This is a genomic window from Rhodococcus sp. ACT016 (assembly GCF_050477185.1).
Classification (GTDB): Bacteria; Actinomycetota; Actinomycetes; order Mycobacteriales; family Mycobacteriaceae; genus Prescottella.
Genome location: NZ_JBEAET010000001.1, coordinates 4,156,197 through 4,271,539 on the forward strand (window position 1 = coordinate 4,156,197; position 115,343 = coordinate 4,271,539).

Here is a 115,343-nt window from a genome sequence, read left to right on the forward strand (position 1 = left end):
CAGGGCCTGCTCGGCGGCGAGATCGTGCACGCGAGTGAGAAGTTCGTGAGCGTGCGGACGCCGGTGATGCTGCTGACCGCGATCCGCGTGGCCGACCATCGCGCGCCGACGTGGCCGGAGGGGTCGGTGCCGAAACAGATCCACCTCGACCTCGTCGTAGAGGACCTCGACGTCGGCGTGGCCGATGCGGTGCGGCTCGGCGCGCGGGTCGCCGAGGACCAGTTCGCCCCCGAACTGTGCCGCGTCCTGCTCGACCCGGCCGGGCACCCGTTCTGCCTGTGCCGGCCGCGCGGAGTCCTCGCGCCCTGAACCGTCGCCTCGCGTTCTGTCGTCGACGTACCGCCGAATCGTCTCCACCGCAGCAACTTCCCTGCGATACTGGGCGCGCCTCGCCGCCCGGCGAACAACTGCGCTCGTTGGCGGGCCCGTCCCGCGAAGGGAGACCCTCCATGGCCGATGCACTTCGTCCCGGACGCCGCGCGGTGCTGCGGGCCCTAGCCGCGAGTCCGTTGTTGCTGCTCGTTCCCGCCCCGCTCGCCGCGGCCCAGTCGACGTCGAGTCTCGGTAGTGCCGATCTGGCGGCCGGCAGCTTCGGCCGCGGCGACCTCGACACCGCGTCCGCGCCCGACTGGATGCGCCACCTCGCCGACGCGACGTCGCTGGCCGCACTGTCGCTGCCGGGCACCCACGACACCATGGCGCACAACTCGTCGATCCCGACGCTCACGCAGCAATTCGACCTGGCCACCCAACTTCGGGCCGGCGTGCGGGCGCTCGACATCCGCACCCGCCACTTCCGGGACGTGTTCCCCATCCATCACGGCCTCGAGTACCTGCACGCCAACTTCACCGACGTGGTCCGCACCGTCTCCGACTTCCTGCACGCCAACCCGAGTGAGACGGTGCTGATGCGCCTGAAGAAGGAACACACGGAAGAGGAGAACACCCGGTCGTACGAGGCCACGCTGAACTGGTACATCCACGACAACCCCGACACCCGCGACCTGCTGGCGGAGCACCTGTGGACACCGCCCGCCGGCTACCAGGGACAGATTCCCGGCCTCGGCGAGACGCGCGGCAAGATCGTCGTGCTGCAGGACTTCACCGCCGACGCCGTGTACGGCCCCCGCTGGGCCGGCCCGCGCATGGACGTCCAGGACGACTTCGAGTTGTCCGGCCTCGCAGCGGTCGCGGGCAAGTGGGACAAGGCGCGCACCCAATTCGAGCGGGCAGCCGTGGGCGACCCGCAGACGCTGTTCGTCAACCATCTGAGCGCAACCGGAGAGAGCCCGGCGGTGATGGCGACGGGGACCGTGCCGATCACGGTCGCGAAGGGCGCTCCGGGCACGGTCGGGATGCTCGCCCGCGCAGAGGACTACCTGCACACAGCCGGGACCGGACGCACCGGCGTCGTGATAGCCGACTTCCCGACCTCCGCCCTGGTCGAGGCGATCATCGCCCGTAACTTCGACTGAAACGCCGAATGTCACATGCGTTCAATCGAACGGAACGCATGTGACATTCGGTCACACAGCGGGTGGGTCAGGCCAGGATGTCGCGGCGCACGATGGTCTCGTCGCGGCCCGGGCCGACGCCGATGCACGACATGAACGCGCCGGACAGCTCCTCGAGCCGCAGCACGTAGTTCTGCGCGTTGACCGGCAGCTCCTCGAAGGTGCGGCAGTGCGAGATGTCCTCCGACCAGCCCGGCATCTCCTCGTAGATCGGCTTGGCGTGATGGATGTCGGTCTGCGTCATCGGCATCTCCTCGACGCGCACGCCGTCCACGTCGTAGGCGACGCAGATCGGGATGGTGTCGAGGCTCGACAGCACGTCCAGCTTGGTGAGGAAGTAGTCGGTGATGCCGTTGACGCGGGTCGCGTAGCGGGCGATCACGGCGTCGAACCAGCCGGTGCGGCGGGCACGACCGGTGGTGACGCCCACCTCGCCGCCCTTGACCGCCAGGTACTCGCCGAACTCGTCGAACAGCTCGGTCGGGAACGGGCCCGAGCCGACGCGGGTGGTGTAGGCCTTGAGGATGCCGAGCACCGTCGTGATCTTGGTGGGGCCGATGCCGGAACCGACCGAGGCGCCGCCGGACGTCGGGTTGGACGACGTCACGTACGGGTAGGTGCCGTGGTCGACGTCGAGCAACGTGCCCTGCGACCCCTCGAGCAGCACGGTCTCGCCGCGCTCGAGCGCGAGGTTGAGTTCGAGGCGGGTGTCGGCGATGCGGTGCTTGAAACCGTCCGCCTGCTCGAGCACCTCCTCGACAACCTGCTGCGGGTCGAGGGCCTTGCGGTTGTAGATCTTGACGAGCACCTGGTTCTTGAACTCCAGGGCGGCCTCGACCTTCTGGGTGAGGATCTTCTCGTCCAGGACGTCGGCCACGCGGACGCCGACACGCGCGATCTTGTCCTGGTAGCAGGGGCCGATGCCGCGACCCGTGGTGCCGATCTTCTTGGCGCCCAGGAAGCGTTCGGTGACCTTGTCGATGGCCACGTGGTACGGCATGATCAGGTGCGCGTCGGCCGAGATCAGCAGGCCCGTCGTGTCGACGTCCCGCTCCTCCAGGCCGGCCAGCTCGTCGAGCAGCACGCCCGGGTCCACCACGACGCCGTTACCGATGACGTTCTTCACCCCGGGGGTGAGGATGCCCGACGGGATCAGGTGCAGCGCGAACTTGTCGCCGTTCGGCAGGACCACCGTGTGCCCGGCGTTGTTGCCGCCCTGGTACCGAACGACCCACTGCAAGCTTCCGCCCAGTAGATCGGTAGCTTTGCCCTTACCCTCGTCGCCCCACTGGGCACCGATGAGGACGATTGCCGGCATTTCCCTGTCTCCTACGGTCGACGTGCAGTCGTATCCGACTGCGTGGTCCTGCCGTGGTGTAGGCAGTGGCCGGAGGCACAGTCTAGCCGAGACCGACCGTCAGCCAGCCCTCCAGCCCTCCGAACCCGCCCGAAACGGACAACAGACCGGTCGATCGTTTGCGACGCCGACCCGGGTTCGGGTAGACATCGAACTGCCCTTGCGTGCGACGGCACCCACGTCGCCGCTGCCGTGGCGTGGCGACGAGCGTGAGCGCCGGAGATCAGCAGCGTCGAGACAAAGCAAGGAGTGTCATGACACCGATAGTGCTCAAGTGCGGCGACGCGCCGTTGCCGCTGGCGCTGCGGTCGCTCGACCTTTTCAACGTTCCGGCGCTCCCCGAGAAAAGCGACTTCGACGAGGCCTTCGCCAAGCTCGAGACAGTGGAGCAGCCCCGCCTCGTCGTCGTCGGCGACGACGCCGCCCTCGCAGCCGCGCTGACCCGGCTGATGCGCAGCGAACGCCTGCACATCGAGCTCGCGTACGTCCCCGAGGAGCGGACCGAGGCCACCCACGCGTACGGGCTCCGGACAGGCTCCAAGGCGGCCGCGATCGCCGTCTCGGGCGGCGCCCGGCCGATGCCGCTGATCCGCGACGACGCCGGAATCGCCCTCGTCGGCGAGGCGCGCATCTACGGCTCCGAGCACGCGGGCGAACTGACCGGCGAGGCGTACGTCGACAACGACCGTCTCTTCTCGGGCACTGTCCCCGGCATGCGCATCGTGCCGACCCCCGAACTCCCGGGCCTGCGCGCCACGGTGGACAAGCGCCGCTGGTTCGGCGGCCACCGGTGGCTCACCGGCCGCGCAGTCCAGCTCGGATCGCCGTCGGCCGTCCTGACCCGCGACGGCGTCCGGAACCCGCGCGCGGTCAAACGCTCCACCTTCTACCGACACGACCAGGACTGGCTGCTCGTCTTCGGGTCCTGACACCCGTTCGCCTGGATACTGGGACTCATGCATCCCGATTCACGCACCCGGGCGGCGGCGGTCCGTCCGAGCCCCGTGTTCCTCGGCATCGTCGCGATCGCCGTGGTGGGCGGTGTGCTCGCGTGGCGTGCCACGGGCAACGCCACGTCGGGGCGGATCGGGGTGTTCCTGCTCGTCGTCGCCGGGTGGATCGTCACGCTCTGCCTGCACGAGTTCGCACACGCGTTCGTCGCGTGGCGGGCCGGCGACCACGACGTCGTCCTCCGCGGCTACCTCACGCTCGACCCGCGCAAGTACACCCAGCCGCTGCTCTCGATCGGGCTGCCTGTGCTGTTCCTCGCACTCGGCGGCATCGGTCTGCCGGGTGGGGCGGTGTACCTGCGGACGTGGGCGATGCCGCCGCGGGTGCAAACTCGGGTCGCGCTCGCCGGACCGGCCGTCAACGCGGTCGCCGCGGTGATCCTGCTCGCGGTGATCCGACTGTTCGGCCCCGACGGCGGTGCCGTCCCGTCTGCAGTCACGAGCGAGCATCAGGTGTTCTGGTACGGCCTGAGTTTCCTGGCGTTCCTGCAGGTGATGGCCACGATTCTGAATCTGCTCCCGGTGCCGGGCCTCGACGGCTACGGGGCGCTGGAACCGCATCTACAGGCGAGCACGCGCGCCTCGCTCGACAAGATCAAGCCCTACGGGCTGCTGCTGCTGATCGCGCTGCTGTTCGTGCCGCAGATCAACACCGCGTTCTTCGACGCGATCTACTGGATCTTCGGGCTCTCCGGCGTCCCGGACGTCTACGCGGCGTTCGGCAATTACCTCATGCAGTTCTGGCGCTGACCGTTCGCGGGAGGTGACCGTGCCGGCCCCGACCGGTGCCGTGTCATGCAGTCGGGGCCGACCGGTCACATGGTATGACCCAAACGCCCCCGCCCGAGCCTGAGCAGCAACAACGCGAGCGTGTGCCCCTCGGGCCCCAGGTCGTCGAAGCGCGACAGCACACTCATCTCTCGGGTGTGCACCAAACGGGTGCCGCCGCCGAGCATTCGTACCTCACCGAGGATGCGGGAGAGTTCGGTACGCCGCAGGATCGCCGCGAGGATCTGTTGGTCCAAGCGGTCGATCTCCCTGCGGAGCTGCTCGATGTCGACGTCCCGTGGACGATCGGTCTCGTGTTCCGTCGACATGCTCGTCGCCTGTGCGCTGGCCATGTCCTCAACGCTAGGTAGGTGACCGGGCTGAGGTATAGGTAGTTCACTACCCGATCTCGTGCGCCGGGGGCGCGACGGCGGATCGCCCGGACATCAGCCCAGGTCGCTGACCCAGCCGTGCAGTTCGTCGGAGCGCAGCGCCGACGCGTGCCGCTTGCGGAGAACCTCGCAGACCGGACCCTGCGTCCCGTCCCCGACGATGCGGCCGTCGACCTCGGCCACCGGCGCCACGCCCGCCGACGTGCCGGTGACGAACACTTCGTCCGCGATGTACAACTCGGTGAGGTCGACGGTCCGCTCCACGACCGGGATGCCCTCCTCGCGCGCGAGGGTGAGCAGTGTGCGCCGATTGATGCCGTCGAGGATGTCGCACGACGCGTCGGGGGTGATCAGGGCACCGCCGCGCACCAGGAAGATGTTCGCGGCACTCAGCTCGCACACGTGCCCGGCGCCGTCGAGGAAGATCGCGTCGTCGTAGCCGGCGTCGATCGCGTCCTGCTTGGCCAGCACCGAGTTGACGTACGCGCCGTTGACCTTGGCCCGCGACGGGATCGCGAAGTCCGGGATCCGGCGCCACGTGCTGGTCTTCAGCCGCATGCCGTCCTGCGGGACGATCGGCACCGCGTCGTAGACGAACATCGACACCGCGGTGCGACAGCCGCGGACGCGGGTGCCGGGGATCGACTCGTCGACGTGGACGGTGGCACGCACGAAGACGTCCGACGTCGGGGCGTTGGCCGCCACGAGTTCGGTTGCTGCCGAGACGAAGCGCTCGAGGCTCCACTCGTCCACGAACCGGTCGATACCGATGATCTTGCACGACTCGACAAGTCGCCGGTAGTGGTCCGTCAGCCGGAACGCCGTGCGCCGGCCGCCGTCGACGTGGACCGGGAACACCGTGTACACGCTCAGCCCGTACAGGACGGCGGACGTCGCGACGCCGAGCGTCGCCTCGTGCGCCGGGACGAGTCGGTCGCGGTAGTACACGTGGGGATGCGGATCAGCCATGGCGCGATCGTAGAGAAGCGTCCAGTGCGGGGACAGCGGTTTTCTCCGCGACCCTCGCCTCGTTCTCCGATTCCGTTCTCGCATCGACGATCTCGGACCTGCTCAGCACACCCGACAGTCCTCGGTGGCCCCGAGTGCAGGCCGCGGACGCGATGGCCGCGCACAGCCACAGCACCGCGAACGGTGCCGCCCCGGCCGCCACCAGCGCCGCACCCACCCCGGGAACCGCGAGCCCGCGCACGAGACGCGGCCCGGACCCGGGCGGAGTGGCCCACTGCGGCCGCAGCCACACCGTCCGCTGCCCGAAGGACGCCCCCGAACCGATCAGCGCGGGCACGACGACGACCGCACCGGCCGCGAGGACGGCGACGGCGTTGCCGACGACGAGGCCGTCGGACGCCGCACCCGCCACGTCGCACACGAGGTGCACCGCCACCACCGTCGACGCGTACACGAATCCGACGGCGCTGACGTCGACGATCATCCCGACCCAGCGACGCAGAACCGTCACCGGACGAGGTTCGCCCCGCCGCGCCGCCAACCGCTCACGGCTGGGCACCAGTCGTACGCCCACGCCGGCCACCGCGACACCGAGCACGGCGCCGGTCGTGTTGAGCAACAGATCGTCCACGTCGGCGATCCGGTAGGCGCACGGGAAGATCCCCCAGACCCCGGAATACTGCGTGAGTTCGATCGCCAGCGACGCGGCCGCCGCGACGACCACGGTCGTGGTGCGCGACCACTCGAACAGCACCCGCCCCAGGAGTCCGAAGGGGACGAACAGCACCACGTTGAGCACAACCTGCATCACCGCGGCGCTGGTGAGGGTGTCGACGAGGCTCATGCCCGCCGTGTCGCGGCGGATGTCCGAGACGAACGTCAGCGGACGCAGCACCGGATCGGTCGCGGCGAAGGCATCGCACCACGCCGGGGTGAGATCGGGCAGCGGAAACATCGTGAAGGCGACGACGCCCGCGCCGTACGTGACCGCCGCACCGACGAGCACCATCCGCGATGCCGACACCCGACCGAACCGGCGGTAGTGCCACACCACGAGCGGCAGCGAGATCGCCGACGACACCGCCAGCCCGACGAGCAACGAATACAGAACCTGTTCACGCACAGGATCAGTCCACCATCGGCACGGTGTGCGCCACATCCGCTCGGCGGCCGATATTCGCCCACCCTGCCGTCATACCGCGGGATGATCTGCACCCGGATTCGGGTCGGGGTGCGCCCCGTTCAGGTGCGCGATCCGCAGCGCCGTCTCGCGCAGCGCGGCGCGCAACGACACCGGCGCCAGGACCTCGACGCCCGGCCCGAGCGCACCGAACTGTTCGAGCGCCACGTCCTCGGCCTCGAGCATCAGATCGACCGTCACCCAACCCTGTTCGTCGGTCGCGGTCGGCGTCACCTTCGCCGCCTCCTCCCCCACCACCGCCGGCAGCCGCCGCCACGCCCGCGGCGACAAGCGCACCCGGCACGCGAAGCGGAGCAGCGCGCGATCGAACTCGGCCGTCGACGCGGCCCACCACGCGGCCAGGTCGAACGACTCCGGCCGGCGCGCCGCCTCGTCGAGGACGCGCGCCGTGTCGATCCGCGACACCCGATACGACAACGTCCGATCCCGATGCCGCGCAACGAGATACCAGACCCCCGCCTTCGCGACCAGACCCAACGGATCGAGGGTCCGCGACACCTTCCGCGCGCCCCTGCGGTAGCGGACCCGCACGCGCCGCCCCTCGAGCACCGCCGTCGCCACCGGTGCCAGTTCGCCCGGGTCCGACGGCCGGGTGAACCAGCCCGGGGCGTCGATGTGCAGCCGCTCGCGCCACAGCAGCGCACCGGTCCTCAGCGGAAGCGGCAGCGCCCCCAGCAGTTTCGACTCGGCGCGGGCCGTGACGTCAGCCATCCCCAGGTCGTCGGCCAGACCCGGGATGCCCAGCAGCATCAGCGCCGACGTCTCGGCCCCGGTCATGCCGCTGAGCTTGGACTGCCAGCCGTCGAGCAACCGGATCCCGCCGCCCGGCCCGCTCTCGGTCCACACCGGCACGCCCGCGGCCTGCAGTGCCGCGACGTCGCGGTAGACGGTCCGCACCGAGACGCCCAGTTGGTCGGCCAGGCGCGCCGCGGTGCTGCCGGGGCTGCCCTGCAGGCGCAGCATCAGATCGAGGAGTCGGCTCGAGCGCACGTACCGGAGCTTACGAAATATCACTGACAGTAGATGTCAGTGATGCGGTCGCACACTGGTGTCATGGCAACTTGGCAGGAGTTCTCCGAGCAGGCCCCGGCACTGGCCGAGGCGGTCCACGCGCGACTCACCGCGCACAAACACCACGTCCTCGCGACCCTGAGGGCCGACGGGTCACCGCGCGTGAGCGGCACCGAGGTCGAGACCTTCCGTGGACTGCTCGTACTCGGATCGATGCCCGGTGCGCGGAAGGCGCGCGACCTGCAGCGGGATCCGCGCTACTCGCTGCACTCGAATCCCGGCCATCACACGATGGAGGGCGGCGACGCCAAGATCTCCGGCCGCGCCCGCGAGCTGACCGGCGCCGAGAAGCAGGCGATCCTCGACTCCTATCCGCAGAACCCCGGCGACGACGCGCAGATCTTCGAACTGAGCGTCGACGAGGTGGTGCTGACCACGGTGTCGGAGGATCGCCTGCACGTCGACCTCTGGCGCCCCGGCGCCGACGTCACGCGGGTCGGCCGGTGAGCGCGCCGGACCTGTCCGGGAAGGTCGCCCTGGTCGCCGGCGCGACGCGCGGTGCCGGACGGGCCATCGCGGTCGAGCTGGCCCGCGCCGGAGCGACCGTCTACGCGACCGGACGGAGCAGCCGGATCGACGGGCGGTCGGAGATCGACCGGCCCGAGACGATCGAGAAGACCGGTGAACTCATCGCCGCCGCCGGAGGCAAGGGTGTGGCGCTACGCGTCGACCACCTCGAACCGGACCAGGTGCGTGCCCTGATCGAGCGCATCGACGCCGACCACGGCCGCCTCGACATCCTGGTCAACGACATCTTCGGCGGCGACCGCTACGCCCAGTTCGGCACCACCTTGTGGGAGCACGACCTGGACGGGGGCCTGCGGATGCTGCGGATGGGGATCGACACCCACGCGATCACCAGCAACTTCGCGCTACCGCTGCTGATCCGCCGGCCGGGCGGGCTGGTCGTCGAGATGACCGACGGCACCGCCGAATACAACGTCGCCTACCGGCACCAGAACGGGTTCTACTACGACCTCGTCAAGGCCGCGGTACAGCGGATGACCATCGCGCAGGCGTACGAACTGGCCGCGCACGGGTGCACCGCCGTGGCGGTGACGCCGGGGTGGCTGCGCTCGGAGACGATGCTCGAGCTCTTCGGCGTCACCGAGGACAACTGGCGCGACGCGCTCGAACAGGAACCGCACTTCGCGATCTCCGAGTCCCCGACGTTCGTGGGCCGGGCGGTCGCCGCACTGGCCGCGGCGCCCGATGCGGGCGGGTACGGCGGCCAGGTCGTCTCCAGCGGACAACTGGCGCAGCGGTACGGCTTCACCGACGTCGACGGCTCCCGGCCCGACTGCTGGCGGTACATGGTCGAGGTGCAGGACCGCGGCCTGCCGGCGAACACCGCGGGCTACCGCTGAGGATGCGTCCTCCGGCCCCGCGTCACCAGGTGAGGTCCTCCTGGCACCGCGAGCCCTCGGCGCCGGACTCGACCTGAACGGTGGCGTGGCCGAGGCCGTGCGTGTCGAGCACGGTCTTGGCCGCGGCCAGCACCCGCTGCGAGTCGGTGTCGTCGCCGTCCATCGTCAGATGCACGGTCGCGACGTCCATGCCGGTGGTCAGCGTCCACACGTGCAGATCGTGCACGTCCGAGACGCCGGGAACCGCGTGCAGGTCGGCGCGGACGGCGTCGACGTCGACGTTCGCGGGCGACGCCTGCGTGAGGATCCGCAGCGCCGACGCGGCCAGCTTGAGCGCGCGCGGCACGACCCACAACGAGATCAGCACACCGACGACGACGTCGGCGTACGTCCAGTCGAACAGCACCAGCGCGGCACCGGCGATGAGGACGCCGACGCTGCCGACGGCGTCGGCGAGCACCTCGAGGTAGGCGCCGCGGACCGCGATCGAGTCCTTGGCGTCGGCGCGCAGCATCAGCATCACGACGACGTTGGCGGCCAGACCCGCGACCGCGGTGGCCATCAGCGGGACGCCAGGGATCTCGGGGACGTCGCCGATTCGGCCGATCGCCTCGTACATCACGAACGCGGCCACGCCGAGCAGCAGGACGGCGTTGGCCATCGCGGTCAGGACCTCGGCGCGATGCCAACCGAAGGTGCGCGCGGCCTTCTTCGACCCCTGCTTCGCGAGCAGCAGCGCGACCAGACCCATCGACATGCCGACGACGTCGGTGAGCATGTGGCCGGCGTCGGCGAGCAGCGCGAGCGATCCGATCGCGACCGCGACGACCACCTCGAGAACGAGGAACGCGATCAGGATGCCGAGCGCGATCACCATCCTGCGAATGCGCGCGTGTGACTGCCCGGCGCCGCCGGCGCTCACCGTGTTGCCGTGGCTGTGCCCGTGACCTGCTCCCATGATCAACCTCCTCGCGGGTCCGGCCCATCATATGCATACATTCGCATATATCAAAAGGTTCAGAGGTCGGGGCGATAGGCCGGCTTGGGGACCGTCGGCGGCAGCGTCGCGATGGCAGAGATCCGGCCGAGCCCCGCGACCTGCAGTAGATCCACGATCAGGGAACGAATCTGCGCGAACACCACGGTCGCGGAGATGCCCGCGTGCTCGACCAGTTCGGGCTTCATCCCGGACGAGACCGTGCGCAGCACCCGCGCCGCCTCTGCCTGGTCCGGCTGCTCCCCCGGCTCGGCCAGGATCATCCGGCGCAGCACGTCCAGCGCATGCGAGAGTTTCTCGATCTGGTCGACCAGGCGCGGGTCGAGGATCTCGTCGTCGCGCACCAGCGACAGCGACCGGCGCGCCAGCACGCGGATGTTGCGCATCGCGTTGTCGATCGGGTCGGCGGTCGCGGTGAGCCGGGCCAGCCGGGCGCGAGTGCCCCAGTACAGCGGCGAGATCCGGCTGATCTCCTTGCCGCCGGAGAGATTGCTGTGCAGGGAGTCGATCGCCGACTGCGTCGCGCGCGCCTTGCGGAGCGCCTTCTCGATCGGTTTGGCGTCGTTCTCGATGAGGCCGTCGGCGACCAGTTGCAGCACCTCACCGGCGGTCGCGAGGATCCCGGCGGCGTCGCGCCGGGCCCGGCGCACCGGATGGGTCGGGACGACCGCGACGACGGCCACACCGACGAGGCCGCCGACCAGCGCGTCGATCATGCGCTCGAAGCCGGCCGCGTCGCCGGGCGGCAGGAGCGTCGCCACCAGCACCGCGGAGGTGCCCGCCTGCATCGAGAAGATGGGCCCCGATCCGATCAGGACGGCCGTCCCCATCGCCAACGTGACGACCAGCGTGATCTGCCACGCACCGGTGCCGATCACCGAGATCAGCAGGTCGCCGACACCGATGCCGACGGTGACACCACAGACCAGTTCCACCGAGCGGCGCAGGCGCGCACCGAGGGACAGCCCGAGCGAGACCACGGCGGCGATCGGCGCGAAGAACGGGCGGGGGTGACCGACGACGGTAGTCGCGACGAACCACGCGATCCCGGCCGCCAGGCCACACTGCAGAACCGGCAGCGCCGAGACCCGCAGGCGGCGGATCCCCGCCGCCATCCGGTCCCGGCCCGCTGCCGGTCGTGGAACGAAGCGGCTAGCCGAGACCAAGTGCTTCGGCGGCCCGCGGGTCGCTGTCCTCGAGCAGGTCCAGGCAGCGCGCGTACTCGTCGGTCTCGCCGATCGACTGAGCGGCCCGCGCGAGCGCAGCTACGCAGCGCAGGAATCCACGGTTGGGCTCGTGGCTGTAGGGGACGGGACCGAAACCCTTCCAGCCGTTGCGGCGCAGCTGGTCCAGCCCACGGTGGTAGCCGGTGCGGGCGTACGCGTACGCCGCCACGGGCTGCCCCTGCTCGAGCGCCGCCTCCGCCAGGTACGCCCACGCGATCGACGCGGTGGGGTGCGCGGCGGCGACCTTGGCCGGGTCCTCGTGGTTGAGCAGTGCCGACTCCGCCTCGTCGTCACCGGGAAGCAGGGTGGGCTGCGGGCCGAGAAGATCACCGAAAGACGTCATGGCGTCCAGGTTACGTGCACCGTGCCCGGCACAGCGCGGGGGCCGATAGGCTGCCCACCAGTTGATCCCGCTCCCGCACCGAGAGGCGTCACGTGCCCGACACCGACGACATCCAGCCCAGTCCCGCGTCCACCGGCGCCGGCCCGCAGCGCATCGCGCCCACCGCGCCGACGGCCGGGTCGAGCACCGGACGCGGCCGCAAGCGCGGCTGGGTGATCGCGTCGACCGTCGCGGTGGTCGGTGTCCTGGCGGCACTCGGCGTCGCCGGGTTCGTCATCGCCCGCGGCGGCGCCGAGAACGCGGCCGAATCGCAGGTACGCGACACCGTCGACTCGTTCGTGACGGCACTCGGGTCGGGCGACCTGACGACGCTCCAGTCGTCGACGTGCGGCACGCTCGCCGACTTCTACCGCGACATCCCGGCCGCCGAGTTCGCCGACGTCCACCGCGACGCCGTCACCAACGGCAGCGTCCCGGTCGTCACGAGCATCGACGCCGTCCAGATCAACGGGAACTCGGCGATCGCCCAGGTCACGGCGCACACGCAGGCCAACCCGTCGGACGCCTCGCCGCGGACGTTCGATCTCGTGCGCGTCGACGGCGACTGGAAGGTGTGCAACCCCCAGTAAGCCCCCGACCGGGCCCTGACCGGCCCTGACCGGCCCCTGAAACGCGTTTTGCGCACTCGCCGGTGTCCCCCGAGCCGGGGAAACAGCGGCGAGTGCGCAAAACGTGGATGTGGTGAGGGCCTTCCCTCGACTAGCCGGCGGAGACCGAGCGGCCCGCGGACTTGAGGTCGTTGCAGGCCTCGATGACGCGAGCGGTCATGCCGGCCTCGGCCTTCTTGAGGTAGCTGCGCGGGTCGTAGACCTTCTTGTTGCCGACCTCGCCGTCGACCTTCAGGACACCGTCGTAATTGGTGAAGAAGTGGCCGGCGATCGGACGTGAGAACGCGTACTGGGTGTCGGTGTCGACGTTCATCTTCACGACGCCGTAGCGCAGCGAGTCCTCGATCTCTGACTTCAGCGAGCCCGAGCCGCCGTGGAAGACGAAGTCGAACGGCTGGGAACCGGCGGCCAGACCGAGCTTGGCGGTCGCGGCCTCCTGGCCCTCCTTGAGCACCTCGGGCTTGAGGACGACGTTGCCCGGCTTGTAGACGCCGTGGACGTTGCCGAACGTCGCGGCCAGCAGGTACTTGCCGTTCTCGCCGACACCGAGCGCGTCGACGGTCTTCTCGAAGTCCTCACGCGAGGTGTACAGCTTGTCGTTGATCTCGGCCTCGACGCCGTCCTCTTCACCGCCGACGACGCCGATCTCGACCTCGAGGATGATGTTCGCGGCCTTCGACAGCTTCAGCAGCTCCTGCGCGATCGCGAGGTTCTCGTCGATCGGCACGGCCGAGCCGTCCCACATGTGCGACTGGAACAGCGGGTTCTGGCCGGCGTTGACGCGCTCCTGCGAGATCGCGAGCAGCGGGCGGACGAAGGTGTCCAGCTTGTCCTTGGGGCAGTGGTCGGTGTGCAGCGCGATCGTGACGTCGTACTTGGCTGCGACGACGTGCGCGAACTCGGCGAGCGCGACCGCACCGGTCACCATGTCCTTGACACCCAGGCCCGAACCGAACTCGGCGCCGCCGGTCGAGAACTGGATGATGCCGTCGCTGCCGGCGTCCGCGAAGCCCTTGATGGCCGCGTTGATCGTCTCCGACGACGTGCAGTTGATGGCGGGGAAGGCGAAGGAGTGCTCCTTGGCCCGACCGAGCATCTCGGCGTAGACCTCGGGAGTTGCGATAGGCACGGCGGCTGTCCTCCATGTGACGGGTTCGGGCGCGGCCGATTGTCACGGCGCGCGGGTTCTCTATGCAGTATGGCAACCCGGGCGCGCCGCCGCCTCCCCTGGTGTCGGCTCGGTGTCGGCTCGCCGGACCCGGTGGACTCAGCCGGCTCTCAGCGGCCGCCGGTAGTCTGGTGCGCGTGAATGCGCTGGCAGCCTCGGAGTCCGTGACCACGAATCTGGCATTGCTGCCGGACTTCCTCGATCCAGTGCACCTGCTGAACTCGTTCGGGACATGGTTCCTGGTCGGACTCCTCGTCGTCGTCTTCATCGAGTCAGGACTGCTGTTCCCGCTCCTGCCCGGTGATTCCCTGCTCTTCACGGCAGGCCTGGTCGCGGCGGCCGGTGCCGGTGCGAGTGGCGTCGAGGGATTCGCTCCACTATGGGCGCTGATGCTCACGATCCCGATCGCCGCGATTCTCGGCGACCAGGTGGGGTATCTCATCGGCACGAAGGGCGGTTCAGCCCTTTTCAAGTCCGACGACGCGAAGATCTTCAAAAAGAGCTACATCGAGGAGGCGCACGCATTCTTCGAGAAGCACGGCCCCGCCACCATCTTCCTCGCGCGGTTCGTGCCGATCGTGCGCACGTACGCCCCCCTCGTCGCGGGCGCGTCGAAGATGAAGTACTCGACGTTCATCACCTACAACGTCATCGGCGGCATCATCTGGGGTGCCGGCGTCACGCTGCTCGGCTACTTCCTCGGCCAGATCCAGTTCATCGCCGACAACATCGACCTCATCTTCATCCTCATCGTCCTGGTGTCGGTGGTCCCGATCATCGTCGAGGTCGGCAAGCGGTACGTCGGCTCGCGGAAGGCGGCGGGGACCGAGATCGTCGACAACACCGAATCCGTCACCGCACCTCACGATCCGACCGCTTGACGATGACCATCGCGGCCGGAACCTTCGGCCCGCTCGAGTCCGCCGGCCCCGCGCTGGTGTGGCTGGTCGTACTCACCTTCGTCTTCCTCGAATGCGCGGTGATCGTCGGCCTGTTCCTGCCCGGCGACTCGATGCTCGTCACCGCGGGGATCGTGATGGCCACCCACGAGGCGGGCCCGGAGCACACGTGGGCGCTGTCTGCGGGTGCGATGGGCGCCGCCGTGGCGGGCAACCAGGTGGGGTACGCCATCGGCAAGCGCAGCGGCCACCACCTCGTAGCGCGCCGCAACGGCAAGTACGTCAACGCCAAGAACCTGCACAAAGTCAACGTTCTGCTCGACCGGCACGGATTCTGGGCGGTCCTGGTGGCGCGCTGGATTCCGTGGATCCGCACGCTGTGCCCGATGGTCGCCGGCGCCGCGCACATGAACCACCGCCGCTACACGATCGCCAGCACCATCGGCGCTGTCGTGTGGGCGCCCGTCCTGTTGCTCGTCGGCTTCTACTGCGGCTCGCTGCTCGAGCGGGTGCCGTGGTTGATGCCCGTCGTGCTCGGCGTCATGGTCGGCGTCCTGGTGGTCGGAACCGTTCTCGGCCTGCTCAGCTATCGCCGGGAGATGTCGAAGCCGGCGCAGGACGTGCTCGTCGACGACCTCGTCGACTGACTCGCCTCAGCGACGTTTCGGATAGCCGGCGGCCGAGACCAGGTAGGCCGACTCCATCAGCAGCCAGCCGCTGAGCTGTACCGACAGGTCGCGCTCCGCGATCTCCGACGGGCGCACCGACCCGCCCTCGAGGGTCGCGATCTCACCGCCCAGTCCGGGCAGTTGCGCCGGCAGGCTCCAGTCCTTGCCGAACAGCGGCAACTCCTCGACCTGCAGCCGGTTCTCCCACGCAGCCTCCGCCGAACCGAGCACCAGCTGAGCCGCGATCCGCCGTGCACGCACGTCCTCGGGGGCGTTGCCGGGCAGCATCAACGCGACGATGGCGAGGTGGCGGGCAAGCAGCCCGTTGAACAATCCGCCGTCGCCGCCGCCCCCACCGCGGATGACGCCGCCCTTCGCGAGCCGATCGTCGACGGCGTCGACCAGTCGATGCACCCGGGCGCGGTGCCGCTCGTCGCCCAGCCGGACCGCGAGTTCCGTCTCGAGCGCCAACACGACGCCCTGGCAGTACGAATAGAAGTTGCGCTCGATGGTTCCGTCTCGCCGGACGCCGTCGAAGATCAGACCGGTCTCCGGATCGCGAAGCGTCTCGTCGATCCAGTCGGCCATCGCCTGGGCGCGCCACAGCCGCCCGGTTCGCGCGAGCACGAGACCGGCCGGACCGTTCGCCGGTGTGTTGTAGAAATCGGAGTGCCTGCGCCACGGGATCCCGCCGCCGGCATCCGGCGACCACGCGTCGAACAGTTCCGATTCCAGGATCGCCAGCGCCTTGCGGTTGCCGATCAACTGCATCCGCTGGGCCCGTTCGAGGCCCAACCCGAGCCACGCCATGTCGTCGTAGTAGCTGTTGGTCCAGCCCGAGACGTTGCGGACGCGGTGGCCGCGAATGAGTTTCACGAGCCGACGGCGTCGTTTCGACGTCGGATTCCGTTCGGCGGCATCCACCGTGCAGTTGATGAGATTCGCCTGCCACCAGTAGTGCCAGTTCACGAATACGCGTTCCCGGCGAACCGCGGGCCACGCGACGACCGCCAGGGCGGTACCGGGCATCCCCCACACACGACGGATGTGCCGAGTGATGACCGCATTCTCGGCGGCATCCGCTCGGGCAGACCATTCGCGCTGCATGCCTACCGATCTTGCCTGGGTACGGTGTGTTTCGCTACCAAGCGCGACCGAGATCGGCGTGTTGCCGTATCCAGGTGTGCATCGCGATCCCCGCTGCCACGCCCGCATTGATGCTGCGGGTGGACCCGAACTGGGCGATGGACACCGTCATCGACGCGACCGCGTGTCCCTGCTCGGTGACGCCGGGACCCTCCTGCCCGAACAGCAGGATGCAGTCGCGTGGCAGGTCCGCGGTCTCGATCGGAACCGAGCCGGGCGTGTTGTCCACCGCGACGATCGTAAGGGCGTTGTCCCGCGCGAACTCCGCGAGCTCGTCGAGGTCGGCGTGGTGCATCAGGTGCTGGTAGCGGTCGGTGACCATGGCGCCGCGGCGGTTCCAGCGTCGACGCCCCACGATGTGCACCGCGGCCGCCGCAAACGCGTTCGCGGTCCGCACCACGGTGCCGATGTTCGAGTCGTGGCCGAAGTTCTCGATCGCGATGTGCAGGGGATGCCGGCGGCTGTCGATGTCGGCGACGATCGCTTCCCGCGTCCAGTAGCGGTAGGCGTCGACGACGTTGCGCCGGTCCCCCTCCACCAGGAGCTCCGGATCGTAGTGGGGATCGTCGGGCACCGGCGTACCGTGCTCGACGGCCCACGGGCCGACGCCGTACGGGTGCTCGCCCCATTCGGTGGGGCCGGGGACGTCGACGCCGTCGGCCGCGTCGGCGTCGGTCACGTCGACAGCGTCTTCTCTGGCCGGTGCATGCATCTTCGGGTCGCTCACCGCGTCGAACCCCAGACCGCTACCCGAGCCACAGCCGATTCCTCCACACTCACACACGACGACACGTCGACGCTGAACTCTAGTCGCCTACCCCGACCCCAGCCTCCGCCCACTGCGGCTGAGCAGTCGGTTCGTGGACCTGGCGAGCCAGGCCGGGCTGACGCCCGCCGCCGCGGCGAGCACCTTCGCCTGCAGACCGACGGCGAAGTGCACCTTGGGAATGCGGCCTCGGTGTCCGGTCGCCGCGACGATCGCGTCCGCCACGTCCGACGCGGTGAGCCGGACACCGAGTGAGCGGGTGGTACCCGTCGACATCCCCCGGACCATCCCGGTGCGCACGAACAGCGGCCACATGTCGATCACCCGGATGTCGTAGGCGCCCCACTCGAGGTCGAGCGCCTCGGTCAGTCCGCGCACCGCGAACTTGGTGGCACCGTAGGTCGCCAGTTCGGGCTGTCCGTAGATCGCCGACGCCGACCCCAGGTTCACCACCTGCGCCCCCGGCGTCTCCCTCAGGTAGGCGAACGCCGCGAGCAGTCCGTTGATCGTGCCGCCCACGTTGATGTCGACCATTCGCCGGTGCGCGTCGGCGGGGATGTCCTCGAAGCGCCCCGACGACAGCACCCCCGCGTTGTTGACGAGGACGTCGAGCCGACCGCCGGCGGTGAACTCCGACAGCCGCGCGCGCCACCCGTCGAGATCGGTGACGTCGAGCCGTCCCGTCCGCACGCTTCCCCCGCGGGCGACGATCTCTCCGCGCAGCGACTCGAGTCCGTCCTCGTCGACGTCGTACGCGCCGACGACGTAGCCGCGGCCGGCGAAGGCCAGCGCGGTCGCGCGGCCGATGCCCGCGGCCGCGCCGGTGACGAACACGGTGGGTCGGGATGTCCCAGATACCTCAGCCATGCCGTCAGGCTAGGTCCTGCGTGACCTTTCCGGTGACGTTCGGCGCCCGATCGCCGCCCTCCCGTGGCCCCCTCGGCACGGTGACCGTGGCGACCACCGACAGGATCGCGACCGCGAAGCACGCGATCGTGTACCAGAGGTTGCCGATCGGATCGCCGTTGCCGGTGACACCGTCGACGGCGTCGAGGAACGCAGGCAATGCCGTCACCCACAGCACGGCCATCACCGCGATGTACACGGCGCCGTAGATCCGGACGAAGTCGTTCGAGTAGGCGGGGACGTCGGATGTTCCCGCGCGCAACCGCGACCACTGCTTGACCAGGATCGGAATCGCGACGACCGCGACGGCGACGAGCTCGGCCGCGTAGAGGAATCCTCGGGCCGTGTCGCTACCCATCCCGAAGACCGTCGCCGGGAGCGGGAGGACGAACACGCCGACGGACGCGGTGAGACCGACCACCACTGTGCGCCAGACCAACTCGAGCCCGGAGAAGTGCCGGCCGCGATCGACGTAGCGGCCGACGAAGAACTGGACGCACAGCGCCAGCGACATCGGCCAGAGCGCGGCGAACACCACGACGCTCGGCAGCGGAACCGAATCGAAGAACGGCTGGTTGACCTTGTTGTCGAGGGACCACTCCCACCACCGCAGTTGCGGCCCGAGCTGGTCGAAGATCTCGTAGAACGCGTGGTGGACGAAGCCGACACACACCGCGCCGAGAAACACCCCGTAACGCCGGAACACGCCGAGCATCCGGACAATCTCGAACGCGAGCGTCGCCATCAACGGATAGATCGCGACGATGTACAGCGGGAGCCGGCCCCACAGGAAATCCACGGTGAACACGTTGTGCGCGAACATCGTGCCCAAATAGTCCTCGGTGCCGAACGCGGCCGGGAAGTAGATCGGCGGCTCGATCACGAACAGGAACGCGGTGGCGCCGAACCACAGAACGAGGTTGGTGGGGTCGCCGTGGCGGCGCAGACGCACAATCGCGTAGACGAGCGCGAGCACCGCGCCCAGCACGATGGTGAACTCGAGGACCGGGAGCGTCCAGTTCTCCAATGCGAACGGGTTGCGGACCTCGAACACTCCCCCGGCGTCGTCGCACGAGAAGCCGAGCCGAGTGGCCAGGCCTTCGAAGGTGGGCGAACAGTGATCCGACATCAGTTCGCCTCCCGCGTATCTGCGGTGTACCAGTACGTGACGTCGTAGCCCTCGTCGTAGCGATCGAACCACTCACCGGCGAGCGTGGGCAGCTTCTCGTGATCGGGGTTGTGCTTGGGCATCTGGCTGCGGACGACACCGGCGAGCGCGACGAGCTGTTCGCCCATCGGCAGGTCGTCGAACGCGCGCGGCATGGGCCCGTGATCGGTGTAGCTCAACCACGGCACGCTCTTGCGGATGCGCTGCGCCCGCCGGTGCCGCGCGAACATCGACATCGCGTCGATCTTCCGATCCTCCAGCGGGACATGCTCGTTGAAGCCCTCGCATGCGATCTTGATGACGTCGAGCACGTGCTTGAACACCGACGGGGCCTGGCGCATCCGGTAGAGGTCGCTTCCGACAACGGAATTGAAGATGACCAGCGCGGAGCTGCGGTGCTCGACCTCTTCGACGAAGTGCCAGATGAACAGCGACGCGACGCGGTCGTCACCCGGCCGGAACAGTCGAGAGTCGTTGTCGAGCATCAGCTTGAACACCGGGGTGAAGGTCGCCTCCAGGTCGGCGGTGTAGGCGAGCCGGTATTCGAGCGACGTCTGCGCGGTGAGCTTGTCGAACGCACCGATCACCTCGTCGAGGGTGCCCTGGAGCCCCGGGTAGCGCTTGATCAGCCCCTTGACGTGCTGGCGGTGCGCCGTCGAGTGCTGCCCCTCCTGGCGCATGAAGGCGTCGGCCTCCTCCGCGACAGCCGGATCGGTGATGCGCGGCATGAGTTCGGTGATCAACTGCACGATCATCTTCTCGAAGCCGATCGCGAGTAACGACACCGCGTTGGCCATGCTCGAGAAGGCCGGGTTGTCCTCGTTCCAGTTGAACGGCACGTCGTAGTCCGCGAAGGCGAAACGCATCTTTCGCACGTGTAAGTCGGTCACTCCGGGTACCTCGTCTCTCCTACGTCTTCGCAGTCCGTGTTTCGCACTTCTGCCCAGGCCGGTCCGGGGCCCGAACGTCCTGCGAGGCCCCGCGTCGCCAGAACATACATCACCCGCATCATCCGTATGATGAGAACGCGTTCTATCGCTGTGGCGCTGTGATAGCGTCGGCCCCTGATCCGGGCGGCCGTACACATCGACCCGGTGCGGTCCGAGCCGAGGAAGCAAACAGTGGCGCGCAGGCGTGGGTGGGGCGGCAGTCCCCCCGTGAACGACGAGGAAGCGTCGCAGCGAATCGTTTCCGCCGCAGTCGATCTGATCGGCCGGACGGGTGCGGTGATCAGCATCGCCGATGTCGCGGAATCCTTGGGCGTCATCCGGCAGACGGTGTACCGCTACTTCCCCAGCACCGACGCCCTCCTGCGGGCCGCGGCCATCGCGTCGGTCGGGAGTTTCCTCGACCGACTGACAGAGCACACACAGGGACTCGAAGAGCCCGCCGAAGCCCTCGTCGAGGCCGTGATCTACACGCTGGACGACGTGCGCCGCACCCCCCACCTGGGGATCATGCTCTCCGGCGCGCATTCCCACACCGAGGGCATCACGTCCGACGAGGCCATGGTCTTCGGAATGACGATGATCCGACGCTTCGACGTCGACTGGGAGCGGCACGGCTACGACGAACCGGCCCTGCGCGAACTCGTCGAGTACCTGCTGCGGACGATGCAGTCGTTCTTCGTCTCGCCCGGCAACCCGCCGCGCAGCGAAGACGAACTGCGCTCCTACCTGCGACGTTGGATGGGAACATCCATTGCCGCCCAGATCGATCGGGGTGCCGCGGCCACACCATCGGAGCCTGCGCCCGGCGACTAGGCTGGGGATGTCACGGGAAGAATGTCATGAACCACCCACGCATCGTCCGCACCGTCTGCTTCATCACCGTCAGCTACGTCATCGTTCTCGCGATCTGGCTGGGATGGCTGATCGAGCACACCCCCGAGGGCACCATCCCGTACCAGATCGGCGGGCTGCTGGCGGCCTACGGTTCCGTCCTCGGGCTCGGCATGATGTGGGCCGACCGCCCCACCCACGCCGAACGCAAGCTCGCCAAGCACGGCATCGAGGGGTGGGCGAAGATCCGCCGGACGCAGCGGATCCGACGCACCGTCGACAACGGCGAACTCACCGAACTGGACCTCGATCTGACGGTGCCCGGCTCGGAGTCGTACAAGGGCCGCGTGCTCTACGAGGTGCTGCCCGAGAACCGGTCGCGATTCGTCGTCGGCGAGACCATCTCCATCCGCGTCGACCCGCGCAATCGTGACCGAATCCTGATCTACCCCTAGACGTTCCGCTGCTTCGCGCCGCTACCGAGCGCGATCATCCCCTCGACCAGCAGCAGCTGCGCGGCAGCGTACGACGCCAGGATGGCGCCCTCGGCGACGGCCCGCGACTTCTCCCCACGCAGGAACAGCTTGCGCACCACGATGGTCCCGTCGGACCCGGTGAACAGCAGCCCGCCCAGACCGAGCCAACTGCGCCGATCGCGGCGGTTCGGCATCGGCAGCCCGGCGACGTCGGCGGCACCGGGTGCGAGCGCGGGGTCGGCCGCGAGCGTCGCGGTGGTGCCGAGCAGCGCGCCGTAACCGGTGAGCGTCTTCGCAACCGTCGGGGCCTTGGCGTGCAGCAGGCCCGACGCCCCGGCCCACGCGCCGAGTCGAGGCAGCGCGGCGGCCAGGCGGGGCCGAGCGCCACGTCGGGTGAGCAGCGACGAGTAGGCGACCTGCATGACACCGAACGACGTGGCGCCGCGCCTGAGGCGGGCGTCGACGTCGGGGTCGATCATGAACACGTCGCCGACCGTGGCGGCCGCGAGGCCGGCGACGAGCAGTGCGGTGTCGGCGGTGTCCAGGTCGTCGCGGCGGCGCAGCACGCGGGTCGCGAGCGCCGGCGCGATGAGCGGCTTGGCGACCTGCTGGATCCGCTCGCTCCCGGTGACGGCACCGTAGACCGTCGCCGCCGTCGCGCCGACGAACACCGCGTGCTCGAGTCCCCACTTCTTGATGCTCGCGAACGCCATCACCACTCCCTCGTGTCCGATTCCGCACGACGGTACCGCCACCGAACGGTCAGTCCGGCGTTTCGCACGCCCGGCGCGCCCCCGGACTGACCGTTCGGATCGACAAATGGGCTCGACATGGGGGTTTACATAGATAGTTAGCTTATGTAATTATTGGACCATGAGTTCGACCGATCCCGAGTTCCGCGACCTACTCGTCGACCTGGTGAGCAACGCCCACCGCTTCACTCGCCTGGCCTCGACGCTCGCCACCGACGACCGACCCCGGTCGTGGATGCGGGCGCTGTCGCTGCTCGAGGAGCAGGGTCCGCTTCGGGTGAGTACGTTCGCCCGGCTCGACAGCTCGTCGCAGCCGTCCGCGACGGCGCTGCTCAAGAAGCTGGGACAGGAAGGCTTCGCGAAGAGGCAACCGGACCCCGACGACTCGCGCGCCGTCCTCGTCGGCATCACCGACGAGGGCCGCGAGTGGCTCGCCGAGGGCCGACGCAACCTCGCGGACGTCCTCACACCGCACTTCGCGCACCTCGAGCCCGAGCAGATCGCTCTGCTCTCAGAGGGACTCGGCGAACTCCGGGCGATCATCCGCACAGCCGCGGCGGACCGCTGACCACGACGACATCATCAAGGAGGGATACGTGAGCACCACGACCGCCCCCGCCGCGAGCACCAAGCCCGGCATCCTGCAGCAACCGAAATCGGTGTGGGCAGTCGCCTTCGCCAGCGTCATCGCGTTCATGGGCATCGGCCTCGTGGACCCGATCCTCAAGCCGATCGCCGAACAGCTCGACGCGACGCCGTCGCAGGTGTCGCTGCTGTTCACCAGCTACATGCTGGTCACCGGCGTCGCGATGCTGTTCACCGGCATGATCTCGAGCCGCATCGGCGCCAAGAAGACGCTGCTGTGGGGCCTGGCCATCATCGTGGTGTTCGCGGCCGCCGCGGGCGCGTCGAGCACGATCAATCAGATCGTCGGCTTCCGCGCCGGCTGGGGTCTGGGCAACGCCCTGTTCATCGCGACCGCGCTCGCCGCGATCGTCGGCGCGGCCAGCGGTGGCGTGGCCCGGGCGATCATCCTCTACGAGGCGGCGCTCGGCATCGGTATCGCCGTCGGCCCGCTCGTCGGCGGTGTGCTGGGCAACATCAGCTGGCGCGCACCGTTCTTCGGCGTCGCGACCCTCATGGCGATCGCGTTCATCTTCATCATGGTGATGCTGCCGAAGGCGCCCAAGCCGCAGCACCACACCTCGCTCGCCGCACCGTTCCTGGCGCTGCGCCACCGCGGTCTGCTGACCGTCGCGATCACGGCCCTGCTGTACAACTACGGCTTCTTCACGCTGCTCGCGTACACCCCGTTCCCGCTCGACATGGGCACGTACTCGATCGGTTTCATCTTCTTCGGCTGGGGCCTGATGCTGGCGATCTCGTCGGTGTTCCTGGCTCCGCGCCTGCAGCGCGCATTCGGCACGCTGCCGATGATGATCGCCGCGCTGACGCTGTTCGCGATCGACCTCGGCGTGATGGCGCTGTTCACCGAGTCCAAGCCGGTGCTCGTCGTGTGCGTCGTCCTCGCGGGCCTGTTCCTGGGCGTCAACAACACGCTCATCACCGAGACCGTCATGATCTCGGCGCCGGTCGAGCGCTCGACGGCGTCGGCCGCGTACAGCTTCGTCCGGTTCGTCGGTGGCGCCGCGGCACCGTACCTCGCGGGCAAGCTGGGTGAGCACAACGTCCACATCCCGTTCTGGGTGGGCGCGGCGTGCACCGTCGCCGGCATCCTCGTCCTCGCCACCGGCCGCAAGGTCCTGGCGCACGTCGACGATCACGACCCCGAGCCGCACAGCGTCGAGGAGGCCACCGCCGTCACCGTCGGCGACGCGGACTGAGTTCCTGACCGAACCTGTCATCAGCTGAAGGGTCCCTTCACGCGCACACAGCGCATGAAGGGACCCTTCAGCTTCCAGCACAGGGATCGCTCAGTTGGCGGGGGTGTGCACCAGGTCGATGTACTCCTGCGGCAGCTCGTCGAACGACAGCTTGGTGACGCTCGACGGACCGGAGTGGTACGAGTCCTCGCCCTGGATCAGCCCGTTCTCGTCCACCGGCCACAGGATCAGCTGCCGGAACACGACGAGGTAGTCGGCCGACTCGTCGTCGACCGGGATGCCGATCTGCGCGGCGTACGAGCCCGGGTAGATCTGCTTGAGGAAACCCTCGGTGACCAGGCAGTGGTCGTCGACGACCAGGCGGTCGAGCTCGTATTCGAGGATGTTGGTGCGCGTCGCGAGGAAGTCCAGGTAGTAGGTCTTCACCCCCTCGGTGCCCTTCGGCCCGACGTCCTGGCCGCCGTTCCAGAAGTGGTAGTCCGGGGTGGGGCTCAACGTCGCCATCAGGCCGTCGAGGTCCGGGGCGGCCTCTGCCTTCATGTGCTCGATCACGACACCGAGAACGACCCGGTGCCGGGCGTTGGTGGTGGTGGCGAGGCGCTGCTCGAGTAGTTCCCAGGTACGGGTGGGATCGACGGCCATGTGCGAATTCCTTTCCGGTGAAACGAACTTCGCAACGATGGTGACCCACGTCACGGTCGCGGGTCACCCGACGGGCGTCGACTGATTCGACCGAGCTTTCCGACGCGTGTCGGATGGCCTCAGTACCCCGGCCCGAACACCTCCGACGCCGCCAGCTCCGTCGACGACAACGCCATCCGCCGGATCATCAGCACCAGCGTCGCCATGAACCGGTCCATCGCGTCCTCCAGGTTCCAGCCCATCTCGGTCTCTAGATGCGCGAGCCGAGCGGCGACGGTGCTGTGGTGCACGTGCAGTTCCGCCGCGGTGCGCCGCAGCGAACCGAACACACAGAATGCCTCCAGCGTCGCGACCTCCTGGGCGCCGGTCGCCGACGCGGCGATCGCGTTGATCCGCGCGACGTCTCGGTCGTTGAGGAGACGTTCCAGGGGCAGTTCGGCGAGCAGTTCGAGCGAACTCAGCCGCCCGTACGCGACCGCGCGCCGCCCGTAGCCCGTCGACGACGCGAAGCGCAGCGCCCGACGGGCCTGCTTCCACGACGTCGGCGCCGCGTACACGCTCACGCGCTCCCCGATCCCCACCCACGGGCCGCGATCGGCCCGCGACGTCGGGTAGGCGTCGACGATCGCAGCATGCAGGTCGTCGGCGAGCGTCTGGCTGTCCGTGTGGTCCTGCAACAGCACCGCGGTGAGGTTGCCGACCTCGACCGAGCGGACCAGCCGCCCCGAGCAGGTGCGCGAGATCAGTTCGACCGCAGACACACTCGATGTGGACGACACCGCCAGTACCCGGATCTCGCGCGCCGGGTCCAGCCCCAGCAGCCCCACCGCACGCACCCGGTCCTCGCGACGCTCCTTGTCCGAGAGCACCACCTCGAGCAGCGCGGGATCGCCCAAGCGCAGCCCCTCCGCTGACCCCGACCGCGCCGCCGCGACGCGCAGCGTGTGACGCAGTCGGTCCAGCAGCACCGAGTCGAGGGGGCGTTCGGCGCCGTCCCGCTCGAGCCACACCCAGGGATCGTGACGCACCGGTTCGGCGTCGCGCGTCTCGTCGAGCGGGCCGCCGAGGGCGTCGTAGCGGATCACGGTGCCCGCAGCCCACCGGGCGCCGACCGGACACTCGGCGAGCAGCGCCGCGGCCCGGACGACCGTGTCCGCGTTGGCCGCCGACTCGCCGAGCTCGTCGAAGTACGAGATGATCCGCAGCACCGAGACCGAGTCCGAGCCCAGCTCCGACATCCGCAAGTGCTCGTGACTCACCGTGGGCTCCGTTCCTCGTCGTCCTACGAGGATGGCTCAGCGCCGCCGGGAAGGAATCCCGCCCTCCCGATCGACGGGAATCCACCCCGCGCTTTGCGCACTTGTCGCGTCCCAGACCCCTCTCGAATCGCGATAAGTGCGCACAACGCGGAGGGGGAGGTCAGGTGAGGCGGCGTGCGGGCGCGGACGCCGCGACGACGGCGAACGCAGGCTCGGGCAGATTGCGTTCCGCGGCCCGCCTGCGCGTGGTCTCGACGGCCTCGTCGACCCGCTCGGCCGGGATCAACGCGATCGCGGAGCCACCGAAGCCGCCGCCGGTCATCCGGGCGCCCAACGCCCCGGCGATCAGCGTGGCCTCGACAGCATTGTCGAGTTCCGGGCACGAGACCTCGAAGTCGCGACTGAGCGACATGTGCGACGCGTACAGCAGCCTGCCCACCTCGTCGAACTCGCCGGACTCCAACGCCCGCACCGCCAATCGGACGCGGGCGATCTCACTGATCACGTGCCACGCGCGGCGGCGCAGGACGTCGTCCTTCAGCGACCGGACCGCGTCCATCCCGTCGCGTCCGTTGTCGGCGAGTTCGCGCAGCGAGTCGACGCCGAGTCGACGGGCGGCCCGCTCCACCGCGGACCGCCGCTTCGCGTACTGGCCGTCGACTAGACGGTGCGGGGCGCGGGTGTCGATCACCAACAGCGACAACCCCTCCGGCACGAACGGCACCTGCGACACCGCACCCGACGCCGAATCCAGCAGCAGCGCATGCCCTTCCGTCGTCCGCAGCGACGCCGCCTGGTCCATTCCTCCGGTCGGGGCGAGCGCCACCTCGTTCTCGGCCCGCACGCACGCCGCCGCGAGTGCCGCGCGCTCGGCGTCCGGGGCGAGCGCGAGCGCCAACGAGCACTCGAGTGCCGCGGAACTCGACAGCCCGGCCCCGATCGGCACCGTCGACACGAAGGCGGCATCGACTCCCCCGAAATCGTCGGCGAGCAGTCCGTTCTCACGCAGCGCCCAGATCACACCGGCCGGGTAGGAGGCCCAGCCTGTGGGCCGACCGGGCCCGATGCCGCGCAAGCGGCCGTCCCACGGCTGCCCGTCCGTCGACCGCAGCCGGATCAGTCCGTCCGTGCGCGGCGACACGGCGACGACGGTGCTGTGCGGCAACGCGATCGGCAGGCACAGTCCGCCCGCGTAGTCGACGTGCTCGCCGATCAGGTTCACCCGCCCGGGCGCCGCCCACAGACCCACGGGCTCGCCCCCGAACTCGCGGCGGAAGACGTCGGTAGCCGACTGCGCGAGTTCGACGTCGGGCACGGCGGGGAACCACCGGACCGTCACGGCGCGACCTCCCGGAATCGGGCGGCGATCGCCTCGGGCGTGGTGTCGCCGATCCACGCCCCCATCCCGGACTCGGAGCCGGCGAGGAACTTCATCCGGTGTGGCGAGCGCATGAGCGAAAACACTTGCAGGTACAGCCTTCCCAGTTCGCGTCCGGCGCCGACGGGAGCCTGGTGCCAGCCGGCGATGTACGGCAGGCGGTCGACGCCGTCGAAGAAGTGATCCAGGCGCCCCAGCACATCGAGGTACAGGTGGGAGAGTTCGTCGAGCTCGGCGTCGTCCAGCTCGGTGAGGTCCGCGACGTCGCGGTGCGGCGCGACGTGCAGTTCGACGGGCCAGCGGGCGGCCGCCGGGACATACGCGGTCCAGTGCTCACCCTCGACCACCACGCGGGTGCCGGCACGTCGTTCGGCGTTGAGGACGTCGCGCAGCAGCGAGCGCCCGGTGCGGCTGCGGTGCTCCTCGGCCTGCCGCAGCAGCGCGGCGGTCCGCGGCGGCAGCGTCGGGTAGGCGTAGATCTGGCCGTGCGGGTGGCTGAGCGTCACCCCAATCTCCTCGCCGCGGTTCTCGAAGCAGTACACCTGCGCGACGGACGGCAGCGCCGACAGCTCACGCGTCCGGTCCCGCAGCGCCTCGAGCACCGTCCGCACCCGCGCGGGCGACAGCTGGGCGAAGCTGCGGTTGTGATCGCTCGTGAAGCACACCACCTCGCACCGTCCGTCGGCGGCACGCTGCGGCCAGAGTGCTTCGCCGTCAACGAGTTCGGAGCCCAGCGCCGCGCCGGACGCCAGCGACGGGAAGCGGTTCTCGAACACCGCGACGTCGTAGTCGGCGGCGGGAATCTCGGTCGCGGGACGTCCCGGACGAGTGGGGCACAGCGGACACTCGTCAGTCGACGGCAGGAAGGTGCGGTTCATGCGGTGCGCCGCCAGCGTCACCCACTCCCCCGTCAGGACGTCGTAGCGCATCGACGACGCCGCCTCGACGGGCGCCAGGTCGCGGCCGTCGTGCAGTTCCCGCGTCGCCGCCCCGCTCGCGAACGGCTCGGTGTCGTCGAAGTAGAACAGCTCACGCCCGTCGGACAGGAGTGTCCGCGTTCTCCGGATCGGCATCGGAACACGATATGCGACCGCCCCTATTCCGTCGCCTACCACCCGGTTTGGTTCGGTCGGACGTTCTGTGTGAGCATGCTCGAGGCTGTTGCTCCGTCACCGGAGTCACAACAGCCGGGGGGATACGAAACACATCGAAACAACGGGGGATTCACATGAAGCTTCGTAGCTTTGCCGTGCGCGCATTCGCCGCCGCGGCCGCCGCGACCGCGGCCGTCACTGGTGTCGCCACCACCGCGAGCGCCGCGCCCGCGCCGATCCTGCACACCACTCTCAACGGCCCCACCCTGGCGGTGCTCGGGCAGAACGACTTCTGCAACGGCCTGATCGACACCGTCGTCGAGACCGATCCCACACGTCCGGGTCTCGCCACCATCGCCTTCACACCGCGCGGGATGAACGGCATCGGGCCGGGATGGGCGCAGAACCCGGTCTGCAAGGCGAAGGTCTCCATCGCATGGAACCTCGGTATTTACACCGGGCAGGTCAAGGAAGTGGAGCTCCTCGCCGTCCAAGGGCAAACCGTCCGTACCGAGATCAATCCCGGTTCCGGAGTCGCCAGAATTTCGATGCTGGTCGGCCCGGTCAGCCCCTGGTACAACGAAGTCCGCCCGCAGACGTCCTACGGGGCCGTCCAGGCATTCTTCCTCGTCCCCTGACCGGACGCTCCAACAGTTGAAGGGACCGTTCACGCGCTGCGAGCGCATGAACGGTCCCTTCAGCTTGAAACCTGGGGAGCAGAAATCCCGGATCAGCTCAGGCCGAGGTCCTCGAGGCCGAGGAGCGAGCGGTACTCGAGTCCTTCGGCGGCGATGACGGCGTCGGCGCCGGTGGCGCGGTCGACGACGGTGGCGACACCGACGACGATGGCGCCCACGTCACGCAGGGCCTTGACCGCGGTGAGCGGCGAGTTGCCGGTGGTGGTGGTGTCCTCGACGACGAGGACACGCTTGCCGACGACGTCGGGGCCCTCGATCTGGCGCTGCATGCCGTGCGCCTTGGCTGCCTTGCGGACGACGAACGCGTCGATCGGGCGACCCTCGGCGTGCATGACGGCCATCGCGACGGGGTCGGCGCCCATGGTCAGTCCGCCGACGGCGTCGAAGTCCCAGTCGGCGACCTTCTCGCGCAGCAGCTTGCCGATCAGCGGGCCGGCGCGGTGGTGCAGCGTCGCGCGGCGCAGGTCCACGTAGTAGTCGGCTTCCTTGCCCGAGGACAAGGTCACCTGTCCGTGCACCACCGCCAGCTCGCGCACCAGCGCCGCAAGCTCGTCGCGATCCGTCATCGGCCGCTCTCCCATCACCAAGTCAGACAACAATTCGTCGTGTCGAGCCTAGCGAGGAAGCCAGGTCACAGCGCCCACGACCCCCACCAGCCCTCACGCTGCGGCGTCGACGACGTCGCCACCGTCGGCCGGTGCCTCGGACGATGCCACCGCCAGGATCGTCGCCTGGAACAGCTGTACCTTCGCGATCCCGAGACGCTGGGCGAGCTGGGTCCCGGGGAACGTGCGGATCGACCGGTTCAGGCTCCTGGCCTGTGTGTTGTACACCCGCACCGCCCCGGCCAGCCGCTGCTCGGTGACCTCGAGTTCGTGCGCCGGGCGCACGAATGCCCAGTCGTGCGCGAGCTGCGGGTAGCGCCGGCCCGACGCGAGCACCGCCTGCAGGGCCTCGGACAGCGCCTTCTCGGCACCGGCCTGGCGGCGCAGGTCGAGCTTCTCCTCGCGGACGCGCATGGCGAGTGATCGCGCCCCGGTCACCGGTGCCACCAGGTCGCTTCCGACGGTCTCGGAGGCGGCGAGCACCAGGCCGGGTACGTACTCGTAGCGGCGATCCAGTTCCACGTGGACCAGCGCGAGGGCAGAGTCGACGCTGGCTGCAGCCCGGCGCAGCCGCTGGACACTCGAGATCGCCCAGGCCGCACAGGCCACAGAAATCACAACAAGAACAAGAACAACACCCGACACAACAACCACAGTTGCGGAATCTACTGTGCTCCCGACGGGGCCGCTATTCGAGCGCGCACCGGTGCGCGACGCGGGAACTCAGCGGGCGGACTCCGGCTCGTCGACCATGCCGTAGGGGTCCTGCGCGATCGGGCGACCGGGATCGTGTGCACCCGGGTGCATCACGCCGGGCGCGGTGGTCGGCGGCAGCACGCGCAGCATGCCCGACAGTCGGGACACCGTCTCGATCGCGGCGTCCCAGTCCCGGCCGGAGCTGCCCACCGGCAGCGAGCCGAGCGTCCACTCCCCCTCGCTCCACAGCATCTGCAGCTGCGGGGGCACCGACTCGGTGAACGCGACCATGCGCTGGTCGCACACGCGGCGGGCGATCTCGAGGTCGGTCGCGAACACCACGCGGGGTCCGATCGCGCCCAGCAGGTTCAGGTCCGTATCGCGCGGCGGCGGGGTCGACTTGAGCCGCAGATCGATGTCGACGTCCGACCCCACCTCACGGTGGACTGCGACGATCGTCGCCGTGTCCTCGAGATCGAACAGCACGAACTCCTCGCCGCGGCGGATGCCACGCACCACGTCGACCGCACCCAGGTAGTCCTGCTTGGCGAGGGCCGCCCGGTGCCAGTACGACGGCAACTGCTCGTCCGAGGTGTTGTACGTGTATCCCTGCGCCTTAGCCCAGATCTGCCGGACGCGCCCCGTCTGGTTGCGTCGCGTGCGATCGACATAGAGCAGGGCGACAGCACCCGCGAGCGCTATCACTGCCAATCCGAACCACATAGCCGTCATCGAGGCTCAGCCTAGCCACTCTCGGGCCCGATCCGGGCATCCGGTGCCGCGCGTCAGTTACCGAATCCCGGAAGCGTGGTGCCGATGATCAACTTCGCCGTAACTGTCCCGTTCTCGACCTTGTCACCGTGGACCAGCACGGACTCGCCGGGCTTCAGGTCGGCGACGCTGCGCGCGGTCAACGAGATGAGCGAGGTGTCCGGTGTGGTGCGCACGGTGATCGTGGTGCCTCCGAGGCCGTCGAGCGTCAGCGTTCCGCCGTCGTTGGCGGTGATCGTGCCCATCGCCGTCCCGGCCTTACCGATCAGGTCCCCCACGCCGCCGGGAATGGCCTCCAGCGGAGAGGTGCCGCTGGGAGGCGACGTCGGCGTCGGGGTGCCCGTGCGTGGCGGTGCCACCGGCGCCGACGTGCGCGTCGACGGGGCCGAGGCGGTGGTGGCGTTGTCCGAGCCGCCACCGTTCAACATGAAACCGACGATCAGGCCCAGCGCGAGCAGCACGATGCCCGCAGCGACGGCGACCGCCAACCCCACCTTGCGGGCGGGCTTGGGCTCGGGCGTGTTCTCCATCGCCGGGGCCGCACCGGTGGGTGGCGGTCCGGCCGGCGGGTAGCCGCCCGCGCCGTAGTACGTCGGATAGGCCTGGGTCGCGTTGGGCGGGGTCGCCTGCGGATCGAACCGCGGGTCGTAGGTGGGGAAGGCCTGGGTCGGATTGGGCGGCGGCGAACCGTACGCCTGGTACGGGTCTGCCGTGTAGTACTGCTCGGTGGGCTGGTCAGCAGCCACCGGACCGATCTGCTGGGTCGGGCCGTCGCCGGGACGGGCCCACTGGACGGTCTCGTCGGCCGCCGGCTCGGCAGGGTCGTACGCGCGCTCCTGCGGGGTGCGGGGATCGTCGGGATTCGTCATGGTGGGTGTGCTCTCTCCCTCGGCGGTGCCGAACAGTTCAACACAGTCTGGGTCGGGTGGTCGAGCCGACAGTTCAGGGTAGAGCCGGATTCTGAGAGCCGTCTGAAACCGTCAGACGAGCGGCATCCCCCGCTCGAGGAACTCGATGGCCTTGACGAAGATGGCCAGGTCCGGGGGGTCCTCACCGACGGCACCCAACACGGCTCCCGCAACCGCCCCGGCGAACACCCGCACCTCGAAGTCGTCGGCGCGCCGGCCGACGCGCACCGCCACCGCGTCGGCGAGGATCACGATCGACCGGATGAGTTCACCGAGCATCGCCGAGCGCAGCTCGGGCACACCGAAGAGCAGTCGCTGCCGGGTGCGCTCGGCGTCGATCTCCGCGGGCGTCAGCGACCCGAGCACCTCCTCGAAGGCGCGCCGGCACGCGGTCAACGGCGGTGTGTCGGCGGGTTGGGCGGCGATCGCCGCGAGCATCGGCGCGTCGAGGTCGTCGATGAGGATGAGCTGTTCCTTGCTCGGGAAGTAGCGGAAGAACGTGCTCGGCGAGACGTCGGCGGCGGCCGCGATCTGGTCGACGGTGGTCTGCGCGTACCCCTGCTCGGTGAACAGGCGCATCGCGTGTTCGCGGATCAGCGCCCGCGTCTTCCGCTTCTTGCGCTCCCGCAGGCCGATCGGCTCGGTCGACGTACTCATGGGCTCAGTGTCCCTCAGCCTCGGCTCTGTCGGTCTCCGCCTCGGCTCTGCCTGTCTCCGCCTCGGCTCTGCCGGTCTCAGCGGTCTCGGCGTCGGCCTCCGGTTCGGGCCGACGCCGCAGCGGGAGCACGACGAGCGCGATGATCGCGCCGACGAGCGCGAGCGCCCCGCTGACCCACAACGCCGACACCATGCCCTGCACGAACGCGGACTGCACCTGCTCCTCGAGCGTGGGCAGGCCGAGTTGCCGCGCCACCGCGACACCGCTGCTCACCGAGTCGGAGACGGCAGCCGCGGCGGGTTCCGGCAGCGACGTGCTCGGCAGGTGGGCGTGATAACCGGCGGTCAGCACCGTGCCGAGTACCGCGACGCCGATCGTCCCACCGGCCTGCCGAAGTGCTTGCACCAGAGCAGAACCCGAGCCCGACCGTTCGGGTGAGAGCGCCCCGATCGCCGCCGCCATCGCGGTCGGCATCACCAGCCCGAGGCCCACCCCGGCGATCGTCTGCCACGTCGCCACCAGCCCGTAGCCGGTGTCGGCGGTCATGGTGACGCCGACCATGCACGACCCGACGATGGCCGCGAACCCCAGTGCGATCAATGCGCCGGGGCCGAGCACACGGGCGAGCAGGTCGGCCAGCCGCGTACCCACGACGAGACCGGCGATCATCGGCAGCAGCCGCACGCCGATCCCGAGGGCGTCCGCGCCCAGCACCGACCCCAGATACAGCGGGAGCGAGAACAACAGGCCGAACATCACGAAGTTGACCAACGTTGACAGGCCCGCGCCCGACGCGTAGTCGCGATCAGACAGCAGGGCGAGGTCGATGAGCGGGCTGTCGGATCGCTTCTCCCACAACAGGAACACGCCCAGCAGCACGACACCGACGGCGAGGGAGGCCAGCACGTGCGCGGCACCCCAACCGTCGCTGCCGGCGGTGATGAAGCCGTACGTCAGTGCGAGCAGCCCCACCGACGCGAGCACCGCGCCCGGGATGTCGAAGCGCCCGGGATCGCTGCTCCGCGACTCGGGGACCAGGACCGCGACGGCGACCAACCCCACGCACACGAGCGGGACGTTGACGAGAAACACCGAGCCCCACCAGAAGTGACCCAGCAGCCAGCCGCCGAGAATCGGACCGAGCGGCAGCCCCAGCGCGGTGGCGGTAACCCAGATGGTGAGCGCCCGCTGCTGCTCGACGCGATCGGGGAACAGGATCGGCAGCACGGCCATCGACATCGGCATGATCGCGGCCGCGGCCAGGCCGAGGACCGCACGGGCACCGATCAACTGCGCCGAGGTCTGCGAGTACGCACACGCGAGGGACGCGAGCCCGAAGAGGATCATCGCCATCAGAAGCAGTCTGCGGCGGCCGATCCGGTCACCGAAGCCACCGGCCGGCAGCAGCGCAGCGGCGAGCACAAGGGTGTAGGACGTCGAGAACCATTGCAGCGCAGACGTCGTCGCGCCGAGGTCGCGCGCGAGCGTCGGCAGCGCGACGGTCAGCACCATCACGTCGATGCCGATCGCGAACACCGCGATGGACAGCGCGGCCAGCGCCCACCACCGCCGCGAGGTCGTCGACACCTTCGCGGCGTCGACACGAAGAGTAGCGATCATGAGAGAACCTCCGAATTGGCACCTCATCCCGTTTGAAAGTCTCTTCCACTTTTGCGGGGACGTCAACCGTCGACGAGGTAACGATTCGCAGCGGCCTTCGACCCGAGGCCCCGATGACGTTCACGCTGAACCCCGTCCCGAGGCTGACAGGACGGGGCTCAGTGCCCGACGCGAACCCGCGGTGCGGGCGTCAGCTCGGCAGGAGCACCGGGCTGTTGTGATACGCGGCGATCAGCCACTGGCCGTCCCGCTTCTCGAAGACCCAGGTCGCGTTGACCTTGCGGAGGTCGTCCGGGACCTCGGTCTCGCCGGCGAACAGGATGGCGGATTCGCTGATGACGATTGCGCCGTCCCTGCCGACGAAGCGGATGCTGACCTGCTTGTTGTGGGTCGAGCTACCCCTGAGCGGCCCCTCGAAGCCCAGTGCCATCTGTTGACGGATCACGTCACGGCTGTCCCGGAATGAGCCGGCCATGATGGCGGTCGCGTCCGCGGTGTAGTTGGCGACCATGCCGTCGGCGTCGCCGGCCTCCCACGCCTTGTAGGAATCGACCAGCACGGCCTGAAGTGCGGCCACGTCTTCCGCACGATTGTTCGACATCGGATCCTCCCTTGTGGTCGGCTCGCCTGGGGAATTCCGGCGAGCTCGCCAATACATACCGGCGGCGGGGTCGTAACTCGTCGCGCCCGCGGCCAGGAGATCTCGAGGCGTGCTCACCGAGCCCGCCGAAGCGCCTGACCTGCAGCCCCGGTGGAGCGTCGGCCGATACGGCTCGGCTAGGCAGAACCCCCGACGTCGACCCGCCCCCGGGCGTAGAGTGCCGCCGCCAGACCGAAAGCCGCGAATACCGCGGGATCCTGGAACACCGAGTTCCGGCTGATGCCCTCGGCCGTGACGGTGAAGATCTGGAGCGTGTGCAGCTCGTATCCGCCGACGACGCGCCGATAGGCGGCGAAGCCGGGCTGGCCGCCGTTGGCCGCGACCTCCTCGAGAAGCCAGTCCTTCCCGGCGTTCGCGAAGACCCATTCCATGAACACGCCGTAGTTGCCGCGGCCGGCGAACCAGTTGACCATCGGCGGCATCTCCATGAGGACGTCCTCGGTGAGCAGTCGCTTGATGCCCTCGACGTCGGCGAGCTCGAACGCCTTCATGTAGCGCTGGACCCAGTCGCGCTGCTCGGCGGCGGTCGGCTCGTCGACCCGATCCTGCCGGACTCCGACCTCCTTCATCCGGATACGTGCCCGTTGCAGGGCACTGTTCACCGCACCGACGGTGGTGCCGAGGATTTCCGCGGTCTCGGACGCCGAGAAGCTGAGCACGTCACGCAGGATCAGCGCACCTCGCTGACGCGCCGACAGGTGCTGCAGGGACGCGGCGAACGCCAACCGCAGGCTGCTGCGGTCGATCACGGCCCCGGCCGGATCGCCTGCGTCGGTCAACGAGTCCGGCAAGGGCTGGAGCCACGCGGCGTGCTCCCGCTGGACGAACGGATCGAGCGGATCCGAGGCGGCCACGAGCCCCGACGGCAGCGGTCGGCGGCCACGAACCTCGAGAGCGGTCAGGCAGACGTTCGTCGCGATCCGGTAGAGCCAAGTACGCGGTGAGCTGCGGGTCTCGTCGTACTGTTCCCGCGCCCGCCACGCCCTCAGGTACGTGTCCTGGACCAGGTCCTCTGCGTCGTGAGCCGAGCCGAGCATCCGGTAGCAGTACGCGAGCAGTTCCGTCCGGAACGGTTCGATCCGACGATCGAAGCCTTCTACCTTCGTCACGCCCACGCTCCCTCCGCCGGTCCCGTCGAGGCACCGTACTCGATGGGAGCGACACCCATGGCATGTTCCGGCGCCGCCACGCGAAGTCGATCCACGAGCCGGCGACGGCCCCGGAAAGGACTACACCGCAAAGGAACTGGATGTCGAGGTCGGGCCAGACCCTATTCCCCTCGGAACCTCTCCATCTCTCGCCGCTCACGCTTGGTGGGGCGCCCCGCGCCCCGGTCACGCTGCGGAATCGACGCGACCAGTTCGGGCGAGGGCGGCGGCGGACTGTTGTCCTGCATGCACTCGGCGGCGATCGGCGCGCCGACGCGCTTGGCGATGGGGCGAACCACGACGACGATGCGTTCGAGGCCCGCCACCCGCACGCGAACCTCGTCACCGGGTTTGACCTGCACCGAGGCCTTCGCCGCGGCGCCGTTCACCCGCACGTGCCCGGATCGGCACGCGGAAGCGGACTGCGACCGGGTCTTGAACAGGCGCACCGCCCACATCCAGCTGTCGAGGCGGACGCTCGTCGGATCGGGGGTCGGGTTGGCCACGTCGCCCAGGTTACCGACGCCCCGCAGCGCCCCGATTCGTCCCTCGTGGTGGGAGCCCGCGTCGTCCGGGCGAGAGACCCATCGCCCCTGCACGATGCGGGTTTCGGCGGCTGTCGAAAGTCCCTCTTCCGCGGAAACGACCCGCTGGGCGGGACGGTCCGCTGTCGCCTGGTTCACACCGCCATAGCGTGGATTCATCGCAGAACCGTGAGGTCCGGTCCTTTTCCGGGCCCGGACAGCTTGCGCACGTGGAAGGACATTTTTCGTGAACGGACAGGATTCGACGCCCGCCCTCACCGCCTCGTACGACGTCGTCGTGGTCGGCGCGGGCATCGCCGGCGTCTACGCGGTGCACCGGCTTCGCCAGCAGGGCCTGACGGTCCGCGCGTTCGAGGCCGCCAGCGGCGTGGGCGGGGTCTGGTACTGGAACCGCTACCCGGGCGCCCGCTGCGACGTCGAGTCCGTCGACTACTCGTACTCCTTCTCCCCCGAACTCGAGCAGGAGTGGGACTGGAGCGAGAAGTACGCGACGCAGCCGGAGATCCTCCGCTACATCAACCACGTCGCGGACCGCTTCGACATCAAGCGCGACATCCAGTTCGACACGCGCGTCACCTCCGCGACCCTCGACGAGGACACCCTGCGCTGGACGGTGCGCACCGACCGCGGCGACGTGGTCTCCGCCCGCTTCTTCGTCGTCGCCGCCGGGCCGCTGTCGAACGCGAACACCCCCGCCTTCGACGGCCTGGACACCTTCGCCGGCGACGTCTACCACACCGCGCAGTGGCCGCACGACGGCGTCGATTTCACCGGCAAGCGCGTCGGCGTGATCGGCACCGGCTCGTCGGGCATCCAGTCGATTCCGTTCATCGCCGAACAGGCCGAGCGGCTGTTCGTCTTCCAGCGCTCCGCGAACTTCAGCGTCCCCGCCGGCAACAACCCACTCGACGACGCCACCCGCGCCGAGCAGAAGGCGAACTACGCCGAGCGTCGCCGCCTGTCGCGGCTGTCCGGCGGCGGCTCCCCGCACCGCGCCCACCCCGACAAGGCACTCGAGGTGTCCGAAGACGAGCGCCGCGCCGTCTACGAAAAGAGCTGGCAGCTCGGCGGCGTCCTCTACTCCAAGGCCTTCCCCGACCAGCTCACCGACCGGGCCGCGAACGACACCGCCCGCGAATTCTGGGAGGAGAAGGTCCGGGCCGTCATCGACGACCCGGCGATCGCCGAACTGCTCATCCCGACCGACCACGCGATCGGCGCCAAGCGCATCGTCACCGACAGCGGCTACTACGAGACCTACAACCGCGACAACGTCGAGCTGGTGAACCTCAAGGCCGCGCCGATCGTCGGCATGAACGAGTCCGGCATCGACACCACCGCCGCACACTACGACCTCGACGCGATCGTCCTCGCCACCGGTTTCGACGCCATGACCGGCTCCCTCGAGAAGCTCGAGATCGTCGGCCGCGACGGGCAGAGCCTCAAGGCGAAGTGGGCCGCCGGCCCCGAGACCTACCTCGGCCTCGGCATCGACGGCTTCCCGAACTTCTTCAACCTCACCGGCCCCGGCAGCCCGTCGGTCCTCGCGAACATGGTGCTGCACTCCGAACTGCACGTCGACTGGGTCGCCGACGCCATCGCCTACCTCGACGACCGCGGCGCCGCCGCCATCGAGGGCACCCCCGAGGCCGTCACCGACTGGGTCGAGGAATGCCGCACCCGCGCCGAGGCGTCGCTGCTCAACACCGCGAACTCCTGGTACCTCGGCGCCAACATCCCCGGCCGCCCAAGGGTGTTCATGCCCTTCCTCGGCGGCTTCTCCGCCTACCGCGACATCATCACCGAGGTCGCCGAATCCGGCTACAAGGGCTTCGCGATCCTGGAGGGGTGATCGCCGAATGACGGCGTCGGCCCGGCACCCGTGAGAGGTGCCGGGCCGACGCCGTCTGCGCTCACTTGGACAGATTCGGTTCCACCGTGTCGTCCTCGTGGAAGTCGATGGTGCGCCGCGTGTTCCCCTCGAGGCTCGAGTTGAGCAGAACCGGATCGTTCGCCCCTGTCAGAAGGGATGCCCCATGATGACGCCGAGCAGTTGGAGCGGCATCGCCAGGAACATCGAGCCCACGTACAGCGGATACCGGATCGGATCACCGGCGAGGTATCCCTCGGCGAGCCAGGACATGACGTCTGCGGCCGAACCCATCGTTGCCACCCTTCGTAGTCGATTCACCTTGTGTGTCGGCGGTGCGCACGCAGGTGTTTCAGTGCACGAATTTCACGTTACGGCCGGTACCACGCGTGTTAGGTTCCCTCGAACGGTCGGGATCCACATCGGACAAGGGGGCTCACATGCGAAAGTTGTTCGCGGGGCTGGTAATCGCGGCTTCAGGCGCACTGATGCTCGGGGGCACGGCCGGGGCGGCGCCCACTCCCCCGCTGCCGGTGCCCGACGGGTTCTTCTCCGGCATCCCGCCGGAGCTCACCAACCCCGCGGGGTCCCTGCCCGGCTCCAATGACTTCTCGTGCAAGCCGCCGGCCGAGCATCCCGAACCGGTGATCCTCGTGCACGGCACCGGCGGTGGGCAGCAGACCAATTGGGGCAAGTACGCGCCGCTGCTCGCGAACGAGGGCTACTGCGTCTTCTCGCTGACGTACGGCGGCGTCCCCGGGATGCCGTGGCCGGTGAGCGCGATCGGCGGCATGCTGCCGATCGAGCAGAGCGCGGAGCAGTTCGGCGCATTCGTCGACCGGGTGCTCGCGGCGACGGGCGCGCAGAAGGTGGACGTCGTGGGGCATTCACAGGGCACGCTGATGCCCAGCTACTACATCAAGTTCCTCGGCGGCGCCGACAAGGTCGACAAGTACGTCTCACTGGCTCCGCTGTGGAAGGGCATCGACGCGCTCGGTGTCTCGCAACTGGCTCCGACCGTCAAGCGCATGGGGCTGCAGGAGGTTCAGACGCAGACGGTCGAGAAACTGTGCGGGGCGTGCTTCCAGATGGCCGCCGGCACCGACTTCATGAACAAGATGAACGAGGGCGGGCCGTACGTGCCGCAGGTGACGTACACGAACATCATGACCCGCTACGACGAGGCCGTCGTGCCGTACACGGCGGGCCTCGTGGAGGCGCCGAACGCCACCAACATCGTCGTGCAGGACGGTTGTTCGCTCGACTACGCCGAGCACGCCGGCATCGCCGCCGATCCGATCGCGGCCACCCATGTCCTCAACGCGCTGGATCCGGCGCATCCGCGTCCGGTTCCCTGCTTCTTCGTCCCGCCCTTCACCGGCTGACCGGGCCTACGGCCGTGCGCCTTTTCGGTAGTGGGCACTACCGAAAAGGCGCACCGGCGCGAAGCGCCTAACCGAGCACCAGGTGATCGCCGTCCTCGGAGACGGTCACCGGCACGGTGTCGCCGTCGCGGACGGTACCCGCGAGCAGCAGCTTGGCCAGCTGGTCGCCGATCGCCTGCTGGATGAGCCGACGCAGCGGACGCGCGCCGTACTGCGGGTCGTAGCCGCGCACGGCGAGCCAGAACCGCGCCGAGTCCGACACCTCGAGCGTGAGCCGACGGGCCGCGAGCCGGGTGGCCAGCTGGTCGAGCTGGATGTCGACGATCGACTCGAGCTGCTCCTCCGACAGCGGATCGAAGACGACGACGTCGTCGAGCCGGTTCACGAACTCCGGCTTGAACGCCGAGCGCACCGCCGCCATCACCTGGTCGCGATCGCCGCCCGCACCGAGGTTCGAGGTGAGGATCAGGATCGTGTTGCGGAAGTCGACCGTGCGGCCCTGACCGTCGGTGAGCCGGCCGTCGTCGAGCACCTGCAGCAGGATGTCGAACACGTCCGGGTGCGCCTTCTCGACCTCGTCGAACAGCACCACGCTGTACGGGCGCCGACGCACCGCCTCGGTGAGCTGGCCGCCCGACTCGTAGCCGACGTAGCCGGGAGGGGCACCGACGAGCCGCGCCACCGAGTGCTTCTCGCTGTACTCGGACATGTCGATCCGCACCATCGCGCGTTCGTCGTCGAACAGGAAGTCCGCCAACCCCTTCGCGAGCTCGGTCTTGCCGACGCCGGTGGGGCCGAGGAACAGGAACGAGCCGGTGGGCCGGTTCGGGTCGGCGACGCCGGCGCGGGCGCGGCGCACCGCGTCCGAGACCGCCTGCACCGCCTCGGCCTGCCCGACGACCCGCTTGGCGAGTTCGGTCTCCATCCGCAGCAGCTTGGCGGTCTCGCCCTCCATCATGCGGCCGGCCGGGATGCCGGTCCATGCGGCGACGACATCCGCGACATCGTCCGGCCCGACCTCCTCCTTGAGCATGACGGCCCCGTCCGAGGCGCCGTCCGACACGGCCGCGGCGGCCTCGAGCTGCTTCTCCAGCTCGGGGATCCGGCCGTAGCGCAGCTCGGCGACCTTGCCGAGGTCGCCGTCGCGTTCGGCGCGCTCCTCCTCGCCGCGCAGCGCCTCGAGCTGCTCCTTGACCTCGCGCACCGAGTCGATGGCGTTCTTCTCGTTCTGCCACCGGGCGGTGAGCTGACGCAGCTTCTCCCGGTCGTCGGCCAGTTCCTCGCGGAGCTTGACCAAACGATCCTTCGACGCCGCGTCGGTCTCCTTCGCGAGCGCCATCTCCTCGATCTCGAGGCGACGGACGGTGCGCTCCACCTCGTCGATCTCGACGGGCCGCGAGTCGATCTCCATGCGCAGGCGCGACGCGGCCTCGTCGACGAGGTCGATCGCCTTGTCCGGCAGGAAGCGCGACGTGATGTAGCGGTCCGACAGCGTGGCGGCGGCGACCAGTGCGGAGTCGGTGATGCGCACACCGTGGTGCACCTCGTACCGCTCCTTGAGGCCGCGCAGGATGCCGACGGTGTCCTCCACGGACGGCTCGCCGACCAGCACCTGCTGGAAGCGACGCTCGAGCGCGGCGTCCTTCTCGATGTACTTGCGGTACTCCTCGAGCGTGGTGGCGCCGACGAGCCGCAGCTCGCCGCGGGCGAGCATCGGCTTGATCATGTTGCCGGCGTCCATCGCCGACTCGCCGGTCGCACCGGCACCGACGATGGTGTGCAGCTCGTCGATGAACGTGATGACCTGGCCGGCCGAGTTCTTGATGTCGTCGAGCACGGCTTTGAGGCGTTCCTCGAACTCGCCGCGGTACTTGGCGCCGGCCACCATGGACCCGAGGTCGAGCGAGATGACGGTCTTGCCGCGCAGCGACTCCGGCACGTCGCCGGCGACGATGCGCTGCGCGAGACCCTCGACGATCGCGGTCTTGCCCACGCCGGGCTCGCCGATGAGCACCGGATTGTTCTTGGTACGCCGGCTCAGCACCTGCACGACGCGGCGGATCTCGGTGTCGCGGCCGATCACCGGGTCGAGCTTGCCCTCGCGGGCCCGTGCGGTGAGGTCGGTCGAGTACTTCTCCAACGCCTGGTAGCTGCCCTCCGGGTCCGGGCTGGTGACGCGGGCGCTGCCGCGGACCGCGGTGAACGCGTCGCGAAGTGCCTCGGGGGTGGCGCCGTGCCCGACCAGGAGCTTGGCGACGTCGGAGTCACCGGACGCGAGCCCCACCATGACGTGCTCGGTGGAGACGTACTCGTCGTCGAGTTCGGTGGCGAGGTGCTGCGCCGCGGTGATCGCGGCGATCGCCTCGCGGCCGAGCTGCGGCTGCGTGGTGGCACCGGTGGCGCGCGGCAGCCGATCGACGATGACCTGCGCCTCGCGCCGCACCACCGTGGGATCGACCCCGACGGCCTTGAGCAGCGGCGCGGCGATGCCGTCGGTCTGATCCAACAGCGCGACCAGCACGTGTGCCGGGCGGATGTCGGGGTTACCCGCCGCGGACGCCGACTGCAGCGCAGCCGTCAGCGCGGCCTGGGTCTTGGTGGTGGGAGAGAACGAGTCCACTGGTCACCTTCCTTGCGACGAACCAACAAGATCATTGTGCCGGGTGAAGGAGATCGCCCGGCCTGTCGTTCTCCTCAACGAACGAAATGTTGAGTCTGTTCCACTCAACTTCGACAATCTTACGGAGATCTACCCCACGCTCGGCGAGGCCACCGACCGGCCGGGATCCTCTCCGGTGCACACTGGTGGTCGGTTCCGGCGCGTGATCGCGGCCCCGGAACCGGAACGCGCGAGGGAGGACGTCGTGGACACGGCCGAGATCAGGATCATCCGCACACATTTCGCTGCCGTCACCGCGTCGGACGATCATCGCGACCGCTTCGCCCGCACCTTCTACGCCCAGTTCTTCGCGCGGCTTCCCCAGTGCCGTTCGCTGTTCCCGGCGGGCATGGACAACCAGCGCGCCAAGCTGGTCGCCGCGGTCGAGTACATCGTGCGCGGACTCGACGACATCGATCGACTGCTGCCCTTCCTCGCCCAGCTGGGCCGCGACCACCGTAAGTACGGAGTCGCGCGTGAGCACTACGCCGCCGCCGGCAACGCGCTGCTCGACGCGATCCGGGACATCGACGCCGACGAACCGTGGAGCCCCGGAGTCGATTCGGCGTGGCGGGAACTGGTCGCACTGGTCACCACCACGATGTCCGACGCCGCCGAGGCCGACGACTTCCCCGCACTGTGGGAGGCCACGGTCGTCAGCCACGAGCGGGTGCTGCGCGATCTCGCGATCATCCGCCTCGAGAGCGACTCACCCGTGCCGTACGCCGCGGGCCAGTACGTGAGCGTCCAGATCCCCCAGCGTCCGCAGATGTGGCGGTACCTGTCGCCGGCGATCCCGACGAACCCGTTCGGCCAGCTCGAGTTCCACGTCCGCCGAGTCTCCGGCGGATGGGTAAGCCCGGCAATGGTCAACGAGACCGCGGTCGGCGACCGCTGGCAGATCAGCTCTCCGCTGGGCGGCCTGCACGTGGACCTCGACAGCGAGAAGGACGTGCTGATGATCGCGGGCGGCACCGGGCTGGCTCCGCTGCGTGCCCAGGTGATGGACATGGCCCACCGCGGCATCAATCCGCGGGTCCACCTGTTCGTCGGCGGCGCGTACCCGTGCGACCTGTACGACATCGAGACCCTCTGGCACCTGTCGCTGAGCAATCCCTGGCTCACCGTCGTTCCGGTCACGACGGAGAGCGAGAACCCGTGGTGGCACCCGTATCCCGTGCTCGAGCCGCCGCACGGAATGCATCAGCGACTGCAGGGGCCGATCGGCACCGTGGTGAGCCGGTTCGGTTCGTGGGCCGACCGTCAGGTGCAGATCTGCGGATCACCGTCGATGGTGAAGACCACCGCCTACGCGCTGCAGTTGGCGGGCACGCCGGTCGAGGCGATCTCCTACGACCCGCTGCGCTGACGGAAACCGACCAGTCAGCGGGAGATCCCGTAGGAACCGCAGATCCGCGGTCGTAGCGTCGTTGCCGACTGCACCGCCGCCGTGAAACGCGGGCGGCGCGCGCCCGCCCCACGGAACCGATTACCGATCGCGAACCGACCCCCGATACGGGGCGTCGGTCGATCACATGCGCCATCGAACCCCAAAGCCACTGACGCACAAGGTGTTTCGATTTCCCCTCACCGGCAACTCGACTTGACGTAATCCACGTCACACCCTTAGCGTCTGCGCAACCCAAGCACATGCTTGTGATCCGTCGTGTCTCCGTTGGAGGAACCCTGGCATGAAGATTCGACACTCTGCGCTCGTGACGGCACTGGCCGTCTGCGCCCTCGCCACCGCAGGCTGCTCAGGCTCGGCGTCCGGCGCCGACGGCGGGGAGGACGGCCCGTACCGGGTATTCGTCACCGGAGCCATCAGCGGGCAGGGCTCGCTGGCCGCCAACGCCCAGACCTCGATCCTCGCGGCGAAAGCCGGCGCCGAGGAGGTCAACAAGAACGGCGGAATCGGCGGGCGCCAAGTGGAACTCACCGTCGTCGACGACGGCGGGGACGCCACCAAGGCCGTCTCGAACCTGCGTGAGGCGATCAACTCCGGCAAGAAGCCGGATCTGTATCTCAATTCCGGGCCGTCGACCGTCTCCGCCGCCACGCTCCCGATCCTGAAGCAGAACCACATCCTGTCGTTCAACGTCGGCCCCACCGACAACTCGTCCGACCCCCAGCAGTTCCCGCTCAACTTCGACCTGTCGCCGTCGCCGACCGAATACGCGGTGTCCCTCGCCCGCTACGCGAAGAGCAAGGGCTACCAGCAGGTCGGCGTCATCCACGGCAGCAGCGCGTACGGCGAGGCCTTCGGCAAGGCGATGGACTCGGCCCTGTCGGCCGAGGGCGTCAGCAAGTCGGGCACCGAGGAGTACGACGTCGCCGCGCTCGACATGACCGCCCAACTGCAGGCGCTGAAGAACAAGGGCACGCAGGCTCTCGTCATCGACGCCTACGGCGCGCCGTTGGGTTACCTGCTCAACAGCTTCGAGCGTCTGGACTGGAGCATCCCCCTGATCGGCAACACCTCGGTCTCGGGTACCGCACTGATCGCGAAGCCGGCACCGGAGGGAGCACTCGGCACCCGCGCCGCGTCCAACCTCGTCATGCAGGTGTTCCCCAGCACGGTCTACGACCCCGCCGACACGACGGTCAACACGATGGTGAGCGCGATGGCGGCGCTGGGTTCGATCCCGTCGACGTTGATCCTGGCCGACAACTACGACCCGTTCGGACTGGTCGCGGCCGCCGCCGACAAGGTGGGATCGACGTCGGATCCGCAGAAGCTCGCCGAGGCGCTCGAGGACCAGCAGGTCCTCGACAACGCCAAGACTGCGTTCCTGCCTCGCTACCACTACACGTCGGAGTCGCACGCACCGAACCTCGCGGACGACGGGTACCAGTTCGTGGCACCGAGCAAGCTGCTCAACGGCCAGTACGGCAACCCGGCCGCCTGACCCGGAAGGGCGAGGACATGACGAATCAACCCCTTCACGCACCGCCGGCCGCGCCCAGCGGTTCGCTCGAGGATCGGCTTGCCGCGGTCGAGGACACCCTGGCCATCCTCCAACTGGAGGGCGCCTACGCACCGGCGTGGGATTCCGGTGACGCCGAGGCCTGGGCGGATCTGTTCACCGAGGACGGGATCTTCGAACTGGCGGAGGTCGGCGCGGTGCCCGGCACCACGATCCTGGGTCGGGACGCGCTGCGGCAATTCTGTGTCGAGTTCACCGCCCGCACGCCGGGCATCCACCTGCTGAACACTCCGTCGATCGTCCTGGACGGTGACGAGGCGACAGCGCGGATCCACTTCGAGTTCCGGTCCGGCGGCACCGGCGACGGCGAGACCCGGCAGGCGCACGTCGCCGGCCACTACACGGTCCGGTACCGGCGGACACTCGACGGTTGGCGGATCGCGCACCGGCACGAGGTGGCAGTCGGCCGGACCCGCAGCTGGTTCTATTCGTACTGATCTCGCACCCACCGGTGGCCGCGATCGTGTGTTCTGCCACGATCGCGGCCTCCGGTGTCGTCGTGCCGGGCTCGACACCGGAGGTACGCTCGCGTCGGAAGCACCCCGTGTCATCGACCGGAGGAGATCCGATGGCCGACACCCCGATACTCGTACTCGCCGCCACGGGCGGACAGGGAAGAGCGGTCGCCGCCGCGCTGTTGGAGCGGGGCGCGTCGCTGCGCGCACTGGTGCGCAACCCGATGTCCGACGGCGCCCGTTCCCTGGCCGAGAAGGGCGCCGAGATCGTCACGGGTTCCCTGGACGACGGCGACTCGCTGGCGGCGGCCATGCGCGACGTCGCGGCAGTCTTCGCGATGACGACGCCGTTCGAATCCGGCGTCGAGGCGGAGATCACCCAGGGGCGCACGATCGTCGCAGCCGCCGAACGGGCACGGGTACCGCACCTGGTGTTCAGTTCGGTGGCCGGCGCCGACCAGAACAGTGGCGTCCCGCATTTCGACAGCAAGGCCGTCATCGAGGCGGAGCTGGCCGCCGGCGGCCTGTCCCACACCATCCTCGGACCGACCTACTTCTTCGACAACGCCCTCGGCGGCGCCGACCGGATCCGCACGGAGGGTGTGCTGGACCTGCCGCTGCCGCCGGATCATCCTCTGCAACAGCTCGATCGCCGAGATCTGGGAGCCTTCGCGGCACGCGTCCTGCTCTCCCCCGAACGCTATGTCGGGCAGCGGATCGAACTGGCAAGCGATGCACCCACGCCCGAGGCCATGGCCGGGATCCTCACACGCGTGATCGGCTCCCCCGTCCAGCACGAACAGGTGCTGCTGGACTCCATCGCCGATCCCGACATGCACGCGATGTGGCGGTTCCTGAACGGTCCCGGCTACCAGGTCGACCTGGACCACCTGCACTCCGCGTTCCCGGAGGTGCGGTGGACGTCGTTCGAGGACTGGGCCGGGCGCACATTCGGCGCGCCCAGGTAGGAGCGGCGAACCCGATCACCGGGAACAATGGTCGGCATGGAGCAGCAGACCTGGACCGCCACCGTCGTCGAACACCACCGCCTGCGTAGGGATCTCGCCGTGGTACGCCTGATCGGCGAGCCGGTCCCCTTCCGGCCCGGCCAGTTCGTCGACGTCACCGTTCCCCGGCATCCACGGCTGCCGCGACGCCTGTCGCCCGCGCTGCCACCGTCGCTCGACGGCAAGATGGAGTTCCACGTGCGGGCGGTACCGGGCGGCTGGGTCAGCGGCAGCATCGTCGGCGACACCGTGCCCGGCGAGCAGTGGCAGATCTCGGCGCCGCGCGGCGCCCTCACGGTCGACGAGAACGGGCCGACGGTCGTGATGGTCGCCGGCGGGACGGGCCTGGCCCCGCTGCGCTCGATCATCCTCGACCTCACGCAGGTGGCGAATCCTCCGCAGGTGTACCTGTTCGTCGGCGGCCGCACGGTCCAGGACCTCTACGCGTCGGACATGCTGTGGATCCTCACGCAGCAGTTGCCGTGGCTCACTACCATTCCCGTCGTCGAGGACGTCACCGATCCGGGTGTGCCCGACGAGTGGTACGAGCGGATCCGCGCCGAAGTCGGCGACAACGTGCTCGCCGGGTTCGACGACGACTACCTCCTCGAGGGCACGCTCGGCGACGTCGTCGCCGCGCACGGCGCGTTCGTCGACCATCAGGTGCTGGTGTGCGGATCTCCCGGCATGGTACGGAGCACCCGAGACCGACTGGTCGCGACGGGAACACCTTCCGACGCAATCCGATTCGATCCGGTCGGATAGTTGCGCCGCCGCCCTACCATGGTGGGGCAGACGCGGCGCGCAACCAGCGAATCGCGTGGACGCACGAGGTGATGTGTCGATGGGTGCGGACGAGGAAGTCACCCGGCGGGGCTCGGGCGGAACGATCGCGGCAGAGTTGGCTGCCGAGGGGTTCGAGGATGCCTGCGAAGTCGGCCGCGGCGGCTACGGAGTGGTCTATCGGTGCACGGAGGCCGCGCTCGAACGGACCGTTGCCGTGAAAGTGTCCACGGCCGGATTCGACGAGACCAGCCGCGCCCGCTTCGTCCGTGAACAGCGGGCGCTCGGCCGCTTGTCCGGGCATCCGAACGTCGTCGAGGTGCTCCAGGTCGGCGTGACGACGACCGGGAGCCCTTTCATCGTCATGCCCTACCACAAGGAAGGCTCACTCGACGCCCGGATCCGCCGCTACGGGCCCCTGACCTGGCAGGAAACGGTGCGGATCGGAGTGAAGCTGTCCGATGCCCTCGCCGCCGCGCACCAGCTCGGGATCCTGCACCGCGACGTCAAGCCGGCGAACATCCTCGTCACCCGGTTCGGCGAACCCCAGCTGAGCGACTTCGGGGTGGCGCGGATGAGGGGGGCATTCGAGACACAAGGTATGGACGCGGCCGGCACGCCGGCGTTCACGGCGCCGGAGGTCATGCTCGGCACGCCGGCGTCGATCTCGTCGGACGTCTACGGCCTGGGCTCCACGCTGTTCTACTGCCTGACCGGTCACGCCGCCTTCAGCCGTCGCACCGGCGAGAGCGTCAACCGTCAGCTGCGCCGTCTGGCGTCCGAACCGATCCCCGACCTTCGACCGCGCGGAATACCCGACGAGGTCTGCATTGCGCTCGAGCACGCGACGTCGCCGGATCCGGACAGGAGACCTGAATCTGCCGCGGCGTTCGGCGAACTATTACGCGCGACCGTCTCGGACAGCTGGATCGACCGGCCGGACAGTCCGTCGAGGCCACTGACGCTGTCGGGACCGCTGGGCCCGACGCCACGGTCCGGAACGACGCCCCTGCCGCCGGTGGCCAGAACCAGGTTCCATCCACCCGACACGGCTCGGACGTTCGTCGATCGGGACCGACTGATTCGGTCGCTCGCCGGCGGGCGCGGGCGTCTGTTGACCCTCATCCATGCACCTGCCGGCTTCGGCAAGACGGTGCTGGCCTCGCAGTGGCGTTCGGTCCTCGTGTCCGAAGGAATGCCGGTGGCATGGCTGAGTGTCAACGCGGACGACAACAACGTCGTCTGGTTCCTCGCACATTTCACGGAGGCGATCGGTCAGGTCCGACCCGACCTCACGAAGGATCTCGGCCAGGCCCTCGAAGAGTACGGCGACGAGGCAGTGCGGTTCGTGCTCACCACACTAGTCAATCTGGTCCACGATCGAGACGAGGCCATCGCGGTGGTGATCGACGACTGGCACCTCGTCACCGACCAGTCCACGATCGAGGCGATCGAGTTCCTGCTCGACAACGCATGTCACCACCTGCAGCTGATCGTGACCAGCCGAACGCCCTCGGGGCTGCCGCTCAGCCGGATGCGAGTGCGGGGCGAACTGGTGGAAGTGGGACAGGACGAGATCCGTTTCGACGCCGAGGAGACCCGCCAGTTCCTCGACGAGCTCGGCGACGTCCATCTCGGGGACCACGACGTGCTCGCGTTGCGCGACACCACCGACGGCTGGGCGGCCGCACTGCAGTTGGCATCGTTGTCGTTGCGCGACGCGGACGACCCGACGGACGTCATATCCCACATGTCCGGGCGCAGCCGGGCCATCGGCGAATATCTCGCCGAGAACGTACTGAACGCTCTCGAACCGTCGATTCTCGAATTCCTGATCACGACCTGCATAGCCGAGCGGGTCTCCGGCAGCCTCGCAAGTCGGCTGGCGGGTGTGCCGAACGGCCAGGCACTGCTCGAGGACGTCGAGGACCGAGACCTGTTCCTGCGAGCAGTCGACGACGAACGGACGTGGTTCCGCTACCACCATCTGTTCGCCGAGTACCTGCGCCGTCGACTGGAGCGGGACTACCCTGGCCGCGCCCAGGAACTGCACGGCACGGCATCACGCTGGTTCGCCGATCACGGCATGGTTCGGGAAGCGGTCGACCATGCGCTGGAAGCAGGAGAGCCGGACCTCGCCGCGGATCTGGTCGAGGCGAAAGGAATGCAGCTCGTCGAGAACGCACAGATGTCCTCGCTACTCGGGCTGATCGACAAACTCCCTGCCCCACTGGCGGACTCGCGGCCACGGCTGTTGATCATCGAAGCCTGGGGGCACGTGCTGCTGCACCACACGTCCGAGTCGGTGGAGTCGCTGTTGAGGCGGGCCGAGGACGGGCTCCACCAGCAGCCGGCAGACGACTGCGCTCGTGACGACCTGCTCGCCGAGGCGATGATGCTGCAGGGCGTCGTGGGCGTGTTCGCGGATCGTATCGAACACCTCGCCGAAGGGGCCGCGCATTGCTTCGCCCGCGCGGACACGTTGCGCCCCTTCGTTCTCGCGGGCGCCGCCAACAATGCATCGTTCGAGGCGCTGCACAGCTTCGACTTCCACGGAGCGCGAATGTTCCAGGAAAAGGCTGCACCCCAACATGATTCGACGCTGGGACCGCTGGTTGTCGTGTACGGGTACTGTTTCGCCGCCTTCGCGGCCCGCGAACAGCTCGACTACCCGGCGGCAGACGACCTCTGCCAACGCGCGTTGCACCGCGCGAAGCAACACAGCGTCCATTCGCATGTCGCGCGCCTCGCCGGGGCCTTGCTGGGCTCTCTGTTGTACGAGCGGGACCGCGTCGAAGAGGCCGAGACGCTGCTCGACGAGTGTCACGAACTCGGATCCGAGGGAGGCGCCGTCGATTTCATGCTGCTCACCTACGGACTCGGCGCGCGGGTGAAGGCACTGCGTGGCGACATGGACGGTGCCCGTGCCCGCCTGGACGAGGGTGCCCAGATCGCCCGCACACTCGAGCTGCCACGACTCGCCGCCCGAGTCGAGAACGAGCGCGTCCGATGCGGGTTCGCTTCGCACCCGGACGGAACCGCATCGCTTCCGGACGGCACGGGCAACGGCATCGCGATCGCCACCGCCGATCTGCACGAGGATTCCACGATCCAGGTCCTACTCAGGAACCCGTCGCCACCCGACGCGGACACCGCGCGTGACCTGGCGCGGGAACGCCTGGAACGGATTCGGCAACAAGAACGTCCGCTCGCGCTCCTGCGCGCAGAACTGCTGTACGCGCTGTGCCTGCATACCGCGGGGAATCCCGACGACGCCTTCCTGGAAGTCGTTCCCCCACTCACGCGCTGCGCGCCGTTCGGGCTGGTCCGCACGGTCCTCGACACCGGCCCCGGCATGAAGGATCTGCTCACGGCGCTGCGCGCCGGTGGCCAGGACGGGGATCGAGTTCCGTCGTCGTTCCTCGACGCCGTCCTGGCCGCTGACACCCGGCCGTCCTGATCGGACGGCCGCATCGGTCAGACGGAGCGGGTCGCACCCTCCCAGAACTGCGCGCGCAGCGCCTTCTTGTCGAGCTTGCCGAGCGGCGTCAGGGGAAGCGAGTCGACGAAGTCGACCGACTTGGGCGCGTGCACCGAGCCCTTTGCGGCGCGGACCCGGTCGACGAGTTCGGCGGCGTCGACGGTATGACCGTCACGCAGCACGACGCAGGCCTTGACGGACTCGCCCCACTTCTCGTCGGGCACACCGACGACGGCCACCGACGCCACTGCGGGGTGGCCGGAGATGACGTCCTCGATCTCGCGCGGGAACACGTTGAAGCCGCCGGTGACGATCATGTCCTTCTTGCGGTCGACGATGTAGAGGAAGCCGTCCTCGTCGGCGCGGGCGATGTCGCCGGTGTGCAGCCAGCCGCCGCGCAGCGCCTCCGCCGTCTCCTGCGGCTTCTTCCAGTACTCCTTCATCACGAGCGGTCCGCGGACGCAGATCTCGCCGAGTTCGCCCTGGGCGACCTCGTGCAGGTCGTCGTCGAGCAGGCGCACGTCGAGCCACGGCACGGGGCGACCGCACGAGGCGAGGCGCTCGACGTTCTCCGGGTCGTGCTCCTCCTTGCGCATCACGGTGATCGTCATGCCGCACTCGCTCTGCCCGAAGTACTGGAAGAAGATCGGGCCGAGCTTGGCGATGCCCTCCTGCAGCCGGGTCGGCGACATCGCGGCGGCGCCGTAGAACAGGGTCTGCAGGCTGGAGACGTCCCGGGTCTTCAGGTCCGGATGGTCGAGCAGCATGTAGATCATGGTTGGCACCAGCATGGTCGAGGTGATCTTGTACTTCTCGATCGCCTCGAGCACGGCGCCCGGCTCGAACGCCGGCAGCACCACCAGCGAACCGCCGCGCATCAGCGTCGGCACGAAGAACGCCATGCCCGCGTGGGAGAGCGGCGTGCAGGCGAGGAAGCGCATCTCGTCGGGGAACTGCCACTCGGCCATCTGAATCTGCGGCAGCGTGACACCGGAGCGGAAGGTGTTGACGACGCCCTTCGGCTTGCCGGTGGTGCCGCCGGTGTAGACCATGCTCGACGGGTCGTCGCCGTCGACGTCCGCGGCCACCAGACGCTGCGGGGTGAACTTCTGCGCCAGTTCCAGGATGTCGACGCCCACCTCGGACGGGCCGAGCGAGAACAGATTCTTCAGCGACGGCACCGCGGCCTTCAGTTCCGCGGCCCGACCCTCGAACGCCGTCGGATCGAAGATCAGCGTCTCGATCTCGGCGTCACCGAGGATGTAGCTGTGGTCGTCCAGCGAGCCCATCGGCGCCAGCGCGGTGTTGCGGCAGCCGAGGATCATCTGCGAGCCGACGCTGATGAGGACCTCGGGGCGGTTCTTCGACAGCATCGCGACGGTGGAACCCTTGCCGACGCCCAGCGACTCGAGTGCCTGCCCGAAACAACTGATCTGGTCGCGCATCTGACCGCCGGTGAGCACGACGTCACCGAGGTAGAGCGCCGGCCGATTCGCGTTGCGCTCGAGCGCGGTGATCAGCAGGTCCGCAAGGAAGCGTGGGCGGTGGAGGACGTCGGCGAGCTCGTCGGTCATGTGTGTTCCTTCTGCGTGCGCTCGGGACACGACGGCTCACTGCATGCCCGCCGCGCCACGGTCGGCCGGTGTGGTCCGGGTCACGGACACGATAACCGGATTTCCGCAAAACTGGAACCTGTTACACCCGACGAATCGATCAGTTCCGGCCGTCGAACACCGCGTCGGGACGCAACTTCTCACCCAGCACGCGGGCCCGCTTGGACGCGAGCCGGTCGAACGAGTCGGGGTGGGTGAGGATCCAGAAGTCGTTGCGCGCGATGCCCTCGAACAGCAGCTTCGCGGCGGTGTCCGGGGTCATGCCTTCCCGAATCTGATCGCGCCAGAACCCAGCGTCGGCCGCGGTGGCGTCGTGGACGGGGGCGTCCTCGAAGATGCGGGTGGCGACCTGCCCCGGACTGAACACCGACACCGCGATCTGCGGGAAGACCTCGGCGCACTCGAGGTAGAGGCACTCGGTGAGCGCCTGCACGCCGTGCTTCGACGCCGCGTACGCCGTCATCCGCGGAGTGATCGCGATGCCGCCCACCGAGCACGTGTTGACGATGTGCGACGGGCGCGGGTCGGCGCCCATGCGCGGCACGAACGACCGGATGCCGTGGAAGACGCCCAGCAGGTTGACGTCGATCACCCGGCGCCACTCGTCTGCGGGAACCTCCCACGTGAAACCGAGCGACTCGAGGCCGGCGTTGTTGAGCAGCACCGATACCGCACCGAACTCGGCGTACGCGGCGTCGGCGAGCGCATCCACCGCGGCCGCATCCCGGACGTCGGTCGGCACCGCCAGCACCGAACCACCGGCAGCGCGCAGGTCCGCCGCGACGGCGTCCAGACGCTCGGCGGAGATGTCGGCGAGCACGACGTTCATGCCCAGTTCGACCGCGCGGCGCGCGGCGCTCTCCCCGATGCCGCTACCGGCGCCGGTCACGACGGCGGTGCCGCCCGCCAGATCCTCGAATCGCATGGTGCCTCCTACTTCACGCAATGGCCGGCGTCGACGGGCAACGTGACACCGGTGATGAAACGGGACTCGTCGGACGCCAGGAACAGGCTCGCGTTCGCGATGTCCTCGGGTTCGATCATCGCGACCGGCAGCAGATGCATCGACTGCAGGCCCGCCTCGAACTGCTCCTGCGTCGGATTCTCGACGCCGGGGCAGAACGTCCGCATGGTGGCCGGGTTCTCGATCATCGGGGTGCGGGTGTTCGCCGGGTGGATCGTGTTGACCCGGACCCGGTGCGGCGCAAGCTCGTTGGCGAGCGACTTCATCAACCCGACCACACCGTGCTTGGCGGCGGTGTAGTGGCCGACACTGACCAGCCCGCGCAGCCCGGCGATGGAACTGATCAGCACGATCGAGCCGCCCCGGCCGCCGTCGATGATGTGCGGGATACCGGCCTTGCAGGTGCGCCACACGCCGGTGAGGTTGACGTCGATCATGGTCTGCCAGCGGTCGGCGTCCATCTCGACCACCGGGCCCGACGAACTGATGCCCGCGGTGCCGCAGATGACGTCGAGTCGGCCGAGGGCCTCGACGCCCCCGGACACCGCGGCATCGAGCGCCTGCTGGTCGCGCACGTCCACCTCGAACGCACAGATCTTGCGGCCGAGCCCCTCTACCAGGCGCACCGTTTCGGCGAGGTCCTCCGACGTCGCCCCGGGAGTGGTCGCGTGCTCGACGGGCGCGCACACGTCGATCGCGACGATGTCGGCGCCCTCCTGCGCAAACCGCACCGCCTGCGCACGGCCCATGCCCCGCGCCGCGCCGGTGATCAGCGCGACCTTGCCTTCGAGACGTCCGGTCATCACGCCACCTTCTGGGTCTGGCCGGCGTCGACGACCATCTGCAGGCCTGTGACGTACCGGGATTCGTCCGATGCCAGGAACAGCACCGCGTTGCTCACGTCGATCGACTCCACCCACGGCACCGGCAGCAGCATCCGCTGCGACAGCACCTCGGCGACATCGGCCTCGGTGGGGTTCTCGAGGTCGGGGCGCAGCCGCGCGAACGTGGTCGGGTTGATGGTCATGGGCGTCGCGACCGCGCCCGGGTGAATCGAGTTGACGCGGATGGACCGCTTCCCCAGCTCGTTCGCGAGGGTCTTCGACAGACCCGTGATCGCGTGCTTGGCGGCCGAGTAGTGCGATGCGCCCGGCACCGCCTTGATCGCCGCGGTCGAACTGACGATGATCACCGAGCCACCGGCCGGATTCATCTCGGCGACACCGGCCTTGACTGTGTGCCACGTGCCCGTGATGTTCACGTCGATCGATCGGTTCCAGATGGCGTCGTCGATCGTCCACGACGGTCCCGGGTTGTCGCAGATGCCCGCGTTCGCCACGACGGTGTCGAGCGGCCCGAGTTCGCGCACACCGGCCTGCACCGCCGCGGTGACGGCGTCGAGATCGCGGATGTCGGCGGTGGCGGTCACCGCACGCCGTCCGAGTTCCTCCACGAGGCGCGCGGTTTCGGCCAGGTCGGCCTCCGACTGCTGTCCGGGCAGGTCGACCACGACGACGTCGGCGCCCTCCTCGGCGAGACGAACCGCGTGCGAGCGTCCCATCCCCTTACCCGCACCCGTGATGAGCACAACCTTGCCGGCCATCCGTGTCATGGTCTTCCCTCACCGCTCGTCCGCAACATGATCAGTTCCTTTCGCCCGAGTCGCGACGCTAGCCAGCGGGTCGGGGGCCGCGGCAGGGATCCTCCCGCGTGGTGGGAGGTGCGCCCGGCGTCCGCGGCCGGGTCCGAACCGAACCGCGCGATCGCGCGTCGAACGGGCGCTATATCACGAAGTCGGAGGCGTTCCATCCAGCGGGAGAGTCCCTTCACACCCGACACGCCGCCGAGTTCTATGAGGCGCATCACAGGACAGCCCCCTGACGGCACGGAGGAACACATGTCACTCGACACCGCTCCCACGAACGGCTCGTCTGCCGAGACCGACGAGATTCGCGAGATCGTGGCTGCTGCAGCGCCCACCCGCTTCGCACGCGGCTGGCACTGCATCGGTCTCATCCGGGACTTCAAGGACGGCAAGCCGCACTCCATCGAGGCGTTCGGCACCAAGCTGGTCGTGTTCGCCGACAGCAAGGGCGAACTCAACGTCCTCGACGCGTACTGCCGGCACATGGGCGGCGACCTGAGCCAGGGCGAGATCAAGGGCGACACCATCGCGTGTCCGTTCCACGACTGGCGCTGGAACGGCAAGGGCAAGTGCACCGACATCCCCTACGCCCGCCGCGTTCCCCCGGTCGCCAAGACCCGCGCGTGGACCACGCTCGAGCGCAACGGCCAGCTGTACGTCTGGAACGACCCCCAGGGCAACCCGCCGCCGGCCGACGTGACCATTCCCGAGATCGCGGGCTACGGCACCGACGAGTGGACCGACTGGAGCTGGAAGACCCTGCGCATCAAGGGTTCGCACTGCCGCGAGATCGTGGACAACGTCGTCGACATGGCGCACTTCTTCTACATCCACTACTCGTTCCCGCGGTTCTTCAAGAACGTCTTCGAGGGCCACGTCGCCACGCAGTACATGCACTCGACCGGCCGCGAGGACATCGTCTCCGGCACCAACTACGACGACCCCAACGCCGAGCTGCGGTCGGAGGCCTCGTACTTCGGTCCGTCGTACATGATCGACTGGCTCGAGTCGGACGCCAACGGCCAGACCATCGAGACGGTCCTCATCAACTGCCACTACCCGGTCAGCAACAACGAGTTCGTGCTGCAGTACGGCGCGATCGTCAAGAAGCTGCCGGGCCTGTCCGACGAGGAGTCGGAGGGCATGGCCGCCCAGTTCGCCGAGGGTGTCGAGATGGGCTTCGAGCAGGACGTCGAGATCTGGAAGAACAAGGCGCCCATCGACAACCCGCTGCTGTCCGAGGAAGACGGCCCGGTGTACCAGCTGCGCCGCTGGTACCAGCAGTTCTACGTCGATGTCGAGGACATCACCGAGGACATGACCAAGCGCTTCGAGTTCGAGATCGACACCACCCGGGCGGTCGCGAGCTGGCAGAAGGAAGTTGCGGAGAACATCGCCAAGCAGGCCGAAGGTTCCGCCGCGACGTCCTAGTCACCGGCACGTAGAACCACACCCACCAGAAGGAAATTCACTATGAGCTACGAAGTCCTGGCCCGCATCGAGGCCGCCGCCGACGACATCTTCGTCGAAGGCATCGAGGCCGAGCGGATCGGCAAGGTCGCCGACGCGACCGCCAAGCGCATGAAGGAGTTCGGCTCGATCCGCATGCTCCAGCCCAAGGAGCACGGCGGGCTCGAGGTCCACCCGCGCGAGTTCGCGGAAACCGTCATGCGGATGGCGTCGCTCAACCCGTCGGCCGGCTGGGTCCACGGCATCGTCGGCGTGCACCCGTGGCAGCTGGCCTTCGCCGATCCCAAGGTCCAGCAGGAGGTCTGGGGTCAGGACCAGGACACGTGGCTCGCGTCGCCGTACATGCCGGGCGGCATGTGCGTGCCGGTCGACGGCGGTTACAAGTTCTCCGGCAAGTGGTCGTTCTCCTCGGGAACGGACCACTGCGACTGGGCCTTCCTCGGCGCGATGGCGTGCAACCCCGACGGCAGCATGGAGATGCCGCCCCGCATGCTGCACGTGATCATTCCGCGCACCGACTACGAGATCATCGAGGACTCGTGGGACGTCGTGGGCCTGCGCGGCACCGGCTCCAAGGACGTCGTCGTCAAGGACGCGTTCGTGCCCGACTACCGCGTCATGGACTGCGACGAGGTCATCGACGGCACCGCCGTCCGCAAGTATGGCCGCACCGAGACGCTGTACCTGATGCCGTGGTCCAACATGTTCCCGCTCGGCATCACGTCGGCCACGATCGGCATCTGCGAGGGCGTCCTGCACCACGCCAACGAGTACCAGCGCGAGCGGATCAACCCGCAGGGCACCGCGGTCAAGGACGATCCGTACACGATGTTCGCGGTCGGCGAGGCCACCGCGAAGCTGCAGTCGGCCCGGGACTCGCTGCTGGCCAACGTCGATCGCATGTGGGATCTGGTGGACGCCGGTAAGACCCCGACGTTCGAACAGCGCGCCCAGGGCCGCGAGACCCAGGTGAACGCGGCGTGGCAGGCCGTGCAGGCCATCGACGCCGTGTACGCCCGCTGTGGAGGCAACGCGCTGCGCATGGACAAGCCGATGCAGCGCTTCTGGCGTGACGCGCACGCCGGCCTGCACCATGCGATCCACGTCCCCGGCACCGTGTACCACGCCGCCACGCTCAGTGGCCTGGGTGTGGACCCGCAGGGTCCGCTCCGCGCGATGATCTGATCCACCGGATCCACAACACTCGAATCCACAACGGAGACAAAACATGACGAACCCCAATGTCGGCGGCTTCGGCTCCGACATCCGCGCGCTGGGCTACGTGAAGGTCCAGACCAACGACATCGAGCGCTGGCGCACCTTCGCCTTCGACGTGCTCGGCTTCGCACAGGGCACCGGCCCGGACCCCGACGCCCTCTACCTGCGCGTCGACGAGCGTGCAGCGCGCATCGTCGTCGTCCCGGGTGAGACCGACGAGGTCGTCACCGTCGGCTGGGAGGTCCGCGACCACGCCGCCCTGGTCCGGGTCACCGAGGCCGTCGAGCGCGCCGGCATCGCCGTCAAGCCGCTCTCGCTCGAGGAGGCGGACGCCCGCCGCGTCGAGGAGGTCGTGACCTTCCAGGATCCGGCCGGCACCACGCTCGAGGTCTTCCACGGCGCGGTCCTCGACCACAGCCCCGTCGTCACCCCGTTCGGTGCCAAGTTCGTCACCGGCGCACAGGGTCTCGGCCACGTGGTGCTCCCGACGATGGATCCGAACGGCACGTTCGACTTCTACACCGATGTGCTCGGCTTCCTGCCGCGCGGCGCATTCCGCATCCCGGCTCCGCCGGAGTTCGGCCCGCTGCGGGTGCGCTTCCTTGGCGTCAACCAGCGCCACCACAGCCTCGCGCTGTGCCCGGCCCCGCACGGCGGAGCCCCCGGCCTGGTGCACATCATGGTCGAGGTCGACACGCTCGACGCCGTCGGCCAGGCACTCGACCGTGTCATGAAGGACGGCTTCTCGGTATCCTCGACGCTGGGTCGCCACACCAACGACAAGATGGTGTCCTTCTACGTCCGGGCCCCCGGCGGCTGGGACATCGAGTTCGGCACCGACGGACACCTCGTGGACGAGACGTTCTACACGTCCGAGGAGATCACCGCCGACAGCTACTGGGGCCACGACTGGTCAGGCAGCGAGCCGCTCGCCGCGATGTAGCGCACCCTCCAGAACAGAACACTCTGCTCCCGTCAGGGGGAACCCCGTCCTACCAGGGACGTCGGGTTCCCCCTTTCGGCATATCTCGATCTTGGTGATCTACTTCACAAACTCAGAATCGTGTGTCATTATTTCTAATCGAAATACCCATGTCAGATGGGTTTGACCGCGATGCTCGACAGAGTGAGGGAGACATCGATGAGCGCACCAGCGACCGCAGACTCCACCCCGACCGCGATTCTCGAACGGGTTTCACTGGTTCTCGACACCTTCGACGGCCCCGGCCGTCTCACCCTTGCGCAGGTCGTGAAACGGACGGGGCTGCCGCGATCGTCGGCGCATCGGATGCTCGAACGCCTCGTCGAGATGCGGTGGCTGCGCCGCGACGGACGCGACTACGAGCTCGGCACCCGCCTGATGGAGCTCGGCTCGCTTGCGGTCCACCAGAACCGCCTCCACAGCGCCGCCGCCCCGATCCTGCAGGAACTGCACCGCGTCACCGGCTACGTCGTGCACCTCGGCGTCCTCGACGGATCCGACGTCCTGTACCTCGACAAGATCGGTGGACGACTCGCGGCCGAGTTACCGACCCGCGTCGGCAGCCGCTACCCCGCCCGCAACTCCGCAATCGGCAAGGCGCTGCTCGCGTACACCCCCAACGGCGCCGAGAACCTCTCCGAGTTCACCCCGGAGCTGCACAAGGTTCGCGAGATGGGCGTGGCATACGAGGTCAGCCAGATCTCCGGCGGCATCGGCATCATCGCGGTTCCGGTCGGACCGGTCGGCGGTGTCCTCGCCGCCCTGTCGATCTGCGGACCGACGAGCCACCTCAAGTTCGATCACCGGCACGCGGCCCCGGTCCGGATGGCCGCCAACGCGATCCTGCAGACCCTCACCGGACGCAGCAACGGCGCCGCGCCGATCGCCCACCGCAACAGGCTCCAGAGCCTGCCCACCGCGACGCCCCGCGTCCGCCTGCAGTACGCCTGACCCGCGATCGCACAGGAGCGCCATGCAGATCGACCCCGAGGTCCAGTCGATGCTCGAGATCCTCGACGCCGGGTTCCCGCGCGTCGAGGAGATGACCGGCCCCGAGGCTCGGGCCGCGATCCGGGCCCGGCTCCAGCCGGTCGCGAATCCCGAACCGGTCGCCTCGATCCGGAACATCGAGATCGACGGACCGGCCGGACCGATCCCGGCCCGGGTGTACGAACCTGCCTCGGACGTCGCCGATCCGCGCCCGGTCGTGGTCTTCGCGCACGGCGGCGGATTCGTCTTCTGCGACCTGGACACGCATGACGGCCTGTGCCGGGCCATGGCGAACGGGATCGGCGCCGTCGTGGTGTCCGTCGACTACCGGCTCGCGCCCGAGCACCCGGCACCCGCGGCGCTCGAGGACGTCTACGCCGCGCTGGTGTGGGCGCACGCGAACTGTGCGGAGCTGAACGGAGATCCGTCCCGGATCGTCGTGGCCGGCGACAGCGCGGGTGGCAATCTCGCTGCCACCGTCGCACTGGCCGCGCGGGACCGCGGCGGGCCGGCGCTCGCCGCTCAGGCCCTGATCTACCCGGTGATCGACGACGACTTCGACACCGAGTCGTACAGGGCCTACGCGGTGGGTCACTTCAACACCCGCGCGGCGATGCGGTGGTACTGGCAGCAGTACGCGCCCGGCGGCGCCGACAGCCCGCTGATCTCCCCCGCCCGCGCCGAGACGTTGGCGGGGCTACCACCCGCCGTCGTCGTCACCGCGGGCCGCGACCCCCTCTGCTCGGAGGGCGACGGCTACGCGGCGCGACTCGCGTTCGACGGTGTGGCGACCACCCATCGCAGGTACGACGACCTCTTCCACGGGTTCATGACCGTCGCGGCCTTGTCCGCCACGCAGTTGACTCGAAAGCAGTTGTGGGAGGACCTTTCCGGGATCCTCGGCATCGACCGTCGCTGATCGGTCGCCTCGAGCGGCTCAGGCGGTCAGTTCCGCTGGCGCCGCTCGAGGCCCTCGACGAAATCCTCGACATCACGCCACGAGCCGGCCACCTCCGGAATCGGGTTGCCCAGCTCGTCACGCTCGCGCACATGGGAGAAGGTCTCGGCTGCGGCGTCGATGTCGCCGAGGATCTGGCGGGCCAGGTCGACCTCGGACTGGAAGTAGCGTTCCGCCCAGATCAGGCTCATCTTCGAAAATGCCCACGCCGGTTCACGTGTCGCATGGTCGGCGTGCAGCTTCGCGCGCTCACGCATCGACTCCATGTTCTCGATGTGCGACTGCACCAGCGCCCTGAGCTGCTCGGGCTCGTTGAGGTGCCCCATCCACAGTCGCAGCATCAGTCCGTGCTTGAGGACGGGCTGTTCCACCGGCGCGTGCAGCGACCAGTTCCGCACCGCGCGCGTCCCGCGCCCGGTGATGCGGTAGACCCGGCGGCCCCGCTCCCCCGGCTCGGACACCATCTCCGACTCGACCAGGCCGACCGCCTCGAGCTTCTTGAGTTCGGCGTAGATCTGGCTGATCGACGGGCTCCAGTAGAAGAAGCCGATGCTCCAGTCGGCCCACTTCTTGAGGTCGTAGCCGGTGAGCCCCTCACCGAGTGTCAACATGCCGAGAACCGCCCAACTGGTGGCGGGAAGGGACGGGTAGCCGTTGTCGTCGACGTCGTTGACAGGCTCGGTTCCGGACATGCCCGAAGCCTAACAGCCCAGGTAGACAGGGGTTACACACCGGTAGCACACGCCCGCTCACCGGGAGGAAAACTCCCGCTCCGTGGGAGGTTGGGCGCACGAGCGGCCGCGAGTGACTACCGTCACCAGTGGAATCAGGGAGGTCCGAACATGGAAAGCGTGCGCTGCAACAGCTGCGGCAACCGAGTCCTCGTCGAGAAGTACAGCGAGGCCCACACCAGCATCCAGTGGCTCGACGACGCCGACAGCGCGTGCCCCGAGTTCGCGGAGTCGCGGACGACCCAGGACGGCCGCGCATGGGTCCCCTCGTGCCACAAGCTGCGCGAGTCGATCGACGACCTGATCCTGTCCGGGCAGATCGGCCTGTCCCTGCGTAGCTACCCGGTGCCCGGCCGCCTCGAATGATCTGCAGGCGGGATCCCTGTCTCGGGGATCCCGCGGCGACCGATCACCCGACGGTCAGGCGGATTCCCGGACCGTTCCTGTCAGGTCCAGGAACTGGCCGATGGCAACGGCCGCCAATCGCACCGGCGCGGCGTCCCGGTCGTCGAACCGCACGCGGCTCAACGGCCCACTGATCGACAGCCCCACCTCGAGCCCGTCCAGGGATCCGACCCGGACGCCGATGCAACCGAAACTTGCGGTACAGGTCCCGAATGCGACACCGAGCGGACCGCGATCGGTGCGCCGTGCGGTCGTGAGCGCCTTGCCGATCGTCGACGACCGCGCCGGAATCCGGGTTCCCACTCTCGTCGGGATATCGGGCGCGGAGCGACCGCCGACCTTCTCGATGTAGACGACGTCGGATCCGTCGAGGACGCCCAGGTGCACTACGTGCCCGGTGGCATGGTGCAGTTCCCGCAGCAGCGGGTCCACCGCACGGTCCAGTCGATTCCGGTACAGGGCCAGGGCGCCGAACTCGACGAGCCTGTGCCCCAGTTCGTACTCGGCGCCGATCCGGCTCAGCCAGCCCATTCTCACCAGATTCTCGAGCATCCGGTGTGTGCTGGTTCTGGGAATGCCTGTGCGACGCGACAGTTCGGTGAGAGTGAGCCGTGCGGTGCCACGAAAGCTGTCGAGCAGCAACGAGAGCCGGTCGAACGTCGACGCGGGCGGGCCCTCGAGACCCTTGCCTGCACGTTCTCCAACCGAACTTGTCATCCGCCCTCCAACGATGCCTTCACGATGAGCGTGACCGCGCTGCATCGGACTGGGTCAAGCGCTTTCAGCGCACCGCAGATCGGCGACCGGCACCAGCCCTCCCGCCCAGTGAGTGGGAAGCGAGTTTTCTCGGACGCGAGGAGCAGCCCGGGCTGGCGCAGGAATTCCGAGACGGCCGCCTCGGCGGTGGCCGTCGCTCTCGGAGCCGACGGCCACCGTCGCGCATCTAGCCGACCTTCAACTCGACCGCCCAGGACAGGACCGCGTCGAGATCGTCGGCACCGATCGGCAGGGCCGACGGCCGCACGAGCACCGTGTCGACACCGGACTCCTGCGCCGCCTTCGCCGACGCGGTCATCGCGCCGAGGTCGACGCCGCCGGATCCGTCCGCGATCGTCGGCAGCATGATCTGCACCTCGGCCGACTCCGGATCACGGCCGTGCTCCACGAAACAGCCTCGCAGTAGCTCGATGCTCTCGTCGAGGCGCGGCAGGTCCGCGGGCGCCGCGGTCCACCCGTCGCCGACCCGCGCGATCCGGTCGAAGTTGCGCTTCGACGGCGCCATACCGAAGACCACCGGAACGCGCGCCTGAACCGGACGCGGCAGGCTGTAGAAGTCCGAGAACTCGAATCCCGTTCCCGCAAACGACGCCGGCGGCGCACCCCAGAGTTCGCGGCACGCAGCCATCGTCTCCTCGAGCCGGCCGAAACGACGCTCGAACGGGATCCCCGCCGCCTCGTACTCGGCCTGCTGCCAGCCCACACCCATCCCGATCCGGGTGCGGCCGCGGGACAGCACGTCCAGCGTCGCGACCTGCTTGGCGAGCAGCAGCGCCGGCCGCAGCGGGGCGACCAGCACGTACACGCCCAATTCGGTCCGCTCGGTCACCGCGGCAATCGCCGACAGCAGCGACATCGGCTCGAGCCACGAATGTTCGAGTTCGAACGGAAAGCCGTTCTCGCGCACGCGCGTCGCGTGCGCCTCGCGTGTGAAGCCGAGATGATCCGACGTCGTGATCAGGTCGACACCCCGACGGTCGGCCTCGGCCGTGAGTTCGAGCACCCCGCGGTGGTCGCCGCCGTAGAACCGCTCCGCCCCGAAGACGTCCAGCCCGATCCTCATGTGTTCCTCTCCTGTTCCTGTCCGTGAAACACCGAACGGGAGTTCACGGCACGGTTTCGCGAACGAAGCGTGCCGTGAACTCCCGTTCGACGGTATGTGTCAGACGCGACCGAAGTACGCGTCCTTGAGAACCGCGATGTCGTCGATCTCCGACGCCGGCGAGTCCATGACGACCTTGCCGATGTCGAGGACCGTGACGTGGTCGGCGACGCTCATGGCCGCCTCGACGGCCTGCTCGACGAGGAGGACGGCCAGGCCGGTCTCCTTGAGCAGCTGCACGCGCTCCATCACCTCGTTGACGATGACCGGGGCCAGACCGCCGGACGGCTCGTCGAGGAGCAGCAGCGTCGGGTTGGACATCAGCGCCGCGCCGATCGCCAGCATCTGCTGCTGACCACCGGACATCGAGCCCGCCAACAGGTTCCGCTTCTCGCCGAGGATCGGGAACATCTCGTAGATCCGCTCGACGTCGGACTTGAGCGCGCTGCGCCGCATCTTCCGGGTGTAGCCGCCGAGCAACAGGTTCTGCTCGATGGTCTGCTTGTGGAAGACGCGCTTGCCCTCCTGCACGTACGCCATCCCGCGGCGCACCCGCTGGTGCGCCGCGACCCCGGAGATGTCCTGGCCGTCCATCTCGATGGTGCCGCCGTGGACCTTGTTCAGCCCCGAGATCGCACGCAGCGTGCTGGTCTTGCCGGCACCGTTGCGCCCGAGCAACGCGGTGACCCGGCCCGGGTAGACGTCGAACGAGACATCCCAGACCACCCGCAGGTCGCCGTAACCGGACTGCAGATTCCGTACGCTCAGAACCGGTTCCATCACTTCACCTTCTCCAGCTCGGCCGCTGCTCCGCCGTCGGGGTCGACACCGAGGTACTCGCTGAGCACGCGCGGGTGGTGTTCGATCTCCTCGGGCGGACCGGAGGCGATGACCTGTCCCTGCGCCAGCACGACGATGGTGTCGGCGAGCGAGAGCACCAGGCGGAAGTTGTGCTCCACCAACAGGACCGTGGCGCCGGCGTCGCGCAGTGCCTGGATCAGCACCGACAGCCGCACGAGTTCGTCCTCGTCCATGCCGGACGCGATCTCGTCGAGCAGCAGCACGCGCGGCTCGGCGATGACGGCGCGCGCGACCTCGAGCATGCGGCGCATGCCCAGCGGCAGCGACGTCGCGACCTCGCCCTTCAGGTGCGACATGCCGACGAGCTCGAGCACCCGCTCGGCCTCCGCGATGTCCGCCTTGGCCACCTTGCGGAAGCTCGGCAGCCGGAACACCGCCGAGAGCATCGAGGCCCGGTTCGTCATGTACCGGCCCGACGCAACGGCCTCGAGCACCGTGACGTTCTCGGGGATGTTCGGGGTCTGGAACGTGCGGGCCACACCCTCACGCGCCACCCGGTGCGACGAGAACTTCTGGACCTCGGTGTCGCCGATGACGATGCGTCCCGCATCCGCGGTGTAGAAGCCGCAGATCATGTTCAGCATGGTCGTCTTGCCGGAACCGTTGGGACCGATCAGCGCGGTGACCTTGCCCGCCTCTGCACGCAGTGTCGCCGACTTCAGAGCCTGGTTGCCGCCGAACGCCTTCGAGATGCCGTCCACCTCGAGGGTGGAGCCGGCAATGGGCGCCACGACGGGTACCTCGTTCGGATCGCGCGGTTCCGGTCGCTCCGCCACCCCGATGCCGGCCTTGCGGTCGAGTCGGGTTGCCAGGTTCCGGAAGACCTTGGTGAGGCCGCCCGAGAGCAGCACGCCGCCGAGGATGAGGAAACCGCCGTAGAACAGCAGCGAGTACTCCTGGAACGCGGTCGACTGGTTGGGGCCGAACTGCATGATGGCCGCACCGATCACCGCGCCGTACACGCTGGCCGAACCGCCGAGGATCGACGCCGCCAGCACCGCGGTCGCGAACGTGAACCCGAACGCCTCGGGGGCGATGAACAGGTCGGTGTTCGCGAACAGCGCACCCGCGAGGCCCGCGGGCAGGGCGCCGATCGCGTAGCCGAGCAGCTTCATCCGGAAGACCGACACGCCCTGGGACTGGGCGAGCACCGGCGACTGCTTGAGCGTGCGGAACGCGATGCCGTGGCGCGACACCACGAGGTTGCGCATCACCACGAACCACAGGATCGTCACACCCACGACGAGGTAGTAGAAGTCCTTGTCGATGTCCTGCCCGAACAGGGTCGGCGGCTCCATGCCGGACAGGCCGTTACGGCCACCGGTCTTGCCACCGAAGATCGCCAGGATGTCGGGCACCAACAGGATCAGGAAGAACGACGTCATCGCGAGCGACCAACTACCCAGTCGCAGACCGGGAATGCCGGTGAGAATGCCCACCACGAGCGCGACCGCACCCGCCGCAACCAGCTGCAGCAGGATCTCGGTGTGCCCGGCCTGCGACATCAGACCGGCCGTGTAGGCGCCGGCCGCATACATCGCAGCCTGGCCGAGCGCGAGTTCACCCGCATAGCCGAGGCTGAGGTTCAGGCCACTGACGACGAGCGCCAGGATGCACGCGAGCTGGAGCTGACGCGTGTTGGTCGCGTCCATGCCGAGCATCGGCGCGAAGAACACCACCGCACCGAACACGAGCGCGAAGATCCAACTGGGGATCGCGCGGAGAGTTCGCCAGATCTGCATGGCTACACCACCCGTTCTTTCACCGTGCCGAACAATCCGGCCGGCTTGACCATCAGGATGACGATCAGCACCACGAACACCGCGATGTTGCTGTACTGACTTCCGAACCACAGCGCGGTGAACGATTCGACCAGGCCGACGGTCAGACCGCCGATCAGCGCACCCGGCAGCGAACCGAAGCCGCCGATGGCCAGGGCCACGAAGCCCTTGAGTGCCAGCGCGGCACCGAGGGTCGCGACCGCAAAGGTCTTGGGGCCGACGAACAAGCCCAGCACACCCGCGAGCGCACCGGAGAACGCGAACGCGCCCATCGCGATTCGGCTCACGTTGACGCCACGGAGCATCGCGGCCTCACGGTCCTCGGAGACGCCCATGAGGGCCAGACCGGTCATGGTCCGCTTGCTGAGCTGTCCAAGCCCGATCACGAGCACGATCGACAGGACCAGCAGCGCGATCTCGACCGGGTACGTGCGCCCACCGAGGATGGTGATCGGATCGTTGGATCCGAAGAACGGAACCGTGAGCGGCTCACTGCCCCAGATCAGCTGCGTCGCACCGTTGAGCAGCGTCGCCACGCCCAATGTCGTGACGAGTTGGTTCTGGTGGTCGGCAACCGGTCTGATCGCGACCACCTCCTCGACGGCCGCGAGGATCATCACCGTCACGGTCGCCATGACGGCGACCACGAGCACGGGCAGCTTCAGGGTCACCAGGCCCGTGTAGGCCACGAAGGTGCCCACCATCATCAACTGCGCCTGCGCGAAGTTGAACGTGTTCGACGAGACGAACACGATGTTGTACCCGATCGCGACGAGTACGTAGACAGCGCCGAGGGCGAGTCCCGACCACAGAATCGTCACTGCGAGAACCTCCTTCGCGTCGTGTTGGGAACGATGATCACTGACCTCATGCCTGCGGGTTGCCGAACTGGCCGTTGACGACCTTGGTGGGCGCGATGAACTTCATCTCGTCCTGCGTCGGGTTGGGGCCGTGGTTGTCGGCGGTGAAGTTGTAGCGCGACAGGAAGGCGGTCTTGGCGTTCTCCTGGACCGCTGCGGTCTCGAGTGCCTCGGCCAGCTTCTCGGCGTCGGTGGTGGTGCCGGCCTTCTCCGCGGCCGCGGCGACGAGCGGGAAGGCGTCGTAGTTGTCGGCGATGATCAGCGTCGACGAGATGGTGCCCAGCGAGGCCATGGTGTCGACCATCTGGTTCACGGCCGCGTTGTTCGGGTCGTAGACGGTGCTCGTGAAGACCTGCGAGACGAGGTTCTTCACCTCAGGAGTGCCCAGCACACCGTTCGGCGGCTCGTTGGCGACGAGGCTGGTGCTCGACACCGAGGTGTTGCCGATCAGCGGCACGTCCCAGCCCAGGCGCTGCATGCTCTGCAGGACGTATCCCAGCGGCGCGCCGTACGCGTCGAGAGCGAGCGCCTTGGCGCCGGCGTTCTTGAGCGACTGCAGCTGCGCGGTCATGTCGAGCGCGGTGGCCTCGTACTCCTCGTTGCCGGCCTGCTTCAGACCTGCCGTCTCGAGAGCCGACGTCATCTCCTTGCCGAACAGCTCGCCGTAGGCGGTGCTGCCGTGGATGACGCCGATATCGTTGTAGCCCTTCTCCTTCGCGTAGCCGACGATGCCGCGCGCGTTGTCGCCGGCCCCGGGCGCGAGGTCGAAGTTGAGCGGGAACTTCGACGGGTCCGTCGAATCCGGCGTCGGCGCGACGTTGAACGACAGGATCTTGTTCTGCTTGAGGATCGGCAGGACGGCGGCGCCGACGGACGACGGCCCGGAGTTCAGAACCAGGTCGGGCTTCTGCTTGTTGATGGCCTCGCGCACCTTGGTGACAGCAATCGTGGCGTCACCGGCGTCGTCGACGACGGTCAGTTCGATCTGACGGCCACCGATGCCACCGGCCTCGTTCTGCACCTGCACGCCGGCCTTGGTCGCCAGGATCGACGTCTGCGCATTGGCGGCGAGCACGCCCTGCGCGCTGATGCCGCCGGTGACGAGGACGCGGTACGGCTGATCGGCACCGCCGGCCTCAGCGGAGTCGGCACTGCTGCACCCCGCGAGAGTCAGAACAGACGCTGCAGCAACCGCTGCAACGACAACTGGACGCCGATTTCCCATGACTGCCCTCCTAGGACACGCGATAACGCCTCGAACCAAGCACTAGCTTGGTTCATCTGAACACAAGAAGGCCCAGGTCAAAGCGGAAAACCCGAGGGCCTACCCGCCTGCTGGACACATTCAAACCAAACAAATGCTCGATCCACCAAGCACTTGCTCGATCGGGAGCATATGGGTGTGACGCAGATAACGTCAACAGAGCCCCCCGTAGGACGGGAAACTCGACGAAACAAGATCACGCCTGGTAGTCTCCCGCCGCCCAAAAACCACGAACGGGAATTCACGGCACGCTTTCGGTCGCGAAGCGTGCCGTGAATTCCCGTTCAGGGCTTGGCTATGGGGTTGGCTGCGGTCAGCGCTCGTTGCGCGGCTTCCATACGACGATGGCGTTGCTGCGCGGAATGGGGACGAGCTCACGGCGGTAGCTGGCGTGGATCTGGGCGATCTCGGCGGCCAGTTCGTCGATGCGGTTCTGCAGTGCCTCGACCTGGTTGGTCAGTTCGATGATGCGCTTGATACCGGCGAGGTTGACGCCCTCGTCCTGGGACAGGCGCTGCACCTCACGCAGCAGCGCCACGTCCCGCGGTGAGTATCGGCGTCCACCACCGGTCGTGCGGTGGGGGGTGACCAGCCCGAGCCGGTCGTAGTTACGCAGCGTCTGCGCATGCATGCCGGCCAGTTCGGCGGCCACCGAGATGACGAACACCCGCGCGTCGGGGTCCGTTGGGCCCTCCGACTGCTTGCGTGGCTTGTCGCTCATGATGGTTCACCCGTTCGATCGGTTCGGGCCCGTCAGGCTCCGGCCCATCCTGCCCGCGGATCGAATCCGCTGGCCTTCTCCGCCTCCAGGTACGCCTGGAGTGCCTCCGTGGCGGGATCGTCGAGCTTCTGCGGCACCGCCACCTTCACGGTGACGAGCAGATCGCCGGCTCCTCCGCCGCGCTTGGGCACACCACGCCCTCGCACCCTCAGAATTCGTCCGTCCGCCGTTCCGGCCGGAACCTTCACGCCCACACGGCCGTCCAGCGTCGGCACCGACACCGTTGTGCCGAGAACGAGTTCTCCGTAGCTAACCGGCACCACGACAGTCAGGTCGTCGCCGTTGCGCCCGAAGACCTTGTCGGGGCGGACGTGCACGGTGACGTACAGGTCGCCGGACGGCGCCCCGCGCAGCCCCGCCTCGCCCTGTCCGGCGAGACGGATCTTGGTGCCGTCGCTGACGCCGGACGGCACGCGAACCGTGATCGTTCGGGAGCGGTTGGTGACACCGTTGCCGTGGCAGTCGCCGCACGGCTCGTCGATGATCGACCCGGTGCCGCGGCAGTCGTCGCACGGCTCGCTGAAGCCGAACGCCCCCTGGTTGCGGCTGACGATGCCGGTTCCGTTGCAGCGCGGGCACACCCGAGGACTGGTTCCGGGCTTGGCACCGCTGCCGTGACAGGTCGTGCACGGCGACGGGCTGGTCAGTCGCAGCGGGACGGTGACACCCTGTGCCGCCTCACGGAACTCGAGCGTCGTCTCGGTCTCGACGTCGCTGCCGCGACGCGGACGCGAACTCGTCGCCGTGCTCCGTCCACCGCCCCGATTGAACAGGCCGCCGAAGATGTCGCCGATTCCGCCGTCGCCGCCGGCTCCACCACCGAAGAGGTCACCGATGTCGAATCCGCCACCGAAACCTGTGCCGCCGGTGGTGTATCCGGCACCGGGGCCGAAGCCGCCGCTCGCGAACAAGCGGCGGGCCTCGTCGTACTCCTTGCGCTTCGCGGGGTTCGAGAGGACGGCGTACGCCTCACTGACCGCCTTGAAACGCTCCTCCGCATTGGTGTCGCCGGGGTTGGCGTCGGGATGCAGTTGCGGCGCCAGCTTGCGATACGCCTTCTTGATCTCGTCGGCGGAGGCGCCGGAGGTGACGCCCAGCTCCTTGTAGAAGTCCTTCTCGATCCACTCCCGTTGGCTCACTGGGCGTCTCCTCCTTTCGTCGTTTCCTGTTTAACTACTCGGCCACCACATCGGACGCAGGCTCGCCGTTGGTGACGGTCACCATCGCCGTCCGGAGAACCCGGTCACCGAGGCGGTAACCCTTGCGCAGCACCGCGCCGAGGACGGGGTTGTCGCCGTCACCCTCCATCTGCACGGCCTCGTGCAGATCCGGAGTGAACGCGTCACCCTCCTCGCCGAACCCGGCGAGGCCGACTCCGTCGAGGATGCCGGACAGCTTGTCCGACAGCGCCTTCATCGGCCCGGACTCGAGGTCCCCGTGGGCGCGGGCCCGGTCGAGATCGTCGACCAGGTCGAGGAACTTGCCGACCACCGCGACCCGCTCGTCCTCGACGGCCCGGTCGATCCGGGCCAGCGCGTTGCGGCGGATGTTGGCGATCTCGGCCTTCGCGTAGCCCAGTTCGGTCTCGAACTGGTCCCGCTCGGCGGTGACCTTGGTCAGCTCGTCCGGCTCGGCGGCACCGGCCTCGGCCGCCTCCTCGGAGGCGGCCGAGACGGTGTCGTCGGCGTCGAAGGGATCGACGACCTTGCCGTCGGTGATCACGGGATCACGATCGGAATTCTCGGCTGTCACTTCTTGTCCTGATCGGTCGGCTCGTCGACCACCTCGGCGTCGACGACGTTCGGATCGGTCGGGCCGGCGCCGTCCCCGGACGCCGCAGCGTCAGCGGCCTGTGCGTCGTAGATCGCCTGGCCGAGAGCCTGCGACTCGGTCGACAGCTTCTCGACCGCGGACTTCACGGCGGCGAGATCGGTGCCGGCGAGGGCCGTCTTGACCTCGGTGACCGCGGCCTCGACCTTGTCCTTGACGTCGGCCGGGACCTTGTCCTCGTTGTCCTTGATGAACTTCTCGGTCTGGTGCACCAGCGAGTCGGCCTGGTTGCGGACCTCGGCCTCCTCGCGGCGGGCCTTGTCCTCCTCGGCGTGCGCCTCGGCGTCCTTGACCATCCGGTCGATCTCCTCCTTGGACAGGCCGGAGCCGTCCTGGATCTTGATCGTGTTCTCCTTGCCGGTGCCCTTGTCCTTGGCCGTCACGTGGACGATGCCGTTGGCGTCGATGTCGAAGGTGACCTCGATCTGCGGCACGCCACGCGGGGCCGGCGGGATGCCCGACAGCTCGAACGATCCGAGCAGCTTGTTGTGCGACGCGATCTCGCGCTCACCCTGGAACACCTGGATCTGCACCGACGGCTGGTTGTCGTCCGCCGTGGTGAAGGTCTCGCTGCGCTTGGTCGGGATCGTGGTGTTGCGCTCGATGAGCTTGGTCATCACGCCACCCTTGGTCTCGATACCGAGGGACAGCGGGGTGACGTCGAGCAGCAGAACGTCCTTGACCTCGCCCTTGAGGACGCCGGCCTGCAGGGCGGCGCCGACGGCGACGACCTCGTCCGGGTTCACGCCCTTGTTGGGCTCACGGCCACCGGTGAGCTCGCGGACCAGGTCGGAGACGGCGGGCATACGGGTCGAGCCACCGACGAGCACGACGTGGTCGATGTCCTTGACGGCGATGCCGGCGTCCTTGACGACCTGCTGGAACGGCGCGCGGGTGCGGTCCAGCAGATCCGAGGTGATCTTCTGGAACTCGCTGCGGGACAGCTGCTCGTCGAGGAACAGCGGGTTCTTGTCCGCGTCGACCGTGATGTAGGGCAGGTTGATGGAGGTGCTCTGCGAGCTGGACAGCTCGATCTTCGCCTTCTCCGCAGCCTCGCGCAGACGCTGCAGGGCCATCTTGTCCTTGGTCAGGTCGATGCCGTTCTGCGCCTTGAACTTGTCGACGAGCCACGACACGACGCGCTCGTCCCAGTCGTCGCCACCGAGGTGGTTGTCACCGGAGGTCGCACGGACCTCGACGACACCGTCGCCGATCTCGAGCAGGGACACGTCGAAGGTGCCGCCACCGAGGTCGAAGACCAGGATGGTCTGTTCCTTCTCGCCCTTGTCCAGGCCGTACGCGAGCGCGGCCGCGGTGGGCTCGTTGACGATGCGCAGGACGTTCAGACCCGCGATCTGGCCGGCCTCCTTGGTGGCCTGACGCTGCGAGTCCTCGAAGTACGCGGGGACGGTGATGACGGCGTCGGTGATCTCCTCACCGAGGTACGCCTCGGCGTCACGCTTGAGCTTCATCAGCGTGCGGGCGCTGATCTCCTGCGGCGTGTACTTCTTGTCGTCGATGCCGACGGTCCAGTCGGTGCCGATGTGGCGCTTGACCGAGCGGATGGTGCGGTCGACGTTGGTGACCGCCTGGTTCTTGGCGGGCTGACCGACGAGCACTTCACCGTTCTTGGCGAAGGCCACGACGGACGGGGTGGTGCGCGAGCCCTCGGAGTTGGCGACCACCACAGCTTCGCCGCCTTCGAGCACAGACACGACCGAGTTGGTGGTCCCGAGGTCGATTCCGACCGCACGAGCCATAGTGATCCCTCACTTCCCTCTTTGCAGCTTCGTGAGCTGCAGTTTCGCTTCCATACGCTGAGCTGATGAACCTCAGGTGAGCGTATCGGGCTCAAGTTTGCATCCCACCTCGATCGGTGTCAATTCCAAACTTGAGTCGAACCCACTCAGGTTCTCGAAAGGCTCAACGGGTGGGAATGCGAGATTGTTCCCGGGTCGCCGAACTCCCGAAACTCACGGCGACGGCCGCCCAGTCGATACGATTTCGACGTGGACACCGTCGGCGAACACGAGTCACCGGGTCCGGGGGCACCGCACCGTCCCCGACCGCCGCGACCCGACGTCGTCGTCGCTCCCCTGCACGTGACCACGCCGGGCCCCGGTCCCGTGCCGCGGACCCTGACCGCGGCGCTCACGGCGTGGGCGGCATCGTTCGCCGTCTTCGCCGCGCTGGCCGCGGTCCTCACCTTCGACTACCAGGCCGTGGCCGACGCTCTCGCCGCGGGCATGTCAACCCGCAACCCGACGGCCGATCCCACCGCGGTGGACCAGGCGGCGGCACTCAGCATGCTCGGCGTCGGGGGCGTCGGGATGCTGCTCGTACTGGCCGCGCTGTTCGCGATCGCGCGCCTGCGCCCCGGGCGCGCACGCGCCCGGATGTGGCTCGCCGTCGTCGGCGCACTGACCGTCGTCGCATCCGTGACCGCCTGGAACCTCCTGTCCGACGCCGGGAACATCGCGGTCGGGCTCCTCACCTGGGGCCCGCTGCTGCAGGCCGCCCTGGTCGTCGTCGGCACGGCACTGCTGTTCGCGCCCTCGGCGTCCGGATGGCTGCACCGGAGGGGTACCTCGTGACCGATGCCATCGTCGTCGGCGCCGGCCCCAACGGGCTGGCTGCCGCGGTGACCCTCGCGCTTCGCGGTGTCTCGGTCACCGTCTACGAGGCCGCCGACACCATCGGCGGCGGCACCCGGACCACCGAGCGGATCGTGCCGGGACTGCTGCACGACGACTGTTCCGCCGTGCATCCGATGGGCGTGGCGTCGCCGTTCTTCCGATCCCTGGATCTGACGTCCCACGGGCTCGAGTGGTGCCACCCGGAAGTCGATCTCGCGCACCCGCTCGACGACGCCGTCGCGGGCATGTTCACCCGGTCGCTCGCGCAGACGACGGATCGACTCGGCCCCGACGGACCGGCGTGGCGACGACTGTTCGCGCCGCTCACCGGGCACTTCGACGACCTCGCGGGCGAGATTCTGCGCCCCATCGCACACGTGCCGAAACACCCGATCTCGTTGGTGCGCTTCGGGATCAGCGCGCTGACTCCGGCGACACTCACCGCGCGACGCTGGCGGACCGAGCAGGCCCGGGCACTGTTCGGCGGCGTCGCGGCACACGCCTTCTACCCGCTGACCAGGCCGACGACGTCGGCGGCGGGGCTGCTCATGCTCGCGGCCGGGCACCGATACGGGTGGCCCGTCGCGCGTGGCGGCTCGCGGTCGATCGCCGACGCGCTCGCGTCGTTGCTGCGGGCCCACGGGGGCCGCATCGAGACCGGCCGGCGCGTCCGATCCCTCGGGGAACTACCGCGCGCCGACGTCACGATGCTCGACCTGTCGCCGACGGGTGTGGCCGACCTGGCCGGAAACCGGTTGCCGGCCAGGGTGGCCCGCGCCTACAGCCGGTACCGGTACGGGCCGGCCGCGTTCAAGCTCGATCTGGCGGTCGAGGGCGGCATCCCGTGGCGGGACGACGCGTGCCGCCGGGCCGGAACGGTCCACCTGGGCGGCACGCTCGACGAGATCGTCGCCACCGAACGGGCCCTGCACCGCGGCCGGATGCCGGAGCGCCCCTTCGTGCTGATCGGTCAGCAGTACCTGGCCGACCCGTCCCGCTCGGCCGGCAACGTGCACCCGGTGTGGGCGTACGCCCATGTGCCACACGGGTACACCGGTGACGCAACCGAGGCGATCCTGCGGCAGATCGAACGCTTCGCGCCGCGAACCCGCGAGCGCATCGTCGGCACGTTCAGCCGCTCGGCGGTCGAAATGCCCGTCTACAACCCGAACTACGTGGGCGGCGACATCGCGTCCGGCGCCAACGACCCCGTGCAGATGCTGGCCCGGCCGCGGATCGCACTCGACCCCTACTCCACCGGGATCCCCGGCGTCTACATCTGTTCCGCCTCGACACCGCCCGGCGGGGGCGTGCACGGAATGGGCGGCTACAACGCGGCCCGCTCCGCGTTGCGGCGGCTCGAGTGCTAGGCCCTGTAGGCACGGCCGGCGGTCGACCCGGCTATCCGAGCCTGCGCAGTTCCGCGACGGCGGCCCGCGCGGCCGCGCCGATCGCGGCGTCGGCCCTGGGCAGCAGCGGATCCGCGCGAGCGGCGCGGGTGAACACCGCGACCGCGAAGGCGTCGCCGTCCGGGAACTCGATGACGCCCACCTCGTTACGAACGGCGCCGAGCGTTCCGGTCTTGCCGGCCACTGTGACGTCCGAGTATGGGAAGCCGGAACGCAGCCGCGCCGTGAAGATCTGGCTCGACGTCACCGCGCGCATGAAGTCCGTCTGTTCGCGCGATGCCGCGGTGCCGGACCACACCGCGGACAGCAGGGTCGTCATGTCCCGCGCGGTGGTGGCACTGGACAGCACCGGGTCGTAGCCGGTGGGCCGCACGATGCTGTCGTTGTCGCCGATGCGCGCCAACGCCTCTGCCGGCGAATCCGTTTCGGTGTCACTCACCAGCGCCTGCAGGGCTTCGGCGGTGCCGCCGAGGACGCGCGTCGACCGCAGGCCGAGCGTGCGCATCGTCTCGTTCACCCGGTCCACGCCGACGCGGCGCAACACCTCGTCGGCGGCCGCGTTGTCCGAGACCGCCATCATCGACCGCACCGCGTCCCGCAGCGACATCCGGACGCTGTCGAGGAACTGCGAGACGCCGGTGGGGCCGGGCGTACGGTCGGCGGGGTCGAGCGTCACCGGCTCCCGCGGGTCCAGGTCACCGGCGTCGACCAGCCGACAGAACGTCACCATGACCGGCAGCTTGTACACCGAGGCCATGACGACCGGCGCGTCCGCGTCCAGCCCGGTCTCGATGCCCACCGGCCCGACGGGGACCGCGTGCACCCAGCCCCGCACGCCCGCGTCGGTGAACATCTCGGGGAGCCCGGCCGTCATCGCGCGTCCCCGTTCGTCTCGGCGAACCGCGCGATGCACGCGGCGAGGGCGTCGAGCACCTCGTCGGCGACGTCGCCGGACGCCGATCGGACGCACCGCAGCCGCAGCCGCAGCGATCGGTCGTCCGGGCGCAGCCGCCGGACGCCCGGGGCGGACAGCACCGGGTCCGCGGTGAGCGCGAACGCCTGCCCGGCCGCGACGGACGCGAGGGCCCACCGGTCGTCGGTGGCGTGGACGACGTCGAGGTCGATGCCCAGGCGCGCGAACGCGTCGCCCTGCAGGTCGAAGGCGGCGGGGCCGTCCGAACGCGGCGGGCCGGCGAGACGCAGGCCGCCGAGACGCGACAGCTCGCACGGATCGTGCGCGGCCGCCGGATGCGTCGCCGGCACCAGCAGCGTCAGCGGCAGCGACACGACGTCGCCGCCGACCAGCGGCTCCACCAGCGCGGGATGCTCGACGATCCCGACGTCGACGGCCCCGGATCCGAGCTGGTCGATCAGGTCCGAGCTGGGCGCGATCGTCGCCTCGACCAGGCCCGACGGCGTGGCGGCGCGCACGGTCGACACGAGGTCGGCGACCAGCGCCGTCGGCACCTTGGGCATCACCCCGAGACGCAGTGTCCGCTCCCCGTGGCCGCGTCGGCGCGCGGACTCGGTGAATCGGCGGGACCGTCCCACCAGGTCGATCGCGTCGGGCAGCAGCGCCTGCCCGCCCGCCGTCAAGGTGACGCCCTTGGCGCCTCGGTGGAACAGCGTCACCCCGAGTTCGCGCTCGAGCTTCTTGATGCCCTGACTCAGCGGCGGCTGCGTCATCCCCAGGCGGGCGGCGGCGCGGCCGAAGTGCTGTTCCTCCGCCACGGCGATGAAGAATTCGAGGTGCAGCAGCAGGTTCACGACGCCCTCCACCTGCTGCTATTCGAATCCAGTATCGCCCGCACGTCCATAGGATATTGGACTCGACATTCCCGATGGTGCTTCGCTGCCTTCTCGTACCCAGTCGAGTGAACGGAGTGAGGATGACACCGGTCGGGTGGAGAGGTGCGGCGCTGGCGATCGCGGGAGCGATCACGCTGACGTCGTGCGGCGTGCTGGGACCGGACTCCGGCGAGAAGGTGGCCCGGCGCTTCGCCGAGGCCCTCTCGAACGAGGACGTCGCCGCGGCCGCCGCGCTCACCGACGATCCGAACGGCGCCGCCGACGTTCTCCGGCGCACCTTCGACGGCCTCGGCGACGCGGCCGACGGAACGTTCAGCGTCGAGTCGGCCGGCGACTCGGCGTTCACCTACCGGGCGGATTGGGGCTTCGGCGGCGGCCGGCAGTGGAGTTATTCGGCGTCCGTCCCGATCCGGACCGTCGACGGCGACCGTCGCATCGCCTGGTCGTCGGCCGTGGTCAACGAGCATCTGCGTCCCGGCCAGGCATTGCAGTACACGACGGTCGCGGACACCCGCGCGGTGCTCGACGCGAACGGCATGGCACTGATGGAGCCGCAGACCGTGACGGTGATCGACGCGGAATCGGACGTTCTCGCAAGCAATCCCGCCGCCGGAGCGGCGGCGGCCGCACTGATCGGTAGGGCGGTTCCGGGATTCACTCTCCCCCAGGTGAACTCGACGCCCGGGCGGGTGAACCTGGTGAGTCTACGGCAGGAGGACGTGGAACCGGTCCGCGCCGAACTCGAGAAGGTGCCCGGCCTGCACCTGTCCGACCAGTTGCGGCTGCTCACGGTGGATCGGGAGCTGACCTCGCCGGTGGTCGCCGGGCTCCGCGAGACCTGGGAAGCACGGCAACAGGATTCGGTGGGCTGGCGCGTACAGGCCGTCGAGCGCGACGGCAGCGTCGTCGGCACCCTCGCCGGCGGCGATCCCCCGACCGGCACGGCGATGCGCACCACGCTGGACCCGCGCATCCAGCACCTCGCCCAGCAGGCCGTGGACACCGAACCGCGGGCCAGTGCCGTGGTGGCATTGGACCCCGCCACCGGCCAGGTACTCGCCGTCGCCCAGAACGCGGCCGCGGACAAGTCCGGGACGATCGCGTTGACCGGGCTGTATCCGCCCGGGTCGACGTTCAAGACGATCACCACGACGGCGGCGCTGGGCAGCGGTGCGGTGACCGCCGACAGCGTCGTCGAGTGCCCCGGCACCGCGGACATCGAGGGCCGCCGCATCCCCAACGAGAACGAATTCGACCTCGGCCGGGTGCCGTTGCACACCGCGTTCGCGCACTCGTGCAACACGACCATGGGACGCCTCGCCGTCGGCATGGCTCCGGACGCCCTGCAGACGCAGGCGCGCGAGTTCGGCCTCGGCGTCGACTACGTGACACCGGGCCTGACCACCGTCACCGGATCGGTCCCGTCGGCGGACACCCCCGCGCAGCGGGTGGAGGCGGCGATCGGTCAGGGCGAGAACCTGGCCAGCCCGTTCGGCATGGCACTGGTCGCCGCCACCGTCGCCGCGGGACGGACCCCGCTGCCGCAGTTGATCGCCGGCGAACCGGCCACCGCCGACCACACCGGCGAGGCGCTCGACCCCGACCAGCTACGCGCGCTGCGGGCGATGATGACCGAGACCGTCCGCGCCGGCACCGCGACCTCGCTGTCCGACATCCCCGGCCTGATCGGCAAGACCGGGACCGCGGAGTTCGGCGACGGCCGCCACGCCCACGGCTGGTTCGTCGGCGTCGCCCGCGGCGTCGCGTTCGCGGTGCTCGTGGTCGGCGGCGACAGTTCCGGTCCCGCACTGGACATCTCGGGCCACTTCCTGCGGCCCCTCGACGACCGCTAGCGGTCGGTCCGCGGATTCGTCACCCGGACCGATCCGGCGTCGAGGTCGAGCCGCATGGCCCCCTCGAAGCCGTCGCAGGGACCGCCCAGGTCCGCCAGCACGCCCTCGGCGCTGCGGGCGGCGACCCGGCACACCCTCGCGGTGAACTGGTCCACCAACGGATGCGCGGCCCGCTCGCGCCACTGCCGCACGGCGCCGAGCGCCACGGCCCGCCCCTCCTCGCGCGACGCGTCCGGGCTCAGTCCCAGCCGCTGGGCGGCATCGATGCCGAAGCCCCCCATCAGCCGCTGCACCGCGACCAAGTCGTCGGGCGACAGGCCGGTCTCGGTGCCGCGCAGCCGCCCCAGCATCCGCAACTCCTGGAATCCGTGCACGTCGGACAGCAGTCGCCGGGTCTCGCCCAGCAACCGCGGCGTCTCCGGCGCGGGATGCGCGGTCAGGACCCGTTCGAGCGCCACCAGCGCGGAGTGGGTCTTGAGCTGGTCGGCACGCTGGCCGAACTGGACGTCGATCACCTGGCGCAGTTCGTCGAGACCGCTGCGTTCCACCAATTCGGCTGCGAGGCTGGGTGAATCGCGCACACCCAACCGGATCAACATGACGGCGAGTCGAATCCCGAAGAGCCCGAACCGCTCCGCCAACTGTCGACGCATCGCCGAATCCACCGGCAGTGCGGCGTCGTCCCGGGCGAACCGGTCGGCCGACAGCATCGCCAACTGCAGATCGTCCGCCGGTACCGCCGCGAGCGCCTCGAACGCCGCGAACTCGCTCTGCCGCAGCGTCCGTGCGCCCAATGCGAGCAGACCGGCCACGGGCACCACGGCCTGACACAGCCCGGTGCGCTCGAGCTCGGACGCGAAGCGCGCCGCCATGTCCTTCGCGGACATCATGGCGTCGGCCCGGCCCGCACCGACCTCGTCGGCCCGCGAGACCACCCCGACCACCCCGAGCGGTCCCGACTCGCCGCCCACGTGCGCGCCGATGCGGCCGAGGAACTGGACGTCGGGCGCGCTGAGGCTGCGCAGCAGATACACCACCGCGTCGGCACCGGACACCGCGTTCTCGGGCGTGAGCATCTCGATCGTGCGCGCCGAGACGTCCTTCGACAGCGACGATGTGCCGGGGGTGTCGATGATCGTCGTCTGCGCGAGCGCGCTGGCCGGCCACTCGACGTCCAACCGGTCGACCCGGTCGGCGGTGAGGTCGCCGAGGTCGAACGTCAGGCGTCCGTCGTGGCGTTGCACCGCGACGTTCGCCGAGCGATCGCCGTCGTAGCAGGCGGTGACCGTGGGGGTGGAACCGCTGCGGTACCACGTGACGACGCGGGTGCATTCGGTCGCGTCCGTCGGCGCGATGTCCTGGCCCACGAACGCGTTGAGCAGCGTCGACTTGCCGGCCTTGAGCGAGCCCGCCAGCGCCACCCGCAGCGGCTGCTCGAGCCGGGCCGCGCACTCCGCGAGTTGGGTTCGTGCCGCGATGTTCCCCGCGTACACCCCGCGCGCGGCGGAGATCAGGGCCCGGGCGCGGTCGAGCGAGGCGGCCGTCGTCACGCGGTCACCTCCTCGTCGACACCCGGTTGGACCGGGAACAGTTGCGCGGCTTGCGCCTTCAGCTCGGCGAGCACGCTGAGCTGTCGTTCCACCTCGGCGGCGCGTCGAGCCCGCTCGGTGGACGCGACGGTGGCCGCCTCCTGGGCCGCCCGCAGCGAATCGGCGAGCGACCGCAGCGTCTGCTCGGCGATGGTGGTGAAGTGATCGCGCAGCATCCGCTGGATCAGCCGCAACCGGTCCTTCGATTCCTTGCCGACCTGGAAGCTGACGTCGTCGGTGAACTGCCGGATGGCGACCTTGGCGTCCGCCCGACGTTTGACGACCCTCGCGTCCCGGTCGTCGCGATAGGCCTTGGTGCCCAGCAGCACTCCCGCGCTCACCGAGATCGGGTTGACCAGCGCCATCCCCATCAGCGTGGTGACCAGACCGAACATCAGCACACCGCCGTACGACCCGCGCATGCCGACGAGCACCTTCTGCGTGATGCCGATCCGTCCGGACTCGAGATCGGCCAGTTCCACGACGGGTTCGAGGACACCGTCGAGGTCGGCCACGTCGAGCTGCGGCAGCTCCACCGAGCCCGCATCCGCGAAGTGCTCGGCCACCACCTCCGCGAGCCACAGCGCGCGGTCGTGCGCCCACACGAAGTTGTCGCCCACCGACTGCGCGATCTGCTGTTCGAGCCACTCCCCCAGCTCGTCCCACTCCTTGCCGGGATCGCCCTCGTCGACGGCACGTTCCGCTTCCCGGGTGACCTGACGCAGCCGGTCGCGCAGGTCGTGATCGATATCGGACGCCAGGTCGGCGATCCCGTCGGCCAGGGTCTGCTGCCAGCGCGCGGTCTTCTTCTGCAGCTCCTCGGTGACCGCCTTGGCCCGCTGCAGTTCGGCGACCGCGGCGGCACCCTTCTGCGGATCCCGGAGCGCGGCAAGCTCACTGGCGAGGGCGAGCTGAAGGTGTTCGACGACGGAGTGGACGTCGAGCGACACCGTCCGCCGGAGACCGCCCTGCGCGTACTCGATCACCCGGGTGCGCAGGAAGTCGTACAACGCGTCGAATCCGGATTCCTCGTGCAGCGACCGGTCGTCGAGACGCAGTGCGTGCGACCGCAGGATCGACGAGATCGGCAGCAGCGGCACGTCGAGTCCGGCCCGGCCCAGATGCTGCCGATCGGCGTCGACGATCTGCCGCCAGTGCGGGTAGAGATCGGTCTTGGTGATCAGGCACGCCGCGGCGGGACACAGCCCCGTCACCTGCCGGAGGAACGCGAGTTCCGGTTCGGTGAACTCCTGGCTGGCGTCGGACACGACGAACACGGCGTCGGCGGCCGGCAGCAGGCCCAGTGTCGCTGCCGCATGCGGATTTCCGTGTCCACCCACGCCGGGGGTGTCGACGAACACGAGACCGTCCGCGAGCAGGGGGCTCGACACGTTGACCTCGACCCGCAGCACCTCGCGCCCCTCGGCACGCCGCGTCTTCGGGGTCACCGCGTCCAGCTCGTCGAGCGGCAGATCCACCCTGCGCGGCTCGCTGCCGGGCTCGGCGAGGACCAGCTCGGCGAAGGCCCGCTCGGAATGCTGCACGACGGTCGACAAGGCGGTGGTCTCGTCGTCGCCGACCGAGCACACCGCCAGGTTGAGCAGCGAGTTGACGAACTGACTCTTGCCCTGCTTGAGCTGGCCCACCACAACCACCCGGAACCGCGGGTCGACGGCCCGGTTGCGGACCACCGCCAGCCTGCCCACCAGGTCGGTGCGGCCCGCCGAGGCGGCGATCTCCGTCGTCCGGTCGAGCAGACCCGTCATCGCATCGTTCATGAGTCCCGTTGCCCCGCTTCTCTTCCGACCTGCGTCCGCGCCCGGTGCGCACCGGCTGGTCCGCCGCTCCGCTGGATACGAATCGGGGTCCCGTCCGCATTAGCGCGTCCGGGACCCCGTTCGTTACATCCGCTGTGCGGTCGTCACGGCAGCAGGTCGTGTCCGAGATCCGGGTGGGCGATCACCGGATCGACGATCGACGAGACCGCCTGCCCGAGGGTGTCGGCGAACAACCCGGCATCCGAATGCGCCGAACCGAACGCGTCACCGTCGATCGACGACCACGCGTTTCCACCCGCGAGACCACCCGTGAGCCCGTCGGTGAAGGTGGTGGTGGCATCGACCGCGCCCTGCCACGCCGACGTCAGCCCGCTCGTGAGATCGGCCGCGATGTCACCGGTGCCGGTCAGTCCGACACCCAGGCCGCCGTCGACGTTGCCGCTCGACCCGAAGCCGCCGCCGAGTCCACCGCCCAGCCCGGCGTCGACCGACCCCGACGACCCGGCACCGGCCTGCAGGCTGCCCGCGGCGTCGACGACGCCGTTCAGTGCGCCGTTCAGTGCGCCGGCCAGATCGGCGCCGAGCTGCCCACCGAGATCCCCGGTCGAGCCCAGTCCGCCGCCCGCCCCGAGGGCCGCGTCGAGCGCCCCACCGAGGTCGCCACCGGCGGAGCTGCCCGCTCCCAGCAGCCCGCCGAGTGCCCCGCCGAGCTCGGTACCGAAGCCGCCGCCGCCGGCGAGCACGCCACCGAGGTCGAGCGAGCCACCGGACTCGAGTCCGCCGCCGAGGACGGCACCGAGGGCCGCCCCGAGATCGGCGCCCGCCGAGCCGCCGACGCCGAACGCCGACTCGAGCAGCCCGCCGAGGTCGGCGCCGGCCCCCACCTGGACGCTGCCACCGACTGCGAGCGCGTTGTCGATCGCGGTGCCGAGCGACGCGGTGAGCGCACCGTTCACGTCGAGTGCGCCGCCGAGGGCGCCGCTGATGGCGGTGCCCAGATCGACGCCGGCCAGGCTGCCGAGGTCCAGTCCGACTCCGATCCCGCCGTCGAGCGCCGCACCGAGAGCCGCCCCCAGCCCGGCTCCGATCGAACCTCCCGCGGCGAGCGCGGACCCGAGGGCGCCGCTGAGCGCCGCCGTCAGGTCGGCGCCGAGGTTGCCGCCCAGCTCCGCGCCGAGGCTGCCGCCGACGGACAGCGCCGACTCGAGGGCACCGGTGAGTGCGGCCGAGAGGTCCCCACCGGCCCCCAGCGCGCCCGCGAGCACCGTCTCGAGCGAGCCGCCCAGTTCCCCGGCTGCCGCCACGGCGCCGTCGAGCACGCCCCCGAACGCGGCACCCAATGCGCCGCCGAGGTCCCCACCCATTCCGAACGCGCTCTCGAGGGCCGCGGTCAGGCCACCGCCCGCCTCCAACAGACCGGACAGGTCCAGGCTGCTCGCGCCCTCGAGCGCGGCGCCCAACGCGGCCCCCAGCTGCGCGGTGAGCGCGCCGTCGACGCCGAACGACCCACCGATCAGGCTGCCCAGCGACGCGCCCAGGTCCAGCGCCGTGTCGATCGCGAGCAGGTGCGCGATGTCGACTGCACCGCCCAGTTCGAGGGCGCCGCCCAGCGCGGCACCGAGGTCGGCGCCGACGGATCCGCCGAGCGACAGCGCCGATTCGAGCAGCCCGCTCAGGCCCGCACCGATCTGGCCCAGGACGTCGCCGTTCAGGCCACCGCCGAGGCTGCCGCCGAGCGACAGCGCGGACTCGAGCGCGCCGGTCAGGGCCGCCGTCAGGTCCGCTCCGATTCCGAGGCCGCCGCCGAGTGCGGAACCGAGTGAGCCGCCCAACGCGAGCAGCCCCTCGAGACCGGCGCCGAGCCCCCCATCGAGCCCGGCGCCGGCTTCGATCGCCGCACCGAAGAGCGCACCCAGCGCGGCGCCGAGCTCTCCTCCCAGCTCACCGCCGATACCGAACGCACTCTCGAGCGCGGCAGTCAATCCGCCGTCCACCGACAGCAGTCCATCCAGGTCGAGGCTGCCCATGCCCGCGAAAGCGGTGTTCAGCGCGGCGCCGAGATCCGTGACGAGCGAGCCGTCGACCTCGAGTGCGCCGCCGAGGGCCGCGGCGAGCGCCGCACCGAGATCGAGCGAGCCGCCGACGCCGGTCAGGCTGCCGAGGTCGAGGCCGCCCCCGAGCCCGACCGCCGCCTCGATCGCGCCGCCGATGGCCGCACCGAGCTGCGCACCGATCGCGCCACCGGCCGCGAGCGCGGCCCCGAGCGCGGCCGCCAGCTCCCCACCGAGGTCGAAGCCGCCGCCGAAGTCGAAGCCCCCGGCGAGCCCACCGCCCACGGCGGCTCCGAGCCCCAGGCCCGCGCCGGCGCTGCCACCGAGTCCCAGGCCGCCGCCCAGCCCCAGACCGCCACCGAGTCCGCCACCGAGTCCGCCACCGGCCGCGGCACCGAGCGACCCCGCCGCCCCGGTGCCGGCGGCCAGGATCGCACCCAGATCGCCCGCCGCGGCACCGAACAGTCCGGACTCGGCGACCATCGGCGCGACCGCGACGATGTCGGCGTGGCACACGTCGCCGAGGCCCGCCGCACTGAGTGCAGCCTGCGGATTCGAGCAGTACGCGGCGGCAGCATCCTCGTCGCGGAGAAGCCGGAGGATGAAGTCGAGAACTGCGTTGCTGGCCATGGGAACGCTCCTGACAGTCGGGAGGCCGGCCGCCGCAGATCCGGACAGGGAGCACTGCGGCGAGATTGGTTTCCACGCTACGAATCCGGGGCGGCGGCGGTAACGGGGCGCATCCCCCCGAGCAGGGACAGGGGGATCCGCGTCACCCGGTATAGGGGATCGGGATCAATTAGGGGATCGCCCCCAAATCCGCACCGCTCGCCACCCGTTCCGGTAACGGACGGCGGCGAGGCACCGACAATCGCCATACGACCGGCGGCTCCACATCCGCCCGAACGGATGGGAGAAGCGTATGAGCGCAGGGCTCGGAGTTGCTGTCGGAACCGCCAATTCGGGCACCGCGGTTTTCTCGGCCGGTGGCGCCGCGACCGACGACGCAGCGTTCGTCACCACGGCCCGGCCGACGGTCCTGCAGATTTCGCCCGACGGATCCGTGACCTTCCCCGATTCGTCCACCGGTCCGGCAGGTACCCCGGTCACGGGGTTCGTCGAACGCGTCGGGGATCCGGTGGGTCTGCTCGACGACGACGGACGCGTCCACCTCGGCGAGGACCTCGTCGCGGCGGCCGTGGCCGAACTCGTCGAGGGCGCGCCGAGCACCGGGCCGGTGGTGGTCACCCACCCGACCGCGTGGAGCAGCTACAGCGTCGACGCCCTCGAATCCGCACTCGGACGGGCGGGGATCTCGGCGCGCGTCGTCCCCGAGGCCGTCGCGTGTGTGCGCTGGCTCGAGTGGTCTCGTGGCCGGCAGGGCGAGGGTGTCGTGGTGGTCTACGACCTCGGCGCGTCGACGCTCGACGTCACCGTGGTCCGGACCGGCACCGAACCGGCGGTTCTCGGCAAGCCGATCCGTTCGGAGGACTTCGGCGGCGCCCACTTCGACCACCAGGTCACCCGGTACGTGCTCGACGCGGTGGCCGACCGGATCGGCACCCTCGACCCCTTCGACAGCGCCGCGACCGACGCCCTGTCGGACCTGCGCCGGAACTGCACCGCGGCGAAGGAGGCGCTGTCCACCGACACCGAAACCGTCATCCCCGTCGCCCTCCCCGGTTACGCCACGGATGTACGCCTCGTCCGGTCCGAGCTCGAGGACCTGATCCGTCCGGCACTCGTGAGCTCACTCGAACTGGTCCGAGAAGCATTGCGGTCGGCCGAGATCGAGGTCTTCGACGTCAGCTGTGTGCTGCTGGCGGGCGGTGGCGGTGCGATCCCGCTGGTGGCCGAACTCGTCTCGTCCGGACTCGGCCTCACCGTGGCGGCCGCATCCGAACCGGCACTCACCGCCGCGCTGGGAGCGGCTCACCTGGCGGTCGACGAACCGACGACGACCGCCACCGACGCCACCACCGCCTTCCCGGACTACGGCCACGACGACGGCGAGGCGGTTCCCGAACCGGTCGTGCCCAGCTTCCCGGCGCGGATGCGGTCCACCCGCAGCGGCTCCCCGGTCCGCCGCCGGATCGCGATCGTCGCGGCCGCCGCCGCCGCGATCGGCGTCCTCACCGCGGGCGGACTGTCCATCGGCACGGCAGCAAAGAACGAACCGGCGCAATCCAGTTCATCCGTCGGCGGCACCACCACGTCGCCGTCCGGTGGAGCGCCGACGACGGTGGGCGCGGTGAGCGGCGGGGTATCGTCCAACGGCGCCGGCGAGACCGTCACCGTCGGTCGCGTCGGTGCGAGCGTGGCCGGCGGCACGAGCGGCACCACCAGCGCCGTCGGCGGTCAGGTCCGGACCGCCGACACCGGCCGCACCGTCGCACCGGGCACACCGCCGAACGCGCCGGGTGCCGCACCGGCCGCCCCCGAGAACGCGCCCGCAGCGCCCGCCCCGGGCGGAGAGTCACCCGGCGGTGTCACGGCGCCGCCCGCGGTCAACCCGCCCGTGTACAACCCGCCCGCGCCCGCCGGCGGCCAACCGAACCCGGCCCAGAACGGCCCGTCGGCCAGCGACGTCGGCGAGGGAATCGGCAAGGCCGCCACCGGTGTGGGCAAGGGCCTCGGGGCCGCGGTGACCGGCATCGGCACGGGTGTCGCCAACATCGTCGGGGCGGTCGTGGACCCGGTGACCGGACTGCTGATCGGGAACTAGCCGATGCAGACCGTACGTGCCGGCGCGCCGGCAGCGCCGTTCGACGACTCGACGTCGGACCCCACCCTCGCGGGCCTACCCGGTGCGCGGGACCTCGTCGAGACGCTCGCCTCCCCCGCGCACGGTTGCGTGCTGGTGCGCGGCAACTCCGGTAGCGGAAAGTCGCTGCTGCTCGCGTCCGCGCGAAACATGTTGAGTGCACACGGCTATCGCGTTCACACCACGCCCGAGACCGCGCTCCTCGACACCGGGCCGCTGGTCCTCGACGGCGCACAGGCGCTGCCCGACACCGACCTCGCCGCCGTGCATCGCCTCATCCAGCGCGGCGATCGTACGGTGGTCGTGGCCACCGAACCCCGCCCGCACCGCACCCCGCTGTGCGAACTCGTGACCGCCATGCAGGCGCGCGGACCGGTGATCGACCTGCGGCCGCTCACCGCGGCGGAGGTGACCGAGCGCGCCCGTCGCAGGGGCATCGCACTGGCACCGGGTCTCGCCCGGACGCTGCACGAGTCGACCGCGGGCGTGCTCGCGGCCATCGACGCCGGGCTCTCGGCCGCGGAGGCCCCGGACTGCGACGAGACTGCGATCCACGCCGCCGTGGTCTCGCACCTGCACGACGCGCTGCGCCACCTCGACACCGACATGCTCGCGGCGCTGTCGCTGTGCGCGTTCGGATTCGGAATGGACGCGACCGATCTGTCCACCGTGCTCGAGGTCAGCCCGGATGCCGGACGCGACCTCGCCGACCGGGTGCGCGCGAGTGCGTTCGTTCCCCGCGCGGACACCGCGGCGCCCGCGGTGCGACCCCTGGTCGGCTCCGCGATCGGCGTCACGCGCCTGCGGGAACTGCACGTGGGTGTGCTGACGGCCAGGCTCGACGCCGCGACGCTCGACGCACCGACCGCGCTGATGCTGGCCGAGGCCGGACTCGAGGACCCCCGCCTCGCCCAATTCCTGTGCACCTGCGCGGAATCGGAGAGCCCGGCACGCGCCGCCGAGTTTCTGACGGCCGCGGTCCGGGCCGGCGCCGACGCCGACGCCATCGCAGTGCAGCGGTCCGAGGCGAGCGCACTGGCCGGCGACCTCGAAACCGCCGAGGCGCTCACCGACTCGATGCTCGCCCGCGCCGACGCCCTCGATCCCGCGGAGTTGGCTTCCGCCGTACGCATCTCGGCCGGCGTCGCGGCGTGCCGCGGCGCCCTCGAACGCAGCGCCGATCTGTACGAGTGGCTCGGACCCGAACGTGTCGGGGCCGACGCCGCGATCGCCGCCACCGTCCTGCTCGCCGCCGGACGCCCCACGGCGGCCGCCGACGTCCTCGCGGCGGGACGGCAGGGACCGCCGACGTCCGGCGCGGCCGGTGTCGCGCTGCTCGCCGAAGGACTCACCCAGTCGATCGCGGATTCCGGCGCGCTCGCGATGAACTCACTGACCCGCGCGATGTCGCTGCTGAACACCAGCGCACACGTCCGCGTGCTGCCCGACAGCGCGACCGCCGTCACCGCGCTGCTCTGCCTGCACTCCGGCGAACTCGCGCACGCGGACTCGGTACTCCGACGGGCACTGGAAACCGATCCGCCGTCGAGCATCGCCCGCACCCGGCACCTCGTGCTGTCGGCGTGGACGGCGATGATCGCGGGCGACCTCACCGCGGCCGCATCGATCGTCGACGGCCTCCCCACGGACAGCTCGCTGCACGACCGCGAGGCACTGTTCGTCCACGGCCTGCGGGTGGGGCTCGCCCGCCGCAACGGGGACGTCGGTGCGCTGCAACGCGAGTGGGCCGCCGCCCGGCACGTCGTCGCGGGCTACTCGGTGGACCTGTTCAGCCTGCTTCCGCTCGGTGAGCTCTGGCTGGCCGCCGTCCGGGTGGGCGAGGTCCAGCGGATCGCCCACCTCGTCGGGCAGGCGCAGGAGCTGCTGACCCGGCTCGGCGAGCCGGCGCTGTGGGGTGCGTCCCTGCACTGGTACGGCGTGCAGGCCGCGATCCTCGGCGAGAACCCGGCCCAGCTGCTGCCGCACGCCCGGGCGCTCGCGGCCGCCGCCGCGGTGAGCTCGTACTCCGCCGGGCTCGCCGCCGCCGGACGTGTCTGGCTGCGGGTGCTGCGGGAGGAGGCCGACACCTCCGAGGTCGAGTCCGCGGCGCGGGAACTCGAGCGCATCGGGCTCCCGTGGGACGGTGCCCGGCTGGCCGGCGAAGCCGCGCTTCGGGTCTCGGACACCCGCGGCGCCACCACGCTGCTCCAGGTGGCTCGCTCGTTGCGCGACACGACGGCGCCGCAACCCACCGGCGGCGAATCCGCGACACCCGACCCGGCGGGAGGAACCCTCACCGAACGCGAAGCCGACGTCGCCGGACTGCTCCTCCTCGGACTCACCCACCGCGAGATCGGTGCCCGCCTCTACATCGCCCCGAAGACTGTCGAGCACCACGTGGCACGGATCCGGAGACGACTGGGGGCCAACTCCCGATCGGAACTGCTGTCGATGCTGCGCGCGCTCGGCTACGGAAGCGCCGAATCGTCCGCCTCGTGAACTTCGGGCAAAGCTTTCCGGGCGCGTCGGCTGCACCTTGCCCTATTGTTGGTGGCCGATCCCGAAGACCCCGAAGGAACTCAATGCGTACCTCGCTGGCGCAGCGCGCCGCCGTGCACTCGATGGCCCGCCGCGTCGCCGTTCTCGGATCGTCGACGCTCCTGCTCATCGCACCGTTTGCAGCGTCAGCTCACGCCGCGCCGTCGGACCCGACAGGGTCGTCGGAATCGGGCGTCACCCAACTCTCGGCCGACGAACTTCCGACCGATCTGGTCGAGGCCATCACCCGGGATCTGCACATCAGCCCGCAGGAGTACCTCGACCGCGCCGCGCGCGCACAGGAACTCAGCTCGTACGCCGACGAGTTCAGGTCCGAGCGTCCCCAGGAGTTCGCCGGCGCGTGGATGGGACTCGACGGTCACCCCGTCGTCGCGGTGACGACGACCGAGGCGGCGCGGATCGCCGCCGAGGACGGCTACCGCACCCACATGGCGCCGGTCTCCCTCGCGGGACTCGAGCAGTCCGTCGCCGACTTCAACCGGTGGGTGGCGGACCTGCCGCGCGAGATCGCCTCGCAGGTCGGGTCGGCCACCATCGACGTCCTGAACAACCAGATCGTCGTCGACATCGCGAACAGTCCCGTCGGACGCGCCCTCGACCTGCCCACGTTGCTCGCGACCGTCAAGGTCCAGCTCGCGAACTTCGGCCCGGTCCCCGTCGAACGGGCCCCGATGGGCGGCGACACGTACGTGACGTCGAGCAAGGCGCTGGCCGACGCACCTCGCGAAGAGATCGGCGTCTGTTCCTTCGGATTCAACGGCGTCGACCGAAACGGCAACGCGGTCAACATCAGTGCGGGGCACTGCGATCCCGCACCGGGCGCGAACGCCGGCGTGTACCTGCCGAACCGTGCGAACCTCGGCGACAGCCTCGAGGTCGGCCGGTTCGCGCGCTCGGAGATCGGCGGCGACGACACCATCGACTACTCGCTGATCCGCATCAACGACGCCGGCCTGCGTGCCGGACTGGACCGTCCGATGGTCCGCGGCGCCGGCGGCAGCACCCTCACCGTGACCGGCACCGCCGTCCCGGTCGTCGGAGCCCCCATCTGCAAGTCGGGCCAGACGTCGTCGTTCACGTGCGGTGTCGTCTCCGCAGACCGGGTCGAGGCCCAGCTCGTGACGTTCGACGGTGCCAGCCACACGGTGCGCGGATTCGCCGGTACCGCATGCACTCTCGCGGGCGACAGCGGCGGTGCGATCGTCACCGGCACGCTGGCCCTCGGCATCACCAGCGGATCCAACAGCAGCGACGCACCCAATTGCGCCGAGGCCAACGTGGTCCTCGCGTTCGACGGCGGAACGTCCAACCTCGGTATTCCGATCCGGAACATCCTCAGCGCCGCGGACGCCTCCTCGGGCGGCGGTCTGGGTGCGGGACTTTCGGTGCGCACCGGTCCCGCCGGAGCCTGACCGAATCGTTCACCGGAATTACGCATTTCGGGTGGGCATCGGGGAATCGAACCCATATAGTCGAACGCGACTCGGGGCACCCGCATTCGCCGGGTGCTTCTCTCTGCGCGCCTCGGGGTCCATGGGCGCAGGGCGGACGATAGAAAGGCCCTCATGCGAAGCTCACTCGCACGTCGCGCCGCGGTGTTCGGCTCTACCGCGCTCCTGATCCTCGGCCCCCTGACAGCTGTCGCGCAGGCCGAGCCCGCCGAATCGCCGGGCGTGTCCGAATCGGGTGTCTCCGACCAGGCGGCGCATCTACCGATCGAACTCGTCGAAGCGTTGCAGCGGGATCTGCAGCTCTCGCCGGACCAGTACCTGGAGCGGTCGGAGCTGGGCCAGAAGCTGGCCGAGTTCGCGGCGATCGCGCGCGTCCAGTTCCCCGACGCGTTCGCGGGCGCCTGGATCGACCCGTCCGGGACGCCGATCGTCGGACTCGCCGGAGGCGACCGCGACGCCGCCCGGACCGCCGTCGAACGCGCCGGGTTCACCGGCAAGGACGTCGAGCGGAGCCAGAGCCAGCTCGAGTCCACGCGGACCGCGCTGAACGACTGGATCGCCACCCTTCCCCCGGAGATCGGGAACCTCGTGCGGGGCGTCGCCATCGACATCACCAACAACAACCTGATCCTGCGCGCCGACGACACCGCGGGCGACCTGCTCGACCTGCTGCCGCCGTTCCTTCGGGGAGCCGCCCGCATCGTGCTCGGCCCCGCCCTCGCGCCGCTGCAGCCGGTGGCCCAGGGTCCCGAGTCCGCGCACTACGCGGCCGACGCCTTCCTCGGTGGCGACCCCTACGCCGCGGTCGGCGGCGGAATCGGGCTGCGCTGCTCGCTCGGGTTCAACGCGACGGACGGCAACGGCGCACCGGTCAACATCAGCGCCGGCCACTGCGACCCCAACCGGACGTTCGCCGGCACGGCAGACGCCTCCAAGGCCTACACCATGGTGGGCGAGGTGTCCGGACCGATGATCGGCACCTTCGAGCAGACCAGCCTCGACGGGGCCGACTACTCGATCATCCGGCCCACGGCCCAGTCGGCCCAGCGCTTCGCGAACAACGGTGTCCGGGTTCCCGGCGCCGCGCCCCTCGGCATCACCGGCACCGCGAACCCCGTCGTCGGCGCGCCCGTGTGCAAGGCCGGCAACACCTCGGGCTTCAACTGCGGCGTCGTGACCGCGACCAACCAGACCGTCCCCGTCGGCCAGCGCGTGCTCGCCGACGGCTTCGCCACCAACCTGTGCGCGCTGCAGGGCGACAGCGGCGGCACCATCGTCACCGGCACCCTCGCCCTCGGCATCTCGAGCGCCTCGAACGTCGGTGATCTCGGGAGGTGCGAGGTCGCGAACTTCGTCGGCTCCGTCACGGGCGAGACCCCCGAACTGTTCGCCACCCCGATCAACACGATCCTGCGGCAGAACCCCGGACTGACGATCCGGACGTCGTGATCCGATCCGACAACAGAGAACGGGCCCGCTTCCGAATCGGAAGCGGGCCCGTTCTCCGTCGTGAGGAATGCTGCCGGGACCGCTAGCCCGCGGCGGGCGCCGGCTCGGCGGGCGGAGTGTTGAGCGTCTGATACACCTGGATCCCGTTGTAGACGAGGACCGGGATGCCCGCGACGATCGTGCCGATCATCCCGCCGACGGGCGCTGCAGTCGCGGCACCCCCGAGACAGCTGAGGATGCCGGCGGGGATCCCGATCCCGGTCAGTGCGAGCGGTGTACCGCCGATCGCACACCCGGCGACCGCACCGACGAGCGTTCCGACGATGCTGCCGACGGTGACCGCGGTGTCGATGCCGTCACCCAACTTGCCGAAGATCGCCGCCACGTTCGTCGGACCGATGAACGGCTCCGCCACGCCCGCAGGCTTCGCCTTGGCCGGATCGGTCTCGGGAGTGAGCGTGAGCGTGCGGCCCTCGATGAGCGGGGCGATCGAGAACTCCCGGTCGCCGATCCGGTAGGACAGCGGCAGTGTCTGGAGCACCGTGCCGGCGGCGTTCTGGATCTCGACGAACTCGCCGTCCGAGGTGACCCGGAATCCGCCCGCGTCGAGGACCGTGACAACCGAGGGCCCGTCGATGTGCGCCTCGTAGCCGACCGGGTCGTTCACGGGCGCGGGCTCTGCGTAAGAGGTGCCGGCACCGATCCCCATCGCGGCGATCACCAGCGCGGATGTTGCGGCGAATTTCGTGAGCTTCATAAGGCTGTCATTCCGTTCTGTGACTGCCACGAATGGCCCCCCGACCCGAAAATTGTCCGAAAGATCCGAAGCACCGAGGGCTCCCCCACCTGCGCGAACGATCTCGGCAAAAGCTCCGATTCGCGGCGAATCATAACCCAGCACAACTCGAAATCGCCGCGAATTCATTTCGAAAAGAATTCATGAACGAATGTCCAATTCAGGAGAATTCACGACCGGTCGCGCCAGGTTAGGCCTACCTACGCGACAGCGGTCACACGGGCACCGCATACCGTTAACTGAATACGACCCGACTCGCGAGGTTCAGCCCGCCTCGCGACCCGCACCAAGGCCTCCCGCCGCGCCCACCGCGCCGCATCCGGGTGCCGAAGATGCAGGAAACGGCGCCACGCGCTATGTTACCGGTTAGTAGAGCCATTAAGTTACCGGCGGGTAACTTGGAAGCGGTTAGGATCTGTGGGCTGACCCACAGGCGGCACGAGTGCTGCCCCGAAACGAAAGGCTTCGACATGAATGCCCTGACGATTACGTTGGGCACCGTCGGCGCACTGCTGAGCCTTGTCTGTTGGGCCTCGTTCCTCAGTGGGGCCTGGCGGATGGCGAAGACCGTGCAGATCGGGCAGTCCGCGCCCGACCGCTGGCGCCCGTTCTTCCCGCGCTTCAAGCAGATGATCGTCGAGTTCATCGCGCACACCCGGATGCAGAAGTTCCGCACCGTGGGTTGGGCGCACTGGCTCGTGATGATCGGCTTCCTCGGCGGCGCGCTCCTCTGGTTCGAGGCCTACGGCCAGACGTTCAACCCCGAGTTCCACTGGCCGCTGTTCGGCAACACGTGGGTCTGGCACCTGTGGGACGAGATCCTGGGCATCGGCACCGTGGTCGGCATCCTGACGCTGATCGTGATCCGCCAGCTGAACCACCCGCGCATCCCCGAGCGGCTGTCCCGCTTCGGCGGCTCGGTGTTCGGCGCCGCGTACTTCGTCGAGGTCGTCGTCCTCCTCGAGGGCCTCGGCATGATCATGGTGAAGTCCGGCCGCATCGCGATGACCGGGCACTCCAACCCGTGGACCGACTTCTTCACCATGAACGTCGCCAAGCTGCTGCCCGCCAGCGCCGTCATGGTCTCGATCTTCGCGTTCGTCAAGCTGATGTCCGGCATGATCTGGCTCTTCGTGGTCGGCCGCAACATCACGTGGGGTGTCGCGTGGCACCGCTTCTCGGCCTTCCCGAACATCTACTTCAAGCGTGAGGACGACGGCGGCGTCGCCCTCGGCGCGGCCAAGCCGATGATGTCCAAGGGCCGCGCCCTCGACATGGAGAACGTCGACCCCGACACCGACACCCTCGGTGCCGGCCGAGTCGAGGACTTCTCGTGGAAGGGCTGGCTGGACTTCACGACCTGCACCGAGTGCGGTCGCTGCCAGTCTCAGTGCCCCGCGTGGAACACCGGTAAGCCGCTGTCGCCGAAGCTGCTCATCATGTCGCTGCGCGACCACGGCTACGCCAAGGCCCCGTACCTGCTGGCCGGCGGCCGCAAGGACATGGGCGGCGACGAGGTCGGCCTGGTCGACGCCGAAGGCAACGCGAACGAGGCTGCTCTCGCGAAGATTCCCGAGGCCGCCCGCGCCGAGGCCGAACGTCCGCTCGTCGGCGAGTCGGTCGAGGGCGAGCTCGGCGGCATCATCGACCCCGAGACCCTGTGGTCCTGCACCACGTGTGGTGCGTGCGTCGAGCAGTGCCCGGTGGACATCGAGCACGTCGACCACATCATCGACATGCGCCGCTACCAGGTGCTGATCGAGTCGGAGTTTCCGTCCGAGCTCGCGGGTCTGTTCAAGAACCTCGAGAACAAGGGCAACCCCTGGGGCCAGAACTCCAAGGACCGGCTCAACTGGATCAACGAGATGGACTTCGAGATCCCGGTCTACGGCCAGGACGCGGATTCCTTCGAGGACTACGAGTACCTGTTCTGGGTCGGCTGTGCCGGCGCCTACGAGGACCGCGCGAAGAAGACCACCAAGGCCGTCGCCGAGCTGCTCGCGACCGCCGGCGTCAAGTTCATGGTCCTCGGCGCCGAGGAGACCTGCACCGGCGACTCGGCTCGCCGCGCGGGCAACGAGTTCCTGTTCCAGCAGCTCGCGATGCAGAACATCGAGCTGCTGAACACGGTGTTCGACGGCACCCCGGACAAGAAGCGCAAGATCGTCGTCACGTGTGCGCACTGCTTCAACGCCCTCGGCAACGAGTACCCGCAGGTCGGCGGCGTCTACGAGGTTGTCCACCACACGCAGCTGCTCAACCGCCTCGTGCGGGCGAAGAAGCTCGTCCCGGTGGCCAAGCTCGACGAGGACGTCACCTACCACGACCCGTGCTACCTGGGTCGCCACAACAAGGTGTACGACGCTCCGCGTGAACTGATGGAGGCGTCGGGCGCGAAGCTCAACGAGATGCCGCGTCACGGCGAGCGGTCCATGTGCTGTGGCGCCGGTGGTGCCCGCATGTGGATGGAGGAGCAGCTCGGCAAGCGCATCAACATCGACCGCGTCGACGAGGCCCTCACCACGTCGCCGAAGAAGATCGCGACGGGCTGCCCGTTCTGCCGCGTCATGCTCACCGACGGCGTCACCGCCCGTCAGGAGCAGGGTCAGGGCGAGGGTGTCGAGGTCGTCGACGTCGCGCAGATGATGCTCGAGACCGTCACGCGTCTCGATCCGGCGCAGCTCACGGCGAACCTCAAGGTCGAGCCGCGCGAGAAGGTTCCGGCGGCGGCAGCAGCTGTTGCCGAGGCCGTCGCGGCACCCGCCGCACCGGTTGCCGAGCCGGAGGCCGCTCCGGTCGCGGAGGCCGCACCGGCCGCCGCTGCCGCCGCACCGGCCGCCGGCAAGGGCCTGCAGATGAAGGGCCTGGCCAAGGCACCCGGCGCGAAGGCTCCGGGCGGCAAGGGCCTGCAGATGAAGGGCGCCGCCAAGGCACCCGGCGCCAAGGCCGAGGCCGCGGCTCCGGCCGCCGAGGCTCCCGCCGCACCTGCCGCCGAGGCACCGGCCGCACCGGTCGCCAAGGCCGGCGGACTGGGCATGAAGGGCGCCGCCAAGGCACCCGGCGGCAAGGGCCTCCAGATGAAGGGCGCCGCCAAGGCACCCGGCGCCAAGGCCGCGGCACCGGCACCGGCACCGGCACCGGCTGCGGAGGCTCCCGTCGCTGAGGCACCGGCGGCCCCCGCCGCACCGGCGGCCAAGCCCGGCGGACTCGCCATGAAGGGCGGCGCCAAGGCACCCGGCGGCAAGGGCCTCCAGATGAAGGGCGGGGCGAAGGCTCCCGGCGCCAAGGCCGCCGCTCCGGCTCCGGCCGCGGCTGCTCCGGCTGCTCCGGCCGCCGAGGCTCCGGCCGCTCCGGCGGCACCCGCCGCCGAAGCCCCGGCAGCACCCGTTGCCGAGGCCAAGCCCGCACCGCAGGCCAAGCCGGGTGCACTGGGCTTCAAGACCGGCGCGAAGGCACCGGGCGCCCGCAAGGCCGCCCCGGCTGCTGCTCAGGCACCGGCCGCTCCGGCTGCCGAGCCCGAGAAGCCGGCCGAGCCGCAGGCGGAGGCCGCACCGGCCGAGGCCTCGGCACCCGCCGCGCCGAAGCCTGAGGCGTCGACCCCGCCGCCTCCGCAGGCCAAGCCCGGCGCGCTGGGCTTCAAGGCCGGCGCGAAGGCACCGGGCCGCAAGAAGTAACTAGACCCGACAGCGCCCCCACCGTCCACGGTGGGGGCGCTGTCGTGTGTCTGTCCGTCATCGCCACAACCCTGCGCCCGAGCCGCCTCGAGTCAGCGCGCCCACCGGCCCGGCGGCGGATCTTGTGCGGTGTAGGCCGGCAAGGGCAGATCCTGGTCGAGGAGGAAGCTGCGCAGCAGATCGACGTATACCGCCGGTTGATCGGCCGAAACGGCGTGCCCGGCGCCCTGGATGTCCACGAGCGTCGATTGGGGAAGAACATCGCGGTACTCGCGCGTGACGGGCCAGCGGACGAAGTCGCACTGAGCGGCCATCACCAGTGCCGGCACCCGCGCCTCACGAAGCGTCGGCCGCGGGTCCGGAATCCGTGCGAAGTCCGCATTCGTCAGCTGATTGGCATAGAACCCCTGCGGGTTGTCGTGCGGAGGGGTGGTCGGCGCGCCGGAGCACGACGTGCCGTCACGACCGGTCAGGGCGACCTCGTGCATCCACGAGTCGGCCTCGGCGTCCGGGACGAGCACGTGCGCCGCGTTCGGATCGACCGACATCAGCAGTGCTTGCGCCAGCACCCTCGGCTCGCCCATCAGATCGTCGTAGCGCGCCTGCTGCTCGTCGTTCATTTCGGTCCACGGCTCACCGACCCCGTCCCCCGCATAGGCGCCGCCCCAGATCGCGCCGGGTGCAACGAATACCACCTTGGCGACCCGATCCGGGTGTGCGGCCAGATATTGCGCTGCCAGCGAGCCACCCCAGGAGCGTCCCACGAGGATCAGACGCTCGGCCCCGAGCGTCTCCCGGACGGCCTCGAGATCCTCGACCTGCCGCTCGACCGTGTACTCGGTGACGTCGGTGAGACGCGACGAGCGCCCGGCACCGACCTGGTCGTAGGCGTACACGTCGAACCCGGCGCCCACCAGTTCCTCACCGGCGCTCGGGATCCCCTCCCCCGGTGTGCCGGGGCCGCCGTGCAGGAAGACCACCGGTGTGTCGCGACGCTGCGCCGGATCGACCGGCTGCGCATGCACATACGCGATCCGTGAGCCGGTGGACAAGTCCCAGAACCGCACGTCGGCCGGGACGGGCGCCGGAGCCTGCATCGGAAAGGGCCGCAAGATCGTGGCACGCGCCGCCCCACACCACCAGCCCCACAACTACCGCGAGCCCAGCCGCGGCCACCAGCGGCCGGCGGACCCGCATGAGCCGGCCAGCACCACGACGACGACTCCCGCCGCCACTCGGCCCCGACGTTCCACTCGCTCCCCGCTCACCGACGGATCCACCGGCTTCCCGCCCCGGTCTGCCACCACTCCGCGTCCATGCACCCGATCATTCCGGGGCACGTCGGTTCGCAACATCAGGGAACACCCTGAAGATTTCAGAGCACAGGCCGCACCGTGACGGTCACTCCCGTCCCGAGGAGATCCAGTCGGGACCGTTGAAGGTCAGGTTGCGCCCACCGGTCACGAGGTTGGCGACGTGGTCGAGCCGCGCGAGTTGCGACGCCGACAGTTCCAGCGACGACGCGGCGGCGTTCTCGTCGACGCGCGCGCTGCGCCGGGTTCCCGGGATCGGGGCGACTGGCACTCCCAGCCGCGTGCCCTGGGCGAGCAGCCAGGCGAGGGCGACCTGCGCCGGGGTGGCGCCGGCCTCGGTGGCCACCGCACGGACGTGCTCCACCACCACCTGGTTCGCGTCGAAGTGCTGATCGAACCGGTGCTGGCCCTGCAGGATCGAGCCCGACACCGCCTCTCGGGTGAGCGTTCCGGTCAGGAATCCGCGTCCGAGCGGGGAGTAGGGAACGAATCCGGCACCGACCTCGATCGCCGCCGGGACGACGTGTCGTTCGACGTCACGCGACCAGAGGCTCCATTCGCTCTGGACGGCGGCGATCGGATGCACGGCGGCGGCCGCCCTCAGCTCGTCTCCGGTCACCTCCGACAGCCCGAGGTGCCGCACCTTTCCCTCGCGGACCAGCTCGGCCATCGCCTCGACGGTCTCCTCGATCGGACGGCCGATCTCCCGCCGGTGCATGTAGTAGAGGTCGATCACGTCGGTTCCCAGTCGTCGCAGCGACGCCTCGCACGCCGACCGGACGTAGTCCCGATCGCCACGGGTCGGTGTGCCGCCCCGATCGTCACCGATCACGCCGGCGATCCCGAACTTGGTGGCCAGCTGGACCTCGCCGCGGCGGGTGCGCAGTACTTGCCCGACGAGTTCCTCGTTCGTTCCGGCGGGACCCACCGTGCCCGGCCGCGGTTTGCCGTACACGTCGGCGGTGTCGATGAAGGTGACGCCGACGTCGATCGCGTGGTGCAGGGTCCGCGCCGCCTCCTCCGGGTCGGTCGCACCGTAGACATGGCTGAGGGCCATGCCGCCCAGGCCGATTCGGCTCACGCGCAGTCCGTGCCCGAGGTCGATGGTCGGTACCGTCATGTCAGTTCCTCTCTGCCGGCCGTTGCCGCAGCACCTCTGCGATTCCCGGCCGTGCCGTGATGGATCCCGACGGTAGGCGTTGGAGTGCACTCCAACGCAACTATGGCCGCGTCAGCTCCAGTCGCGGGACGCCGGGTGTCTCGAATCCGAGGACCTGCCCATAGAAGGACAGTTCGGCCTCGCGGGCGTCGACGATCGTCTCGACGCGGCGGAATCCGTGGGATTCGCCCTCGTATGCGAGGTAGGCGTGCGGGATCCGCTTCCGCACCAGCGCGGAACGGAACCGCTCCGCCTGCGACGGTGGGACGATCGGGTCGGACAGGCCCTGCAGCAGCAGCACCGGGCAGGACAGTCCGTCGACGTTGTTGACGGGTGCCCGCCGCGCGTACAGGTCGGCGGCCTCGGGCAGCGGGCCGATCAGCCCGTCGATGTACCGGGACTCGAAATCGTGGGTCTCCTTGACGAACTCGACCAGTTCGGCCACGCCGTAGTACGAGACACCGCACGCGAACACGTCGGACGTCGTCAGCGCCGACAGCACCGTCCAGCCGCCGGCCGAACCACCTTCGATCGCAAGCCGATTCGGGTCGGCGAGACCGGAGTCGGCGAGCCCGCGCACGGCGGCGACGGTGTCCTCGACGTCGACGACACCCCACTGTCCGCGCAGCCGGTTGCGGTACTCGCGGCCGTATCCGCTCGAGCCGCCGTAGTTGACGTCGACGACGCCGATGCCGCGGCTGGTGAAGTACGCGTACACCAGGTGCACCGCGGGCGCGACGTGCGCGGTGGGGCCGCCGTGCACAAACGCGACGTACGGCGGGAGTTCGCCGTCGGGAGCGACGAAGTCGGGATTGCGGGGCGGGTAGACGATCGCATGGACCTCGCGCTCGGGGCCGGCGAACGCGAGTGCACGCGCCTCCGGGAGGTACGCGATGTCGGGCAGGTCGTCGACCGCCAGTCGCACGTCGGTGAGCGCGCCGGTGTCGAGATCGAGCAGCCGCAGCCCGGTCGCGACCCGGGCACCCCCGCAGCGCAACAGGATCCGTCGGCCGTCGACGTCGCAGATCTGGACGGAGGAGACGCCCTCGAGCTCGATGTCGTTCAGTGCGCCGGTGGCCGGGTCGAAGATCGCGAGGGTGTCGGTGCCGACGGTGCGCGCGGTCAGCAGGGTGCCGTCGGCGAGTGTCCGGTACCAGCCGGCACCGAGCTGCCACAGCGGGGCTCCGAAGTCGGCATCGATCGGACAGATCGGTTCCACCGCACCGTCGGCCACCGACACACGATGCAGGTTCCACCACCCACTGCGATCGGTGATCACGTACAGGCTGGACGCGTCGATCCACTGGGGCTGCAGCACCGACTCCTCGCTGCCGCCGAGCAGGACGTCCACCTCGCCCGACGCCAACGACAGCACACGCAGTTCGGTTCCGTCCCAGGGCATCTGCGGGTGGTTCCAGGCGATCCACGCCAGCCGCGTGCCGTCCGGGGAGAGCCGCGGGTAGGCCAGGAAGTCGGATCCGCCGACGATCGAGCGCATCGCGGCGTGGTCGTCGACGCCCGAACCGTCGAGCGGGACCACGCAGATGTCCCGGATCACCTCCCCACCCGCGTGGGTTTCGCGGACACACCACACCTCGTCCCCCGACACGGAGAGGTCGGCGTAACGAATAGCGGACGCGGTCAACGGAATCGGTGTGAGCGCTACGGGCGCGACGTCGACGCGTGGGTCGAACCGGTACAGGCGCTGGTCGCTGAATTCCGCGAACACGAGCACCGCGTCTCCGGTCACCGTCCACGCGCCACCGCCGTACTCGTGGACACGGGTGCGCGCGTTCCACGGCACCGGCAGGACGTCGACGGGTTCGCCGTCGGGGCCGAGTCGCCGGATCGCGGTCCGCCCGGCCTCGGTGGGGCGCTGCTCCGACCACCACACCTCACCGTCGACGAAGCGTGCGCCCTCCACCGGGTGCCCGCTGGCGGCGAGGTCGGTGGCCGTGATCGGCGAGATCCACGACCCATAGGGCGCGACGGTCGGAGCGGCGTTCGTCATGCAGGACACCCTAGCCACGGACACCGGTCGTCGACGTACTGTTTTCCCATGTGCGCGCACGTGCCGCAGCGATTCGCCGACGCCCCCGTGGCGCGGATGGCGACGGTGTCGGCGGACGGCGATCCGCACCTGGTCCCGGTGGTCTTCGCGGTGGTGCACGACGCGATCTACACCGCGGTGGACGACAAGCCCAAGACCACCCGGCGCCTGCGTCGCCTCGCGAACATCGCCGCGACGGGTCGGGTGAGTCTGCTCGTCGACCACTACGACGACGACTGGTCTCGGCTGTGGTGGGTCCGCGTCGACGGGTCGGCGCACGTGATCTCCCCGGCGGACGACGAGGGTCTGCGGGCGATCGACGCCCTGGTCGCGAAGTATCCGCAGTACCGGTCGATGCGCCCGTCCGGGCCCGTGGTGGCGGTGCGCGACCTGCGCTGCCGGTCGTGGTCGGCCGAGTGAGCCGTGCGACGTCCGTCACAGCGGACGCCGTCGGCGCGGCGCTACCGACCCCGCCGGCGCACCCCACGAATCGGGCCCTACCTGCACGGATGCCTCCCCGGACGCGCGTCGTCCGGGGTCTGAGCCGCAAGGCGGCCGATTTCCGCTTGCGCCCGAGTGGAATCATGGTTGCGTGAGCACTCCAGATTCCGTCCGCCATCGGCCGCAGCGCGCTCTCGAGCAGTCCACCAAACTGCAGAATGTGCTGTACGAGATCCGGGGGCCGGTGCACGCGCACGCGGCACGCCTGGAGGCCGAGGGGCATCGAATTCTCAAGCTCAACATCGGCAACCCGGCCCCGTTCGGGTTCGAGGCGCCCGATGTGATCATGCGCGACATGATCGCGGCTCTGCCCTACGCCCAGGGCTATTCGGAGTCCAAGGGCATCCTGTCGGCCCGTCGCGCGATCGTCACACGGTACGAGCTGGTGCCCGGGTTCCCCGAACTGGACGTCGACGACATCTACCTCGGCAACGGCGTCTCCGAGCTGATCACGATGACGATGCAGGCGCTGCTCGACGACGGCGACGAGGTGCTCATCCCGGCGCCGGACTACCCGCTGTGGACCGCGATGACGAGCCTGTCGGGCGGCACCCCGGTGCACTACCTGTGCGACGAGCAGAACGACTGGAACCCGGACATCGCGGACATCGAGTCCAAGATCACCGACAAGACCAAGGCGCTGCTGGTCATCAACCCGAACAACCCGACGGGCGCGGTGTACTCGGCGGAGGTGCTCACGCAGCTCGTCGACCTGGCCCGCAAGCACCAACTGCTGCTGCTGGCGGACGAGATCTACGACAAGATCCTCTACGACGACGCCAAGCACATCTCGCTGGCCTCGCTCGCACCCGACCTGTTGTGTCTGACATTCAACGGCCTGTCGAAGGCGTACCGGGTCGCCGGGTACCGCTCCGGCTGGGTGGCCATCACCGGCCCGAAGGACCACGCGGCCGGCTTCCTCGAGGGCCTGGACCTGCTGGCGTCCACCCGCCTGTGCCCGAACGTCCCCGGGCAGCACGCCATCCAGGTGGCGCTCGGTGGACACCAGAGCATCGAGGACCTGGTGCTGCCCGGCGGCCGTCTGCTCGAGCAGCGTGACGTCGCGTGGGAGCGGCTCAACATGATTCCCGGTGTCTCGTGCGTCAAGCCGCGCGGTGCGCTGTACGCGTTCCCCCGCCTGGATCCGAACGTCTACGAGATCCACGACGACGAGAAGCTGGTGCAGGACCTGCTGCTGCAGGAGAAGATCCTCATGGTCCAGGGCACCGGTTTCAACTGGCCCGACCACGACCATCTCCGCATCGTGACGCTGCCATGGGCGCGTGATCTGGCGGTCGCGATCGAACGATTCGGCAACTTCCTGTCCAGCTACAAGCAGTAACGACCGGCTATCACCGTCATCGGACCGACACGACACGAGAATTCGACCCCAATCCTGCATGATCGCGGCGATATGGGTAGATTCACCGTTTGACACCTTTGTGTGTCCGTAAGCGCCTCGTCCTGCCCCTCCCCCCTGGGCGACGAGGTTATCGGTGGCGGGGACGACCCCTCCTGCTCCCCGCCACCGACGCTTACCCCCGTGCACCGTTGACCTACTGGGAGTACGGAGACCAACCCGATGACATCCGAGCTGTCGACCGGTCACGGACCCAACGCGGGCGAAGGGCGCGTCCCCCAGCACGTCCACGGGCACGGACATGGCCACGGGCACAGCCATTTCGAGGGCCCGGCCCCCGTCGGCCCCACGGCAGCGCGCGTCGTCGTGGGGCTCCTCGTCGCGATCGCGACCGCTGTCGTCGTCGGCGCGATGATCCTCTGGCCGAACAAACAACAGATCGATATCCCGTTGCCGTTCCAGAACGCCGGCGGCGGGGCCGTCACCACCGAGGCCGGGACGATCGTGGCCCAGGACATCGCGCCGTGCGGCAGTCCGTCTGCGGGACGGGCATTCTCAGGCGATCCCACGGCTTCCGCGGCAGCGGGCAGCGTGATCGAGTGTCGCCGCAGCCTGGTCGCCATCGAGTCCGGGCCCAACGAGGGGACTCGGACGCTGCTCGAAATCGTCCCGGGGCCCGGGCAGCCGGTGTTGAGCCTCGGCGAGCACATTCGGCTTGTCCGGCAGACGGATTCGACCGGTACACCGATCTACTCGTTCAACGACTACTCGCGCGGGCTGCCGCTGGCGCTCGTCGTCGCCGCCTTCGCAGCGGCGATCGTCGCGGTCGCGCGGTGGCGGGGCGTGCGCGCACTGCTGGGGCTGGGGATCGCGTTCGGCGTCCTGGTCGTGTTCACGCTGCCCGCCCTGCTCGACGGCAAACCGGCGATGCCGGTTGCTCTCGTCTCCGGTGCGGCGATTCTCTTCGCCGTGCTGTACCTGGCGCACGGGGTGAATCTGCGGACGAGTTCCGCCCTGCTGGGGACCCTCGCATCGATGGTCGTGGCGGCGGTGCTGTCCGTGGTAGCCATCCGGATGACGCACCTGACCGGGTTGTCGGAGGCACAGAACACCGACGTGCAGGCCTACGTTCAGCACGTGAGCATCACGGGACTGCTGCTGGCCGGCTTCATCATCGGCTCGTTGGGTGTATTGAACGACGTGACGATCACGCAGGCGTCGGCCGCGTTCGAGCTGGCGTCGATCGACGAATCGGCGAGCCGCCGGACCATCTTCGCATCGGCGATGCGAGTGGGGCGCGACCACATCGCGAGCACCGTCTACACCCTCGTGCTGGCCTATGCCGGCGGGGCGCTCCCGCTGCTCCTCCTGTTCAGCATCGCGGGAGGACCCATCAGCGACGTGCTGACAGGCGATGCGGTCGCGATCGAGATCGTGCGAGCCTCGGTGGGCGGGATCGCACTGGCCCTCTCGGTTCCGCTCACCACCGCCATCGCGGCGCTGCTGGCACGCCCGCGGATCGGCACACCGACCCGGCAGCGACGGCGCACTGGCGGGCGCCACGCCCGCTGACGGCCGTCGTCACAGCCTGGGCAGCTGAATCCCCGGCAGCTGCGGCAACGGCGGCAGCTGGATCTGCGGCAACGGCGGCAGCTCGATGCCCAGGCCGGGGACCGTCGGGCGCGGCGGGGCCGGTGGCGGGGTGTTCACGGTGACCGGCGCCGCACCCCAGTCGGGCTCCGATGCCGGGTGCGTGACCGGACTCGATTCGGGAGGGGCGGGTTCCGACGACGGCGGCGGAGGTGGCGGGGTGGACGTCCGCGAGGACACGGGGCCGATCGACGTGACACCCGAGGTCGGCGTGTCCGTCGAGGCCCCCGCCTCCGACCCGAAAACCGTTCTGCCGTAGCCGAGCCCCAACCCGACCATCGCGATGACGACGAGTGCGGCACCTGCCAGACCGGCCCCGCTCACCTGCCGGCGGGAGACCGCCCGGTGGGCGGCGCGCGTCGACCGGCGCGGCGTCGGGACCGCCGCCGCCAACAGCGCCGCACCGCCGGCCACCACGAACTCGGGGTGCTCGGGCAGCACGATCGGCACGGCCGACCGCTGCCCGAGCACGGTCTGCACCTCGGGGATGTGGGCGCCGCCGCCCAGCAGCACCACAGCCTCGGGCAGCAACTCGACCTGCGCAGCCAGCTCACCGATCAGCTCGACCGATTCCTCGATCGCCGGCCGGACGGCGCTGCCGAAGGTTTCACGTGGTACACGTTCCAGCAGGTCGCAGCGCAGGACCTCGCTGCGCTCGGCCGCCGTGACCGAGCCGGTGTACCGGTCGACCACGCTGACGGTCAGCCCGGTGCTGCCGAGGTCGTACAGCACGATCGTCCGCACCCCCGAGAGACGGTCGTCGCGACTCAGTCGCTCCAGCGCCGCGGCGGGTTCGGGAATCAGCCGGAAGTCCGTGATGCCAGCGCCGCGCATCGCGGCGTCGAGCGCGGCCGCCTGTGCCTCGTCGCCGTAGGCGATGCACACGCCGACAGCTTCTCCCGACTTCGTCAGCTCCGCGAGGGCCGCTCCGACCGCGTCCGCTGCGGCCTCCTCCGGGATCCGACCCGCGACGGCGACCGTCCGACGTTCGAACGCAGCTGGGGTGCCCGCAGTACCGGCTCCGCGGGACCGCACCAACCGCACGAATCCGGCCCCCACCGAAACTCCTAGAACCCCACCCATGAGCCGCCTTCGATCGAGGGCTCCCGGGCCGACGCTCGAACCGGGGCGCGTACTGGACCTGCCGAGTCTATACAGCAATGCCTACACTCACCGGTATGCAGCTGCTGTTCGTGTGCACCGGCAACATCTGTCGATCCCCATCCGCGGAAAGGCTGGCCACCGCGTGGGCGGCCCGCAACGGCGCCTCCGACCTGACCGCGTCCAGCGCCGGGACTCGGGCCGTCGTGGGCTCGGGCATCGAACCTACGGCAGCGCACATCCTTTCGATGCTCGGCGGGGATCCCGACGGGTTCGTCGCACGGCGGCTGACACCCGCGATCGCCGGCAGCGCCGACCTGATCCTGACCATGACCGAGTCCCATCGCGACGCGGTTCTCCGCATCGCTCCGCGCCAGCTCAAACGGACGTTCACGCTACTCGAGGCCGCCCACCTCGCCGCGGCGGTCGGTCCGGCCACCGTCGCCGAACTCGCGGCCGCACGCGGGACCGTCGCCCGACCGGCAAACGCCGACGTCCCCGATCCGATCGGGCAGAGCTCGACCGTGTTCGGGGACGTCGGCAGTCTGATCGAAAAGGCCCTTCTGGACCTACTTCCCCGACTGAGTCGCTAGCGGCGCGGGGGCCTGCTGCGACGCGGGCTCGTCCGTCTTCTGCACCGGAGCGTCGGCGTCGTAGTAGTACTTGTACTCGTACGCACCCTTGCCCTTCGACGGAGTCATAGTCAGGATCGTGCCGAGGACGGTAGCCCCCACGCTGCGCAGGTTGCCGATCGCGCGCGAGACCTGTTCACGCTTCGTCTTGCCGTGCCTGACGACGACGAGGGAGCCGTCGACCTTCGCCGCCAGCACCGCCGCATCCGTGACGGGCAGCAGCGGCGACGCGTCGATGACGACGAAGTCGAACTTCTTCCGCAGGTCCGCGATGAGCTTCTCCGCGTGCGTGGATCCCAGCAGTTCACTCGGGTTCGGCGGCAACGGACCCGACGCCAGGACGGACACGTTACCGAGCGACGTCGACTGCAGGACGTCGTCCAGATCGGCCTGACCGGACAGCACCGTGCTCATACCGACCGACCCGATCAGGTCCAGGTACTTCGCAACACGGGGACGCCGCAGATCCGCGTCGACCAGGCACACCGAAAAACCGGCCTCGGCGATCGCGAGCGACAGGTTGATCGCCGTGGTGGTCTTACCCTCGCCCGGAAGGGAACTCGTGATCGAGATGACCCGCGGCGGGTTGTCGACCTCGAGGAACTGCAGATTGGTCCGCAGCTCCCGGAACGCCTCGGCACTGCCCGAGTACCCGTCGTGGAAAGCGATGGCCGCCTTCTGCTCCCGCTCCTTGTCGAACGGCACGGTGCCCACCACGCCGGCGCCGGCCAGCTCGTCGAGCACCTCACGCGTCTTGACCGTGTTGTCGAGGCGGTCGCGGAGGATTGCCACAGCGATGCCGCCCAGCACGCCGACGGCGAACCCGAGCAGCAAGTTGCGCTTGGTCTTGGGGCTCACCGGGTCGGTGGGCGTCGCAGCGTGCTGCTCGACCACGACACGCGCCATCGGGGGCTTGCCCGGTTCGAGAGTTTCGAGCCCGTCTGCCATCACCACGAATTCGTCTGCGAGGGCGTTCGCCAGGTCTCGGGCGCGTTCAGGGGATGCATCGGTCAGCTTGAGGTCGATCAGCACGGTGTCGGGCGTCGACGTCGCCTTGACCTCCTTCGACAGCGCGGCCGCAGTCATCCCCGGCACGTCGACCTTGTCGAGCGTGCGCTGCGCGAGCGTCGTACCGGTCAACAGCTTGGTGTACGAGGCGACACGCTGCTGGGAGAACAGGTTTCCTTGGTACACCTCGTTAACCGATGCTCCAGAGGACGTGGACACGAAGAGCCTTGCCGACGCCTGGTACATCGGTGTCGCCACGAGAGACGCGCTCAGCGCGACGAACACCCCGAGGAGCGTTGCCACCGCAATGATCTTCCACCGCGTCTGCACGACGCGTAGGTAGTCCTGAACTTCCATATCCCCGATCCCCGTCCTGTTTTCGGTACAACGCTCTCGAATACCCTATGCGCGAGTTCGTATCACGGCTCACCTTCGTACTGCTCGGCGAGAATTCGTGCGATGTGTCGAAGCCGAGCAGGGTTGCCCATCTCCGAGTGCAGGCACGGCACGGATTTCTCGTGTATCTGTCCGGTGACATGGCGCTGCCACAGGCCCGGCAGAGCATGCCGCCCGTCAGGCTCACCCGCCGCCGTGAACAACACGGCATCTCCGTCGAACACGCCCGGACGGTGTTGTCGTGCCGCGGCTTCCAGCCGCTCACCGGTCTCCATGACGCGACGCACCGCATCCCGATCGAGACCCTCGAAGTCGTCCGGGCTGCCGGCGGGTGGGGCCGGGAAGTTCGGGACCGCATCAGGAGGAAGCGAGTCGAGCAACGCCAGCGTGGCCACCTCGGCACCAGCCTCCCGCAGTTGAACGGCCATCTCGTGGGCGATGTTGCCACCCAACGACCAGCCGAGCAGGTGGTACGGCCCATCGGGCTGCACCGACCGCACCTGCTCGACGTAGCGGCGCGCCAGTGTGGCCAAACTCGACGCAGGCTCACCTGTCGCCTGCAGTCCGTACAGCGGCCGATCACGCAGAACGTCGGCGAGACCTGCGTAGCACCAAGCCAACCCGCTGACCGGGTGCACGCAGAACAGCGGAGCACCGTGTGGCTCGTTGGGAGCGTTCAATCGGACGAGAGTCGCGAGCGGATCCGATCGAGTTCCGCCGACGTGGATGTGCCGGGCTACTCCCGCAACAGTGGGATCCGCGAAGAGTTCCGAGAGGACGACGTCGTAGCCATACTCGTCACGCAGCCTCGTCACCAGCCGGATCGCTGCCATCGACGTTCCGCCGAGTTCGAAGAAGCTTCGGTCGCGGGGCACGCCGGTGCACCCGATGACCGCGCCCATCACGGCGGCCACGTTCTGTTCGGTGGGCCCCTGCGGGGCAACGCCCTCGACACCTCGGTCGTCGTATGCAGGTTCCGGCAGGGCGCTCCGGTCGACCTTGCCGCCGACAGATCGGGGAATTCGCTCGATGACGGTGATGCTCGCCGGCACGTGGTGCGGCGGCAGCGCCCGTGCGATCCTCAGTCGCAGATCTCCCGGGTCCAGGTCGGTGCCCGGCGCCGGGACCACGTACGACGCCAGGACCGTCTCACCAGTCGAACGGCGGAGCGGGACCGTCACGGCTGCAGTCACCGATTCCTCCGCCGAGAGCACACGGTCGATTCCAGCGGGTTCCACTCGCACGCCGTGGATCTGGATCTGATCATCGGTGCGGCCGATGTACTCGAGATGACCGTCGGCACAGAGGCGCACGAGGTCGCCGGTCCGGTAGACGCGGGTACCCGGTTCTCCCCACGGGTCTGCGACGAAGCGACTCGCGGTCGTGCCCGCGATGCCGTGGTAACCACGCGCCAGTCCCCGGCCTCCGACGTACAGCTCACCGGTCGTTCCGACCGGCACGGGACGCAGTCGCGCGTCCAGGATGCGCAGGCAGGTGCCGCCGATCGGCGTTCCGATGTGGACCCGTCCGTCGCCGAGAATTCCGCTGCACGTCACGCCGACAGTGCACTCTGTCGGTCCGTAGCCGTTGTGTACGCGGTGACGGGCCCAGGCCCGCGCCAACGACCTCGGTAGCGCCTCACCCGCCGAGACGACGGTCAGCACGCGTGTGAACTCGGCCGGGTCCAGCGTACCGAGCACCGTCGGCGTCAGGTTCAGGTGCGTGATCGCCTCGTTCTCCACGACCGTCTGCAGATCCGTTCCCGCGAAAGCGAACTCGGGTGCACACACGAGTGTCGCACCGTGGGCATGGGCCGCCAGCAGTTCGAAAACAGACGCATCGAACGTCGGGGATGCAGCTTGGAGGACAACCGATTCGTGGTTGATGCCGATCCGGCGGGCCTGCAGGTCGACCAGCGCCGACAGCCCGTCGTGGGTCACTTCGACGCCCTTCGGGTCCCCCGTAGTGCCGGACGTGTAGAGCAGGTACGCGAGAGCACCGGATGTCGTGGTGGCGGCGTCCTCGAGCAGGCGGCGTCGACGCTCGTCGGAGTGAGCCGGGTCGATCGGGACCCATGCCGCACCGAGCCGGGTGATCGCCCAGACGTCGACCACCCAGTCCGGTCCACGTACGGCATCGACTGGCACGAAATCGCCGGCGCGGACGCCGCTGTCCCGCAATTGCGCCGCGCGATGTGCAGCGGCGGCGTCGAGTTCCGCGTACGTCCATCGGCGGGTACCCGAACGGAGTGCGACTCGATCCGGGAACCGGCGCACCGACTCCCCGAGAATCTCCGTCAGGGTCCGACCATGCGGTGCCGAATCGCCGTCGATGATCGAAGTGGGAACGGAGAGAACGAGATCGCCCACCGCAGTAGGTGCGTCCGATACCGCCCCGGCGAGCAGATCCACCCACGCATTCAGGATCGTCTCGGCGGTGCGGGTGTCGAACAGATCGAGGGCGTGCACCAGTCGCACCGCGATTCCGGACCCGTCCTCGGATTCGGTGGTGTCCCACACGAGGTCGAACTGCGTCGAGGGCGCACCCTCGATGAGGTCGTCGATCTCGCAGTCGCCCAGTGCAGGCAGGAGCGGCGCCGCTGTCGAGTGCGCGAGCAGAACCTGGAACACCGGGTGGTGTCCCGCGGCGCGGGCGGGTGCCACGCGCGCGACGACGTCGTCGAACGGTACGTCCGCGTGCGCGAAGGCTCCGAGGTCCACGTCCCGAACACGGCGAACGAGGTCCGCGAACGATTGCTCGAGGTCCACTGGGGTCCGCAGAGCAAGCGTTCCGACGAACATTCCGGCGAGTGAAGCCAACCGGGCGTCGGACCGTCCGCTGACGACTGTCCCCACGGTGATGTCGGTTCGGTCGCTCAACCGAGCAAGCAGTGCGGCCAACGCGGCGTGCAGGACCATGAACACGGTGACGCCGTGGGTGCGGGCGAAATCGACCACGCCCGCGTGCAACTCGGAACCGATCCTTGTGTGTACCGCCCCTCCCCGATGTGTCGAGGCTGTCGGCCGAGGGCGATCGAACGGCAACGTCATCGGCGCCAGTGGCAGGTCGGCGAGTGTCGTCTCCCAGTACGCCAGCTGCCGGCCGCCGATGCTGTCGGGATCCGAGATGTCCCCGAGCAGACACGTCTGCCAGTGGGCGAAGTCGCCGTACCGCAACGGAAGCGGTTCCCAGTTCGGCGGCCCGCCCTCGAGGCGAGCCGCGTACGCACGCTCCAGGTCATTGAACAGGGGAGCCATCGAGGCACCGTCGAGAGCGATGTGGTGCACCGCCATCACGAGCACCCACTCGTCGTCCACGTGGTCACTGCAGCGGTGGAGACCGACCCGCACCGGAGGATGCTCGACCAGGTCGAGGGAGCGGTCGATCAGTGCGCGGACACGACGCATCACCTGGTCCATGGGCGCCGGCTCCATCACACGGTCGACCGTGAACCGGTCGGCGTCCAGGATCCGTTGACTGCGCTCGTCCGGGTAGATGGTTCGAAGCGCCTCATGCCGATCGACGACGTCTCGCAGAGCGGCGGTGAGCGCATCGGCGTCGAGGAACCCCCTCAGCCGCAATATGATCGGCATCGTGTAACCACTGGGGTCCGCCTGATGCAGCATCCAGAGTCGCCGCTGGGCGGGAGCCATCGGGACGGGGCCGACCGTTCCAGCGACCAGACGCGGGCGGGTGCCGACGTCGGGGGTGTCCAGTGCGCTCGCGAGCGTCGCCAGCGTCGCGGACTCGAGAACGGCGCGCGGTGACACGTCACGGTGCACCGCCCCCGACAGCCGGGCCGCCACTTCGACCGCGCCGAGGGAGTGCCCGCCCAGCGCGAAGAACCCTGCGTCGACGTCGACGTCGTGACCGAGCACGTCCCGCACGACGGCGGTCACCAACACCTCCGTCGCAGTCAGTGGACGGAGCGAAGACGTCGCTGCGAGGTCGTCCGCCAACGCCGACAGAGCGACGAAGTCAAGCTTCCCGTTCGCCGTGACCGGCAGACTCATGAGCACGTGCAGCCGCGAGGGAATCAGCGTCGGAGGAAGGTCACCGGCGAGCTCACTGAACACTGCGCCGCTGTCGATCCCACTGCCGGCAACGAACGCGACGAGCGTGTCACCCCTGGGTACCACCGCGGCATGCCGGACGCCCCGGCAGCGCGTGAGCGCCGCCTCGATGCGGCCCGGTTCCACTCTGACGCCGCGGATCTTGACCTGACGGTCGGTGCGCCCCAGGAACAGCATTCGACCGTCACCGCGAACCTGCACCAGATCTCCGGTGCGGTACATGCGCCCGTCGCCGCACACCGACGCGACGAAGTGCTCCGCGGTCGCCGCAGGCGCGCCGAGGTATCCACGGGCGAGACCGTCACCGGCCAGATACAGCTCGCCGACTCCCCCGACCGGGACCGGCCGGAGTCGCCCGTCCAGAACCACCGCCGACGTTCCGGCTATCGGGGTGCCGATTCCGCCCTGTCCGTCGACCTCGACGAGTGTCGCCGCAATGGTGGATTCGGTGGGACCGTACGCGTCCAGCATCCTGCGACCGGTCCGCCATCGCTCTGCGATCTCGGGCGGGAGGGCCTCACCGCCGCTCGCAACGACCCGCAGCTCGTCGAGGCCGTCGGAACTCAGTGTCGCGAGCACCGACGGGGTTGAGAGGAAATGGGTCACCCGTTGGCCGCGCAGCAGGTCGTGCAGCGCGGGGCCCGCGAACACGTCGGGTGGCGCTATCACCAGCGTCGCCCCCGACGTGTGTGCCAGCAGCACCTCGAGCAGCGCGGCATCGAACGCCGCGTTGTATCCGTGCAGTACCCGATCTCCCGGGCCGACGCGGTACCGCGCACGAGCCTCCGCGGCCAGGGCAGCCAGACCGCGGTGCGTGACCGCCACCTGCTTGGGTTCACCGGAGGACCCCGAGGTGGCGATCACGTACGCGAGCGAGTCGACCGAATCGTGTACTCCGGAGCCAGCTCCGCCGATGCGCGACTCGGTTCCGAACGCCGCACCGGTCTTGGTCACGGCCCACAGCATGCGGAGTCGGCCGAGGGACCGAACCGGGTCGACCACCACCACGTCCTCGGCGCCGACGCCCTGCTCCTCGATCAACTTCCTGGCCAGCTCGTCGGACTGTCGATCGAGTTCGCTATAGGTCACCGTGTCGGGTCCGTCGACGACGGCCACTCGGTCCGGGTGCGCCGCGGCGGCACCGCGCAACATGGCGGCCAGTGTCCGCGGTGCATGCGGCGGACCGCCGCGGACCACGTCGGTGACCGCGATCGACAGGTCCTGCACCACGAGGTCGGGGTGAAGGACGACGTCGGCCAGCGCGTCGGCGAACTGGCCCGCGAGGAGCCGCGCCGTCTCGTCGTCGAACTGGGCGGTGTCGTAGATCAGCGTTCCTTCCAGATTTCCTGTTTCGCCGTGCGACAGCGAGAAGTGAAGATCGAACTTCACCGTTTGTTCCCGGAGCTCGAGTGCCGTGATCTCGAGGTCGCCGATCCGCGCGCGTGGGGGCGTAAAGTCCTGAAACGCGAGCGCCACCTGCGGCATTCGAGCGCCCACCGCCGCGAGCACGTCCTCGACGGGCACGGTGGACCCATCCAGGGCAGCGACGTCGAAGTCGCGAACCTGGGCGAGTAGCCCGGTGAGCGGCATGTCCGGCGCGACTCGGGCGCGCAGCACGACAGTGTCGACGAACAGGCCGACCAGGGGGCCGAGCTGGGAGTGTCTGCGTCCGGACACAACGGCCGCGATCCCGATGTCGCCTCGGCCGGTCAGCCGCGACAGGACCGCCGAGAGAACGGCGTGGACGACCATGAACTCGGTCGCCTGGTGGGCGGCCGCGACATCCGTCAATGCCTGCGCCACAGTCGCGCCGAGTGTGAACTCGACGTACCCGGGGGCGTTCCGATCCCCTTCGGGCACCGGTGTGGACGGAAGAACCGCGGGATCGAAGTCATCGAGTTCGCGTTGCCAGAATCCCAGGGCCGCCGCATCCGTGTCGCGGTCGCGCTCCCACAACGCGAAGTCGGAATACTGAAGCGGCAGAGGATCCCAACGCGGTGCTTCGCCTGCGGCGCGTGCACGGTAGGCCGTGGTCAGATCGCCGAGCAACACGGCGACGGACGCGCCATCGGCGGCCAGGTGATCAACGGTGACGTCGAGCAGGTGTGTACCGGCGCCGTCGGCGCGAAGATCGACAGTCAGTGCCCCCGTCGTCGTGCGCGCGGTGTCGTCGAGCAGGCGCCCAATCTGGTCGGCGGGCCGAACGATCGCGTGGGGTCCCAGGTCGTCAGTCGAGTACTCGGTTCGGAGAATCTCATGTCGCACGACGACGTCGACCAACGC

Annotated in this window: 97 protein-coding genes (2 of these 97 cut by a window edge); 40 read left to right on the forward strand and 57 right to left on the reverse strand. The window is 69.3% G+C overall.

Annotated features, from left to right (window positions below):
- Together ACQ5DX_RS19200 and ACQ5DX_RS19205 are read left to right on the forward strand one after the other, a co-directional pair.
- Positions 1–309, forward strand: the 3' portion of a protein-coding gene (locus ACQ5DX_RS19200; RefSeq protein ID WP_430334075.1) for a VOC family protein. It extends 69 nt beyond the left edge of the window; only the last 309 of its 378 coding nucleotides appear in the window; its start codon lies off the left edge, out of view; it ends in the stop codon at positions 307–309.
- Positions 310–449: 140 nt separating this feature from the next.
- A complete protein-coding gene (locus ACQ5DX_RS19205; RefSeq protein WP_430334076.1) occupies positions 450–1,475 on the forward strand; it encodes a phosphatidylinositol-specific phospholipase C in 1,026 nt (341 codons plus the stop codon).
- Between the two features lie 67 nt (positions 1,476–1,542).
- On the opposite strand, the gene ACQ5DX_RS19210 is transcribed toward ACQ5DX_RS19205, so the two are convergent.
- Positions 1,543–2,832, reverse strand: coding sequence for an adenylosuccinate synthase (locus ACQ5DX_RS19210; protein WP_430334077.1), 1,290 nt, complete (start codon positions 2,830–2,832; stop codon positions 1,543–1,545).
- Between the two features lie 293 nt (positions 2,833–3,125).
- Here ACQ5DX_RS19210 and ACQ5DX_RS19215 point away from each other — a divergent pair, with 293 nt between their 5' ends.
- Positions 3,126–3,800 carry a hypothetical protein gene (locus ACQ5DX_RS19215; RefSeq protein ID WP_430334078.1) on the forward strand — a complete coding sequence of 225 codons (675 nt, stop codon included), beginning with the start codon at positions 3,126–3,128 and terminating at the stop codon, positions 3,798–3,800.
- A 27-nt stretch (positions 3,801–3,827) separates the two neighbouring features.
- Positions 3,828–4,631, forward strand: coding sequence for a site-2 protease family protein (locus tag ACQ5DX_RS19220; protein WP_430334079.1), 804 nt, complete (start codon positions 3,828–3,830; stop codon positions 4,629–4,631).
- Positions 4,632–4,696: 65 nt separating this feature from the next.
- On the opposite strand, the gene ACQ5DX_RS19225 is transcribed toward ACQ5DX_RS19220, so the two are convergent.
- The 4 genes from ACQ5DX_RS19225 to ACQ5DX_RS19240 form a co-directional block, all read right to left on the reverse strand.
- Positions 4,697–4,978, reverse strand: coding sequence for a chorismate mutase (locus tag ACQ5DX_RS19225; protein ID WP_430335745.1), 282 nt, complete (start codon positions 4,976–4,978; stop codon positions 4,697–4,699).
- A gap of 117 nt (positions 4,979–5,095) precedes the next feature.
- The gene (locus ACQ5DX_RS19230) at positions 5,096–6,010 is read right to left on the reverse strand and encodes an aminotransferase class IV (protein ID WP_430334080.1); all 915 of its coding nucleotides are present in this window, start codon (positions 6,008–6,010) and stop codon (positions 5,096–5,098) included.
- A complete protein-coding gene (locus tag ACQ5DX_RS19235) occupies positions 6,003–7,133 on the reverse strand; it encodes a VanZ family protein (protein ID WP_430334081.1) in 1,131 nt (376 codons plus the stop codon). Before ACQ5DX_RS19235 ends, ACQ5DX_RS19230 begins: the two co-directional genes overlap by 8 nt.
- 69 nt (positions 7,134–7,202) lie before the next feature.
- Positions 7,203–8,201 carry a helix-turn-helix transcriptional regulator gene (locus ACQ5DX_RS19240; protein WP_430334082.1) on the reverse strand — a complete coding sequence of 333 codons (999 nt, stop codon included), beginning with the start codon at positions 8,199–8,201 and terminating at the stop codon, positions 7,203–7,205.
- Between the two features lie 63 nt (positions 8,202–8,264).
- On the opposite strand from ACQ5DX_RS19240, the gene ACQ5DX_RS19245 reads away from it, so the two are divergent.
- Together ACQ5DX_RS19245 and ACQ5DX_RS19250 are read left to right on the forward strand one after the other, a co-directional pair.
- Positions 8,265–8,729: a pyridoxamine 5'-phosphate oxidase family protein gene (locus ACQ5DX_RS19245; protein WP_430334083.1), complete on the forward strand. Its 465-nt coding sequence runs from the start codon at positions 8,265–8,267 to the stop codon at positions 8,727–8,729.
- A complete protein-coding gene (locus ACQ5DX_RS19250; protein WP_430334084.1) occupies positions 8,726–9,649 on the forward strand; it encodes an SDR family oxidoreductase in 924 nt (307 codons plus the stop codon). The genes ACQ5DX_RS19245 and ACQ5DX_RS19250 overlap by 4 nt, the downstream gene beginning before the upstream one ends.
- Positions 9,650–9,671: 22 nt before the next feature.
- Here the strand turns inward: ACQ5DX_RS19250 and ACQ5DX_RS19255 are convergent, their stop codons facing one another.
- From ACQ5DX_RS19255 to ACQ5DX_RS19265, 3 genes are read right to left on the reverse strand one after another with little or no spacing between them, the layout of a single operon-like run.
- A complete protein-coding gene (locus ACQ5DX_RS19255; protein ID WP_430334085.1) occupies positions 9,672–10,607 on the reverse strand; it encodes a cation diffusion facilitator family transporter in 936 nt (311 codons plus the stop codon).
- 59 nt (positions 10,608–10,666) lie between these two features.
- Complete coding sequence (locus ACQ5DX_RS19260) at positions 10,667–11,761, reverse strand: FUSC family protein (protein ID WP_430334086.1); 1,095 nt, start codon at positions 11,759–11,761, stop codon at positions 10,667–10,669.
- 37 nt (positions 11,762–11,798) lie between these two features.
- Complete coding sequence (locus ACQ5DX_RS19265) at positions 11,799–12,215, reverse strand: DUF3151 domain-containing protein (protein ID WP_430334087.1); 417 nt, start codon at positions 12,213–12,215, stop codon at positions 11,799–11,801.
- A 92-nt stretch (positions 12,216–12,307) separates the two neighbouring features.
- Here ACQ5DX_RS19265 and ACQ5DX_RS19270 point away from each other — a divergent pair, with 92 nt between their 5' ends.
- Positions 12,308–12,844 carry a hypothetical protein gene (locus ACQ5DX_RS19270; protein WP_430334088.1) on the forward strand — a complete coding sequence of 179 codons (537 nt, stop codon included), beginning with the start codon at positions 12,308–12,310 and terminating at the stop codon, positions 12,842–12,844.
- Positions 12,845–12,974: 130 nt separating this feature from the next.
- On the opposite strand, the gene fbaA is transcribed toward ACQ5DX_RS19270, so the two are convergent.
- Positions 12,975–14,012 (reverse strand): class II fructose-bisphosphate aldolase, encoded by a 1,038-nt coding sequence (gene fbaA / locus ACQ5DX_RS19275; RefSeq protein ID WP_430334089.1) that lies wholly within the window; start codon positions 14,010–14,012, stop codon positions 12,975–12,977.
- A 167-nt stretch (positions 14,013–14,179) separates the two neighbouring features.
- Between fbaA and ACQ5DX_RS19280 the strand changes: the two genes are divergently transcribed.
- Positions 14,180–14,932 (forward strand): VTT domain-containing protein, encoded by a 753-nt coding sequence (locus tag ACQ5DX_RS19280; protein WP_430335746.1) that lies wholly within the window; start codon positions 14,180–14,182, stop codon positions 14,930–14,932.
- A gap of 2 nt (positions 14,933–14,934) precedes the next feature.
- The gene (locus tag ACQ5DX_RS19285; RefSeq protein WP_430335747.1) at positions 14,935–15,597 is read left to right on the forward strand and encodes a DedA family protein; all 663 of its coding nucleotides are present in this window, start codon (positions 14,935–14,937) and stop codon (positions 15,595–15,597) included.
- 6 nt (positions 15,598–15,603) lie between these two features.
- On the opposite strand, the gene ACQ5DX_RS19290 is transcribed toward ACQ5DX_RS19285, so the two are convergent.
- From ACQ5DX_RS19290 to ACQ5DX_RS19310, 5 genes are all read right to left on the reverse strand, one after another.
- Positions 15,604–16,725, reverse strand: a complete 1,122-nt coding sequence (locus ACQ5DX_RS19290; RefSeq protein ID WP_430334090.1) for a glycoside hydrolase family 76 protein — start codon at positions 16,723–16,725, stop codon at positions 15,604–15,606.
- A 34-nt stretch (positions 16,726–16,759) separates the two neighbouring features.
- Positions 16,760–17,476: a TrmH family RNA methyltransferase gene (locus ACQ5DX_RS19295; RefSeq protein WP_430335748.1), complete on the reverse strand. Its 717-nt coding sequence runs from the start codon at positions 17,474–17,476 to the stop codon at positions 16,760–16,762.
- 102 nt (positions 17,477–17,578) lie between these two features.
- Complete coding sequence (locus ACQ5DX_RS19300; protein WP_430334091.1) at positions 17,579–18,397, reverse strand: SDR family oxidoreductase; 819 nt, start codon at positions 18,395–18,397, stop codon at positions 17,579–17,581.
- Between the two features lie 4 nt (positions 18,398–18,401).
- Positions 18,402–19,565, reverse strand: a complete 1,164-nt coding sequence (locus ACQ5DX_RS19305; RefSeq protein WP_430334092.1) for a hypothetical protein — start codon at positions 19,563–19,565, stop codon at positions 18,402–18,404.
- Positions 19,565–20,494 (reverse strand): metal-dependent hydrolase, encoded by a 930-nt coding sequence (locus tag ACQ5DX_RS19310; protein WP_430334093.1) that lies wholly within the window; start codon positions 20,492–20,494, stop codon positions 19,565–19,567. The genes ACQ5DX_RS19305 and ACQ5DX_RS19310 overlap by 1 nt, the downstream gene beginning before the upstream one ends.
- Before the next feature lie 231 nt (positions 20,495–20,725).
- Between ACQ5DX_RS19310 and ACQ5DX_RS19315 the strand changes: the two genes are divergently transcribed.
- On the forward strand, positions 20,726–21,367 hold the full coding sequence (locus ACQ5DX_RS19315) for a TetR/AcrR family transcriptional regulator (RefSeq protein WP_430334094.1): 642 nt from the start codon (positions 20,726–20,728) through the stop codon (positions 21,365–21,367).
- Between the two features lie 26 nt (positions 21,368–21,393).
- Positions 21,394–21,840 (forward strand): hypothetical protein, encoded by a 447-nt coding sequence (locus ACQ5DX_RS19320; RefSeq protein ID WP_430334095.1) that lies wholly within the window; start codon positions 21,394–21,396, stop codon positions 21,838–21,840.
- Here ACQ5DX_RS19320 and ACQ5DX_RS19325 read toward each other — a convergent pair.
- Positions 21,837–22,574 carry a lysoplasmalogenase family protein gene (locus ACQ5DX_RS19325; protein WP_430334096.1) on the reverse strand — a complete coding sequence of 246 codons (738 nt, stop codon included), beginning with the start codon at positions 22,572–22,574 and terminating at the stop codon, positions 21,837–21,839. The two genes, ACQ5DX_RS19320 and ACQ5DX_RS19325, sit on opposite strands and share 4 nt — an antisense overlap.
- Before the next feature lie 160 nt (positions 22,575–22,734).
- Here ACQ5DX_RS19325 and ACQ5DX_RS19330 point away from each other — a divergent pair, with 160 nt between their 5' ends.
- Both ACQ5DX_RS19330 and ACQ5DX_RS19335 read left to right on the forward strand, forming a co-directional pair.
- A complete protein-coding gene (locus ACQ5DX_RS19330) occupies positions 22,735–23,181 on the forward strand; it encodes a MarR family winged helix-turn-helix transcriptional regulator (RefSeq protein WP_430334097.1) in 447 nt (148 codons plus the stop codon).
- A 28-nt stretch (positions 23,182–23,209) separates the two neighbouring features.
- Positions 23,210–24,457 (forward strand): MFS transporter, encoded by a 1,248-nt coding sequence (locus ACQ5DX_RS19335; protein WP_430334098.1) that lies wholly within the window; start codon positions 23,210–23,212, stop codon positions 24,455–24,457.
- A gap of 90 nt (positions 24,458–24,547) precedes the next feature.
- Here ACQ5DX_RS19335 and ACQ5DX_RS19340 read toward each other — a convergent pair whose 3' ends face one another.
- From ACQ5DX_RS19340 to galT, 4 genes are all read right to left on the reverse strand, one after another.
- A complete protein-coding gene (locus ACQ5DX_RS19340; protein WP_430334099.1) occupies positions 24,548–25,099 on the reverse strand; it encodes a nuclear transport factor 2 family protein in 552 nt (183 codons plus the stop codon).
- A gap of 119 nt (positions 25,100–25,218) precedes the next feature.
- A complete protein-coding gene (locus ACQ5DX_RS19345; RefSeq protein WP_430335749.1) occupies positions 25,219–26,337 on the reverse strand; it encodes a helix-turn-helix domain-containing protein in 1,119 nt (372 codons plus the stop codon).
- Positions 26,338–26,518: 181 nt separating this feature from the next.
- Positions 26,519–27,697, reverse strand: a complete 1,179-nt coding sequence (gene galK, locus ACQ5DX_RS19350) for a galactokinase (RefSeq protein WP_430334100.1) — start codon at positions 27,695–27,697, stop codon at positions 26,519–26,521.
- Positions 27,694–28,809 carry a galactose-1-phosphate uridylyltransferase gene (gene galT / locus ACQ5DX_RS19355; RefSeq protein ID WP_430334101.1) on the reverse strand — a complete coding sequence of 372 codons (1,116 nt, stop codon included), beginning with the start codon at positions 28,807–28,809 and terminating at the stop codon, positions 27,694–27,696. Before galT ends, galK begins: the two co-directional genes overlap by 4 nt.
- A 155-nt stretch (positions 28,810–28,964) precedes the next feature.
- Between galT and ACQ5DX_RS19360 the strand changes: the two genes are divergently transcribed.
- Positions 28,965–29,468 carry a hypothetical protein gene (locus ACQ5DX_RS19360; protein WP_430334102.1) on the forward strand — a complete coding sequence of 168 codons (504 nt, stop codon included), beginning with the start codon at positions 28,965–28,967 and terminating at the stop codon, positions 29,466–29,468.
- 92 nt (positions 29,469–29,560) lie between these two features.
- Here ACQ5DX_RS19360 and pyrE read toward each other — a convergent pair whose 3' ends face one another.
- From pyrE to ACQ5DX_RS19405, 9 genes are all read right to left on the reverse strand, one after another.
- On the reverse strand, positions 29,561–30,094 hold the full coding sequence (gene pyrE, locus ACQ5DX_RS19365; protein ID WP_430334103.1) for an orotate phosphoribosyltransferase: 534 nt from the start codon (positions 30,092–30,094) through the stop codon (positions 29,561–29,563).
- 93 nt (positions 30,095–30,187) lie between these two features.
- Complete coding sequence (locus tag ACQ5DX_RS19370; RefSeq protein ID WP_430334104.1) at positions 30,188–30,751, reverse strand: LemA family protein; 564 nt, start codon at positions 30,749–30,751, stop codon at positions 30,188–30,190.
- Positions 30,752–30,856: 105 nt separating this feature from the next.
- Positions 30,857–31,561: a hypothetical protein gene (locus tag ACQ5DX_RS19375; RefSeq protein WP_430334105.1), complete on the reverse strand. Its 705-nt coding sequence runs from the start codon at positions 31,559–31,561 to the stop codon at positions 30,857–30,859.
- Between the two features lie 53 nt (positions 31,562–31,614).
- Positions 31,615–32,469, reverse strand: a complete 855-nt coding sequence (locus ACQ5DX_RS19380; protein WP_430334106.1) for a DUF5666 domain-containing protein — start codon at positions 32,467–32,469, stop codon at positions 31,615–31,617.
- Between the two features lie 111 nt (positions 32,470–32,580).
- Positions 32,581–33,165 (reverse strand): TetR family transcriptional regulator, encoded by a 585-nt coding sequence (locus tag ACQ5DX_RS19385; protein ID WP_430334107.1) that lies wholly within the window; start codon positions 33,163–33,165, stop codon positions 32,581–32,583.
- 4 nt (positions 33,166–33,169) lie between these two features.
- Positions 33,170–34,786, reverse strand: a complete 1,617-nt coding sequence (locus ACQ5DX_RS19390; RefSeq protein ID WP_430334108.1) for a DHA2 family efflux MFS transporter permease subunit — start codon at positions 34,784–34,786, stop codon at positions 33,170–33,172.
- A gap of 190 nt (positions 34,787–34,976) precedes the next feature.
- Positions 34,977–35,387 (reverse strand): SgcJ/EcaC family oxidoreductase, encoded by a 411-nt coding sequence (locus tag ACQ5DX_RS19395; protein WP_430334109.1) that lies wholly within the window; start codon positions 35,385–35,387, stop codon positions 34,977–34,979.
- Positions 35,388–35,563: 176 nt separating this feature from the next.
- The gene (locus tag ACQ5DX_RS19400; RefSeq protein WP_430334110.1) at positions 35,564–36,556 is read right to left on the reverse strand and encodes an RNA polymerase subunit sigma-70; all 993 of its coding nucleotides are present in this window, start codon (positions 36,554–36,556) and stop codon (positions 35,564–35,566) included.
- A gap of 161 nt (positions 36,557–36,717) precedes the next feature.
- Complete coding sequence (locus ACQ5DX_RS19405; protein ID WP_430335750.1) at positions 36,718–37,101, reverse strand: RNA-binding S4 domain-containing protein; 384 nt, start codon at positions 37,099–37,101, stop codon at positions 36,718–36,720.
- A 265-nt stretch (positions 37,102–37,366) separates the two neighbouring features.
- Between ACQ5DX_RS19405 and ACQ5DX_RS19410 the strand changes: the two genes are divergently transcribed.
- Positions 37,367–38,992 (forward strand): flavin-containing monooxygenase, encoded by a 1,626-nt coding sequence (locus tag ACQ5DX_RS19410; protein WP_430334111.1) that lies wholly within the window; start codon positions 37,367–37,369, stop codon positions 38,990–38,992.
- A 168-nt stretch (positions 38,993–39,160) separates the two neighbouring features.
- On the opposite strand, the gene ACQ5DX_RS19415 is transcribed toward ACQ5DX_RS19410, so the two are convergent.
- Positions 39,161–39,304, reverse strand: a complete 144-nt coding sequence (locus ACQ5DX_RS19415) for a hypothetical protein (protein WP_430334112.1) — start codon at positions 39,302–39,304, stop codon at positions 39,161–39,163.
- 146 nt (positions 39,305–39,450) lie between these two features.
- Between ACQ5DX_RS19415 and ACQ5DX_RS19420 the strand changes: the two genes are divergently transcribed.
- Complete coding sequence (locus tag ACQ5DX_RS19420) at positions 39,451–40,395, forward strand: esterase/lipase family protein (protein ID WP_430334113.1); 945 nt, start codon at positions 39,451–39,453, stop codon at positions 40,393–40,395.
- A 67-nt stretch (positions 40,396–40,462) separates the two neighbouring features.
- On the opposite strand, the gene clpB is transcribed toward ACQ5DX_RS19420, so the two are convergent.
- Positions 40,463–43,015: an ATP-dependent chaperone ClpB gene (clpB, locus tag ACQ5DX_RS19425; protein ID WP_430334114.1), complete on the reverse strand. Its 2,553-nt coding sequence runs from the start codon at positions 43,013–43,015 to the stop codon at positions 40,463–40,465.
- A 244-nt stretch (positions 43,016–43,259) separates the two neighbouring features.
- On the opposite strand from clpB, the gene ACQ5DX_RS19430 reads away from it, so the two are divergent.
- The 6 genes from ACQ5DX_RS19430 to ACQ5DX_RS19455 all read left to right on the forward strand — a co-directional run bounded on the left by ACQ5DX_RS19430 (position 43,260) and on the right by ACQ5DX_RS19455 (position 51,746).
- A complete protein-coding gene (locus ACQ5DX_RS19430; protein ID WP_430334115.1) occupies positions 43,260–44,423 on the forward strand; it encodes an FAD-binding oxidoreductase in 1,164 nt (387 codons plus the stop codon).
- A gap of 322 nt (positions 44,424–44,745) precedes the next feature.
- On the forward strand, positions 44,746–45,963 hold the full coding sequence (locus ACQ5DX_RS19435) for an ABC transporter substrate-binding protein (protein WP_430334116.1): 1,218 nt from the start codon (positions 44,746–44,748) through the stop codon (positions 45,961–45,963).
- Positions 45,964–45,980: 17 nt separating this feature from the next.
- Entirely contained in the window at positions 45,981–46,478 is a 498-nt protein-coding gene (locus ACQ5DX_RS19440; RefSeq protein WP_430334117.1) for a nuclear transport factor 2 family protein, read from the forward strand.
- Between the two features lie 131 nt (positions 46,479–46,609).
- A complete protein-coding gene (locus ACQ5DX_RS19445) occupies positions 46,610–47,464 on the forward strand; it encodes an NmrA/HSCARG family protein (RefSeq protein ID WP_430334118.1) in 855 nt (284 codons plus the stop codon).
- 36 nt (positions 47,465–47,500) lie between these two features.
- Entirely contained in the window at positions 47,501–48,268 is a 768-nt protein-coding gene (locus ACQ5DX_RS19450) for an FAD-binding oxidoreductase (protein WP_430334119.1), read from the forward strand.
- A gap of 79 nt (positions 48,269–48,347) precedes the next feature.
- Positions 48,348–51,746, forward strand: a complete 3,399-nt coding sequence (locus ACQ5DX_RS19455) for a protein kinase domain-containing protein (RefSeq protein ID WP_430334120.1) — start codon at positions 48,348–48,350, stop codon at positions 51,744–51,746.
- Between the two features lie 17 nt (positions 51,747–51,763).
- Here the strand turns inward: ACQ5DX_RS19455 and ACQ5DX_RS19460 are convergent, their stop codons facing one another.
- From ACQ5DX_RS19460 to ACQ5DX_RS19475, 4 genes are all read right to left on the reverse strand, one after another.
- Positions 51,764–53,341: an AMP-binding protein gene (locus ACQ5DX_RS19460; protein ID WP_430334121.1), complete on the reverse strand. Its 1,578-nt coding sequence runs from the start codon at positions 53,339–53,341 to the stop codon at positions 51,764–51,766.
- A gap of 139 nt (positions 53,342–53,480) precedes the next feature.
- Positions 53,481–54,305 carry an SDR family NAD(P)-dependent oxidoreductase gene (locus ACQ5DX_RS19465; protein WP_430334122.1) on the reverse strand — a complete coding sequence of 275 codons (825 nt, stop codon included), beginning with the start codon at positions 54,303–54,305 and terminating at the stop codon, positions 53,481–53,483.
- Positions 54,306–54,313: 8 nt separating this feature from the next.
- Complete coding sequence (locus tag ACQ5DX_RS19470; RefSeq protein WP_430334123.1) at positions 54,314–55,147, reverse strand: mycofactocin-coupled SDR family oxidoreductase; 834 nt, start codon at positions 55,145–55,147, stop codon at positions 54,314–54,316.
- Complete coding sequence (locus ACQ5DX_RS19475) at positions 55,147–55,956, reverse strand: mycofactocin-coupled SDR family oxidoreductase (RefSeq protein ID WP_430334124.1); 810 nt, start codon at positions 55,954–55,956, stop codon at positions 55,147–55,149. The genes ACQ5DX_RS19470 and ACQ5DX_RS19475 overlap by 1 nt, the downstream gene beginning before the upstream one ends.
- A gap of 285 nt (positions 55,957–56,241) precedes the next feature.
- Between ACQ5DX_RS19475 and ACQ5DX_RS19480 the strand changes: the two genes are divergently transcribed.
- The 5 genes from ACQ5DX_RS19480 (at position 56,242) to ACQ5DX_RS19500 (ending at position 61,568) form a co-directional block, all read left to right on the forward strand.
- A complete protein-coding gene (locus ACQ5DX_RS19480; RefSeq protein ID WP_430334125.1) occupies positions 56,242–57,420 on the forward strand; it encodes a Rieske 2Fe-2S domain-containing protein in 1,179 nt (392 codons plus the stop codon).
- 42 nt (positions 57,421–57,462) lie between these two features.
- Positions 57,463–58,644 carry a hydroxylase gene (locus tag ACQ5DX_RS19485; RefSeq protein WP_430334126.1) on the forward strand — a complete coding sequence of 394 codons (1,182 nt, stop codon included), beginning with the start codon at positions 57,463–57,465 and terminating at the stop codon, positions 58,642–58,644.
- Between the two features lie 43 nt (positions 58,645–58,687).
- On the forward strand, positions 58,688–59,620 hold the full coding sequence (gene bphC, locus ACQ5DX_RS19490) for a biphenyl-2,3-diol 1,2-dioxygenase (protein WP_430334127.1): 933 nt from the start codon (positions 58,688–58,690) through the stop codon (positions 59,618–59,620).
- Positions 59,621–59,818: 198 nt separating this feature from the next.
- The gene (locus ACQ5DX_RS19495) at positions 59,819–60,610 is read left to right on the forward strand and encodes an IclR family transcriptional regulator (RefSeq protein WP_430334128.1); all 792 of its coding nucleotides are present in this window, start codon (positions 59,819–59,821) and stop codon (positions 60,608–60,610) included.
- A 22-nt stretch (positions 60,611–60,632) separates the two neighbouring features.
- On the forward strand, positions 60,633–61,568 hold the full coding sequence (locus ACQ5DX_RS19500) for an alpha/beta hydrolase (RefSeq protein ID WP_430334129.1): 936 nt from the start codon (positions 60,633–60,635) through the stop codon (positions 61,566–61,568).
- Positions 61,569–61,594: 26 nt separating this feature from the next.
- Here the strand turns inward: ACQ5DX_RS19500 and ACQ5DX_RS19505 are convergent, their stop codons facing one another.
- On the reverse strand, positions 61,595–62,299 hold the full coding sequence (locus ACQ5DX_RS19505; protein WP_430334130.1) for a PadR family transcriptional regulator: 705 nt from the start codon (positions 62,297–62,299) through the stop codon (positions 61,595–61,597).
- A 150-nt stretch (positions 62,300–62,449) separates the two neighbouring features.
- Here ACQ5DX_RS19505 and ACQ5DX_RS19510 point away from each other — a divergent pair, with 150 nt between their 5' ends.
- Positions 62,450–62,704 carry a hypothetical protein gene (locus ACQ5DX_RS19510; protein ID WP_430334131.1) on the forward strand — a complete coding sequence of 85 codons (255 nt, stop codon included), beginning with the start codon at positions 62,450–62,452 and terminating at the stop codon, positions 62,702–62,704.
- 54 nt (positions 62,705–62,758) lie between these two features.
- Here ACQ5DX_RS19510 and ACQ5DX_RS19515 read toward each other — a convergent pair whose 3' ends face one another.
- The 10 genes from ACQ5DX_RS19515 to dnaK all read right to left on the reverse strand — a co-directional run bounded on the left by ACQ5DX_RS19515 (position 62,759) and on the right by dnaK (position 73,759).
- Complete coding sequence (locus ACQ5DX_RS19515; RefSeq protein ID WP_430334132.1) at positions 62,759–63,460, reverse strand: IclR family transcriptional regulator; 702 nt, start codon at positions 63,458–63,460, stop codon at positions 62,759–62,761.
- Between the two features lie 226 nt (positions 63,461–63,686).
- Positions 63,687–64,583: a TIGR03619 family F420-dependent LLM class oxidoreductase gene (locus ACQ5DX_RS19520; protein ID WP_430334133.1), complete on the reverse strand. Its 897-nt coding sequence runs from the start codon at positions 64,581–64,583 to the stop codon at positions 63,687–63,689.
- Between the two features lie 99 nt (positions 64,584–64,682).
- Positions 64,683–65,402 carry an ABC transporter ATP-binding protein gene (locus ACQ5DX_RS19525; RefSeq protein WP_430334134.1) on the reverse strand — a complete coding sequence of 240 codons (720 nt, stop codon included), beginning with the start codon at positions 65,400–65,402 and terminating at the stop codon, positions 64,683–64,685.
- A complete protein-coding gene (locus tag ACQ5DX_RS19530; RefSeq protein WP_430334135.1) occupies positions 65,402–67,225 on the reverse strand; it encodes an ABC transporter permease subunit in 1,824 nt (607 codons plus the stop codon). The genes ACQ5DX_RS19525 and ACQ5DX_RS19530 overlap by 1 nt, the downstream gene beginning before the upstream one ends.
- A gap of 2 nt (positions 67,226–67,227) precedes the next feature.
- Positions 67,228–68,085, reverse strand: coding sequence for a branched-chain amino acid ABC transporter permease (locus ACQ5DX_RS19535; RefSeq protein WP_430334136.1), 858 nt, complete (start codon positions 68,083–68,085; stop codon positions 67,228–67,230).
- A 46-nt stretch (positions 68,086–68,131) separates the two neighbouring features.
- Entirely contained in the window at positions 68,132–69,349 is a 1,218-nt protein-coding gene (locus ACQ5DX_RS19540; protein ID WP_430334137.1) for an ABC transporter substrate-binding protein, read from the reverse strand.
- A 352-nt stretch (positions 69,350–69,701) separates the two neighbouring features.
- On the reverse strand, positions 69,702–70,109 hold the full coding sequence (locus ACQ5DX_RS19545; RefSeq protein WP_430334138.1) for a heat shock protein transcriptional repressor HspR: 408 nt from the start codon (positions 70,107–70,109) through the stop codon (positions 69,702–69,704).
- A gap of 32 nt (positions 70,110–70,141) precedes the next feature.
- Positions 70,142–71,308: a molecular chaperone DnaJ gene (gene dnaJ, locus ACQ5DX_RS19550; RefSeq protein ID WP_430334139.1), complete on the reverse strand. Its 1,167-nt coding sequence runs from the start codon at positions 71,306–71,308 to the stop codon at positions 70,142–70,144.
- Positions 71,309–71,342: 34 nt separating this feature from the next.
- Positions 71,343–71,921: a nucleotide exchange factor GrpE gene (gene grpE, locus ACQ5DX_RS19555; protein WP_430334140.1), complete on the reverse strand. Its 579-nt coding sequence runs from the start codon at positions 71,919–71,921 to the stop codon at positions 71,343–71,345.
- Positions 71,918–73,759, reverse strand: coding sequence for a molecular chaperone DnaK (gene dnaK, locus ACQ5DX_RS19560; RefSeq protein WP_430334141.1), 1,842 nt, complete (start codon positions 73,757–73,759; stop codon positions 71,918–71,920). The genes grpE and dnaK overlap by 4 nt, the downstream gene beginning before the upstream one ends.
- 249 nt (positions 73,760–74,008) lie before the next feature.
- On the opposite strand from dnaK, the gene ACQ5DX_RS19565 reads away from it, so the two are divergent.
- Positions 74,009–74,593, forward strand: coding sequence for a hypothetical protein (locus tag ACQ5DX_RS19565; RefSeq protein WP_430334142.1), 585 nt, complete (start codon positions 74,009–74,011; stop codon positions 74,591–74,593).
- A complete protein-coding gene (locus ACQ5DX_RS19570) occupies positions 74,590–76,005 on the forward strand; it encodes a phytoene desaturase family protein (RefSeq protein ID WP_430334143.1) in 1,416 nt (471 codons plus the stop codon). Before ACQ5DX_RS19565 ends, ACQ5DX_RS19570 begins: the two co-directional genes overlap by 4 nt.
- Before the next feature lie 31 nt (positions 76,006–76,036).
- Here the strand turns inward: ACQ5DX_RS19570 and ACQ5DX_RS19575 are convergent, their stop codons facing one another.
- Together ACQ5DX_RS19575 and ACQ5DX_RS19580 are read right to left on the reverse strand one after the other, a co-directional pair.
- Positions 76,037–76,918, reverse strand: a complete 882-nt coding sequence (locus ACQ5DX_RS19575; RefSeq protein ID WP_430334144.1) for a serine hydrolase — start codon at positions 76,916–76,918, stop codon at positions 76,037–76,039.
- Positions 76,915–77,811 (reverse strand): LysR family transcriptional regulator, encoded by an 897-nt coding sequence (locus tag ACQ5DX_RS19580; RefSeq protein ID WP_430334145.1) that lies wholly within the window; start codon positions 77,809–77,811, stop codon positions 76,915–76,917. The genes ACQ5DX_RS19575 and ACQ5DX_RS19580 overlap by 4 nt, the downstream gene beginning before the upstream one ends.
- Before the next feature lie 122 nt (positions 77,812–77,933).
- Here ACQ5DX_RS19580 and ACQ5DX_RS19585 point away from each other — a divergent pair, with 122 nt between their 5' ends.
- Positions 77,934–79,706, forward strand: coding sequence for a penicillin-binding transpeptidase domain-containing protein (locus ACQ5DX_RS19585; RefSeq protein ID WP_430334146.1), 1,773 nt, complete (start codon positions 77,934–77,936; stop codon positions 79,704–79,706).
- On the opposite strand, the gene ACQ5DX_RS19590 is transcribed toward ACQ5DX_RS19585, so the two are convergent.
- The 3 genes from ACQ5DX_RS19590 to ACQ5DX_RS19600 all read right to left on the reverse strand — a co-directional run bounded on the left by ACQ5DX_RS19590 (position 79,703) and on the right by ACQ5DX_RS19600 (position 85,754).
- On the reverse strand, positions 79,703–81,256 hold the full coding sequence (locus ACQ5DX_RS19590; protein ID WP_430334147.1) for a dynamin family protein: 1,554 nt from the start codon (positions 81,254–81,256) through the stop codon (positions 79,703–79,705). The genes ACQ5DX_RS19585 and ACQ5DX_RS19590 overlap by 4 nt on opposite strands.
- On the reverse strand, positions 81,253–83,073 hold the full coding sequence (locus ACQ5DX_RS19595; protein ID WP_430334148.1) for a dynamin family protein: 1,821 nt from the start codon (positions 83,071–83,073) through the stop codon (positions 81,253–81,255). Before ACQ5DX_RS19595 ends, ACQ5DX_RS19590 begins: the two co-directional genes overlap by 4 nt.
- A gap of 143 nt (positions 83,074–83,216) precedes the next feature.
- A complete protein-coding gene (locus ACQ5DX_RS19600) occupies positions 83,217–85,754 on the reverse strand; it encodes an IniB N-terminal domain-containing protein (protein WP_430334149.1) in 2,538 nt (845 codons plus the stop codon).
- A 292-nt stretch (positions 85,755–86,046) separates the two neighbouring features.
- On the opposite strand from ACQ5DX_RS19600, the gene ACQ5DX_RS19605 reads away from it, so the two are divergent.
- The 4 genes from ACQ5DX_RS19605 to ACQ5DX_RS19620 all read left to right on the forward strand — a co-directional run bounded on the left by ACQ5DX_RS19605 (position 86,047) and on the right by ACQ5DX_RS19620 (position 93,347).
- On the forward strand, positions 86,047–87,849 hold the full coding sequence (locus tag ACQ5DX_RS19605) for an Hsp70 family protein (RefSeq protein ID WP_430334150.1): 1,803 nt from the start codon (positions 86,047–86,049) through the stop codon (positions 87,847–87,849).
- Between the two features lie 3 nt (positions 87,850–87,852).
- On the forward strand, positions 87,853–90,387 hold the full coding sequence (locus ACQ5DX_RS19610) for a LuxR C-terminal-related transcriptional regulator (RefSeq protein WP_430334151.1): 2,535 nt from the start codon (positions 87,853–87,855) through the stop codon (positions 90,385–90,387).
- An 83-nt stretch (positions 90,388–90,470) separates the two neighbouring features.
- The gene (locus ACQ5DX_RS19615; RefSeq protein ID WP_430334152.1) at positions 90,471–91,859 is read left to right on the forward strand and encodes a S1 family peptidase; all 1,389 of its coding nucleotides are present in this window, start codon (positions 90,471–90,473) and stop codon (positions 91,857–91,859) included.
- A gap of 153 nt (positions 91,860–92,012) precedes the next feature.
- On the forward strand, positions 92,013–93,347 hold the full coding sequence (locus tag ACQ5DX_RS19620) for a S1 family peptidase (protein WP_430334153.1): 1,335 nt from the start codon (positions 92,013–92,015) through the stop codon (positions 93,345–93,347).
- Positions 93,348–93,429: 82 nt separating this feature from the next.
- On the opposite strand, the gene ACQ5DX_RS19625 is transcribed toward ACQ5DX_RS19620, so the two are convergent.
- On the reverse strand, positions 93,430–94,104 hold the full coding sequence (locus ACQ5DX_RS19625; RefSeq protein WP_430334154.1) for a hypothetical protein: 675 nt from the start codon (positions 94,102–94,104) through the stop codon (positions 93,430–93,432).
- 509 nt (positions 94,105–94,613) lie between these two features.
- Between ACQ5DX_RS19625 and ACQ5DX_RS19630 the strand changes: the two genes are divergently transcribed.
- The gene (locus ACQ5DX_RS19630) at positions 94,614–97,817 is read left to right on the forward strand and encodes a (Fe-S)-binding protein (protein ID WP_430334155.1); all 3,204 of its coding nucleotides are present in this window, start codon (positions 94,614–94,616) and stop codon (positions 97,815–97,817) included.
- A gap of 92 nt (positions 97,818–97,909) precedes the next feature.
- Here ACQ5DX_RS19630 and ACQ5DX_RS19635 read toward each other — a convergent pair whose 3' ends face one another.
- The 3 genes from ACQ5DX_RS19635 to ACQ5DX_RS19645 form a co-directional block, all read right to left on the reverse strand.
- Positions 97,910–98,914, reverse strand: a complete 1,005-nt coding sequence (locus tag ACQ5DX_RS19635; RefSeq protein ID WP_430334156.1) for an alpha/beta fold hydrolase — start codon at positions 98,912–98,914, stop codon at positions 97,910–97,912.
- Positions 98,915–99,218: 304 nt separating this feature from the next.
- Complete coding sequence (locus ACQ5DX_RS19640; protein ID WP_430334157.1) at positions 99,219–100,250, reverse strand: aldo/keto reductase; 1,032 nt, start codon at positions 100,248–100,250, stop codon at positions 99,219–99,221.
- 100 nt (positions 100,251–100,350) lie between these two features.
- Positions 100,351–102,300: a prolyl oligopeptidase family serine peptidase gene (locus ACQ5DX_RS19645; RefSeq protein ID WP_430334158.1), complete on the reverse strand. Its 1,950-nt coding sequence runs from the start codon at positions 102,298–102,300 to the stop codon at positions 100,351–100,353.
- A gap of 48 nt (positions 102,301–102,348) precedes the next feature.
- On the opposite strand from ACQ5DX_RS19645, the gene ACQ5DX_RS19650 reads away from it, so the two are divergent.
- The 3 genes from ACQ5DX_RS19650 (at position 102,349) to ACQ5DX_RS19660 (ending at position 105,772) form a co-directional block, all read left to right on the forward strand.
- The gene (locus tag ACQ5DX_RS19650; protein WP_430334159.1) at positions 102,349–102,759 is read left to right on the forward strand and encodes a TIGR03668 family PPOX class F420-dependent oxidoreductase; all 411 of its coding nucleotides are present in this window, start codon (positions 102,349–102,351) and stop codon (positions 102,757–102,759) included.
- Between the two features lie 172 nt (positions 102,760–102,931).
- Positions 102,932–104,182 carry a pyridoxal phosphate-dependent aminotransferase gene (locus ACQ5DX_RS19655; protein ID WP_430334160.1) on the forward strand — a complete coding sequence of 417 codons (1,251 nt, stop codon included), beginning with the start codon at positions 102,932–102,934 and terminating at the stop codon, positions 104,180–104,182.
- 240 nt (positions 104,183–104,422) lie between these two features.
- Positions 104,423–105,772, forward strand: a complete 1,350-nt coding sequence (locus ACQ5DX_RS19660; protein WP_430334161.1) for a YibE/F family protein — start codon at positions 104,423–104,425, stop codon at positions 105,770–105,772.
- A gap of 9 nt (positions 105,773–105,781) precedes the next feature.
- Here ACQ5DX_RS19660 and ACQ5DX_RS19665 read toward each other — a convergent pair whose 3' ends face one another.
- Positions 105,782–106,909: a hypothetical protein gene (locus tag ACQ5DX_RS19665; protein WP_430334162.1), complete on the reverse strand. Its 1,128-nt coding sequence runs from the start codon at positions 106,907–106,909 to the stop codon at positions 105,782–105,784.
- A gap of 119 nt (positions 106,910–107,028) precedes the next feature.
- Here ACQ5DX_RS19665 and ACQ5DX_RS19670 point away from each other — a divergent pair, with 119 nt between their 5' ends.
- On the forward strand, positions 107,029–107,544 hold the full coding sequence (locus ACQ5DX_RS19670; protein WP_430334163.1) for a low molecular weight phosphatase family protein: 516 nt from the start codon (positions 107,029–107,031) through the stop codon (positions 107,542–107,544).
- Here the strand turns inward: ACQ5DX_RS19670 and ACQ5DX_RS19675 are convergent.
- Both ACQ5DX_RS19675 and ACQ5DX_RS19680 read right to left on the reverse strand, forming a co-directional pair.
- Positions 107,521–108,948 carry a polysaccharide biosynthesis tyrosine autokinase gene (locus ACQ5DX_RS19675; RefSeq protein WP_430334164.1) on the reverse strand — a complete coding sequence of 476 codons (1,428 nt, stop codon included), beginning with the start codon at positions 108,946–108,948 and terminating at the stop codon, positions 107,521–107,523. The two genes, ACQ5DX_RS19670 and ACQ5DX_RS19675, sit on opposite strands and share 24 nt — an antisense overlap.
- Positions 108,949–109,010: 62 nt before the next feature.
- Positions 109,011–115,343, reverse strand: the end of a protein-coding gene (locus tag ACQ5DX_RS19680) for an amino acid adenylation domain-containing protein (RefSeq protein WP_430334165.1). The gene runs 12,657 nt beyond the window's last position; 6,333 of the gene's 18,990 nt are visible here — the last part of the coding sequence; its start codon lies off the right edge, out of view — the gene reads right to left on this strand; its stop codon occupies positions 109,011–109,013.

Coding starts and splice junctions, on each gene's coding strand:
- ACQ5DX_RS19290 (WP_430334090.1), bottom strand. CDS start 16,725: ATGCAGCGCGAATGGTCTGCCCGAGCGGATGCCGCCGAGAATGCGGTC.
- ACQ5DX_RS19305 (WP_430334092.1), bottom strand. CDS start 19,565: ATGTCGGATCACTGTTCGCCCACCTTCGAAGGCCTGGCCACTCGGCTC.
- ACQ5DX_RS19575 (WP_430334144.1), bottom strand. CDS start 76,918: ATGACGGCCGGGCTCCCCGAGATGTTCACCGACGCGGGCGTGCGGGGC.
- ACQ5DX_RS19225 (WP_430335745.1), bottom strand. CDS start 4,978: ATGTCGACGGAACACGAGACCGATCGTCCACGGGACGTCGACATCGAG.
- ACQ5DX_RS19395 (WP_430334109.1), bottom strand. CDS start 35,387: ATGTCGAACAATCGTGCGGAAGACGTGGCCGCACTTCAGGCCGTGCTG.
- ACQ5DX_RS19520 (WP_430334133.1), bottom strand. CDS start 64,583: ATGAGGATCGGGCTGGACGTCTTCGGGGCGGAGCGGTTCTACGGCGGC.
- ACQ5DX_RS19460 (WP_430334121.1), bottom strand. CDS start 53,341: ATGACCGACGAGCTCGCCGACGTCCTCCACCGCCCACGCTTCCTTGCG.
- ACQ5DX_RS19255 (WP_430334085.1), bottom strand. CDS start 10,607: ATGGGAGCAGGTCACGGGCACAGCCACGGCAACACGGTGAGCGCCGGC.
- ACQ5DX_RS19330 (WP_430334097.1), top strand. CDS start 22,735: ATGAGTTCGACCGATCCCGAGTTCCGCGACCTACTCGTCGACCTGGTG.
- ACQ5DX_RS19360 (WP_430334102.1), top strand. CDS start 28,965: ATGAAGCTTCGTAGCTTTGCCGTGCGCGCATTCGCCGCCGCGGCCGCC.
- ACQ5DX_RS19375 (WP_430334105.1), bottom strand. CDS start 31,561: ATGACGGCTATGTGGTTCGGATTGGCAGTGATAGCGCTCGCGGGTGCT.
- ACQ5DX_RS19215 (WP_430334078.1), top strand. CDS start 3,126: ATGACACCGATAGTGCTCAAGTGCGGCGACGCGCCGTTGCCGCTGGCG.
- ACQ5DX_RS19285 (WP_430335747.1), top strand. CDS start 14,935: ATGACCATCGCGGCCGGAACCTTCGGCCCGCTCGAGTCCGCCGGCCCC.
- ACQ5DX_RS19530 (WP_430334135.1), bottom strand. CDS start 67,225: ATGCAGATCTGGCGAACTCTCCGCGCGATCCCCAGTTGGATCTTCGCG.
- ACQ5DX_RS19445 (WP_430334118.1), top strand. CDS start 46,610: ATGGCCGACACCCCGATACTCGTACTCGCCGCCACGGGCGGACAGGGA.
- ACQ5DX_RS19465 (WP_430334122.1), bottom strand. CDS start 54,305: ATGCGATTCGAGGATCTGGCGGGCGGCACCGCCGTCGTGACCGGCGCC.
- ACQ5DX_RS19515 (WP_430334132.1), bottom strand. CDS start 63,460: ATGACAAGTTCGGTTGGAGAACGTGCAGGCAAGGGTCTCGAGGGCCCG.
- ACQ5DX_RS19495 (WP_430334128.1), top strand. CDS start 59,819: ATGAGCGCACCAGCGACCGCAGACTCCACCCCGACCGCGATTCTCGAA.
- ACQ5DX_RS19390 (WP_430334108.1), bottom strand. CDS start 34,786: ATGATCGCTACTCTTCGTGTCGACGCCGCGAAGGTGTCGACGACCTCG.
- ACQ5DX_RS19545 (WP_430334138.1), bottom strand. CDS start 70,109: ATGAGCGACAAGCCACGCAAGCAGTCGGAGGGCCCAACGGACCCCGAC.
- ACQ5DX_RS19585 (WP_430334146.1), top strand. CDS start 77,934: ATGACACCGGTCGGGTGGAGAGGTGCGGCGCTGGCGATCGCGGGAGCG.
- ACQ5DX_RS19480 (WP_430334125.1), top strand. CDS start 56,242: ATGTCACTCGACACCGCTCCCACGAACGGCTCGTCTGCCGAGACCGAC.
- ACQ5DX_RS19340 (WP_430334099.1), bottom strand. CDS start 25,099: ATGGCCGTCGATCCCACCCGTACCTGGGAACTACTCGAGCAGCGCCTC.
- ACQ5DX_RS19620 (WP_430334153.1), top strand. CDS start 92,013: ATGCGAAGCTCACTCGCACGTCGCGCCGCGGTGTTCGGCTCTACCGCG.
- ACQ5DX_RS19660 (WP_430334161.1), top strand. CDS start 104,423: ATGACATCCGAGCTGTCGACCGGTCACGGACCCAACGCGGGCGAAGGG.
- ACQ5DX_RS19640 (WP_430334157.1), bottom strand. CDS start 100,250: ATGACGGTACCGACCATCGACCTCGGGCACGGACTGCGCGTGAGCCGA.
- ACQ5DX_RS19670 (WP_430334163.1), top strand. CDS start 107,029: ATGCAGCTGCTGTTCGTGTGCACCGGCAACATCTGTCGATCCCCATCC.
- ACQ5DX_RS19635 (WP_430334156.1), bottom strand. CDS start 98,914: ATGCAGGCTCCGGCGCCCGTCCCGGCCGACGTGCGGTTCTGGGACTTG.
- ACQ5DX_RS19600 (WP_430334149.1), bottom strand. CDS start 85,754: ATGGCCAGCAACGCAGTTCTCGACTTCATCCTCCGGCTTCTCCGCGAC.
- ACQ5DX_RS19295 (WP_430335748.1), bottom strand. CDS start 17,476: ATGCATGCACCGGCCAGAGAAGACGCTGTCGACGTGACCGACGCCGAC.
- ACQ5DX_RS19500 (WP_430334129.1), top strand. CDS start 60,633: ATGCAGATCGACCCCGAGGTCCAGTCGATGCTCGAGATCCTCGACGCC.
- ACQ5DX_RS19420 (WP_430334113.1), top strand. CDS start 39,451: ATGCGAAAGTTGTTCGCGGGGCTGGTAATCGCGGCTTCAGGCGCACTG.
- ACQ5DX_RS19435 (WP_430334116.1), top strand. CDS start 44,746: ATGAAGATTCGACACTCTGCGCTCGTGACGGCACTGGCCGTCTGCGCC.
- ACQ5DX_RS19505 (WP_430334130.1), bottom strand. CDS start 62,299: ATGTCCGGAACCGAGCCTGTCAACGACGTCGACGACAACGGCTACCCG.
- ACQ5DX_RS19605 (WP_430334150.1), top strand. CDS start 86,047: ATGAGCGCAGGGCTCGGAGTTGCTGTCGGAACCGCCAATTCGGGCACC.
- ACQ5DX_RS19210 (WP_430334077.1), bottom strand. CDS start 2,832: ATGCCGGCAATCGTCCTCATCGGTGCCCAGTGGGGCGACGAGGGTAAG.
- ACQ5DX_RS19380 (WP_430334106.1), bottom strand. CDS start 32,469: ATGACGAATCCCGACGATCCCCGCACCCCGCAGGAGCGCGCGTACGAC.
- ACQ5DX_RS19230 (WP_430334080.1), bottom strand. CDS start 6,010: ATGGCTGATCCGCATCCCCACGTGTACTACCGCGACCGACTCGTCCCG.
- ACQ5DX_RS19345 (WP_430335749.1), bottom strand. CDS start 26,337: ATGTCGGAGCTGGGCTCGGACTCGGTCTCGGTGCTGCGGATCATCTCG.
- ACQ5DX_RS19595 (WP_430334148.1), bottom strand. CDS start 83,073: ATGAACGATGCGATGACGGGTCTGCTCGACCGGACGACGGAGATCGCC.
- ACQ5DX_RS19525 (WP_430334134.1), bottom strand. CDS start 65,402: ATGGAACCGGTTCTGAGCGTACGGAATCTGCAGTCCGGTTACGGCGAC.
- galT (WP_430334101.1), bottom strand. CDS start 28,809: ATGCCGATCCGGAGAACGCGGACACTCCTGTCCGACGGGCGTGAGCTG.
- ACQ5DX_RS19415 (WP_430334112.1), bottom strand. CDS start 39,304: ATGGGTTCGGCCGCAGACGTCATGTCCTGGCTCGCCGAGGGATACCTC.
- ACQ5DX_RS19645 (WP_430334158.1), bottom strand. CDS start 102,300: ATGACGAACGCCGCTCCGACCGTCGCGCCCTATGGGTCGTGGATCTCG.
- dnaK (WP_430334141.1), bottom strand. CDS start 73,759: ATGGCTCGTGCGGTCGGAATCGACCTCGGGACCACCAACTCGGTCGTG.
- ACQ5DX_RS19265 (WP_430334087.1), bottom strand. CDS start 12,215: ATGACGTCTTTCGGTGATCTTCTCGGCCCGCAGCCCACCCTGCTTCCC.
- ACQ5DX_RS19260 (WP_430334086.1), bottom strand. CDS start 11,761: ATGGCGGCGGGGATCCGCCGCCTGCGGGTCTCGGCGCTGCCGGTTCTG.
- ACQ5DX_RS19220 (WP_430334079.1), top strand. CDS start 3,828: ATGCATCCCGATTCACGCACCCGGGCGGCGGCGGTCCGTCCGAGCCCC.
- bphC (WP_430334127.1), top strand. CDS start 58,688: ATGACGAACCCCAATGTCGGCGGCTTCGGCTCCGACATCCGCGCGCTG.
- ACQ5DX_RS19325 (WP_430334096.1), bottom strand. CDS start 22,574: ATGGCGTTCGCGAGCATCAAGAAGTGGGGACTCGAGCACGCGGTGTTC.
- ACQ5DX_RS19475 (WP_430334124.1), bottom strand. CDS start 55,956: ATGACACGGATGGCCGGCAAGGTTGTGCTCATCACGGGTGCGGGTAAG.
- pyrE (WP_430334103.1), bottom strand. CDS start 30,094: ATGACGGATCGCGACGAGCTTGCGGCGCTGGTGCGCGAGCTGGCGGTG.
- ACQ5DX_RS19320 (WP_430334095.1), top strand. CDS start 21,394: ATGAACCACCCACGCATCGTCCGCACCGTCTGCTTCATCACCGTCAGC.
- ACQ5DX_RS19625 (WP_430334154.1), bottom strand. CDS start 94,104: ATGAAGCTCACGAAATTCGCCGCAACATCCGCGCTGGTGATCGCCGCG.
- ACQ5DX_RS19455 (WP_430334120.1), top strand. CDS start 48,348: ATGGGTGCGGACGAGGAAGTCACCCGGCGGGGCTCGGGCGGAACGATC.
- ACQ5DX_RS19385 (WP_430334107.1), bottom strand. CDS start 33,165: ATGAGTACGTCGACCGAGCCGATCGGCCTGCGGGAGCGCAAGAAGCGG.
- ACQ5DX_RS19300 (WP_430334091.1), bottom strand. CDS start 18,397: ATGGCTGAGGTATCTGGGACATCCCGACCCACCGTGTTCGTCACCGGC.
- ACQ5DX_RS19630 (WP_430334155.1), top strand. CDS start 94,614: ATGAATGCCCTGACGATTACGTTGGGCACCGTCGGCGCACTGCTGAGC.
- ACQ5DX_RS19470 (WP_430334123.1), bottom strand. CDS start 55,147: ATGACCGGACGTCTCGAAGGCAAGGTCGCGCTGATCACCGGCGCGGCG.
- ACQ5DX_RS19440 (WP_430334117.1), top strand. CDS start 45,981: ATGACGAATCAACCCCTTCACGCACCGCCGGCCGCGCCCAGCGGTTCG.
- ACQ5DX_RS19610 (WP_430334151.1), top strand. CDS start 87,853: ATGCAGACCGTACGTGCCGGCGCGCCGGCAGCGCCGTTCGACGACTCG.
- ACQ5DX_RS19510 (WP_430334131.1), top strand. CDS start 62,450: ATGGAAAGCGTGCGCTGCAACAGCTGCGGCAACCGAGTCCTCGTCGAG.
- ACQ5DX_RS19615 (WP_430334152.1), top strand. CDS start 90,471: ATGCGTACCTCGCTGGCGCAGCGCGCCGCCGTGCACTCGATGGCCCGC.
- ACQ5DX_RS19540 (WP_430334137.1), bottom strand. CDS start 69,349: ATGGGAAATCGGCGTCCAGTTGTCGTTGCAGCGGTTGCTGCAGCGTCT.
- ACQ5DX_RS19485 (WP_430334126.1), top strand. CDS start 57,463: ATGAGCTACGAAGTCCTGGCCCGCATCGAGGCCGCCGCCGACGACATC.
- ACQ5DX_RS19675 (WP_430334164.1), bottom strand. CDS start 108,948: ATGGAAGTTCAGGACTACCTACGCGTCGTGCAGACGCGGTGGAAGATC.
- ACQ5DX_RS19450 (WP_430334119.1), top strand. CDS start 47,501: ATGGAGCAGCAGACCTGGACCGCCACCGTCGTCGAACACCACCGCCTG.
- ACQ5DX_RS19650 (WP_430334159.1), top strand. CDS start 102,349: ATGTGCGCGCACGTGCCGCAGCGATTCGCCGACGCCCCCGTGGCGCGG.
- ACQ5DX_RS19205 (WP_430334076.1), top strand. CDS start 450: ATGGCCGATGCACTTCGTCCCGGACGCCGCGCGGTGCTGCGGGCCCTA.
- ACQ5DX_RS19245 (WP_430334083.1), top strand. CDS start 8,265: ATGGCAACTTGGCAGGAGTTCTCCGAGCAGGCCCCGGCACTGGCCGAG.